The organism is Salirhabdus salicampi (assembly GCF_024259515.1).
Classification (GTDB): Bacteria; Bacillota; Bacilli; order Bacillales; family Alkalibacillaceae; genus Salirhabdus_A; species Salirhabdus_A salicampi.
The window spans coordinates 1,034,771-1,142,009 of the sequence record NZ_JANBWE010000001.1 but is presented as its reverse complement, the minus strand read 5'-3'; the positions used below and the strand labels follow the sequence as shown (position 1 = coordinate 1,142,009).

Annotated in this window: 94 protein-coding genes, 2 pseudogenes and 1 riboswitch (1 of these 97 only partly in view); of the genes and pseudogenes, 14 read left to right on the top strand and 82 right to left on the bottom strand. The window is 35.3% G+C overall.

Going from position 1 to position 107,239, the window contains the following annotated elements; translation table 11 throughout:
* Positions 1-290 precede the first annotated feature (290 nt).
* The 9 genes from NLW78_RS05990 to NLW78_RS05950 all read right to left on the bottom strand — a co-directional run bounded on the left by NLW78_RS05990 (position 291) and on the right by NLW78_RS05950 (position 11,733).
* Entirely contained in the window at positions 291-458 is a 168-nt protein-coding gene (locus NLW78_RS05990; RefSeq protein WP_254496061.1) for a hypothetical protein, read from the bottom strand.
* A 59-nt stretch (positions 459-517) separates the two neighbouring features.
* Positions 518-1,645 (bottom strand): DUF4268 domain-containing protein, encoded by a 1,128-nt coding sequence (locus NLW78_RS05985; protein ID WP_254496060.1) that lies wholly within the window; start codon positions 1,643-1,645, stop codon positions 518-520.
* Positions 1,646-1,755: 110 nt separating this feature from the next.
* Positions 1,756-2,496: an LEM-3-like GIY-YIG domain-containing protein gene (locus tag NLW78_RS05980; RefSeq protein ID WP_254496059.1), complete on the bottom strand. Its 741-nt coding sequence runs from the start codon at positions 2,494-2,496 to the stop codon at positions 1,756-1,758.
* A gap of 833 nt (positions 2,497-3,329) precedes the next feature.
* Entirely contained in the window at positions 3,330-3,659 is a 330-nt protein-coding gene (locus NLW78_RS05975) for a hypothetical protein (RefSeq protein WP_254496058.1), read from the bottom strand.
* Positions 3,660-4,671: 1,012 nt separating this feature from the next.
* Positions 4,672-5,943 carry a hypothetical protein gene (locus NLW78_RS05970; RefSeq protein ID WP_254496057.1) on the bottom strand — a complete coding sequence of 424 codons (1,272 nt, stop codon included), beginning with the start codon at positions 5,941-5,943 and terminating at the stop codon, positions 4,672-4,674.
* Positions 5,936-6,841: a sigma-70 RNA polymerase sigma factor region 4 domain-containing protein gene (locus tag NLW78_RS05965; protein WP_254496056.1), complete on the bottom strand. Its 906-nt coding sequence runs from the start codon at positions 6,839-6,841 to the stop codon at positions 5,936-5,938. Before NLW78_RS05965 ends, NLW78_RS05970 begins: the two co-directional genes overlap by 8 nt.
* 84 nt (positions 6,842-6,925) lie before the next feature.
* Positions 6,926-8,722: a dynamin family protein gene (locus NLW78_RS05960; protein ID WP_254496055.1), complete on the bottom strand. Its 1,797-nt coding sequence runs from the start codon at positions 8,720-8,722 to the stop codon at positions 6,926-6,928.
* Positions 8,715-10,745 carry a GTPase gene (locus NLW78_RS05955; protein ID WP_254496054.1) on the bottom strand — a complete coding sequence of 677 codons (2,031 nt, stop codon included), beginning with the start codon at positions 10,743-10,745 and terminating at the stop codon, positions 8,715-8,717. Before NLW78_RS05955 ends, NLW78_RS05960 begins: the two co-directional genes overlap by 8 nt.
* A 22-nt stretch (positions 10,746-10,767) precedes the next feature.
* Positions 10,768-11,733 carry a hypothetical protein gene (locus NLW78_RS05950; protein ID WP_254496053.1) on the bottom strand — a complete coding sequence of 322 codons (966 nt, stop codon included), beginning with the start codon at positions 11,731-11,733 and terminating at the stop codon, positions 10,768-10,770.
* A 100-nt stretch (positions 11,734-11,833) separates the two neighbouring features.
* A riboswitch (cyclic di-GMP riboswitch) is annotated at positions 11,834-11,922 on the bottom strand.
* Between the two features lie 106 nt (positions 11,923-12,028).
* On the opposite strand from NLW78_RS05950, the gene NLW78_RS05945 reads away from it, so the two are divergent.
* Positions 12,029-12,304, top strand: a complete 276-nt coding sequence (locus NLW78_RS05945; RefSeq protein WP_254496052.1) for a hypothetical protein — start codon at positions 12,029-12,031, stop codon at positions 12,302-12,304.
* Positions 12,305-12,340: 36 nt separating this feature from the next.
* Here NLW78_RS05945 and NLW78_RS05940 read toward each other — a convergent pair whose 3' ends face one another.
* From NLW78_RS05940 to NLW78_RS05870, 15 genes are all read right to left on the bottom strand, one after another.
* The gene (locus NLW78_RS05940; RefSeq protein ID WP_254496051.1) at positions 12,341-13,018 is read right to left on the bottom strand and encodes a hypothetical protein; all 678 of its coding nucleotides are present in this window, start codon (positions 13,016-13,018) and stop codon (positions 12,341-12,343) included.
* Positions 13,019-14,997: 1,979 nt separating this feature from the next.
* On the bottom strand, positions 14,998-15,360 hold the full coding sequence (locus NLW78_RS05935) for a hypothetical protein (RefSeq protein WP_254496050.1): 363 nt from the start codon (positions 15,358-15,360) through the stop codon (positions 14,998-15,000).
* A 14-nt stretch (positions 15,361-15,374) separates the two neighbouring features.
* Complete coding sequence (locus NLW78_RS05930) at positions 15,375-15,569, bottom strand: hypothetical protein (RefSeq protein WP_254496049.1); 195 nt, start codon at positions 15,567-15,569, stop codon at positions 15,375-15,377.
* A gap of 843 nt (positions 15,570-16,412) precedes the next feature.
* Positions 16,413-16,739, bottom strand: a complete 327-nt coding sequence (locus tag NLW78_RS05925; protein WP_254496048.1) for an SMI1/KNR4 family protein — start codon at positions 16,737-16,739, stop codon at positions 16,413-16,415.
* A gap of 164 nt (positions 16,740-16,903) precedes the next feature.
* Complete coding sequence (locus NLW78_RS05920) at positions 16,904-17,170, bottom strand: hypothetical protein (protein ID WP_254496047.1); 267 nt, start codon at positions 17,168-17,170, stop codon at positions 16,904-16,906.
* A gap of 348 nt (positions 17,171-17,518) precedes the next feature.
* Positions 17,519-17,794, bottom strand: coding sequence for a DUF2750 domain-containing protein (locus tag NLW78_RS05915; RefSeq protein WP_254496046.1), 276 nt, complete (start codon positions 17,792-17,794; stop codon positions 17,519-17,521).
* Positions 17,795-18,042: 248 nt separating this feature from the next.
* The gene (locus tag NLW78_RS05910; RefSeq protein ID WP_254496045.1) at positions 18,043-19,245 is read right to left on the bottom strand and encodes an IS110 family RNA-guided transposase; all 1,203 of its coding nucleotides are present in this window, start codon (positions 19,243-19,245) and stop codon (positions 18,043-18,045) included.
* Positions 19,246-19,534: 289 nt separating this feature from the next.
* Positions 19,535-20,101, bottom strand: coding sequence for a P-loop nucleotide/nucleoside kinase family protein (locus tag NLW78_RS05905; RefSeq protein WP_254496044.1), 567 nt, complete (start codon positions 20,099-20,101; stop codon positions 19,535-19,537).
* A 167-nt stretch (positions 20,102-20,268) separates the two neighbouring features.
* On the bottom strand, positions 20,269-20,733 hold the full coding sequence (locus NLW78_RS05900) for a DinB family protein (protein WP_254496043.1): 465 nt from the start codon (positions 20,731-20,733) through the stop codon (positions 20,269-20,271).
* A 102-nt stretch (positions 20,734-20,835) separates the two neighbouring features.
* Entirely contained in the window at positions 20,836-21,414 is a 579-nt protein-coding gene (locus tag NLW78_RS05895; RefSeq protein WP_254496042.1) for a histidine phosphatase family protein, read from the bottom strand.
* Between the two features lie 125 nt (positions 21,415-21,539).
* Entirely contained in the window at positions 21,540-22,076 is a 537-nt protein-coding gene (locus NLW78_RS05890) for a hypothetical protein (protein ID WP_254496041.1), read from the bottom strand.
* Positions 22,077-22,157: 81 nt separating this feature from the next.
* Positions 22,158-22,397 (bottom strand): hypothetical protein, encoded by a 240-nt coding sequence (locus NLW78_RS05885; RefSeq protein WP_254496040.1) that lies wholly within the window; start codon positions 22,395-22,397, stop codon positions 22,158-22,160.
* Between the two features lie 425 nt (positions 22,398-22,822).
* Entirely contained in the window at positions 22,823-23,083 is a 261-nt protein-coding gene (locus NLW78_RS05880; protein WP_254496039.1) for a hypothetical protein, read from the bottom strand.
* A 65-nt stretch (positions 23,084-23,148) separates the two neighbouring features.
* Positions 23,149-23,406, bottom strand: coding sequence for a hypothetical protein (locus NLW78_RS05875; RefSeq protein ID WP_254496038.1), 258 nt, complete (start codon positions 23,404-23,406; stop codon positions 23,149-23,151).
* 47 nt (positions 23,407-23,453) lie between these two features.
* A complete protein-coding gene (locus NLW78_RS05870; protein WP_254496037.1) occupies positions 23,454-23,795 on the bottom strand; it encodes a hypothetical protein in 342 nt (113 codons plus the stop codon).
* A 314-nt stretch (positions 23,796-24,109) separates the two neighbouring features.
* On the opposite strand from NLW78_RS05870, the pseudogene NLW78_RS05865 reads away from it, so the two are divergent.
* The 3 genes and pseudogenes from NLW78_RS05865 to NLW78_RS05855 form a co-directional block, all read left to right on the top strand.
* Positions 24,110-24,757: pseudogene (locus tag NLW78_RS05865) on the top strand (IS110 family transposase); the annotation flags it as partial.
* A gap of 305 nt (positions 24,758-25,062) precedes the next feature.
* Entirely contained in the window at positions 25,063-25,530 is a 468-nt protein-coding gene (locus tag NLW78_RS05860; RefSeq protein ID WP_254496036.1) for a hypothetical protein, read from the top strand.
* Positions 25,531-25,539: 9 nt separating this feature from the next.
* Complete coding sequence (locus NLW78_RS05855; protein ID WP_254496035.1) at positions 25,540-26,157, top strand: hypothetical protein; 618 nt, start codon at positions 25,540-25,542, stop codon at positions 26,155-26,157.
* Between the two features lie 1,335 nt (positions 26,158-27,492).
* Here NLW78_RS05855 and cypC read toward each other — a convergent pair.
* The gene (gene cypC, locus NLW78_RS05850) at positions 27,493-28,749 is read right to left on the bottom strand and encodes a CYP152 family fatty-acid peroxygenase CypC (RefSeq protein WP_254496034.1); all 1,257 of its coding nucleotides are present in this window, start codon (positions 28,747-28,749) and stop codon (positions 27,493-27,495) included.
* 34 nt (positions 28,750-28,783) lie between these two features.
* Positions 28,784-29,911: an SDR family oxidoreductase gene (locus NLW78_RS05845; RefSeq protein WP_254496033.1), complete on the bottom strand. Its 1,128-nt coding sequence runs from the start codon at positions 29,909-29,911 to the stop codon at positions 28,784-28,786.
* A 360-nt stretch (positions 29,912-30,271) separates the two neighbouring features.
* Between NLW78_RS05845 and NLW78_RS05840 the strand changes: the two genes are divergently transcribed.
* Positions 30,272-30,739 (top strand): methyltransferase domain-containing protein, encoded by a 468-nt coding sequence (locus tag NLW78_RS05840; protein WP_367617658.1) that lies wholly within the window; start codon positions 30,272-30,274, stop codon positions 30,737-30,739.
* Between the two features lie 153 nt (positions 30,740-30,892).
* Here NLW78_RS05840 and NLW78_RS05835 read toward each other — a convergent pair.
* Positions 30,893-32,131, bottom strand: a pseudogene (locus tag NLW78_RS05835) (IS110 family RNA-guided transposase).
* Between the two features lie 790 nt (positions 32,132-32,921).
* Between NLW78_RS05835 and NLW78_RS05830 the strand changes: the two are divergent.
* Positions 32,922-33,143 carry a hypothetical protein gene (locus NLW78_RS05830; protein WP_254496032.1) on the top strand — a complete coding sequence of 74 codons (222 nt, stop codon included), beginning with the start codon at positions 32,922-32,924 and terminating at the stop codon, positions 33,141-33,143.
* Positions 33,144-33,779: 636 nt separating this feature from the next.
* Here NLW78_RS05830 and NLW78_RS05825 read toward each other — a convergent pair.
* The 21 genes from NLW78_RS05825 to NLW78_RS05725 all read right to left on the bottom strand — a co-directional run bounded on the left by NLW78_RS05825 (position 33,780) and on the right by NLW78_RS05725 (position 57,180).
* Positions 33,780-34,031: a hypothetical protein gene (locus tag NLW78_RS05825; RefSeq protein WP_254496031.1), complete on the bottom strand. Its 252-nt coding sequence runs from the start codon at positions 34,029-34,031 to the stop codon at positions 33,780-33,782.
* An 80-nt stretch (positions 34,032-34,111) separates the two neighbouring features.
* Positions 34,112-34,324 (bottom strand): SHOCT domain-containing protein, encoded by a 213-nt coding sequence (locus NLW78_RS05820; protein ID WP_254496030.1) that lies wholly within the window; start codon positions 34,322-34,324, stop codon positions 34,112-34,114.
* 235 nt (positions 34,325-34,559) lie between these two features.
* Positions 34,560-35,936, bottom strand: coding sequence for a sensor histidine kinase (locus tag NLW78_RS05815; protein ID WP_254496029.1), 1,377 nt, complete (start codon positions 35,934-35,936; stop codon positions 34,560-34,562).
* Complete coding sequence (locus NLW78_RS05810) at positions 35,929-36,639, bottom strand: response regulator transcription factor (RefSeq protein ID WP_254496028.1); 711 nt, start codon at positions 36,637-36,639, stop codon at positions 35,929-35,931. The genes NLW78_RS05815 and NLW78_RS05810 overlap by 8 nt, the downstream gene beginning before the upstream one ends.
* A 24-nt stretch (positions 36,640-36,663) precedes the next feature.
* Positions 36,664-37,869, bottom strand: coding sequence for a F510_1955 family glycosylhydrolase (locus tag NLW78_RS05805; RefSeq protein WP_254496027.1), 1,206 nt, complete (start codon positions 37,867-37,869; stop codon positions 36,664-36,666).
* A 108-nt stretch (positions 37,870-37,977) separates the two neighbouring features.
* Positions 37,978-38,706, bottom strand: coding sequence for an urease accessory protein UreH domain-containing protein (locus tag NLW78_RS05800; RefSeq protein WP_254496026.1), 729 nt, complete (start codon positions 38,704-38,706; stop codon positions 37,978-37,980).
* 673 nt (positions 38,707-39,379) lie between these two features.
* Positions 39,380-39,757, bottom strand: a complete 378-nt coding sequence (locus NLW78_RS05795; RefSeq protein WP_254496025.1) for an SET domain-containing protein — start codon at positions 39,755-39,757, stop codon at positions 39,380-39,382.
* A 535-nt stretch (positions 39,758-40,292) separates the two neighbouring features.
* Complete coding sequence (locus NLW78_RS05790; RefSeq protein ID WP_254496024.1) at positions 40,293-41,492, bottom strand: SMP-30/gluconolactonase/LRE family protein; 1,200 nt, start codon at positions 41,490-41,492, stop codon at positions 40,293-40,295.
* Between the two features lie 202 nt (positions 41,493-41,694).
* Positions 41,695-42,564: a MurR/RpiR family transcriptional regulator gene (locus NLW78_RS05785; RefSeq protein WP_254496023.1), complete on the bottom strand. Its 870-nt coding sequence runs from the start codon at positions 42,562-42,564 to the stop codon at positions 41,695-41,697.
* A 141-nt stretch (positions 42,565-42,705) separates the two neighbouring features.
* Positions 42,706-44,019: a TRAP transporter large permease gene (locus NLW78_RS05780; protein ID WP_254496022.1), complete on the bottom strand. Its 1,314-nt coding sequence runs from the start codon at positions 44,017-44,019 to the stop codon at positions 42,706-42,708.
* Positions 44,020-44,039: 20 nt separating this feature from the next.
* Positions 44,040-44,519, bottom strand: coding sequence for a TRAP transporter small permease (locus tag NLW78_RS05775; RefSeq protein ID WP_254496021.1), 480 nt, complete (start codon positions 44,517-44,519; stop codon positions 44,040-44,042).
* A gap of 152 nt (positions 44,520-44,671) precedes the next feature.
* Entirely contained in the window at positions 44,672-45,718 is a 1,047-nt protein-coding gene (gene dctP, locus NLW78_RS05770; RefSeq protein WP_254496020.1) for a TRAP transporter substrate-binding protein DctP, read from the bottom strand.
* A 601-nt stretch (positions 45,719-46,319) separates the two neighbouring features.
* Entirely contained in the window at positions 46,320-47,762 is a 1,443-nt protein-coding gene (locus NLW78_RS05765) for an aldehyde dehydrogenase family protein (RefSeq protein WP_254496019.1), read from the bottom strand.
* Positions 47,763-47,840: 78 nt separating this feature from the next.
* A complete protein-coding gene (locus NLW78_RS05760; protein ID WP_254496018.1) occupies positions 47,841-48,725 on the bottom strand; it encodes a dihydrodipicolinate synthase family protein in 885 nt (294 codons plus the stop codon).
* Between the two features lie 191 nt (positions 48,726-48,916).
* Positions 48,917-50,272: an NAD(P)/FAD-dependent oxidoreductase gene (locus tag NLW78_RS05755; RefSeq protein ID WP_254496107.1), complete on the bottom strand. Its 1,356-nt coding sequence runs from the start codon at positions 50,270-50,272 to the stop codon at positions 48,917-48,919.
* 474 nt (positions 50,273-50,746) lie between these two features.
* Complete coding sequence (locus NLW78_RS05750) at positions 50,747-51,037, bottom strand: DUF6407 family protein (protein ID WP_254496017.1); 291 nt, start codon at positions 51,035-51,037, stop codon at positions 50,747-50,749.
* Between the two features lie 47 nt (positions 51,038-51,084).
* On the bottom strand, positions 51,085-52,755 hold the full coding sequence (gene ilvD, locus NLW78_RS05745; RefSeq protein ID WP_254496016.1) for a dihydroxy-acid dehydratase: 1,671 nt from the start codon (positions 52,753-52,755) through the stop codon (positions 51,085-51,087).
* A gap of 701 nt (positions 52,756-53,456) precedes the next feature.
* Positions 53,457-54,935 carry a 23S rRNA (uracil(1939)-C(5))-methyltransferase RlmD gene (gene rlmD, locus NLW78_RS05740; protein ID WP_254496015.1) on the bottom strand — a complete coding sequence of 493 codons (1,479 nt, stop codon included), beginning with the start codon at positions 54,933-54,935 and terminating at the stop codon, positions 53,457-53,459.
* A 508-nt stretch (positions 54,936-55,443) separates the two neighbouring features.
* On the bottom strand, positions 55,444-56,007 hold the full coding sequence (locus NLW78_RS05735) for a hypothetical protein (RefSeq protein WP_254496014.1): 564 nt from the start codon (positions 56,005-56,007) through the stop codon (positions 55,444-55,446).
* A gap of 161 nt (positions 56,008-56,168) precedes the next feature.
* Positions 56,169-56,690, bottom strand: coding sequence for a hypothetical protein (locus NLW78_RS05730; protein ID WP_254496013.1), 522 nt, complete (start codon positions 56,688-56,690; stop codon positions 56,169-56,171).
* 166 nt (positions 56,691-56,856) lie between these two features.
* Complete coding sequence (locus NLW78_RS05725; RefSeq protein ID WP_254496012.1) at positions 56,857-57,180, bottom strand: hypothetical protein; 324 nt, start codon at positions 57,178-57,180, stop codon at positions 56,857-56,859.
* 441 nt (positions 57,181-57,621) lie between these two features.
* Between NLW78_RS05725 and NLW78_RS05720 the strand changes: the two genes are divergently transcribed.
* On the top strand, positions 57,622-58,692 hold the full coding sequence (locus NLW78_RS05720; RefSeq protein ID WP_254496011.1) for an amidohydrolase family protein: 1,071 nt from the start codon (positions 57,622-57,624) through the stop codon (positions 58,690-58,692).
* 2 nt (positions 58,693-58,694) lie between these two features.
* The gene (locus NLW78_RS05715) at positions 58,695-59,054 is read left to right on the top strand and encodes a Rieske (2Fe-2S) protein (RefSeq protein WP_254496010.1); all 360 of its coding nucleotides are present in this window, start codon (positions 58,695-58,697) and stop codon (positions 59,052-59,054) included.
* 456 nt (positions 59,055-59,510) lie between these two features.
* Here the strand turns inward: NLW78_RS05715 and NLW78_RS05710 are convergent, their stop codons facing one another.
* The 21 genes from NLW78_RS05710 to NLW78_RS05615 form a co-directional block, all read right to left on the bottom strand.
* Positions 59,511-60,776, bottom strand: a complete 1,266-nt coding sequence (locus NLW78_RS05710) for a Bcr/CflA family efflux MFS transporter (RefSeq protein ID WP_367617655.1) — start codon at positions 60,774-60,776, stop codon at positions 59,511-59,513.
* Between the two features lie 240 nt (positions 60,777-61,016).
* Positions 61,017-62,393, bottom strand: a complete 1,377-nt coding sequence (locus tag NLW78_RS05705; RefSeq protein ID WP_254496009.1) for an LVIVD repeat-containing protein — start codon at positions 62,391-62,393, stop codon at positions 61,017-61,019.
* Positions 62,394-62,819: 426 nt separating this feature from the next.
* Complete coding sequence (locus NLW78_RS05700) at positions 62,820-63,986, bottom strand: MFS transporter (protein WP_254496008.1); 1,167 nt, start codon at positions 63,984-63,986, stop codon at positions 62,820-62,822.
* A 139-nt stretch (positions 63,987-64,125) separates the two neighbouring features.
* Positions 64,126-65,286: a PrpF domain-containing protein gene (locus NLW78_RS05695; RefSeq protein ID WP_254496007.1), complete on the bottom strand. Its 1,161-nt coding sequence runs from the start codon at positions 65,284-65,286 to the stop codon at positions 64,126-64,128.
* A gap of 45 nt (positions 65,287-65,331) precedes the next feature.
* Positions 65,332-66,858, bottom strand: a complete 1,527-nt coding sequence (gene tcuA / locus NLW78_RS05690; protein ID WP_254496006.1) for an FAD-dependent tricarballylate dehydrogenase TcuA — start codon at positions 66,856-66,858, stop codon at positions 65,332-65,334.
* Between the two features lie 58 nt (positions 66,859-66,916).
* On the bottom strand, positions 66,917-68,023 hold the full coding sequence (locus tag NLW78_RS05685; RefSeq protein WP_254496005.1) for an isocitrate/isopropylmalate dehydrogenase family protein: 1,107 nt from the start codon (positions 68,021-68,023) through the stop codon (positions 66,917-66,919).
* A 53-nt stretch (positions 68,024-68,076) separates the two neighbouring features.
* Positions 68,077-69,027 carry a D-2-hydroxyacid dehydrogenase family protein gene (locus tag NLW78_RS05680; RefSeq protein WP_254496004.1) on the bottom strand — a complete coding sequence of 317 codons (951 nt, stop codon included), beginning with the start codon at positions 69,025-69,027 and terminating at the stop codon, positions 68,077-68,079.
* Between the two features lie 173 nt (positions 69,028-69,200).
* Entirely contained in the window at positions 69,201-69,746 is a 546-nt protein-coding gene (locus NLW78_RS05675) for an Ldh family oxidoreductase (protein ID WP_302328427.1), read from the bottom strand.
* The gene (locus NLW78_RS15650) at positions 69,683-69,892 is read right to left on the bottom strand and encodes an Ldh family oxidoreductase (RefSeq protein ID WP_367617654.1); all 210 of its coding nucleotides are present in this window, start codon (positions 69,890-69,892) and stop codon (positions 69,683-69,685) included. The genes NLW78_RS05675 and NLW78_RS15650 overlap by 64 nt, the downstream gene beginning before the upstream one ends.
* A gap of 169 nt (positions 69,893-70,061) precedes the next feature.
* Complete coding sequence (locus tag NLW78_RS05670; protein ID WP_254496002.1) at positions 70,062-70,238, bottom strand: Ldh family oxidoreductase; 177 nt, start codon at positions 70,236-70,238, stop codon at positions 70,062-70,064.
* Between the two features lie 58 nt (positions 70,239-70,296).
* Positions 70,297-71,469, bottom strand: a complete 1,173-nt coding sequence (locus NLW78_RS05665) for a 2-methylaconitate cis-trans isomerase PrpF family protein (protein WP_254496001.1) — start codon at positions 71,467-71,469, stop codon at positions 70,297-70,299.
* 25 nt (positions 71,470-71,494) lie between these two features.
* Positions 71,495-71,947, bottom strand: a complete 453-nt coding sequence (locus NLW78_RS05660) for a tripartite tricarboxylate transporter TctB family protein (protein ID WP_254496000.1) — start codon at positions 71,945-71,947, stop codon at positions 71,495-71,497.
* The gene (locus NLW78_RS05655; protein ID WP_254495999.1) at positions 71,944-73,434 is read right to left on the bottom strand and encodes a tripartite tricarboxylate transporter permease; all 1,491 of its coding nucleotides are present in this window, start codon (positions 73,432-73,434) and stop codon (positions 71,944-71,946) included. Before NLW78_RS05655 ends, NLW78_RS05660 begins: the two co-directional genes overlap by 4 nt.
* 110 nt (positions 73,435-73,544) lie before the next feature.
* On the bottom strand, positions 73,545-74,651 hold the full coding sequence (locus NLW78_RS05650; RefSeq protein ID WP_254495998.1) for a Bug family tripartite tricarboxylate transporter substrate binding protein: 1,107 nt from the start codon (positions 74,649-74,651) through the stop codon (positions 73,545-73,547).
* Between the two features lie 247 nt (positions 74,652-74,898).
* Positions 74,899-75,204, bottom strand: a complete 306-nt coding sequence (locus NLW78_RS05645) for a DUF4387 domain-containing protein (protein WP_254495997.1) — start codon at positions 75,202-75,204, stop codon at positions 74,899-74,901.
* Positions 75,192-76,574, bottom strand: a complete 1,383-nt coding sequence (locus NLW78_RS05640; RefSeq protein ID WP_254495996.1) for an acyclic terpene utilization AtuA family protein — start codon at positions 76,572-76,574, stop codon at positions 75,192-75,194. The genes NLW78_RS05645 and NLW78_RS05640 overlap by 13 nt, the downstream gene beginning before the upstream one ends.
* A gap of 34 nt (positions 76,575-76,608) precedes the next feature.
* Positions 76,609-77,508, bottom strand: coding sequence for a methylisocitrate lyase (gene prpB, locus NLW78_RS05635; RefSeq protein WP_367617653.1), 900 nt, complete (start codon positions 77,506-77,508; stop codon positions 76,609-76,611).
* The gene (locus NLW78_RS05630; protein ID WP_254495995.1) at positions 77,509-78,678 is read right to left on the bottom strand and encodes a 2-methylaconitate cis-trans isomerase PrpF family protein; all 1,170 of its coding nucleotides are present in this window, start codon (positions 78,676-78,678) and stop codon (positions 77,509-77,511) included.
* Positions 78,679-78,692: 14 nt separating this feature from the next.
* Complete coding sequence (locus tag NLW78_RS05625; RefSeq protein WP_254495994.1) at positions 78,693-80,048, bottom strand: MmgE/PrpD family protein; 1,356 nt, start codon at positions 80,046-80,048, stop codon at positions 78,693-78,695.
* A 142-nt stretch (positions 80,049-80,190) separates the two neighbouring features.
* On the bottom strand, positions 80,191-80,865 hold the full coding sequence (locus tag NLW78_RS05620; RefSeq protein WP_254495993.1) for a GntR family transcriptional regulator: 675 nt from the start codon (positions 80,863-80,865) through the stop codon (positions 80,191-80,193).
* A gap of 149 nt (positions 80,866-81,014) precedes the next feature.
* On the bottom strand, positions 81,015-81,557 hold the full coding sequence (locus NLW78_RS05615) for a site-specific integrase (RefSeq protein WP_254496104.1): 543 nt from the start codon (positions 81,555-81,557) through the stop codon (positions 81,015-81,017).
* Positions 81,558-82,308: 751 nt separating this feature from the next.
* On the opposite strand from NLW78_RS05615, the gene NLW78_RS05610 reads away from it, so the two are divergent.
* Positions 82,309-82,914, top strand: a complete 606-nt coding sequence (locus NLW78_RS05610) for a hypothetical protein (protein WP_254495992.1) — start codon at positions 82,309-82,311, stop codon at positions 82,912-82,914.
* A 330-nt stretch (positions 82,915-83,244) separates the two neighbouring features.
* Here NLW78_RS05610 and rlmD (NLW78_RS05605) read toward each other — a convergent pair whose 3' ends face one another.
* The 3 genes from rlmD (NLW78_RS05605) to NLW78_RS05595 all read right to left on the bottom strand — a co-directional run bounded on the left by rlmD (NLW78_RS05605) (position 83,245) and on the right by NLW78_RS05595 (position 86,147).
* On the bottom strand, positions 83,245-84,609 hold the full coding sequence (gene rlmD, locus NLW78_RS05605; RefSeq protein ID WP_254496103.1) for a 23S rRNA (uracil(1939)-C(5))-methyltransferase RlmD: 1,365 nt from the start codon (positions 84,607-84,609) through the stop codon (positions 83,245-83,247).
* A 260-nt stretch (positions 84,610-84,869) separates the two neighbouring features.
* The gene (locus tag NLW78_RS05600; protein WP_254495991.1) at positions 84,870-85,208 is read right to left on the bottom strand and encodes a DUF2538 family protein; all 339 of its coding nucleotides are present in this window, start codon (positions 85,206-85,208) and stop codon (positions 84,870-84,872) included.
* Positions 85,209-85,520: 312 nt separating this feature from the next.
* Positions 85,521-86,147, bottom strand: coding sequence for a kinase (locus NLW78_RS05595; protein ID WP_254495990.1), 627 nt, complete (start codon positions 86,145-86,147; stop codon positions 85,521-85,523).
* 259 nt (positions 86,148-86,406) lie between these two features.
* Between NLW78_RS05595 and NLW78_RS05590 the strand changes: the two genes are divergently transcribed.
* Positions 86,407-87,525 carry an LVIVD repeat-containing protein gene (locus tag NLW78_RS05590; RefSeq protein ID WP_254495989.1) on the top strand — a complete coding sequence of 373 codons (1,119 nt, stop codon included), beginning with the start codon at positions 86,407-86,409 and terminating at the stop codon, positions 87,523-87,525.
* A gap of 49 nt (positions 87,526-87,574) precedes the next feature.
* Here NLW78_RS05590 and NLW78_RS05585 read toward each other — a convergent pair whose 3' ends face one another.
* Positions 87,575-88,435, bottom strand: coding sequence for an STAS domain-containing protein (locus NLW78_RS05585; protein ID WP_254495988.1), 861 nt, complete (start codon positions 88,433-88,435; stop codon positions 87,575-87,577).
* A 462-nt stretch (positions 88,436-88,897) separates the two neighbouring features.
* On the opposite strand from NLW78_RS05585, the gene NLW78_RS05580 reads away from it, so the two are divergent.
* Entirely contained in the window at positions 88,898-90,367 is a 1,470-nt protein-coding gene (locus tag NLW78_RS05580; RefSeq protein WP_254495987.1) for a protein adenylyltransferase SelO, read from the top strand.
* 65 nt (positions 90,368-90,432) lie between these two features.
* Here the strand turns inward: NLW78_RS05580 and NLW78_RS05575 are convergent, their stop codons facing one another.
* Together NLW78_RS05575 and NLW78_RS05570 are read right to left on the bottom strand one after the other, a co-directional pair.
* A complete protein-coding gene (locus NLW78_RS05575) occupies positions 90,433-92,790 on the bottom strand; it encodes an FdhF/YdeP family oxidoreductase (RefSeq protein WP_254495986.1) in 2,358 nt (785 codons plus the stop codon).
* 102 nt (positions 92,791-92,892) lie between these two features.
* On the bottom strand, positions 92,893-94,164 hold the full coding sequence (locus NLW78_RS05570) for an L-lactate MFS transporter (RefSeq protein ID WP_254495985.1): 1,272 nt from the start codon (positions 94,162-94,164) through the stop codon (positions 92,893-92,895).
* Positions 94,165-94,625: 461 nt separating this feature from the next.
* Between NLW78_RS05570 and NLW78_RS05565 the strand changes: the two genes are divergently transcribed.
* Positions 94,626-95,030 (top strand): CBO0543 family protein, encoded by a 405-nt coding sequence (locus NLW78_RS05565; RefSeq protein ID WP_254495984.1) that lies wholly within the window; start codon positions 94,626-94,628, stop codon positions 95,028-95,030.
* Entirely contained in the window at positions 95,027-95,518 is a 492-nt protein-coding gene (locus NLW78_RS15550; protein WP_302328426.1) for a CBO0543 family protein, read from the top strand. Before NLW78_RS05565 ends, NLW78_RS15550 begins: the two co-directional genes overlap by 4 nt.
* Before the next feature lie 236 nt (positions 95,519-95,754).
* Here NLW78_RS15550 and NLW78_RS05555 read toward each other — a convergent pair whose 3' ends face one another.
* The 4 genes from NLW78_RS05555 to NLW78_RS05540 all read right to left on the bottom strand — a co-directional run bounded on the left by NLW78_RS05555 (position 95,755) and on the right by NLW78_RS05540 (position 103,357).
* A complete protein-coding gene (locus NLW78_RS05555) occupies positions 95,755-96,072 on the bottom strand; it encodes a LysR substrate-binding domain-containing protein (protein ID WP_302328425.1) in 318 nt (105 codons plus the stop codon).
* A 430-nt stretch (positions 96,073-96,502) separates the two neighbouring features.
* Positions 96,503-98,701, bottom strand: a complete 2,199-nt coding sequence (locus NLW78_RS05550; protein WP_254495981.1) for a S8 family peptidase — start codon at positions 98,699-98,701, stop codon at positions 96,503-96,505.
* 220 nt (positions 98,702-98,921) lie between these two features.
* A complete protein-coding gene (locus NLW78_RS05545) occupies positions 98,922-101,090 on the bottom strand; it encodes a DNA topoisomerase III (RefSeq protein ID WP_254495980.1) in 2,169 nt (722 codons plus the stop codon).
* A 140-nt stretch (positions 101,091-101,230) separates the two neighbouring features.
* Positions 101,231-103,357 (bottom strand): LysM peptidoglycan-binding domain-containing protein, encoded by a 2,127-nt coding sequence (locus NLW78_RS05540; RefSeq protein ID WP_254495979.1) that lies wholly within the window; start codon positions 103,355-103,357, stop codon positions 101,231-101,233.
* Positions 103,358-103,855: 498 nt separating this feature from the next.
* Here NLW78_RS05540 and NLW78_RS05535 point away from each other — a divergent pair, with 498 nt between their 5' ends.
* Positions 103,856-105,145, top strand: coding sequence for an LVIVD repeat-containing protein (locus tag NLW78_RS05535; RefSeq protein ID WP_254495978.1), 1,290 nt, complete (start codon positions 103,856-103,858; stop codon positions 105,143-105,145).
* Positions 105,146-105,387: 242 nt separating this feature from the next.
* On the opposite strand, the gene NLW78_RS05530 is transcribed toward NLW78_RS05535, so the two are convergent.
* The 3 genes in view from NLW78_RS05530 to NLW78_RS05520 are tightly spaced (at most 5 nt apart) and all read right to left on the bottom strand, a layout consistent with a single transcriptional unit that may run on beyond the window.
* Positions 105,388-106,077: an ATP-binding cassette domain-containing protein gene (locus NLW78_RS05530; RefSeq protein ID WP_254495977.1), complete on the bottom strand. Its 690-nt coding sequence runs from the start codon at positions 106,075-106,077 to the stop codon at positions 105,388-105,390.
* A complete protein-coding gene (locus tag NLW78_RS05525; protein ID WP_254495976.1) occupies positions 106,070-106,459 on the bottom strand; it encodes a GntR family transcriptional regulator in 390 nt (129 codons plus the stop codon). Before NLW78_RS05525 ends, NLW78_RS05530 begins: the two co-directional genes overlap by 8 nt.
* Before the next feature lie 5 nt (positions 106,460-106,464).
* Positions 106,465-107,239 carry the 3' portion of a hypothetical protein gene (locus tag NLW78_RS05520; RefSeq protein ID WP_254495975.1) on the bottom strand. The gene runs 17 nt beyond the window's last position, so only the last 775 of its 792 coding nucleotides appear in the window; its start codon lies beyond the right edge, outside the window; it ends in the stop codon at positions 106,465-106,467.

Here is a 107,239-nt window from a genome sequence, read left to right as displayed (position 1 = left end):
TATCTAGTGTCTAAGAAGAAAAATTAGTTTTTTTCCTGGATCTCTTGGAGAGTCACCAGAGTCTTAATGGACAAGAAGTGTTAAATCTTATCAAGCGGAAACTGTTACATTTAGTTTAGCAGTCACAACAATTCGACCTGATTATATTAATCAAAGTTTTTGGGAGTAGTTTCAAAGTTATTACTATATCAATGTTTTGCGAATTTACTATTCAGAGTTTATTTTATCTAATTAAACAGGATCGGTAAAATATCGGCACGCGTTCAGATAATGGGGAGATGGCATACTCCTCACTTATGCTTCCTGTCTCCTCTGTTAAGTTTGGGTGGGAGTGTCTTAAACCCCATAAATTTTTCTACCTTTTCAATTTTCCCTTGTACCTGTTTTTTCGCCTCGACTTCATTCTTTGCATCCAATAATATTGTTTTACCATCAACGGTTTTAACTAGGTATTGCACATTGACACCTCCAGTTAATATGCTCACCTCTTCGTTCATATGTTTTCAATTAACTTGCTTTACAATTTTTCTATTAATTTCTTTCTAACCTCAAAAATTGGATTCCTAAATGCTTGTTCAAGTTTTAACATAGAATCTACCATAAAGTTAATCATTTTATGCCAATCATCTTCATTAAAAACGTTTACATCGTCCTTTTGATATTTTATTCTAGATGCCTTCTTATCATCAATCCTATCCCAAATAAGAGCATCTCCAAAATCCGTTTCAATGTCCTCTTTAAATTTTTCCAGCTCATCAAAGATGAATTTATTCTCTTCTTTCTCGGGCCTTTGCAAATATACTTCCACTCTTGCGTAACTTCTAGACATGACAAAGTTATAGGAAACAGATGAAATGCCAGTTCCAGTTCCAATCCAATTATCTTTTGAAGGACTTATATTGTTAAATAAATCAGTAACTTCATTCATTTTTGATAAAAGGGTTTGCCAAAATTTAATTCTTGTATTATGCCGGGAGTTTGATTCCTCTTGTATACTAATGTCAGCTTGGTTTTTTTCTGCCATATTAATTACGTATTCTTCTGCATCTTTCATTGGAATTATCTGTTCGAAATTTAAGAATAATTGGTCCTCAAGTTGATAAGGTGTAACTTTAAAGCATTGTATCCTTAATTTATAATTCATTAACCATAATACAGTGGAAGTTACCTCTTTTCTGAAATTTGCTGTAATTAAAATTATCCTTTGTGTTAAACCTTTATTTATAACTATCTCTTCGTAATCTTCGACCTCAAAAAAATCTTTTAAATTTTCTTCTGCATTCTGCTGATTAGAGTTTTTACTTAAATAATCTTGATATATACTTTTAATTTGCTCCTTTGTAAGGCTTGAACAATAAGAAGCATACTTTAACACCTGCCATGTAACATCTCTACCAGAGTCATCAAGTTTGTTTTCAATTACTACTAAATTCCCTTGTTTATCTAAGGCCAATAGATCCAATCTTTCATTTGTGTCATTAAAACCATTAAATTCTTTTTGTATAATTAGAAGGTCCTCACCCAATGATTCTGTATTATTAGCAACCCATTCCTGCAGGTGATCTCTTTCTCGAAATCCTAGTTCTGAAAAAGATTTCTGTTGTAACTTTGCGATTCTATTATTATTTTTATCTATAATAAACATAGTATTATCACCTCATTAATCATCTTTAATTTATCAGATAAGTTTCAAACTTATTAAGTTATAGAATCATACTTTTAATAAATTCAGGAAAAAATATAGTTTTTTAACTTCTAGCTTCCTTCTTTAATATTTACATACTTAAGTGGATTTTGAGCATTCTTGTTCAGGTAATGTTCAACTGATTTCCCTATATACTTTTCTCTGATACTCTGAACTGCTTTATGACCAACAAACTCCCATCTTTCGTTATCGCCTAGTGAACCCCTGGTATTAAACGTACTCCCCGCTTTAAACCAAGCCTGAATTTCGTATACCTCTTGTACAATTCCATCGAATACTGCAAATGCAAAATGTGCCTTTTCTCTATCATGTCCTATTCTCCATATACCTCTTGTGGCATCATAAAGCTCAATGTCAGACATTCCATAACGGAATAACCTATTGACACGAATTAAAATGGAGGGCTCACATATATATACTTTCTCACGTTCGTAATGAGAAATAAGCTTATTAACTTCTACTCTTCCAAAAACACCACTTTGCCATCCACGCACTCTATTTGTTAGCTTCTCTTTCCCGATTAAATCAATTATTGCTGCTTCTACTTTTAGTGCTGTATGCTCATCTTCTAATCCATGCGTAAGAATTTCTATTTTAGGGTTAAGGCCTTTATCATATATACGTTGAATAGTATTGTTTTTTTCTCTATTATTTAGGTCTTTTAAATGAGAGAAGACCCTATTCCCTTTGCCTTTTCCAACATAAAAAATTTCACCTGTCTCAGGGTCCGAGTAAATATAGACATAGTATTTTAGTTGATTAATAACCTCTTTAGAAAATGCTTTTTTCATTTGAGTACTCACACCCTAACTTAATGAATAAAACTAAGCAGTCGAATTTAATATGATAATGAATAATTCATTATTTACTACAATTGTCTGGGTTATCCATTTTGTCTAAATATAAATATATTGATTAATTCTATAATAATAATTTTGATAAATCCTCTAAAAAAGTTGAATTTACACAAGAGAACATAACAAACAGGTTGCTACTTGATGTTCTTTGATAATTTGATAGATCCTGTACAAGGTCAATTATATGGCACACACTATACGACACTCTAATTCATAGGAGGATAGCTTGAGATATATTTCGCTTTAGTTTAAACGCAATTTTTTTCTATATTCTTCGGAATAACTTTCTTACCCCTGTTTCATTATCTTAGAAAAGATAAAAATCTATTTCGAAAATACTAACTGCATCTCATGCTTTGACCACAGACATAGATGTTTAATTTATCATCATAACTAAATTCTTCTTCGTCTTCAAACCATTCACACAGCTCACAAAATCTTGCATTGGTGTCAACAAACATAAATAAATCTTTTACATACTTTTCTATACTATCACCATATTCTTCTTCAAATTCTTTTCTGTCTTGATTTTCCTCAAAGAACAATAACCTTGGCTGATCATAAGCGTAAACTTCACCCCATCTACCTCTGTCTTTTCCTGACGTATAATTAGACCCTAAGACACCATATATTCCAACTTCATCAATAAATCACTTAAATACTCCATGAATTTTTCTTTAATATCTTTTGATATATTTTCAATATAATCCCATTCTAAATATACTGCTGGAAAAACTAATGGAGTAGGTACCCACTTATTAACTTCTTCAAAAAGTTTTAGGAGTTTTACATAAGTTTTTTGAAAGTAATTTTTGCAAATACTCCCCCTCATCATCTCCCCAATAAATATTTTGGTAATTTGAAAGTGAAAATTCTATGTCATTTGATAAATTAACCCTATCTCCATAAGAGATAAGTTTCTTAAAATCCTTATCAAAATTTCTATAAGCAGTAACAATATCTACGTAGTCCATAAAATAAAAGTCTTCTTTTTCATTGCCAGGGATACAATCATAACAACAATATTTATAATCTTTTTTCACTGATTCAAAAGGAATCTCAGAAAAATCACTATTGCAAGTTGAACAGATTAACATAATGAGATAACTTCCCCTTTCTTAATACTTTTTTATTGAGCTTTATAATGGACTGTTGTGTAATCTAATATTCTTGCAAACTTAATCGTAAGTTTATTGCCTTCTGGCACAATTGTTAATGGTCTCTAACAATCGATTTCAATTGCTAATAGATCCACTGTAACGTGTCATTACATCAAGATGTTAGTTTACAACTCTTTCTTCATCGATTTCCTCTTATTCTTTTAAAAAGGTTACAGGGACATGTGATTTCTTATTTATTATTATAGTTCGACCATAACTGTTAAAGACCTCCAAAATTCAACATATTAATCTAAATTACAACTCAAATAAAGGGAATAATAAATAAGAGAGGATCAGCTGTAGCTGATCCTCTCTATGTATAATCACCCGCAAGATGTGCAGTAGCTAAACAGTAAATGAAATAATCCCATACCTACTCTAGCCAGACAGGGTGTGTTATTTCATTTAGTAAAAAAGAATACTAAAAGGTTTGTTTTTAAAACTCTTGCCGCCTAATTCACATAACGTTAATTATGTTGAGTAAATTTCTTTCTCCTTCAAAGTGACTTCTCCCCTTCTCCGGTCCATTAGTCAACACATGCCATTTTAGTGGTTTATACGCACAAAAAACCTATCCCTTATTAATCCCAATAATATATTTTAAACTATATTACGTACGTGTGCGATTCCCAATGCCCTCTTGTAGCTTCGTAATAATCTTTACCTTCATTTATTGCATTATGTATTTTGAGCATTTGTACTTGTATTTTAATAAAAACAACTTCCATTTTACTTTTTTTAAAAAAAACTAATTAGCCAAGATTCCTTTATTTTCTATCCCTTTACCAGAAGACATCAGGAGGAGAATCTTTGATGAATTAGGAATAATACTAGGTATATAATATTTAACTAGTTTAAGTAATCCAACGGCTTCCTAATTTGTCGACAGCCATTGGTTGTTCACTCATTTTGTTTTTTAAATGTTTAAAGTTTTGTTAGACCAAAAGCTTTATATACTAAGTAATTTTCTATAACTGTGACCTAATGTCTTTAATTCATCTTGATAAATATGAGGATGCACTTGACTTCTAATAACAGTATCTAATATATGATAAGTATCTGTTTCAATATCAAATTTTTTTGAAATCTTATCAAGCCATTTTTCTAATTCTTTTCTTTTATTAGATGAATACTTTTGCCTTTCTTCATGTTTATTATCTAATAAATGTGAAATGTGCTTCAATACCTGATGATTAGTAATTCGTTGTTTTACTTTAGTAAAGGTGTCTTCGCGTTGCTTTTCTTTTTTTGGTAAAGCCTCTAATACCTTATTGACTAGATCGTATAAATTGTTTAATACAAGTTCTCTTTCTTTTCTAGTATATAACTTTTTAACTTGACTTGTTATTTTACCTCCGTTGAATGCACCTGCGAGTCCTAAGAACATTGGCATCACTACAAGGCCTGCTGGTCCAAATGCAGGACCAATAACAACTCCAATTCCCTTACCGGCAAAAGCTGCGACACTTCTAGAAACTGTTTCATTAACAATGTTAAGGCTTGCAAGACGGACTTCCAATCCATCAGCTATTATCTTATAGCCATTTGATAAACTGGATACAGCCATTGTAATAATCGGAATATCAAGTTTCCCTAATTCAGCTGCATGTTTTAATGAATTATTTGTTGTCTCTATTACTAATTGGTTTGAAACCTCTGTCCCATACACTAATGGGTGATCGTCTAAGGTTTCCATAAGTTCTTTATTAGCTATAACAGGGATATCCGGGTATTTTTGAAAATGTTCGTACACTCCACTCGGCTCAGATAAACATTTAACTTGAAAAGGCTGTCCATCGACAATTAAATCAAAACCTTCTTGATTTGAGGTTTCTGGAAAACTTATATCATGGCCCTTACCTTGCAACTCTAACGCAACTAAGTTTTCTGCAGTGTATCCTTTTAATCGAGATAATTCTCCCACATTTTCAAAATCAAAACCTTCAGCGAACTGTTGAAATGAGAAGAAGTTAGCTAAATCTTCTGCTCTTGCAAAATTAATTGCATCGATAACATCGGGATTAACCATTAAATAGTCATAAAATATATCAATTAATGAGATCCCTATTATCAAAGTAGAAGTTGAAGAATCCTTTCTAAATAGTTTATCTATTACCGCGCTACTTCCTAGTTCTTGATTTTCAAGAGGTAATTTAACTGCATTATCATAGTCCCCGGATTCCCATAAATTAATAAAAGTTCTCCATTGTTCCTTATCCATCTAAAAAAGCCTCCCAATCTGGCTTCATTGTCGGATTAGCGCCAAGCATTATTTGCATTATAACCACTGGTGCAATCGCTTGCCTCAATTTATTATTTTGCCATTTAAGAACTCCACCACCTCCTATAAGAAGAGTGGGAATGACAAATAACGGATTAGCAATAACTGCAACAGCGGATGTCAATGTTGCATAAACTGTAAATGGGAGGGTTATACCTATTAAACCAAATATTCCGGCTATTATAGTTGTTAATGTTGTATAAAATGCAAAACCTGCAACTTGTACAATTGCAACAAAAACTACTGCCGACCCATTAGTGACAATTAACTGACGAATTGAAGAACTGGTTATTTCGTTAATTCCTAACTTTTCAGCAATTTGCTTCTGTTGTTTCTCGGGTAATTCTTGTAGAAACTTTTCTAAAGAATCACCAATTTGATGTAACTGTTCATCAGTTAGCTCTTGATCTTCTATCGATTCTATTAAGTTATGCATTTGAAACTTTATAATTTGCTCAATAGGAGTATTTTCGTTACAAGTATAAGCAGCAAACTTCTTATTTTTCTTTTTCATTTCATAATACATAGCATTGATAATTCTATCCCACTGATCTGCTGCATCCTGTTTAGTGTATAATTTTCTATATGGAATTTTATATAAATCCTCGAACTCTCTCAATAGCATTTTGTGCAAATGAGAATTAGGAGTATATTTATATTTATTAGTTTTTTTATTAACCATTTCCATTATTTCTGATTTACCACTTTTATTCATTTTTTCTTTTGCAAAGGGAATTAACATTTTTACAATATTGGAGTCATGTACTAATGTATAATAAAATCTTAATGACTCCTTATTCATTACTAGTAACGACTCAGCTAGCGTCACACTATTCATATATAAGCCTCCATCTATTTAACATTAAGAATAAACCTCCAAAAACCAGGAGGTTTATTCTTAACTTTTTTTAATTTTTTGATGTTAAGCCTCAATTAAGTTAAACTCTTCGATGGTTTTTTTAGTCTCAAAAAGATATTTTTCTAATTGAATTTTTAAAGATATTACTTCTTCAGATTCTACTTCGTTCAAAAATGATTTAATAATTAAGGAATTAATATTTTCTTTAATTTGTTCATTTTGCTTTATATATTTTTCACTTATTGAATTAAAGAGTTCATTTTTGTGTTCTTCTTTGGCACTTATAAAAATATCATCAATATTTTTCTCAGCTAAGCTTTTTTCTGATTTGAATTTTAAAGCGGAAGAAACTGCTCCAATTGTTACACCAATTAACAACATGGGAGGTAAAAAAGCAGTTACTGCCATACCTGCTGTAACAGTAGTGGCTGCTGGACCTAATGCTGCTGCATAAAATGCTGAGGCAGCCCCAGTCGCTCCGCCTAACCATGCCCCTTTTGAAGCACCACTTAATAAGTCCGACTCTCCATCCTTTAATCCAGAGTTATTATTAAGTTTCAATTCTAATTGTTTCTCAGCTTCATTTTTAAATTCATTTAGTTCTATCTGAACCTCATTTTTCACCTTCTCAACAGCTTCTTTCCACTCATCAATATAAAGTTCATCTAAATTATTTATTTTTTTATTTAGTTTCTCGGATATATATTCTTCTGAAAATATAGACTGCAGCTGATAATCTACTTCCTTTTTATCATTCTTTAAATTAAAGATTCCAGATTGTTTAATTTTGTTTTTAAGATCTTCTCTTTCAACTGAGAGAAATTCATTTTTATACCATGTTTCGAACTGGTATAGTATATGCTTATGAATTCTATCACTATACATATTTATCTTTTTATCTATCCTTTCCACTTGCTCTTGAATAAAGCCAAGTGTTTTTATATACTCTTCATGGATAAGTAGGTCTCTATTTAATAAGGCTTTAGCTGATTTTATAATTACATCATTTTTTATTTCATCTGAATTTGAACTTATATTACTATTAATGTATTCCATCAAATGAGTAAATCCTGAATCTTTTAATGAATTAGTATCATTTGATTGTACTGCCTTGTTAGCTTTATAAGCAGAGAGAGGTATGATTTCTTCAACAAACATCCCAATTTCTTCATCTAAATATTCTTTTAGAATTTCTGGATCCTCGTCCATCTCATCTATTCTGTTTATGACTGCTATAATTGGTTTACCAAAACGATTTACTTCAATTAATGCTTCTTCAATATCTGCCTGACCAAGATGATGTCCATTAAAAACCCATAGTACAACATCTGTATTAGCTATATAATCTTTTGTTCGGTTTGAATTTTCTTCAGTGATAGTTTCTAAGCCCGGTGTATCAACCAATGTGAAATTTTTTAAGTTTGTGAACGGGAAGCCAAACTCAACACTAATACAATTCTCAAAAAACTTTTGGTTATTATTATTATTTTGTAATTCGGAATAGATTACATCTGGATTATCCTCAATTATATTATTATCCATAGTAATTTTTCCGTATTCTTTAGGACTATATTTAATTTCTATAATTGTACCTGTTGCCTCTGCAATATCTGTTGGAGAAACATTACTTCCAGAAAATGCGTTTAAAAGTGTTGATTTTCCAGCCTTAACTTCTCCCATTATAACAACCCTTAATGATGAATCCATGTTTTCTATTAACTTATTCATTTTATCAGCTTCATCCCTTAGAAAATTTTCATCTATTTCAAAAGGCGCTTTTAAGTTATTTTTTATTTTATATCTTAAAGGAGATTGATCCATTGACTCTTTAGCTTTTATTATATTTTGAACTTTATCCATTTTTACACCTCAATTTGCCTATTTTTTGCTTGTCATTAACTAATATCGTTTTTATGTCCGGATAAACAAGTGGCTTCTCAAAAGCTTCATATAAATTACTCAAGGACTTTTCTATTTCAATACTTGATTCAAAAGAACCATGTAGGTTGATAAAAGAATTGTTAAGATCTTTTAATACGTTGTCTTTAGCTTTTTCTTTTTTTAAATCTAGATCCTCTAGGATTGAATTTTTCACATCCTTTACATGTGTATTTATTGCTTTATTTAAGTCCCTTTTTAATCCACCGCTTTTAAACAATTTTGCTATTCCTTTATTAATCCCTAGAGCACTTGTAAGACCTGCAAGTAATAAACCAATTGGTCCAAAGATTAACCCACCAATTGCAGCAAAGCCTGCACCCGACACAAAACTCAGATCATCAGTTTCTAAAGTTGTTGAATTAAGTTTGTACGACAGGTTGCTTTGAGAAACTTTATCAATATCTTCAAACATTTTATTTAGTGAGTCTGTATCAATATATTGATATTCTGTAAAGACTACTTCATAAACTAATTGTTTCATCAAGCTTTCAATTTCGTTGATCCAATATTTATGAAAATTTTCTAATTCGGGTTGTAATTCTTCAAGACAGAAGAGGTAATTTTTTATATAATTTTCTCTTTCATGGTCAGTCTCCAACTCAAATAATACTTGAGCATGATTATTTATACGAATTTCAGTATTTTGAAGAAAAGTATCTATTATATCTTTCAGGTTGTTTTTATAACTTTTCCTAACTGTATTATATTTGGAAAGAATAGACTCTTTTCTATCATTATATTTTTGTTGTTCATCTCTCAATCTATTTAAATATAACTTTAATGGAAAAGAATTATCTGTCGCGTTATGTAAAATTTGTTTAATCCCTACTTCTCTACTTTGAAGTTGGATTTTTTGTGCATTTTCATAGAAATTTGCATTTATAGCTTGAATTAGTTTTTCGATACCACTCTCTTTTTTCTGTTGTCCATCATTATTAGTAATACTATCCAAAGCCTGCTTCGCGGATATACATATAAAGTTTTTAAAATGTTTCCCAAATACATTATTTGCTTCAGTTAAAACCTTGTTTTCTGCTTCTTTTCCACCGTTTCTTCTTACTAAATCAATTCGGTTTAAAACTGTAATTATATTATCCGTCTTTCCACCGATTTTTTTTAATGATTTTTCTAGTTCATCAATCATATCTTTGGACTTCTTTGCAGCCAACTTAGTTGCATCAAGTATCCAGATAACTCCGTCTGCTTTATGGTAGTATTTTTGTACACTTACAATTGTCTCTCCAGAAAGGTTTTCTTGAACAAGACCCGGAGTATCAACAACCATAAACTTTTGGGATAAATAGTTAGTCTTTATTGGCCATCTTACTTCAACTACATTTGATTGGTATAAAAACTCTTTTTTAAGATATTCTTCCGTTTCTTTAATCGCTTCTTTTGTCTTTAATTCAGGCAAGACTTTTTTTAACTCGGCTTTAACTGTCCTTCTACTCAGTTTTGTTTTTTGCTCTTCCTCATCTATAAAATGCTTGGTCTCCTCAATAGACTTGTAATCTGTTTCTCCATTTTCATAGACAATTAAACAATTCCCATCATTTAGAGTGGCATCGTACACGTCAACTTTCCAAGTTTTTGGTCTTACATCCATATCAGCTACATTCTGTTCAAGTAATGCATTGATTAAAGTGGATTTTCCATAATTACCCATACCAACGATAAATAATTCGAATTTCTTATCTAATCCTTCTGTTAGTTCTTTTATTTTAAAACTAAGAGCTGTTAAATCTTGCAGCATAGGGTGTACTAGTTTCGCACTTTCATGGTTGACTTGCGAATTTATTTTCTTAATTGTATTATTTATTTCTTCCTGTAAGGCATGAAAATGATTCCTCATTCTATACTTTAGTAACTGTCTATTTTTTATAGATATTAAATTTTTTATATGTTTGTTAGAGGTGTTCATTTGATTTTTATGCTTAACCATTATTAATTCCTTTCAATTTATCTTAGATAACTAGTGAAATGATCACAACTATGCCTAACCCTATTATTATCTTATTTTGAAAATCTAATTTTTCCTCTAAGCTTTCTCTTAATTTATTTGTGTTATTTTGGAGCAATTCAATATCTTTTTTCATTGCACCTATTTCCGACTTATAATTATTGACGTTTCTTCTCAACTCAACTTTTGTGTTATTTAACTCTCTATTTACTTCTTGTAAGCTCTCATGTTTTTGATCAAGCTCTTCTACTTTTTTGCTGTATTTTTGATAAATCACATTAAGTTTTTCATTAACAGTATCTACAATTTTATCGGATAACGAATCATAGAGATCATTCACATTCGAGTATATTTTTTTTCTAGCTTCATTTAATTCGATTATCAATTTATCAATATGGTCATTAGTTTCTATGACTTTTGGTAATTGAACTTCATACTGTTTATATAATTCATCAAATTTTTTTAAAACTTCTTCCTCTATCACCTTATTACTAACTTCCCCTATTATGGATTTAGTGTTATTAAATAATTCGACTTTTGTATCTTGTATTTTTTTAATTAATTTTTGTAATTCATTAGAATTTTTGTCCATCAGAGGGAGTTGCTTTTCATATTCATTTTTAATTGATTCTAATTTTGTGAATACAGTGTCTTCTATTGTTCTATTACTCACTTCTAAGATAAGCTTTGAGATGTTTTGATATAAATCTTGTTTTGTTTCTAACATTTGATCAGATACAATTTTAATCTTCTCAGTTGAATTTTCAAGCTTGGGAATATATGTTTCATACTTCTTATATATTTCGTCTAACGGTGTTGATACAATTGATGCCATAACATTTCTGGTAATTTCTTGACTTAAATGTTCAACGATTTTTTGGAATTCAATATATAGGTTCTCTTCAGTTTCATCAAATACATCATTAACATTAGTACTTTGGTTACTGTCTGTTTTTGTTTTCTGTGACATATATTTTCACTCCTTAATATTTAAGCTCACTTTTTTAACTGTTTAAATCCATAATAAAAGTCCCCAACATAAAAATGTTAGGGACTACCTCTTTAAAGAAATGTGCAACCTGGCAGTCGTAGTTACGTATGCAACCTTAGACCCATGGCTTTGCGTCCTTATTTTTCAATAAGTTTGCCCTAAACAATATTTTTATTATATGGTTAAATATAACTAATGTACTATAAATTTACCAAATTTTAATACATTAAACAATAGTTTAATGATTTTTTAACCTTGAAAGGGACGGAGGACAATGGCAATAACTGTTTTTATAGTTTATGGAGGCGCTCTTCTTATCTATGCTTTACGTGCATTACTAATTAAAGATAAAGTAAAAGGAAAAGATAGTTTCGGATCAATGAACATTTACTTAACCTTTAAACGAATTGGAAGGTTAATCTTATATGGAATTGGCTTAATGTATCTATTTCTCTTCATATCACAACCAGGTGCTATCATTCCATTCTTAGCCTTTATTGGTATTATTTTTTATATTGTAAGGACTATTCGTAGAAATATGATTAGTTAATGATGAACTCATAACCAAGTTAATGTAAACGGTATATTAATAGTGGATATCTACCGCTACTGCATATGTGTTTGGATATGTATCTTTAAGTTTCTGTATATCCTTTTTCCATAGTTCTTTTTCATTTTTCTGATCTCCGAGTATCGTGTGATAAGGATCATCAATCCACATGCCATCAGGGGTAATAAAAGATAACGGATTTAACCCATCTGGTAAATCCTGAAATTCTATCGTATTATTTTCTAACGTGTTTTCCAGTTCAATATCTTCCTTTCCTGTGAGTAATCCATCCCATCGGCCACCAATCACCCACCAATCCCATCTTTCATGAAGGTCAAGTTTGTCCATATACCAACCAATACCGTTGCACACTGAGCAATCCAAATCAGGTGTATATCGTTTGGGGTGACTCTTGTACGTGATATTATATATATCATCCCACTTTTGTCGAAATTGCTCCCATTCTAAGCTGTTAAAATGACCTGTAATACGTGCTTGTTTACGTAATTCTTTATGCTTGTCCCCAAGCCAGCCGATAGCATCTTTAGCAATTTTATGTGCTTTTCGTCTTGCTTCTTTCCCTACACACTCACATTCTCGTTCCCAAGATATTTCATTTGGATATTTATTTGCCTCATAAGTAGAAAGTAAAGATTTAAGCTTATATTCACTCAGTTGCTCCTTATCGATTAATACTATAACTAGTTCATGCATAAAATCATCGCTCCTTTTCAGTACCATAAATTGCATTAAAAAATCTATCGTCAAATTACCCTTTCCTTACATAAGCGGCTATAAGTGTCTTTTCACACCTTCATCACTATTACTGTCGCTACCCTGAATTTCAGGTTCATGGCGTACTCGCTATAAAAAAGAGATATAAAAGTAAAAAAAAGTTGATTTCTGATAGAGACAATATTAGACATTTTCGAAAAGGGCATACTTATCCCAATTCAATTGTCTAATACTGTCCACAGGTTATCGAAAATCAACTCTTTTATATTATGTGAACAATCTTAATTTATTTAAAATCCGATTTAAATAATAAATTGCGAATTCCTGGGAAATGTTCTAGGTAAATTCTAGTCATTTCATCTGTATTATAAGCTCAATTAGATAAAACAGAGGCTGTTCCATAAAAACTGTCCTTTACTGACTCGTATTGTAGGTCGTACCTTAATCTGATTGTAAAAAGGCTTTATATATAAAAAGGCTCTCTATTGGTTTGGAGGGCCTCTCTTTTCTATTGATAATCTTTATCATTATAATTATTATCAGCATAGAATAACCTAATTACTATTCTTCCATCCCACGGTTCAAATTTCACAAGTTGATTAGTGGTATTTATGTAAAAATAATGAATACCTTCCCTATTCCCCTTAGAAATCTCTATGATAAACTCTACAGTTTATTCTTGTATGCAGTATAAGGGCCATGGATAACTTCTTTAACTTCCGATACTCGTGTAAATTCATATTGCGTTAAATTACATTACTTTTTACATAAATACGTTACTAATTCTTAAGAAATTATGTATCAAGGGAACGACCTTGTTGAACTATTAAATATTATTAGAGTTCAATTTTTCTATTAATTTCTTTTATTTAACTAAAGATCTTTAGTCTTGTAAATTGTCGCAATTTCACTTCTCTATAGCTACTTCAAGTAAAGAACCCGATTGAGTGATTGAGTAAAACACTTAAAGAAATTTATTTAATCTGTATAATATTATTGTGAAAATATTATTATCAATAGTCTTCGCAAGGGTTCCGGACCCTCTCCACCTTCTGCCAGTATTAGGTGTGACAGCGTTTAAATCTTTAATTAAAGATCTAGCTCTTCCTTTGATTAGAAGTCTTCACTATGTACCCTTTTGATTTAATTACATTTTCCACATAGGCAATAATTCACTCATCCGATCACGTTTATTTTCAAATATAAAGTCCAATGCTTCTTTATGATTCCATATATTTGTTTTGCTATATGTTGCAACTTTTTTAGAATATTACATTAAAATTCTATTAATCGGTATACCTCATTCGTAATATCAAAATAGTTTTCATTAATATGCGTTAATTCTATTTCCTTTACAGCTTCCTTTCATACAAATCGTGATCAGTCCAATTAAGTGTATTGTTCGGTAAATAATAATATCCCTCGATATTAATAGCTTCATCTACTCATTTATTAAATATCTATAGGGATTAGTCAGAAACTACGTTTGCCGAAATGGTCAACCTTACTCATCTTTTATTGTTTGTTTTACAACCAAAAATGAGAAGTAATCTTTATGCTAATCACTTTTTTAACTTAAGTAAGCATTGTCCGTACATCACTCGCTATTGTAAAAAAACTTAAATTATATCCTTCAGGTGTTTAGTGAATTAAAAACACCCACTATGGAATAGAGTCTCTATAACACAGTGGGTATTTAAATTTAAGTAGAGTATCCCTTATAGGTAAGATATGTAACCCCAAAACCTATTCATTTCACTAGTGATGGTATCATTTACCAAAGTTGTTGATATTATGAGCATAATATAATTTCCCTTCGTGCCTGTTCTACACCTTTTGCACACCAAAGAACGCTAAGAATTTCCATGCGTCAAAACCCATTTCGTTTCCCTCATATATACCTATTATAAAATATATAAGTCACTAATATAGAAAGAAACATGGGAATTTTTATACCCTCAACGTAAGTCTTCTTTCGGTACCAGTAAGGTTTCATTGTGGTAATCCGAATACACTTTTGCTATATCTAAGTCATAACGACTATCAAAGTCCCAGTCTTCAATTACTACTGTGTCTCCTTTTAGTAGGACGACAAATCTTCCTTCATCTATATACTTCGTAAGTAAAAGTTGTTGGATGTGAAAATCCTTATCTAATGCGTCTTGAGCAAAATCATAATGTGTTCTTTCTGATATAGCCCCGAGTGTTTCCTCTTTTACCTTAATAGTATCGCCGTTTTTAGGAATTGAATTTGAATAGATACCTATACCAAATAGAATTAAAATTCCGACAATAACAACACCTAAAAAGTTTTTATTCATCTCCCCACCCCACATTAAAATTCCGGAAAAGAAGGTCTAACGAATTCGTTGTAAACCAAGTCATCTTGCACTGTTACATGATTTCCCGTCCAATTTACTAAGATAATCTCGTTATAACAGTATTCATGTATTAAATAGTAGCCTGTTAGCTCCACATCCTTTAGACTAATTCGTTCACCAAATCGAACAAATTCTCCATCCTCTTTCATAATAGGTATTCCCACCACACCTACCTTATAGGTAAGATATAAACCCCTAAAGATGTTGATTTTATGAGTAATGGTAACATTTACCACAATCATTATCAATTGTTTTTTGACATTATTGATCAAAGATTAACTCTTATATAGTGCAATTATCTCTTTTTACTTTAATTTTCTCCGTTCTTCAACTTTCCGTCGATCCCTACGGTGTATTGCGGGTTCTAAGTATTTATCGATGTGGACGAAAATGGCCCCAATATTTACCGTGTATATGCCGTAACTTAATGAGCATTGCATAATTGAAATTGAAATTATTAACTAAAATTTTAAAATAATAGAAATAACAAGGATAAAAACATGTGATGTTATAAATCAAATGCATAACTATCTATTCAAAGAAGTGAAAAGAAGTATTAAACCAACATAAATATTTTTAATAAAGGCGTACATTCAGAAATTTCCTTTCTTATCCATTATTACCTATACCTATGTACGATTGAAAGGAAATATTAGCTGTATGAACCGAAGACAAACGGAATCTTTACAAAACAATCTTTATCATTTCGAAAGGGGTTTAGTTTTATAATTTGTTGACAATAATAAATAAAGTTATGTTCCCTCCACACGCTGAACATTATCGTTTCAATACTTCTTCTTCAAGCATCGCACCCCATTAGCTCAATAAGCAACAGCAGTTTTTGCGTTAAATTTTTGCATTTTTAAACAATGAAACTAGGTTTTCTGCTAATTGAGATTTTGTGAAATCATCGTGATATATACGATATACTCCTGGCTCATCAGAGTTCAGTCTGATAAATATGGGGTCTCCACTTCCGTGAGAGCAACTGGCTATATAACGTATCCGTCTTTTAATGCTGATGTTCCAGGTTCGTATTCGATATTTTCTTCAATTAAATCGTCCACACTCCCCCACATCATATGAGAAACACCATCATAATCCTCAATTGGCTCATCTTCTTGAATTCCAAACTCTGCACCAATTAAAGGAACTGTTGTATAAAGTTCGATGTACCATTTGGGTAATTTTACATTCAATTTTCTTTCTAATCTCTCTATATCACTTTCGCTTGCTGTTTTACCAACAAAGTTTGGATATTGCAATTTAATTATTTCAACTAAGCGATTGGCTTCGAAGATAGTTTCGTTATTTGTCACTATTTAAGACCTCCCAAGCTCTATTTTTTTCTGTTGATCTAATTATTGTTTATTCAACTATTCTGCCCTTTAGTTCAAGAAAAAATGGATCGCAGCGGCAATCCTCTTTTTTCACCATAAGCCTACAATTTCACCCAAGGATATGTATAGCACGTTGCCTAAATTCAACTTTTATACAGATGTTTCCCTCTCAATGATTCTGCCAAATCTTCTGGTATGTCAGCTAATATATCTATTTGTTGTAACTGACTCTCTTCAACCTTGTGGTTTGGCATCGCAATAGACGTAACAGGTATTTTTAGCTCATTATCATTCTTTAATTTTAAAAACTCTCCAATTTTAATATCAGAATCTTTTTTAATTACTTCTCCTGCTAAAATAAACCCTCTACCTGTAATCTTAAAAACATCTTTGATTTCAACCTCAAACAATTTTTCCCCCATCCCCTATTCGTTGTGCTAAATTACTAATATTTTAATCTTACCTTTTATTGAACTAATTGCTACAAAAACTTCAACAAAGAAAGCATTAACCCTTCTTTGGTTAACGCCCCCGGTAGTGGAAGATTAAATCACTTCCAATTTTCAATTTTCTTTATGTTACACACAGCAACTTTATTTTCATTTATATAAACTGAATAAAAGTGTTTATATTATCAATAGAATATAAATAACCTATATATATTTCATCTTTTTCGTCAGCGATATCTCTATCACTTCCAAGGTTATTTCTGGAATAGGCATATGCATTCCCCTTTTAACTGTAATCCCCTGTTTACTTTAATAATTTTCAAGTTCGTTTTCTAAATCCGATAGAAGTACGTCAATATTTAACACAACAGTATTATCGTCATTTGGAAAAATGGAAGGCTTTATTCCATCCTTACTCATTCCAGATAGCCAATCATTTATAAACTCGGTTAAATCAATCACTTCTGGTTTATATCCTTCCCATTCATTCTTTGCACAACTTGCTGCAAATTCTTTTTTAGGGAAGAAAGGTATAAGTTGATTACCTTCCAAGTCAAGAGCTGTTGCCCATCCACCGTTATACAATCCCCACACTTCTTAACGTAGAGTTTACGTTTATTTTAACACTGATTCTTATTCAACTATCCTGCTTTGTTAGTAAAATTACTTCATCGAACAAAGGCTTTAACCTTTCTTGTATTAAACCAGCTAATAGGAGTCAATAATTTTCTATAAAAAATTATATTTCTCCATGTTATACTATTCTAGGACATGCCAAATAACCCTCCAAATACATTTTGGAAGGTTTTTCATTTCTTGTATTTTACTGTGGATTAAGCTAAATCTAGGAATGTCTCTTTGCGTTTCAAAAGTATATAAATCCAATGAACAAGCTTATTAGTACAAGCAATCATAGCTACTTTAAATGGCTTACCTTCTGCTCTTTTGCGATCATAAAACTCTCTTAGCTTTTTATTACGAGAACTACGAATGCCACAGAGTGCTGCCATATACAAGGCATGACGCAATCGACTTGATCCTCTCTTGCTTATCCGATTAATCGATGCTGTAAACTTACCAGACGAATGAACACTCGGATCAATACCAGAGAAGGCAACAAGTTTTTTAGGGTGATTAAACCGTTCGATCTCTCCGATTTCGGAAATTATCGTTGCAGCGATTTTTCCTCCTACTCCAGGGATCGATTGGATAATCTTATATTCTTCTATTTCTTCTGCCAGGGCATCTATTTGGTCATCTAGTTTTGAAAGATGCTCTTGGTACTGAAGAAGCATCTGAATATACATTTGAAGGCTAATCAAATGGCTCTGGTATAATATGTTGTTAAATGGATTACGATGAGCTGCTTCGACCAACTTATGGGCTCTATCCTTTGCCCAATGCTCTGACCTAGTTACACATTCACTTGCAATTTTATCAGTAAGTCGTTTTTCCCCAGCCTTCAAAACATCTTTCGATGTACTAAATGCCAATAACGTGTTTAGTGAAACCTTTGAATATAAATCTCCAAAAACCCCTCTATACTTAGGAAATACCTGATCTAAAATGGCTTGGAATTGTAGTTTGGTTTGTACATAAATACCTGTTACTGTTTCGTGCTGTCTTGAGAGATTTCGTAAGTTTAGAAGTTTAATACCTCTTTGTTTATATGGCTCCAATTCTTCTTTATAGTAAAGCTCACATAAGTTATAAGCATCTATCGCATCGGTTTTCACTTTACGTAAACTAGATTTTTTTGCTTGATAAGAGAGTAACGGATTGACCATAATGTAGAGATAATCATTCTCCTCCAAGAACTGAACAATTGATGTGTGATAATGTCCCGTTGATTCGAATATCACTGTTGGTTTAACCCCAGTTTCATCCTCCACTTCTATCAAAAAAACAAGTAATCTTTCTAAACCCTCATTATTGTGCAACACACTAAAGCTTCTTTTATAAGGTTTTCTCTTATCTAAAAAGGCTTGTACTTCACTTTCCCCTTTTGAAACATCCAGACCAATTACTGGATTCATATCTATCGCGTCCTCTCCTGTTTACTTACCAGTGCCCCTAAATCCATCTCCTAGTATCATAGCTTCGCTTGTTATTCGAGATCATTGTCTCAACCAGCCTCAAACATGTTTCTATGAGTAGGGGGTGGACAGTTTAGTTGACGGGATCAATGGTCCCACGCACCCGTTCGTCCTACCCTGGCTACTGATATAATAGGTCCTATATAAAAAAGGTCAACCAGTAAAATCTGGTTAACCTTATAATACGAACGCCCCCGTTACTTCAATAACTATAATTGAGAACCCCAATTTATAAAGGTTTAATTCTCCTTTTTTCAGCCTCTATATAGTCATAAACATTCAATATTTCTTTGTCATAGTCGTTTTCAATTTCAAAATACCTAACACCTGCTTGTAAACATTTTGTTTTAAATTCTTTATGTTCCTTGATTAGTTCTTTTATCGTTATTTCTTCGGGCCAATTACGGAGTTCAATAGCATTCCTATGTTTCACTATTTTTGTTTCGTAGTTTTCTTGAATATAATTCGTCGAAAAACCTAAAAATACTGGAATGATTTTATCTGAATAATTGATGTCAAAGCCCTTCATATAATGAGGCAATATATAGCATCCTTCAATAATGATATGTTGTTCATTCTCGATATTTGTCATAATGATCCCTTTTAATATTGGCCAGAGTTTATCTCCAATGACTTCGTTACTATCTAGTGGTGTAAATCCACAATTTTTATCTCCTCTGTACAAGCCCATTTTTAAATGGTCTATAGAAAGATAAGAAATATGATATTTGTCTAGTAACTTTTGAGCCATCAAGGTTTTACCAGTACCACTTACAGCACTTATTAAAATAACCATATATTACTCCCTTCTGATTTATTTGCTTATTAAACTAACCTGCTTCGTTAGCACGAGATCCTTATAATCTATATTAACATAATATTCCAATCATTTTTTCATAAAAATAAAGACCATCGATTTGATGATCTCTTGTTTAACTTTTGCACCCGTTTGTTGAAGAAGAATTATTCAAACATTAAGATGTTAGGGTCTTTTTCATAACAATGAACAAGCATAGCGTGTAATTGTCCTCTATGATGATAAACGTGAGCTAAAACCTCTAACAGCCATTCGTATCTTGTGTAAGTCAAACCCCAATACGAAGTAGTTTCCGACATAAGTTCTTCGTCGGACATATTCTTATAATTACTTTTTAATGAACTAAAATTTGTAAGTAAACCATTTTTTATTGAATCCAAAGTTTTATACGATACTCCCGAATAGAAATCTGCCATTTCTTCTTCCGATACTTCATTGGAAATACGCCAATCTGCTTCACAGATTATTGCTAAATGCTCTAATATCTCTCCAATTGAATGTTTGTTGGGAGTAGGTCTTTTTTGTAGATCTTTTTCTTCTAAATCTTCGATAATTTGAATTATTGTATTAACAGCTACTTCTATTTGATGGAATACACTTCCACAATTCATTTATATCACCTCGTTTTGTTTAACAACTGTGTCCAATGGCTTTAAAAGAAAGGAGTGTTGCAACTCCTTTAGCTAAAGGATCCGTTGGTTTTATATAATATTTCAATTCAAATGTCGAGTACAGTTATATAAAGCACACTTCCATTTATCTTCTTTTTTATTTAAAATAGTAATTGAAGTATTATCAATATAGGTTTGCGGGAATTTCTGAGGGAGTAACTTTTGTAAGGTCAATCCAATTAAAGCACCGTGGCTGACTACCAATATTCGTTTCCCTTCATTTGTGCAAGCAATATCATTCAAGAAATCTACACCTCTATTAGATACATCTTCAAACTTTTCCATTCCAAGTTCTATATTACGCCACTCACTACCCCACTTTTTGATCCTTTGTTCTTCCGTAGTCCCTTCAATTTCTCCACAATTTATTTCTCGTACCCTTTTATCAATATGACTAATGGGCAATCCAATTTTACTACCAATAATATTCGCGGTTTCAATTGCCCTTGATAAGTCACTCGTAATGAGTATATCCCACCGTTCTTCAAGAAGAAGCCTATCACCAATGTCAGAGGCTTGCTTTCTGCCAGTTTCATTTAAAGGAATATCACTTACACCTTGAGCCTTACCCAAGGAATTCCATTCAGTTATTCCGTGCCTAATTAGTCCTATTCTTGTCATTCTGCCACCCTTTTCTTAACTAGCCGTTCTTAACTAACCTGCCTCTTTAGTTCAATAAGTTCAAACAAAAAGTGTCAATCCATTATTGGCTCAATTCACAGATGTAGTAATTTTAAAAATTATAATCAGTAACGGTCTTTCCATTTCTCTCTGAAAGATATAGCTTCCCTAACTGCTTTCTCTAAGGACTCGCTATTAATTTTATTTAACTCACTTCCTGTTAAATGAATTACTGTCGGTATTGACTTTTCTATACCTTTTATTAATTTATTCATATCTAGTAAGAACTTTTCTTGTTGTTGTGTTAAGGGGGCACTACCAGCAAAGATGTTATCATATAGGTTAATGGAAACACTTATAGCATTTTCAATAGTTTGCCAATCTTTTTGATGGCTAGGGTCAAGATATTGCAATGGAACTATAAATCTTTTTAGAGTAAAAACACGACCAACTGAATCCGACTCCACATCATACTTATTATTCGTTAGGAAGTGGTTATTTAAGTTATAAATATGATTTAGTTGCCCATGTACACTTTTCATTGTTTGAGCTAAAGCTTTGTTTTGGTTAGATTGAATGGTTTTATAACTAGTCCATTGATAATATGAGAAACACATAGAAACGATCATTAAAAAGCTAAAAACAAAGACGCACTTTTTCATTCTATCCCTCTCCAAAATATTAGATTATTACTTTAATTTCAACAAAAAAAGAAGCTTTTCCTTCTTGTAGGAAAGCCCCCGTTAGTTGATGATTTCAATTTCAAATTTCAGCCTATCTAAATCCCAAACGTCTTCATCGTAATTATTGATTACTGACACTTTTACTTCCTGTCCTACATTATAATCTTCTGGGTTTGATATCCGAATAGGATGTGGCATTGATTCTGTTTTGTTACCAACTACATCTTGTGAAGTTGCTGATTTTATTACAGTCATAGGTCCTTCTACTTCGATGTCTCCACTTTTTTCGTTAATTGACATAATAGTTCCTTCTATTAGATACTCTTCTTTATTTTGTGAGCAACCTATTAACAAAAGTATTAAGAAGGTAACAAAGAGTATCTGTTTATTTATCATTGTTATATCACCTCTTCATTTTACTTCTTCAACTATCCTGCCCCTTTACTTAAATAAGTAATGTTTCTATTTTTAAGAGTCTTTAATTGTGATTTCATATGTATCGCCATCAAGTTCTAACTCGACGTGATTATTCCAGTTTAGAAATTCATCACATTTTATAATTTATTGTCGAACCAACCATTAAACTTAATTCTATCCATTTTTATTGGACTATCTAAATATTTCTTTTCAGCTAAAGTTGATTTTATAATTGCAATTTCATAATAATCAGCAATTACAAAATCGCCTGAAGGGCTTAATATTAAGCTTTGATATTGAGGCTGGGACTAATATTCAGTTAATTCTCCATTGAAACAATCAAGTTTAAATAAATAATCCGAAGTAAGAACAAGAACACATTTATTCTTTTTTGTTGTTGCAACTCCTCGTGGAAAGCCTCGAAAATTCCCACACCATTCAGTTAAATCATTATTTGTGAATTTTATCCAAGTCCAATCTTGAGAGTTCCACGGACTTGAAATATCATAAACCTTTTCTTTGTATTCTCCTGAATATGGATGCGTAATTATCTCTGCTTTAATTATCACTGGTTTGTCCTCCATAAAAAAACACCCTTATTGAACTCTTGCCACCCGCTAACGCAATAAAAAATTCATTTCGCCTTTTTATTGTATTCCTCTTCAGAAATATGAGTAGTATTATAATCTCTTCCATATAAATCCCATATATCTTGTGCCATCAAATAAGTAATATGGTCTGGATTATTCCTTGCTTCATCAGAAAGAATTCCTTCTACTGTTTCACGCCTTATATAGATGCTTTCATTACCTTTGCTTAATTGAAAGTAGCGTGGTTCGAAGATTTCTTTCTCATTCTTATTTTTTTGTTTCTTTTTTAACCTTTTTTTCATAAACATAACACCTTATTAGATTTACTTTATTAAGCTATCCTGCCCCGTTAGCTCAATAAAAAAAGCGAACTACTTCTTAAACTAAAGCCACCGTTAGTTGAATTTAACCGCACTTTTATAAAAAAAATAAAACTAACAGCTATTGTTAAAAGAGCAGTTCCACCTACAATGTATACTCCATCCCAATAATGAGAACTTCCAGTTAGTACCCAAACTTGATAGGGAATAAATCCCATGGCTAAAATTATCAAAACGCCCCATAACAGCGAAACTACGTTTTGTTTAGCCTCTTTTAAAGCTGAATGCTTTTTAGAATATTTAATCATAGAGACTTTTCTTAAGGCAAATAACAAAAGAAAAATAGCAACAATAAGTAATAGATAGTCCATTAAATGTACCTCCTTGTAATCACTCGTAGTCCTTCCTAATTAAACTAACCTGCCCGTTCGTATTATAAGGTTAGCCAAAATGCTAAATATTTCTGGTTGACCTTTTTTTATATGGTCTTATTATATCAGTAGCCAGGATAGAACGTAACTGCCCGTGGGACATTGATCCCGTCAACTAAACCGTTCGCCCCCTACTTGTAGAAACATGTTTGAGGCTGGTTGGGACCTAGATCCCGTATAACAAGCGAAGCTGTGATACTACATTAGGCATTAGGGGTTACTGGCAATTTTCAAAGTTATAGGAGGAGATAGAGATGAATCCAGTCGTTGGTCTGGATATTTCAAAAGGGGAAAGCCAAGTTCAAGGTTTCTTGGACAAGGGAAAAGTGTTTCGGAAGAGTTTCAAAGTCTCTCATACACTTGAGGGACTTAATTTACTAATAGATTTTCTTGAGGATGTAAAGAAAGAGTCTGGTCAAAAGCCCCCAGTCATATTAGAGTCAACTGGACATTATCAAACGCCTGTTGTTCATTATCTGGAGGAACGTGGTTATCTATTAATTATCATCAATCCTTTAATTTCATACAAAGCTAGGAGTTCGAGTTTGAGGAAAGTTAAAACGGATGCCATTGATGCATACCTTCTCTGTGAGTTGTTCTACAAAGAAGAATTAGAGCCTCATAAAAAACGTGGGGTCCAGCTTTTAAACCTCCGTAATCTCACGAGACAACATGAGAATATCACTGGAGTTGCGATGCAAACAAAACTTCAATTTCAGGCAGTGTTGGAACAAGTATTTCCTGAATATAAAGGGGTTTTTGGGGATTTATATTCAGTGGTTTCACTCTTAACTCTTCAAAGGTTTCCTTCTTCTGAAGATATTTTGAAAACGAGTGAAGAGATAATTATTGAGACAATCCATAGACTGTGTAAAAGTCGTTCAATGACTTGGGCAACCGATTACCATATTATGAAAATGAAAGGCGATAAACAATAAAAAAGGCTAGTGAAATGTAACTAAAAATCCAAATCAAAAATTTTAAAAACTAGTAGATAACATTATGATTTATTGATAAATCAATTTATTAATTTAATCTACTTTTACTCCTGGTAAATTAGTAGTGTTTTCTTTGCTATCTATTGAAAGCCGTTTACCATTATGTAAATATAATTGAAGAAATTGTAAAATATATCGAGGAGGTTATTATTATCAAATCTATTAAATCTTTAAAAAGATCAGCACTAATTGTATTTTTAAGCTTATGTTTGTCTGTAACAACTCTTGGAAACAATGTTTCGGCAGTTGAAAGTGAAACTTTGTTTTATCAGGCTTGTAATGAGGGCTATACATACTCTCATTTAGACGATTACGCTTATAAGGAAGTTGAATTTCAACACGAGCATACTAATAATTCCCCTACAACTGATTCAGTTACGTATTCGGTTAGTGTAACCGAATCAGCTGATGCAAGTACAACTGTGTCAGTATCTTTAGATGGAATGGTTGCTTCGGCTGGTGTAGATACCCAAGTGGGATGGGGAGTAACAACATCAGAAACTTTAAGCATTACTTGGAGTGTTCCAGCCTATTCTACGTATCGACTAAGAGCTGGTAGCGAATGGGTAAAGGCTAGTGGAACAGAAACATATACTGACTCTAGATGTTATACTAGTTCTAAGAGCGTGGATGGTAATTGGACATTCCAAAGTTGGTCTGATAAACAGGAGCTATAATTAGTTACTATGAAAAAAACAATAGTTTTAACTAAAATAATTTTGTTATTAGCAATAATCCTTGTCTCTTGCAATCCTCATAATTCTAGTTATTCGAAAGAAACAAATGAAGATTTTGACGAGGAAATCAATTATGAAAGTAAAAAAAGACCAATTACCTTAGTAGAACAATTTATCCCGCCCAACTTTGTTATTCAATCATTTTTAACATCGATTGATAAAGAAACAAACGAATTAATAATTAAACTAGATTTTATTATTAACACTCATTTATACGAACTGTTAAAGAAAACTGATTACTATTTCTTTATTGAATATCCTGATAAGATTCAAAATATCACAGGTAGTGAGCACTCTGATTTGGTTAAAGGTCCTACAATGGATGAGAACAATCGTTTAGATTATTATGTGACTTTTAAACAAAGTTTGCCTTCGAAGTCCACATACAATATAGAAAGTATTTTAAGTAATAATAGCGGTTATGATTTAAATATTGTAAATGAACAAAAAGAAATAGTTCATATTTTTAAGGATGTGAGTATAGCAGCTACAGTTAATTATGAAGATTCCTCATCAATAATACTAGATAAAAATGATAACAATAATAAGAGCTCAAACTCGAATTAAATCTCAATCCTTTTAATCCCTGGAATTTTTTCTCCAGGGGTTTTGTTTATTTTCGCTCAGAAAAACAGTAGGGGGAATTTTGTTGTTGGTAAAACAAATTTTCGGCATGCCTTATACATGGCAGTTGTACAATTCGTGATTAACGCAAGAAGAAAATAAATGATGAAATCATCACTCATAACAGAAGAATGCGTTAATTTTATGATAAAAAGCGTGAAGAAGGAAGCCTTTTAAAGTAGCTGTTATTTGTTGTATAAATATTTCGCAGTCCTTTCAACAGCCATCCCATGAGCATGACAACTCTATAGACACTTTTTCTTGTGTAAGTAGTCGGGGTTATGAATCGTGTTTCTTTTTTTAGCTAAGTCGATCATTTATTGGGTGAACTCCTCTTGAGAGATTTCACCCCTTAATTTTTGGTCAACGATTTCCTCTTGCTCAGGTGTCACCTTCAATCTTTCCATCATCAAAGAAGCCTTAGTTTTTGCTAATACATCCCTAATTGTTCTGGAAGAATTTCTCGTTATCTTAGATTTAGTTGTGTAAATGGCTATGGCTGCTTCGACGATAAGTCTGCGATAAACATTTACGTAACACATCATATATATAATACGATTGAAAGGAAATATTAGCAATGTGAATCGAAGACAAACGGACTCTTGGCCAAACAATCTTTATCATTTCGAAAGGGTTTAGTTTCAGTATTTGTTGGCAATAATAGAAAAAGTTATGTTCCCTTCACACGCTGAACATAACTCCCAAGGACACACCTGATAATGTCCTATCCCGTCCCTATAATGATAGGAAGGAAACCATAAGTCTAGTAAACGCAAATTCTAATATATATTATGTAAACTAAAATTAAAGTTATAAGGGCGCAACCGTTACTTATGGTTGCGTCCCCTTTTGTTATTGTTCATTTTGTTGTGACATATAATTTATTATCGTTTCGTTATCCTACTGACATGGACTATTATGTTAATGATACATAATCCATGTTATATGAACTAAATTTGCCCCATTTTAAAACAAACTTCGACAATTAGAGTGAAATTCCTCCAATAAAAAAAGGATTCCAAAGGGAGAATTGGAATCTTTTTTATTTAGTAAAAAATTTTTATCTTTTATTCAAAGCATGTACTGTTTTAGAATATCCATCTTCTATTGAACAGTATGGTTGTAATGCGCAGCAAAGGACTTTGTATTATTACACTCCGTTTTGTAATAAGAATTATCGAATATTACTTGTTGTAAATAACATACCAGTTACAGGATCTAAATAAATTAAGTCAACAGATTCACTTTTATGTGCTGCAAAGAACCGTCCCCATGTGCCTATCTCCGTTTGATATTGCTCATTTCAAATCCACTTTTGGGTAGGGTTGGCATTTCATCTAAGCTATAGTTTAAGTCTTGGTTCGGGATGTCGTAATTAATTCTTTTAACTAGAAACTCTAACGTTGATTTCATTACCTCGAGCGTAACACCTTCTCCAGGACAACGATGCCCTTTAGCAGGGTCACCCCCACCCTGTGGAATAAAATTATAAAGGCTACCATTCCAATCTTTGAACCGATTTGGGTTAAACTCGTTAGGTTTTTTCCATAACCTTGGATCACGGTTTGTACCATACATATCTAAAAATACAATTGTTCCTTTTTTAAATTGAAAGTTTTTCCAAGTAAAATCATTTCGGACCTTAGCACCTACAAATGGGCCAAAAGGATAAAAACGTCGTACTTCGTGAATAAACCTTTCCATATCGTCATTGGTACCAGTCTCAAGTTTTTCTTTCTCATCTCTATATTGATAAAGCGCTAAGGCAGCGAATGTAATAAACGTTGCATTCGCCACAATTGGTCGTAACACGTTAATGAGTTCGACTGCCGCCGTTTGGGTATCCAATTGTGTACCATCGGGTTGTTTAAAAAATGCCATTTCATAAAGGGCTGTCCCTTTTTTCGATTGTAATTTTCCAGTGCGTACGTTATCGATGACTCCTCTAATCCAAGCTTCTGCTCGATTACGTGCTCTTCTACCTTGCCAATGTTCTGGTCCAACTTTTCCAAAGGCATAAATCATCGAAATAAAGTCATTGGCACGGTCCGTTATTTCTGACTCAGCTAGAGGAACCCCAGCCCACTGGCATACGACATTAGTTAGGATATTCTTCGCTTCCTCAAAAAGTACAATCCTTTCCGCATTCTCCCATCTTTCTAAGGCAGATTCCCAATGCTCACGAGTAAGCTTAGCAAGCTGTTGTTGGTTAGGCGGAGTTAATAAGGACATAAAAAGTAATTTCCGATGTAGATGTGCTTCCCCATCCATCGTTTGAATACCATTTTTTCCAAACAACGTTTCCTGTACGCGTTTTGGAGCCGCTCCTTTTCGTTGGAACTTTTCTGGATCATAAAAAACTTTTGCAGCTTCTTCCCCTCTCATACAAATAGCATTTTTGCCTAGTACACGAGCTTCAAAAATATCTGATTCATATCGTTTCACTCGATTCTCGATAAATAGATAGCCTTCTCTTAATAACGCTAGACTATTATCTAAACTGTCATCATGCGGAAGCGATTGATTCGTTACCATATTTTCGTTCTCTCCTTTGTGTTATCGTAATGATTCATGATCTTCGCTTAGTTGCTGCTAATGCTAACGCCCCTAATCCAATAACTGCCAGGGTAGAAAGGATCGGATGTTTACTAGCTTTCACATAAAGACTCTCTGAACGAATCCAGCCGGTATTCGTTCCCCGTTCATGTAATCCGTAACCAGCTTGGTATAAGGCACTATTTCTATTCAAAGCTGGTCTGTTTGCGTACTGAGTAGGTGGCATCAAAAATTCAATGAGTCGATCAGTGAGTCGTGGAAGAAGTGTGCCCATCAGTTCTAGAAGTTTAGCTTGCGAGCCTACGTACATATCTCTTTTTGGGTGTTCCGCAGCGAATAGAATGGCTTCTGCAACAGCTTCTGGTGGATAAATCATCCCTTTATGTACCGGGTGCTCGTTTAAATAACTGGTGGCATGCTCATTATACGGTGTATCGATTCTTCCAGGATGGATCAACGTAACGGAGACAGGGACATTTTCTTTTTCTAATTCCATTCTTAGACTTTCTGTCCATCCATGCACAGCAAATTTGGAAGGGGCATAGGTGGATTGAATGATTGTTCCTCGATCGCCGAAAAGACTACCAACATTGATTAAAGCACCTTTGACTCCTCTTTCTTTAAAGTGCTTTACAGCAACTCTGCTCCCATAAACGACACCCCAATAGTTGGTATCATGCATTCGCTTCATGTCTTCAATACTTACATCCATCGCATAGCCATAGATCGTAACACCAGCATTATTTACCCATGTATCAAAGTGTCCAAATTGCTCTATTGCCTTTTGAGCAATGTTTTCGACATCCTCTTCACATCCAACATCCGCTTGTACATAGGTTGCTGGATACCCTTTTTCTATCAGTTCTTCTGTGATTTGTTTTAGTGCCTCTTCATTTCTAGCAGCCAATACGACCTTAGCGCCTTTAGAAGCTGCCATTCTTGCAGTAACCAGCCCAACGCCACTAGATGCCCCCGTAATAACAATAACTTGGTCTTTTAATTGCTTTAAGGGCGAGTTACTTCTTTTCTTAATTGTTGTTGCTTGATAAGTCCAGTGCTTATTCTTTAGTTCTGCCATTCCTTTTAAACCAATCACCTTATCATAATAATCATTAGTTGCATCTATCTTCTCAATTACCAAGGATTTACCCCCTTTTTTCATAAATCTAACATCAGTATTTGTAAACAATTAAGAATAATACATGGTTCACACACCAAATTTTAGTTAAATTCCATCGGTTTTATTTATATAAAGTAGGGGAAGTTATGGATGTTCTAAATTGTCGTGAAAATGAAATGACATGTAAAGAAAAAGGAAGTTGATTAAATTGGATCTTTCTCCAACAATATACCATCGATTAATTCGACCTAAATGGATTAATCGGATGTATGTGCATAACAGAATTCAAAAGCACCTGGACTTACACGATAAAAATGTACTAGATTTTGGAGCAGGAACAGGTGTGAACTGTACACTTTGTAAACCCGAAAATATGTAGGAATTGATCCGGATGAGAAAAGGATACATTTCGCAAAAAAAAATTTTCCTGAATACGATTTTAATTTATTCGAAAACGATGAAATAAACGTTAAAAATAATTCAATTGATGTAATTTTGATTATTGCTGTATTACATCATATTCCTCCTAATAAAATTAGAAGTTATGTAAAACAGTTTCAACAAAAATTAAAACTGGGTGGACAAATAATAGCAATTGAGCCTTGCTTCTTTGAGAAAAGTAAAATTATCAACTGGTACATGGATAAATTTGATAATGGATTCTTTATCCAAAACGAGGAAGGGTATCATGACTACTTTAACAGAGAAGGATTCCAATGCGAAACAATTCAAACGTTCCGAAAATTATTTCTCTATAATGAACTTTTCTTTACCGCTTATTATCCAAATCGTTCACTCTTAAGTGATAATCAAACTAGGTTAGATAGTGATGTACTCGGAAATTATTAACGGAAGCCCATTGGTTACAGCGATTCTCATTACTGGACATCTTCTAGGATTGGGGTTTGTTATTTTTAACCAAACGAAAGAAATTAATTCTACTTGGGACCTTCCTCTTTGATGTAATTGGAAGGTTTTGTTGTATTTAGTTAGATATAGATTTTAGGCTATATCTTGGAAAGTAGTCCTGCTTTTTAGTAGGGCGTAAATCCAATGTAAGAGCTTATTTACACATGCAATAACAGCTACTCTAAAGGGTTTACCTTCTTCACGCTTTTTATCGTAAAACTCTCTTAATCTTTTATTGCGTGCCATGATTTCATCTGTTGTTTTCTTTTTGCGGGAATCTCGAATACCACTTTGAACAGCCATATATAAGGCATGACGAAACCTATTTGATCCTCGTTTAGTGATACGATTAACCGATGCTGTAAACTTACCAGATGAGTATACACTTGGATCTACTCCAGCGAATGCAACAAGTTTTTTGGCATCATTGAACCGATCTATCTCTCCAACTTCAGAAATAATCGTGGCGGCGATTTTTTTTCTCCAATACCAGGGATAGACTGGAGTATATGATATTCTTCAATGTCATTAGCGAGGGCATCTATTTCATCTGCAATCCTAGATAGATGCTCTTGATATTGAAGAACAATCGTTACCAACACCTTAAAGATATGACTCTCGTATAAGTTTTTCTTAAATGGATTACGTACGGTGGGCTGCTTCTCTTAGTTTCTGTGCTTTTTCCTTTGCCCATAGGTCGGAACGACTCTTACATAATGAAGCTATCTTTTCTGTTAGTTCTCTTTCACTCACACTTAATACAGCTTCAGATGTTGGGAATTCAAGTAAAGTAATCAACGAAACCTTAGAATATAAACTACCAAATACACCTCTATATTCTGGGAATACCTGATCCACCAAAGAGTGCAGCTGCAACTTAGTTTTTGCGAATATTTCTGCAATACTCTCCTGTTGTCTAGTAAGATTGCGAAGGTTTAATAGCTGAATACCTCGCTTTTTATAAGGTTCTAATTCTTCTTTATAAAACAACTCACAAAGGTGATAGGCATCCACCGCATCTGTTTTCACCTTGCGCAAACTTGAACTTTTAGCACGATGTGAAATTAGAGGATTAACAATTATATAAACATACTTTTGTTCCTCCAAAAACTGAACAACAGGATTATGATAGTGACCAGTGGACTCCAGAACTACCGAAGGTAGATTGCCATTAGCTGCCTTTTCAACTTCTTGAAGGAATACTAGTAAGTTTCCTAATCCTTCAACATCATGATTAATACTAAAGCTTTTACGATATGGTTTACCTTTATCTAAAAAAGCTTGGACCTGACTTTCCCCTTTTGAAACATCCAGACCAACGACTGGATTCATAGAATATCTCCTCCTAGAATAATAAATTAGTCGGTATCCCCTAAAGGCTTCTTGTAATATCATAGGTTCGCTTGTTAAACGGGATCTACTGTCCCAACCAGCCTGAAACATGTTTATACAAGTAGGGGGTGAACAGTTTAGCTAACGGGATCGAGTCCCACAGGGCGACGTTCTACCCGACCACCGTTATAATAAGACCATATAAAAAAAGGTCAACCAGAAAATAAAGGATACTCTTTAAATATCTGGCTAACCTTATATTACGAACGGGGGCGTTAGTTTAACAAGCCAATATCACAAAACGGAACTTCCAAATTTATGGAAGTTCCGTTTTTATAACTAATATCTACATTAAACTTTAACAGAGCCTTTAAGAAAAAAACAGTGTCATAAGGACGATCACTTAATAAAGGTGATCGTCTTCGTAATTTTTCGTCAGTATCGTTGTACTGTCCAACAATCAAAGTTTAATTTATAAACTTTTTTTGAATAATACCGACTGCTTAAAATTGAATTCTTCATTTTCCTTCTTGTGATATGGTTCCTCGTGCCTAACGTAGTCGATTACTTCCTTTAAAGTGGATTCCTCATCTGTTGTTTTGACCCACAATTTACAAAAGCTTACTTTCTGGGTTATCCGCAAAGCGGTAAAGCCTAAAACTTAAGCACCCTCCCTATCTCCTTTATTGGTAACTGTCCATTACTATGTTAAATCAGTTTTCACATTAAATGACTAAAACGTGTGGTATGATATTATGGATAAACCAATTTTATTTATGGAGGGTTTGAAGTGGGAATTTTTGATAAGAAGAAAAAATATGTTGTTGAAATGAGAGGCAAATTTGACGATTCATTATTGGAAGAAGTCGAAGAGTTTGATTCATATGAAGACGCTAGGTGGGCAGCAGAAGAGGCAGCATTAAATTTTGCTGAGGGTGCTAATGTTTTAGAAATGAGTGGTAGAGATTACACAGACCCTAATGAAGTTTATTTTAAGGTAAGTAAAAGATAAAAGAAATTTAAAAGAAATTATCAAAAACTAATATAGTATAAGATAAAATACATAGATTCATGGACTACCAATTTTGGTGGTCTTTTGTGTGAACCTAATTTGTCTCTTATTTTTCAATTTATGTTGCCACTTTTTTTAAAAACTGATAAACCCATTATACTTAGAGATTTTTAGCATTGAAATTATTTACTACGCAGTATAAGTCTACTACGTATTAAAGAATGACGACTTTCTTATTCCACATTACTGCTCCGTTAGTATAAGTTCACAACCTTTATTAAAACCCGTTTCTTATTAAAGGTGCAGTATTACTTTATAGAAATATTTCTTAAATGCGGTATTAAATTCCCTTAAAAATAGACATAATAAATAAAGTTATGTTCCCTTCAGATGCTGAACATAACTCCCAAGGCCACACCTAATAATTCCCTATCCCGTCCCGATAATTATAGGAAGGAAACAATAAGTCTAGTAATCGCACATTCTAATATATATTATGTTAACTAGAATGAATTAAAGTTATAAAGACGCAACCATCAGTAACGGTTGCGTCCTCTTTTGTTATTGTTTGTTTTGTTGTGTACGTATACTGTGTTCTGTGACAAATACCAAATTGAATTAGTTTACTTCGTTTTATCACCTTTCAGAGGTGTCCATAAATTTATTACAGGCATCCAGCATTTTTTGTCCTTCTGGTGAATTCATTGCTTCCATCATGTTCGACATATTGCCATTCTCCATCATGTTCATCATTCCGTTGCCGTTACTACTATTCATCATATTATCCATTCCACTATTCGAATCTTCATGTGCAAATGCTGTGGTCCCTACTACTAATAGAGCGGCAGTAGCAAATGACAACGCAAACGGGAATTTTTTGATTTTCATTACAAATTCTCCTTTCTCTTATTTACTAGGACACTTTCAGTATAGACAACAAAATTGTTGAATTTGTGAGGATTTAAAAATTACTTTTCTAATTTAGACTTTTTTTCCGCAAATTCCTGTTCATCAATTTCACCACGCGCAAACCTCTCCCTTAAAATCTTTATAGATGAATCTTCCTGTTTCCTTTCAAAGGCCTTTAAAATCAATAATACAATTCCATATATGAAAAACCCAAGTATAAGCATACATATAATCATATTCAGCATCATACCCCCACTCATCATTGACATCATTGCATTTTACCTCCTTTCTATTTGTTTTTTCTATTCTTTAAAAATACGAAGTACAGGATAACTAGTAGTAGGATTGGCAGGCCCATCCATAAGCATAGGTGCAGGAACGTTTTAAAATAGGTCCCAATTGACTCCGCCTCCCACATAGTTGTAGCCGAAACAGTGAGACAACCTAAACCCATTGTTATTAGTATTATTACGATTAACCATTCTATCTTTTTCATTCCTGCACCCCTTACTCAACTATTGGAAAACGTAACTGAAACCTTGTTCCTTTCCCTATCTGACTTTCTACAGTTATAGTCCCGTTCTGTATTTCAACTAAATTCTTTACAATCGATAACCCTAGCCCGGTTCCTCCCCGTTCTCTTGACCTTGATTTTTCAACACGGTGAAAACGTTCAAAAATAAATGGGAGATCATCTTTAGGGATCCCAACCCCTGTATCCTCAATCGCAACATGTATATTATTTTTTTCACACCATACACCAACACGGATAGTACCTCTTTCGGTATATCGAATCGAATTCCCTAATAAGTTGGCGATAATTTGTTCAAGTCGGATTGAATCCCCTTCTACACATGGTATATCCTTATTTATTTTGGTTTCTATTGATAACCCTTTTAGTTCCATTTCTGTTCTCACTTTAAATACAGCTGTTTCCGCTATCTCCCCAAGATTTACTTTCTCTAATGTGAGGTCCATTTTTCCTTCTTCCAGTTTTGACAAGGTAAACAAATCATTAATTAATCGGACCAATCGCTCAGTTTCTTCCTCAATTATATTTAAGTATAGAATCTTCTCTTCCTCAGATTGATATAATCCTTGTTTTAATACTTTTGCATAACCTTGTAAATAAGAAATGGGTGTACGCAACTCGTGAGATATATTGGCAAAGAACTCCCTTCGGTTGGATCGATATCGATTTGTTTCCACAGCAAGATTGTTTATTGCTTTGCCAAGTGAACCTAGTTCATCATCAGATGGAACTCTTACTTGTACATCTAAATTCCCTTTCGACATTTCACGGGTCGCTTTCTCCATCTCCAATAATGGATCAGCCATTTTTTTTGAAATGACAACAGTGAATCCGAGTGCTAAAAACATTGCTCCAACGGCGGACAAGATGAGTAAATCTCGTATCTTTCTAACAGGCTCTTCTATATCATTTACAGAAGCTAACACAAACAGAGCCCCTTCATACTGATCTGATTTCATGACTGGGTAACCAGAGGCAAGATAGCTATTTTCTTTGCCATAATCATGGAACCTCTTTTGAACCGGAAGCCCCTCCGATAATATACCTAGATCTTCCTCGGATATATTTACAACCTGCGTACCTGAATTTGCAATAATCTCACCGGTTTCATCAAGAATAACAATTTCTTTGTTTGTTAATTCCGCTAAACTCATGTACATGCGAATAATGGATTCATCTGCAATGGAAGATGTGTTACGAACATACTTTTCGGAAAGATCCCCGATATCTTTTTGAACTTGGTTATAATAAAAATTAGTAAAAATTTGGTTCGCAACGTATCCTAGCGGTAGTAACAATACGAAAAAAAGAGCCATAATCGTTCCACCAAGTTTAATGACAATTTTATTCATTGGATGCTTGATCCTCTGGCCTAAACAATTTATATCCTACTCCCCAAACGGTTTTTATCGGATTAAATGATAGCCCTGCCTTTCGAAGCTTCTCACGTATATTTTTTATATGTGTATCAACAGCTCTTGTATCGCGGAATTCATTGGAAACCCATACACTATCTAATAAAATTTCTCTTGTAAAAACTCTGTTAGGATTAGCGGCAAAGAGGTAGAGAATATCAAACTCTTTTGGAGTTAAATCAATTTGATGTTCGTTTAGTTTTACTTCTCTACTTTCACTATTTATAGCGAGGTCACCTACAAATAAAAGGAAGATGCCTTCTCCCTCTATTTTTCGTTTATGACGACGAAGAAGGGCATTCACCCGAGCAACTAACTCCTCAGGTGCAAATGGCTTTGTTAAGTAATCATCAGCTCCGATTTCTAAGCCAAATACCTTATCCTTTATGTCGTTTCTCGCCGTAAGCATTAAAATAGGCATGTCCCTTGTTTTACGAATTGTTGAGCATACCTCCCAACCATCTATATCCGGTAGCATAATATCTAACACAATTACATCATAATGCGATTGTTCAACCATCCGAACAGCATCAACGCCATTACTCGCCTCGTCAACCTCAAACGATTCATTGATTAAATAAATTTTTATAAGATTACGCATATTCCATTCATCATCAACCACTAAAATTTTCGGTTTCATATACAACCCTCTTTTTGATTGTATTTATTGTAGTGCTACTCCTTCATCAACACTTTGTTTCCAAGTTTCACCATTATCCATTGAAACGTAAATATTTTTATTCCTCGTAGCGAACACAAACTCCTCGCTATTACTAGGGTTTTGTTGAACATAAGTAATAACATCACCTGATAAATCAGGGATATTTAGTTTATTTCCTTTATTAGTTGAAACATTGAGACGAATAAGCTGTCCTTTTTCCGTACCAACTAATATATGATTCTGAAAATCAAACGAAACTGCTGTTACTGCATCCGATATCGTTAACTTTTCAAAATGATTCCCATAATTCCGTGATAAGTATAATCCTTGATTTGTACCGATTGCCACGATTCCAGATTCAGTGGGATGTGCTGCTAGAGCTGTTGCTTGTCCTTCCATTCCTTGTAATGAGGCCTGATTCCAAGTCTCTGTCTGATCTGTTGAATAATAAAATCCGGGTTGGTCCATCCGTGAATTTTTGGATGGATTAAAGACATAGATATCCTCTGTTTCATATCCAACCGTCATTCCGTGAAAATCGACTTCTCTATATAAATCAAGAGTTTCAATATTTTTACCCATATCTGTACTTCTTATAATCCCTAATGGATTGGCGAGCTTTGATCGTGCTGCAGGGTGACCACTACTGTAAAAACCATCCTTAAACATAGAGAAACCCATGTAATCATGTCTTTCACCTACTGAATGAATTTTCCACTGACCATTTTTATAAACTCTTAAACCATCATGGGCCGGAACGTAAACCTCTTCTCCATCATTGGAATAACCAAGCCCATGAATATGTGTAAATGTAATATTCTCTTCTGTGTCAACACTACCGTCATTTGGTGTTATGCCGTCTAATTCATTGGCTATATATCCAGGTTTATTTAAAACATTTGTCAAAATTAGAAACAGCAGTGTTATAAAAGTAGAACCGTACATCATCCATTTATAAGTGTTTGCCCTTTTCATCCATAATTTATGTTTTTCACGATTCGCTTTATGTTTCAGACTAACTTTTTTTGCTTTTTGTTTCGTAAACAAGAATAAGACTAGAAAAATCACGAGCATTAATAGTGAAACAATTAATCCGTAACCCCAATAGTTGTTTGCTACCTCTTGTGCATGTTCTTCCTCTGTACCATGTGCTTGTACTTTAAACGGGATAAAAAATAGGATCAAACTTAAAAATAATGATTTCTTCATAATTACATGATTCACTCCCAGGTATATTAGTTTCTATGTTTTATTCATTTTCACCATAATCTAATCTTATAAGTCAGTCCATCCGCCTTGTTATTTAACTAATGTGTTTTACCAATAAGTCATCGTATCAAGGATCCCTAGAATAATTAATATCCAACCAGCTAATTTATGGACGATTTCCCCAAACTTTTTACTTTGCTTCATAAACTTTCCACCCAAATCAAAATACCAAATAAGGAAAATCGCAGATAGAAAGGGGATGGATGTCCCTAAGCCAAAGATCAGTGGTAGAACAGCCCCATAAGAAGTAGAAAGAACAATCGGCATTAACATCATAAAAAATAAAATAAACATAGTCGGACAAAACGCCAATGTAAAACTAACCCCTAATATAAAACTTCCTACTTTACTACCTGATAGGTATCGCTCTGGAATTTTCCAAATGTTAAAAGTCCAACGCATACGAATAAATCCTACCATAAAGATACCTATTAAAACGATTATTGGTCCTATTGCTTTTCGCATGATTGGTATAATTTGTGTAAAGCTTGCGTGGAATTCCCTGCCAATTAACCATACAAACAAACCCAATATGGAAAAAACGACAACTTTTCCAAGTACAAATAGCCAAATATTAGTCCATGGTATGTCTTTTTGTAATGATCGATTTCCATACAATGTCATTGCGCCAATATTACTAGTGAATTGGCAGGGAGCTACAGCACCTACAATCCCTAGGAAAAGGGCGGCAAGTAGTGGGATTCCCTCCCATTGGTTAGCTAAGTTTATAAAAGGATTGCTTATTAGATTACTAATATCACTAAAGAACTGATACATCGTCTTCCTCCAACTAGAGTATTATGACAACTTCGATCAATTTTATTGTATTTCATAATTGTGTAGAATGTATGTGTTTTTTAAAAACGGTTGTTAACCTTGTATCTCCTATTGTCATAATTCATTGCTAAGTTACATCCTAAATAGTTCGTTTACAATTCCAGAGTAATAGACATAATAAAAAAAGTTATGTTCTCTGATATTAAGGAACATAACTCCCAAGACAAAATATAAGTTATATGGACGTAACAGTTACCCCTGGTTGTTTAGAATGACCTCTATTGAACTGCTGTATCAACATTCTATTTAAATGTTAAAAGCTGCGCTTACCTGAAAATGTTTTTGATAGATTCTAGTTAAATTTCATATGATTTATAGCTCAAATTATATAAATCAGAAATCATAGATGGTGAAACAGGATATTTCTGTAAATCATGCAGATATACATAGATGGAAAAGAAAGTTGATTTTTATCTTATAACTTTCATCTAGTTCATTTGACATTCATTTTTATGTAGATACAATTTCCCCTTAATCCCCATATTATTGCGCAACAAATAAAGCTAACCTCTTCTTGAAGGTTAGCCCGTTACTATAGGTATATTATGAATGTGTCCTACATAGGAGAAATAATAAGTGTAAAAAACGCATCTAAGAAATTTATACAAACAAATTAATCCTGATTAAACCACAGTGGATCTTTGTCATCAACATTACCGTTATAATTGATGAGTACTTCATCACCCGTTTTTATATCTGTGTAAGCATAGAAATTAAATGTGTGATCATTAAAATCAATCTCATATCTTGCATTAGGTTCATAAGAATGGTTAAATAACATTCCATAACCGAGAAGTATTGCAGAGTGATTTTCTCCATATTCAAAAGCGTAATCAGCGAGCATGGTTTTCTCGATGTATTGATGCTCGTCGTTGGGGTAAGGAATAACAGGTGCTTTATGTAAAAGCTCTCCTTTTTTGATATCACATGTAGCAAATACCCCTCTATTTAATTCTCCATCACTAAGTGAAGATGTTTTTACTTCAATCATGTTGTTTCACCTACTTACTTTTAAATTCGTTTTATTAACTGAAAGTTTAATTTTAACATCGATTCCTAAGAACTCCAACAAGCATCGTTAATAATCTTGTTTAATTAATGCCCTCGATAATGATAATTTTCAATTTTCCCACTAAATATACAATGGTTAGTAGTAGATCAGTAAATATAATTAAGTCATCAAAACCTTCTGTGTCTGAATGACCATCAACCACATTAAGTCGACCGAATACTATAAGACTTAACCCCAATAAATTTCAATCATCAATGGATTTTTTATTTTAGCTTTTTAAAATTAGTTGATTGATATTTGCCGTGTTAGTTATGTCTTCCAGTTTAAATATCACCTTATTCACATCTCAAGAGTCTTCATCATAATTTTTAATTACTGTTACTTTTACTTTTTGTCCTACCGTTACAATAACTTCAACAAAAAAAGCATTAACCCTTCTAGTATTATTTCATCCTTCAGTATAGTAACCAGCTCGTTACCGTCAGAAAAGAATACCTGTACCTAGTTTTAAACATTACTGCACAGGTATCTCAGAATTTAAATATTTGGACAATTTTGGTTCATATTCCAGATATTTTTGTTGATGTAAATTGATCCAACCAATTGTGGTCGTATTATTTAAATGGTGGAAGAACAACTTATCGTCTGATTCAGTTGCACCTGTTATATGTGTATATGTGCTATTTGGATCTTGTAAATCAGCTACAATATCACCTGACTCATTAATCGATATAACATGAGTATATCCATTGCCTTTAGGCAAGAGAAAGTTTGGTAGGCGCATTGCTATAGAACGAAGCCAAGGTTTGTTTGCACTATAGTCCAAAAAGTCGTTTCGAGGATAAACTAATCCGATCCAATATCTTCCAACATTCCCTTTCATTATGTTATCAGGTAGTCCTGGTAGATTATCAATTATGATTTGTGCAGATTTGTTCGGCTCCAATGCACTAATGTTTTCTGCAGTTACGTCCAATTTCCAAACCCGATATTTTCCTGTTTCGTTTATTAATAAGTACTGTTCATCTTCAGTTAAAGCAATTCCATTTGCAAAGCTTAAGTTATTCATTAATATTCGTGTCTGTTGTGTTTTAGGATTGTATTCCAATACCCTGCCCGTACTGCTATTTGCTAATATGTCAAGTTCACCAGCTTTACCAACATCACCAATTTCTTTTGCCTTTATTAATGAGGCATCTGTAAAATAAATCATACCGCTTTTGGAGACTACTACAGCGTCAGCAAAATGAATGGGATACCCTTCAGCAGAATCTGTTAGGAGCTTAATCTCTCCTCCTCCATCGACATCCGTCACTTTGAGCAATCCACCGTGATCTCCATATAAAGGATCGGCAATGAGAAGTGCTCCTTTCGAATCGAAATCAAATCCAAGTGGACGTCCCCCTGTATTTACTACGACTTCACTTTCTGTACCATCAGGGCGAACTCGAATAATTATTCCACCCTTCATCGCGGCATATAACCAATTATCTCGATACACAATATGTTCTGGTTTGTTGTAATTGTTTAGTTCAATAAATTTCATATCTGCCAGTATATAATTTACGTTGTGCGGACTTGTATATCCGTTTGACTGTGGAGCATCCCAGTAAACAGGCTCAATGGGTACGGGCCATAACGTTAAATAAAGTGTTAGTAATAACGTTAACGTACTTATTCCTATAAACAAACTACCTTTCTTCCTTAAACTCATAATCTCTTCCCTTCTTTAACTGGGATCACGTATTATTCATAATAATACTTTTGAGTTGTTGACTCAGTTCTACTTCCCAATATTAAAAATTATTCAACTAACAACCATTCTTATGTAGTATCATAATTTGATTAGAGCGATCTTATCTATTGTATGAATAAAAACAAGGTAAACCAAACAGCGCTGTTTAGTTTACCTTGTTTTAATAAGAGTATATTACATTCTTATCTATGAGTGTTTTTTCAAGCCTTTTCAATTTTTTAATCGAATCTTTTGAGGACTGCTTACCTACCTCAATTACTATTGCTTCAATTAATGCAATAATCGGAATAACAGAAAACTGTTCCTTACTGACTTCAACTCTTAAAGTTACAGAGGCATATGAAATAACTGGACATGAAATATGGTCTGTTATCAATATAATTTTATTTCCTAGTTCATGGGTAAGCTTAACCGCTTCTATCACTCGATTTGTGTAAGGCTCAAACGCAAAGACGACTAAAACTTCATTTACTTCAAATTGCAAAATCCTATCATACATTGTTTCAGTATCATGGCTTAATTGTCTAATCTTTGAAAAGAATTCACCTAGCAGCTGTTCCATATATAATGCGGTTGCTTTATACGGTCGAGTACCTAGAATGTTAATAAAACTTGAATTGATAATAAGATCGATTGTTTTCCCAAAGTTTTCTACTAACTCTGTATCTAATGATTTGTTAAGTAACTCAACTGATTCATCCCAAGTTTGCAATAAACCTGAATTTTGAACTTCTTGCTTTTCAATTTCTGTTAAAGACTTCTTTAAAGTCCATTTTGAGACAAAAGGAATCGATTCATCGTGGATATCTTTTCGAAAATCATTAAAGTGCTCATAACCTAAACTATTTAAAGTACGCATCACAGTTGATATGCCAACATTGGCATTACTTGCAAGCTCCTTAACTGTTATCAATCCTATTGACTGATGATGTTTAAGAATATAATCACATAACTGTCTTTGCTTTTTCGGTAATGTATCTTTAATATCTACTATTTTTTTGATTGTTTTGGTTTGATTTAATAGATTCATAAAAAACCGCCTTCAATCTTCAAGAATTGTAAAAAATATTTGATGATTATTTAGTAGCCTTCTATAGGGTTTATTAGTACATTTTCCCCTTTCTTAATCATAACATAGACCTTTGCTAGCTAACATAGATGATTACGAATATTAATTCCCTAATAATAATCGTGGTAAAAATAACGAGATTTCAGGTATATACGTTGTTAAAAGTAGTGTTGGTATCCATGCAAATAGTAAAAGGAGGAACGTTGGTCCAAGCATTTCATTTACTCGTACATCACTCGTTCGGCTCCCTAAATAAAGTAATGGTGCAGTAGGAGGTGTAAGTAAACCTACCCCTATATTGACACCTATAATACCTGCAAAATGAATTGGATCTATCCCTAAATTCACAACCACCGGGAGTAAAATGGGCGTTGAAATTAAAACAGCACTAACATCATCCATAATCATTCCAACTAATATAAGAAATAAATTTATCATCAGCAATAAAACAACTGTGTTATCTGTTATTGATAATAAAAATTGAGTTAATTTACTTGGTACATCTTCCATAACAATTATTCGACTAAGAATCATTATTGAGTAAAGCATGACCATAAGAACCCCTGTTGTCGTTCCAGCTTTAATTAAAGCATAATAAAGACTCTTTTTATCAAGTTCTTTATATACCCAGAGGCCAACAGGAATTGCATAAACAGCAGAAATTGCAGCTGCTTCGGTTGGAGTCATGATCCCTCCATATATACCACCCAAAATTATAATTGGCATTAATAATCCTGGAATAGCTGTAATAATAATTTTTCTTGAATTCTTACTTGTAGGGGGAGTTGGTGTATTACTGCCCACTCTAACAATAGATAATACTTTTTCTTCTTCTTTACTCATATAAAAGTAGTTAATAATACTCATTAATAACATTAGTATAATACCTGGTCCCAACGTAGCCAAAAAACTTGCTAAAACGGATTGGTTACCGACCCAAGCATATAAAATCATTATCGCACTTGGTGGGACTAATAGACCGAGTATAGAAGAACTTGTAATCAATGAAGCCGCAAAGCCTTTTGAATAACCAACTTCTCTTAATCGAGGAAACATAATAGCTCCAACAGTAGTAAGTGCAGCAGCTGCACTGCCAGATATAGCACCAAAGATTGCACAAGCAATAACCGTAACAAAACCTAAACCGCCTTTAACTCTTCCCACAAAAATTTGAGCAAATTCAACTATTCTTTTCCCAATTCCACCATAACTCATAATAGACCCAGCAATAATAAAGAGTGGAACCGCTAATAATACGGTATTATTAAGTTGACTAAATCCATAAGGAACTAAGAAACTTGGATCATATCCTTGTGTAAAAATGAAATATATAACTGTAGTTAAAAAAACGATTGGTACAGGAACCCCTATAACTAACAATCCCACTAATATTACTAGCGCAACTAACAATGACATAATTAACCTCCCAACTCATCTCACTTTTTGAATACTTCTACTACCGATTTAGCCTTTATGTATAAATGAATACTAGAATATAGTGTCATCAGTATGAATCCTAATAACACCGTTCCGTGAGGGACATACATAGGAATACCCCACCCCTGAGTCTTACCTCCATGACTAAAACTCCAACTTAAGTATTCTGCATTCCAGTAAGTGATTATCAAGCATGTGATTAATGTAATTACGGCTATAAACAATTGGATTAAGCGCCTTATAGTATTGTTTTTTACATATATTTCCGTCATATCTGCTGATATATGACTGTCTTCATAACTTCCTTGCGCAGCACCTATAAAATATAGTAAAAATGTTGGAATAATTAACAACTCTTCTATAGCAAATAAATCTAATTTTAGTATATAACGTAATACTACAGATAAAGTTAAACCAAAAATAATCATGACACTTGTTATAAAAATGATTTTCTTTTGAAGATTAATTAATAATTTCAATCCAAAGCCCCCTTATTCCATAGAATAAAAAATTAGAGCGATGTTGCTTTTTGTTACCATTCTTAATGAGCCCCAAATCTTTTGATTATTAATACTAGGAACCAAAAGTTGGGGCTCTATTCAGAACAGTTAAAAAAGATACTAATTATTTATTATTTTAACTCTTTTGTTAAAGAATCGATGATGCCATCTCCTAAAGAATCCTCAAGTTTTGGCCACGTATTCTCACGAACAAATTCAGCAATTTGATCAAGTTCTTCCTCGCTAAACTCAATTACTTCAATTCCTTTTTCCTCTAACAAATTACGATATTTTTCATCATAATTTTTAGCGGTTTCAAAGCTATTATTCATAAGTTCCGTTGCAGCTTCATTTATGACTAACCGGTCTTCCTCACTGAATGATTCATATACTTCTGAGTTAATTAGAAAGGAGTCTGCATTAAAGAAATCGTTAGTTTGATAGAAATAATTTATTACATCACGGAAACCAAAGTAATTAAGAGAAGGTTCGCCACCCGCCCATCCATCTGCTGAACCTGTCTGCAATGCAGTATATAAATCAGCAAAAGGAATGGTAACGGTTCTAAATCCAATATCCTTCATAGGCTGTTGGAAAACGTCCAAAGGAGCAGTTCGTAATAATATATCTTTATCACTTCCTAAATCTAATAGATTATTGATTTCCTTTGAAGTACCTACACCTCCGAAACCATTTGCATGGAATGCTAGTAGTTTAACCCCCAGTTCGTCAGTGATTTCTTGAATTTTATTAAAAACATAAGAATCTGGTCCATAACGTTCTTCTATTCCTTCATAACTAGATACCATATATGGAGTGAATATTAACTCTAAACGTTTATCCTGATTCCCAGGAAGTCCTATTAAAGCCATTTCAATTGTGCCTCTTCCCACTTCTTCAAATACAGTTGTATAATCACCAAGCTGGTTTGCTGGGTAAACTTTTATTTTCACTCTTCCATCAGTTTTTTCATTAACTTTTTCTGCAAAATCATATAATGCCTGGGTACTTGGGTGATCTTCAGGAGATTGACCAGCAAGTTTTATATTAATGGTATCGGAATTATTTTTCCCACTCCCATTAGCGTTATTTCCCGTTTCATCTGCCGTATTACAACCTGCTAAAGTAAACATCATCACAACAATTAATAAAGTACTAAAGATATTTTTTATCCTCATATTTCCTCTCCCTCTAAATTTTTATAATTTTCACACCTTTTTATCCTTTTATCGAATACATCCCTTTTCCCTGTTAATGGGCTTGACACCGTTATTTACATTGTAGAATTATTGTTGAATCGCTTTAATAAAAAAAGGATTATTTTATTTTGTGGCCAAATAGATATTTATTTTACGTTTTCACATGAGTGGATATGTTGTGAGGATCATAGGAGTAGCTTTTTTTTTCTATAAATCTTTTCTAACATTAAATAAAACGAAAAGACGTGATCTTTCTGACCGCTTGGATCTTACCCTTAAATAATCTGGCTTAATCGAGCGATTAGAAGCCTTGAAGATAAATGTAGATTCCAGTTCTTAAAAAGTAATCCATCATGCGTTAAACATGATAAGGAAGGCGCAAGAATCAGTATAGTTCATAATGTATCAATGGTTGAAGTTCTCTATTTGCACTAAGCGGGAAGAGATAGTGTTGCCCCCTCCCGCTTCATGGGTCTTTATGCTACAAAATTGCTCTTAAGGGGTGGTTTTGACAGCACTCCTTCTGCGATATTCATCTATTTGTAAGTATTCTCCAAAAAACTTTCGGTGTTACTGCTAATTAGAAATACTTAATGGCGCAAGTCTTCGTTTCAGTATAGAAATCAAGAGCAGCTTGACCTTGTTCTCTTGTGTGAGAGCTTGATAATTTCATACCACCAAATGGTGCTTGGTATTCCACGCCAGCTGTTTCTTGATTAACCCTAACCATACCTGCTTCGGTTTCATCTAGGAATCTGTGAGCAGAGGATAGATTATTTGTAAATAATGAAGCACTTAGTCCATAGACCGTTTTGTTACATAAACGAATTGCATCATCAAAATCATTAGCCTTAAGGATAGTTGCCATTGGACCGAATATTTCCTCCTGAACAAGTTGGTGATCACTGTCTGCACCTGTCACAACGATAGGTGAAACATAGTAACCTTCGGAATTAATTGATAGCTTAGGCTCAGCAACAATCGTCGTATCTTTATGAGCGATATCAACATAAGATTTTACTTTGTCAAACTGAATCTTAGATGCTACTGGTCCAAGGTAAGTATTTTCTTCTAAAGCAGGACCTACATTTAATTCAGCAACACCCTTTTGAATTTTTTCAATAAACTCATCGTATATGCCACTTTCAACAATAATTCTGCTGGTTGCAGTACATTTTTGACCTGCTGATCGGAAAGCACCACTAAGGACCATCGGAATCGATTTTTCTAAATCGGCGTCATTCATGACAACTGCAGCGTTTTTGCCACCCATTTCTGTTTGATATTTTATGTTCCGTTTGGCGCATGTCTGTGCGACAAGACTACCAGTTACCGAAGAACCTGTGAAACTGACAGCGTTCAAGTTCACCTTTTCTAGTAGTGTTTTTCCAACATCACTACCTTTACCAACAACAAGATTCAGTACACCTGCAGGTAATCCTGATTTTTCAAAAATCTCTACCATTTTCGTTGCTGTAAGTGATGCAATTTCTGCAGGCTTCCAAATCAATGCATTACCACAAATAAGGGCCGGTGCTAATTTCCAAATTGGGATAGCAACTGGGAAGTTCCATGGGGTAATGATACCAACGACACCAATTGGTACTCTTTTAGTATATTGCATTACATTGACATCACTAGCAGGAATAACGTTTCCGTTTGATCGTACCCCTTCACCCGCATAATATCTCAGTAGGTGAATACCACGGTTAACCTCTCCCTTCATTTCACCAATTGGTTTCCCCATTTCAGAGCTAGCTAAAGTTGCTAATTCTTCTAAATTCTCCTTCAAACCATCGGCCATTCTATTTAAATAATTTGCTCTGGCGGCTCCGGTTAATTTTGCCCATTTTTTTTGGGCTTTTCTTGCTGCGTCTTCTGCTTGGAGCACATCAGATTCGTCTGATAGATTGACAGTACCTACTTGCTCCTGTAGATTTGAAGGGTTATTTATTATCGTTTTTCCATTCATAGGGATTGACCATTCGCCACCAATCCAGTTTTTACTGATTACTAAAGCCATTACAAAAACTCCTCCCGGTATTCAGCATTCAAATTTAACCGTAATCCCCGGTCAATCTCTGCTCCAACCACATTGAAACTATACCAAAGAACGTGTTTGCTCGGCCTTTTCATGTGCTGCTTTAATCAAGTTGTATACTTCTTCACTAAGAGGTAATCTCGGTGCCCTAGTTGGTCCGACAGGTTTACCTGCTAATTGAAGCGAATATTTGATCGCCTGGACAAGTTCCGGTTTTGCATCATAACGAAATAATGGCAACATAGGCCGGTATATTTCCAATGCTTCTTTTACTCTTTCTTGAACAGATAATTCGAAAAGCTTCACGCTTTCTCTTGGGAACGAATTTGTAAATCCAGCAATCCAACCAGTCGCACCTGCGATAGCACCTTCCAATGCCAAATCGTCGCAACCGACCAAAACTTCTAAATCTGTTTTTTCCAAAATTTCGTGAACACGACGGACATCCTGTGAGAATTCCTTTACGCCTATCAGGTTATCAAGGTCAGACATCTCTGCTAACAAATCAGGTGTCAAGTCTACTTTATAATCGTAGGGATTATTATAAGCAATAATCGGTAATCCAACACTATTCAATGCCTTATAATGGGCTTTGACTTCTTCTTTAGTTGGGTTATAGACTGTAGGCGGTAAAGCCATCAATCCTGAAGCTCCAACAGATTTAGCAAATCGTGCCCATTCTACCACTTCTTTTGTTGTGGGAGCACCTGTACCTACAATAACAGGGACTCTTCCGTTGGCTGTATTTACAACCGTCTCGATTACCTGTTTTCTTTCCTCTGAAGTCAATGACGCATACTCTCCAACAGAGCCACATGGTGCAATCCCATCAACCTTTTCACTGATCAACCAATCCACGTGTTCTTTCAATGCACTGTAGTCCACCTCGTAAGAATCTGTAAATGGTGTTACTATGGCAACATAAACTCCTTTAAATTGTGCCAAATTTCAACACTCCCTCCAAATTTTTTATATCTATCTTTAGACCAAATTGGTCTTAAAGAACATCATTTATCCTCGTGCCCTTTTCTGAGAGAAATATTTAAGGTTTTGATAATATGTAGTCTCCGTTTTTCTGATAGCCGCTAATTTTACAAATTTCACCTTTCCCGAAATATATTGTTATTCCCACAGTTCTAATAAACATAACGGGCAACATCAGGTGAGTTTTTTTCTTGTTTGCAGGTTCCTAATAAGCTATTAATATTTTGTGCTGCATTGAAACCCGTCTGGACTGCTGTTTCAGTATAAAGTGAACCTAAGTAATCTCCCGCTAGGAACAACCTGCCAGAAGGCTCCGTTAGAACCGATTGTAGTTTTGCACGACCTGGGAATACATAGGCAGATCCTAATGGCCATCGATTTACTTCAGCTTCAACTATATGATTACGAATACCTGGAAATATATCATTAAGATCCTTTATATACGTTTGTATAATCTCTTCGTCAGTTTTGTTAATTAGCTCATGACCACGTTGAGCGGGAGAAAATGTCATGAAACTACTGCCTGGTTGTCTTTCGGTTTTAAGTGAATGGATTAGATTAGAGTTATGGATAAGAATATCGAATGATTTTTTAGGGGTAGCTATAGAATATAAATTGTCCCAAACTTGTGGACCCGTTTCGTTAGTTAAAAAGGAAGCGCTTACATGAGGGCCGTAAACAATCTTATCAAGAGCTTCACCAACTTGCGGTTTAATATTTACTGCTATTTTTCGTGTGATTGGTGCGGGGGTAGCAAGAACTACATAGCGTGCTTCTTCTTCATACTCTGTCCCATGTTGAGAGTAGCTTACTTTAACAGAGTTTGTGTCTTGTACAACTTGTTTTACATTTGCATTTAGTTGAACTTGATTACCTAATACTGTTGCAATAGTTTCTGTGAGCGTTGATGGTCCGCCAAGAATATTTTTAGCCAATCCTTCATCTTTGTTCCAAATCATGTAAAAATACCCTACACCTGCACCTGCAGATATTACTTCAGGGTCTCCAGTGGAGCGGCTAACCGTAGGTCGAAAAATAGCATCAGCATCCATGGGTAATTCACCCAAAAAATCGGAAAAGGTCTGATCATTCATAAAGTCAAAGATTCGTTGTTGATGAACTCTACTGTCTTCTCCTGGCCGTTGACTAGCTACTTTTCCATATTTGAAAACAGCTGCACGTACTTTAGCACCAGCACGTATTAGAGAAAATCTAGCTTTCCATGACATAGGAATCTTAAAAGGATATGTTTCAACTCGACCATCTGTAAGTAGTTTCCCATTCATATACATGCCAGATAAAACACCGGGTACGGTTCGTGCTTCTATCCCTACAGATCTAAATAATTCATCTGAAGCTGAACCATCGCCAGCAAATACATGTCCGCCCCAGTTTAACCAATGATACCCACGTCTTTCGGAGCGTATACGCCCCCCAACGCGACAATTAGATTCTAATAGTAGAATGTCATGGTGCTTAAGACGCCAAGCAGCAGATAACCCAGCAATACCACCACCAACTATTATGACATCTTTTATTTTACTCCCTCCTATCCTTTATGTAAGTATAATCTGTTCTGACTCATTGAAGATAAACATCGAGTAATTTGAAGTGATTTAATATTTTGAATTAACTAAATTTTTTGAATTATTTTCGTTTTTGATAATATCACACTAACGGAATATTGTAAACCACATTTTTAAAAAGGGAACAAATAGTTTCATTTTTTTATTCTCTATATTGATACTAATCAAATAAAAAAATAGAACTTCCAATTATGTGGAAGTTCTATTTTTGTTTATTGGTTTCTTCAAAAAAAGTATCCTTAAACAAATTAGATTTAGTAAGTTTTAGTTACCATATATCATACCTTTTAAGAAATGTATCTCCTTATATCTTTTTACTATTGTAATCTGCTCGGTAATCATCCTTGGATGAAGATTCATAAACACTAATAAAAAATGGAGGCATATCAAAACCCCTTAGTAGTCCCTAATAACATAACCTTCATATACACCTTCAATATTCAAATCTTGCTGACTGTTTCTTAATTCATATACAATTTTGGATAGGAGATTTTCTTCCACAATAGAGTGTATATGTAAAATTCTAATAGAGCCTAAATGGTGTTTCTCAACTTCCTCATAAGATTTTAAGGCATAAAAAACAATTGCTTTTCTAATTATTTTTTTAATACATTCAGTATTGTTAGAATCAAAATTATTAATTTTTCCTTTTTCCTCATTTGCAAAATCAATTAAATTATAGCCCATTAAACCTTCTCCTTAAAACCTGCCAGCTTTTTCTTACTATTCCTCAATTAATCGGTTATTGATCCTTTTGAAGCTGATGAGACTGACTTAGCATATTTGGATAAAATTCCCCTTAATTTTTGTTCTGGTGGATTCCATGTCTTTAATCTTTCATTAAACATATCTGAAGAAACATCAACAGAAAGTTCTTGTGATTCACTATCAATGGTTATTATGTCGCCCTCTCGAATTAATGCAATTGGACCACCAACCTGTGCTTCGGGAGAGATATGACCAACTACTAATCCATGTGTACCACCTGAGAAGCGGCCATCTGTAATTAAGCCAACTTTTTCTCCGAGTCCTTTTCCAACTACAATTGCAGTTATCGATAACATCTCTGCCATTCCAGGGCCCCCCTTAGGACCAACGTAGCGAATCACAATAACGTCCCCTGGGTTAATCTCATTATTTAAAACGGCATTTGTTGCATCTGTCTCTGAATCAAAAACACGGGCAGGCCCTGTTATTGTTTTAACTTTTAACCCAGACATTTTTGCTACTGCACCATCAGGAGCCAAATTACCCTTTAGAATAACTAATGGCCCTGTCTCACGCTTTGGATTTTCAAAGGAGATAATGTCCTGTCCCTCTTTTAAAGGCTGAAGTTCTGATAAATTTTGCTCTATTGTCTTACCAGTTACAGTTAAACAATCCCCATGAAGTAGTCCTTTATCAAGAAGCAGCTTCATTACGGCAGGTACTCCACCCACATCAGATAAATCTTCCATTACATAGCGACCACTTGGTTTTAAATCTGCTATATGAGGAACTTTTTTACGAATACGTTCAAAGTCATCTAAATTAAGATCAACATCAACTGTATGAGCCAATGCTAATAAATGAAGAACTGCATTAGTTGACCCTCCAAGTGCCATTACAACCGTAATCGCATTTTCAAAGGCTTTCTTCGTCATGATATCTTTAGGAGTAATTTCTTTATTTAAAAGATTTATAACAGCTTTTCCTGCTTCGATACAATCTTCTAATTTTTCTTCTGTCTCTGCAGGATTTGATGAACTTCCAGGAAGACTCATTCCCATAGCCTCTATTGCGGATGCCATTGTATTAGCTGTGTACATACCTCCACATGATCCGGCACCTGGGCAAGCATGACATTCGATTTCATGGAGTTCATCGCGTTCAATATCTCCATTATTATATTTCCCTACTGCTTCAAAAGCGGAAACAATATCTATATCCTTTCCATCTACATTTCCTGGTCGAATCGTTCCCCCATAAACAAAAACGGCAGGTAAATTCAAACGCCCTATCGCAATCATGCACCCTGGCAGATTTTTATCGCATCCCCCAATTGCAACTACCCCATCGTAGTTCTGAGCGCCTACAACTGTTTCTATAGAATCCGCAATGACTTCACGGCTAGGCAGGGAAAAACGCATTCCCTCTGTCCCCATAGAGATTCCATCTGAAACTGTAATCGTATTAAAAATAAAAGGAGTTCCCCCTGCATCTAAAGCACCGTTTTTTGCTTTTCTAGCCAATTCATCAATATGTATATTACATGGTGTAACCTCACTCCATGTACTCGCAATTCCCACAAAAGGCTTATTAAAATCTTCATCTTTAATCCCCATTGCCCGTATCATTGCACGATTTGGGGCACGGTTTATATCATTAAAAACAGAACTTCGATTTTTTGAATTATTATTATTCATTAACTATTCTCCTAACTTTTTTGTAATACTTAATCCTTTCCACATAAAGTTCAGGCTATTCCACCTGCTCTTTTTTCTGTACCGCTGAATACCCTCCTTCACGATTAAGGTTGTAAAGGTTTTTAGTTTAGTTTTAATGCAATTAAAATGAGAGCGAGCAACTACTAAGTAACCCGAATTCTAACAAGAAAACATTGCCGTCAAAAAAATTTGTATCAATCCTTTCTTTGCTCGTTCCTTCGTATGTGTGGTTCCGATTCCCTAATGTTTTTAGCCAAGCACCTATACCTACATACAGTCCATTGAAATAGTCCCAGTGGTTTTATTCTACGATTATTGTTTAATTCCTTCATATAATTGCTTTATCAACACATTAATAGAACATCTATATGGATTTCCGGTAAATGGTAAATCCTCCTCAATTTTTACTCTTCTTTATACAAACTCAACTAACCTGTATCGTCAGCACAAGATTCCGTTACCTTATATAGTCCTATTCTTCTTTTAAAAAAAGGAGCTTATCCTTCTAAGAGAAAAGCTCCGTTACTTATGTTTCACAAAGGTAATCCAATTAGCTGTTGTTTGATTGCTCAGTATCCTTTATTTATACAATATATAAGAGTTACGTCCATAATCAGACCTTATACTGAATAATTAACATTGATAGACTTAAAAAGAAGGGTCTGTCAAGCTCCTGCTTCTTACTTCAACACTATCTCGGCGACCGTTTCTACATGCACCGTCTGTGGAAACATATCCACTGGCTGAATTCGTTTAACCTCATAGCCGTTTTGAGCTAAATATTTCATATCCCGCACCTGCGTCTCAGGATTACAGGACACATAAATTACACGCTTAGGCTTAAGTTTCACTACACTAGACAAGAACGCTTCATCACTCCCGCTTCGTGGTGGATCCATAATGACTACGTCTGCTTTCTCACCGCGTGCTGCCATTTTGACCATGAATTCCCCGGCATCACCTTGAAAGAAACGGGCATTTTTTACGTCGTTGCGTTTTGAATTGCGAATAGCGTCTCGAACAGCATCCTTATTCAGCTCTATACCAATGACCTTGCCAGCTTTCCGGCTTGCTATCAGACCGATGGTTCCGATACCACAGTACGCATCAATTACAGTTTCCTTTCCAGTCAACTGGGCCATTTCAATTGCTTTTCCATATAATTTCTCCGTCTGGACCGGGTTGATTTGATAAAAGGATTTAGCGGATATTTCAAACTTCATTCCACAAAGGATGTCTGTTATGGTTCCTTTACCGAACAGTACCTTTTCCTGATCTCCTAAAACCATACTCGTGTTCCGGTTATTGACGTTCATAAGGATAGTCGTAATCTCTGGGTGAGCCTTCCTGAGAGCTTTGATAAAATTGTTTTTCCCCTTAAATATAGGTGAAGCTACAACAAGCACAACCATAATCTCACCACTGACCTTGCCAACCTTTACCAGCACGTGACGGAGGAAGCCTTGTCCAGTATCTTCATTATAAGGCTGCATTTTAAAGGACTTCATCATGTCTCTAATGGTTTGCCAGATCTCGTCCGCTTTCGGATCATGGATAAGACACCCATCCATTGAAATAAGCTTATGACTATTCTGAGCGTAAAGCCCACCAATAATTTGTCGTTCCTTGTTTAGTCCAAATGTCGTGTGGCTCTTGTTCCGGTAATCATACGGATGGTCCATAGTTAAAATGGGTTCTGGTTTCCCGAACGGTTTCATCAATTTGTCCACTGTTTCTTGCTTGAAACGCGTTTGCGCCTGCTCGTTCATATGGAGCAGTTGACACCCTCCACAGTCATAATAATACGAGCACATTGGTTTAATTCGCTCTTTAGAAGGGGTTAATACTCGTTTTAGTTCCGCGTTAACATAACGCCCTTTCGTCGACACAGTTATCTCAGCCGTTTCACCTGGCAATAGATGCTCTACCTCTAATTGTTTTCCTTCCCACTGGATAATGCCTTTCCCCGTATTAGAAAGGCCTGTGCAGGTGACCTCTGCGGTTACGGTTTTATCAGGATGACGCTTATTAGTTGTTGGATGCTTACTTTTGTCACCCTTTCGAGCAGCTGATGGTGAGTTCTTTTTCCCGAATGGTTTATTCGATTGCTTGCGTTTTTTTTCCGATTTTTTATATCCATTATTCTTTCGTTTACTCATAGGCACTTCCCATCTTTCCTTCTTTGACACCCTATTATATACTACCCATAGACGCCAGTAAAACGTACCATGTAAAAAGACTGCCACCTTTATAGTTGGATGGGCAGTCCTATTTTTATCCGCTACATGTGGACTAATCAATAATCGTCATTAGCTTTACGGGATCTTTTATTGTTTATGACTGGTTACGCATTATCGTCGTATCTTTTTAAAGCCTTAAAAAGCACGATAGGGATTTTGGTTCCGTGATGTTTCAGGCAAGCGCATCCTCTACTTATTTAATAGAATGTGTGTATCTTTTTGTCAAAAACTGCGCTTGCCTGGGAAATGATTAAAGCTTCCCATGTTCAATAAGCTATTCTTTTTGTACTTCTCCTTTCTTGTATATCAATATCAGCTTTGAGATAAAAAGGAGTGAACCACGGCAATAGTAAGTAACACATCTCGATATGCTTTATCTTTCTTTAACCACGATGCAATAAATGAAAAAACCAAATGATATTAGGATTTAACTTTCATGTGCAATAACCTCTCCTTTTGAATATGCTCGCAACTTATATGGAACTGTATCTTTTTTCTCTTTTTTTATAAGGAAAAAACGTTTTCCTTCAGATTTGAACATAGGGACATTTTTTGGTATTTCATTGCCAACTGATAAAGTAATCTTGTCTATTTCCGAATTTAAAATCATTCCATAATATAAACGAAAAAGTTGGTCATCTCCTTTTGATAAACCGGAAACTCCCCATATTATGCCGGCTCTTTCTTCAGGAATAGGTTGAATTGGGGTTTCTCCAATTACCCCTCCTTTATCAAGACTTTCATTAAGATTCCATTGACCTAGCCAGTTTTGCTTTAAGAATCCAACGTACAATTGTTCACTATCTCTAAAAAAAGTGATCCATTCCCCATCAATCTTCTCAATTGTCAAAATATTAACAGGTTTAGACCAATTACCTAACTGTTTTAATACATCGTTTTCTGTCGGTAGCTGCTGGTGATTTTGATATACAAGATACAAACCTATGAATGCCATTATAACCAAAGTTCCAATTACAGTTCTCTTGCTCATAACTCCCTCCACACCCGTACAAAGTTGTAGTTTCATGCTTTAAATTAGTTATTGAATACCTTTTCGTTTATCTATAAGGATTTAAGAAATATATCCCCAATTTCATTTCCACTAAATATTGCTTATTTTTATTTCAGAATTTGCCTCATACTTGCTGTTTGCTAAGGTAATTCATTACCTTCTTTATCAAGATACTTTATATCGAAATCGGCTTGATTCAAGTTGTTAGATTCTAAACCGTGAAATAACCATGCTTTTATACCTTGATTATCCAGAGGTATAATGTCAACCTCATGAGTTCCAAACATCACTTTATCTACTTCTTTTGAGGCCAATCCAATAATGTATTCACCCTTACCTGAAAGCAGTCCAGTATTATCATTATCAATATTTCCGACACCAATTATTTCGTCAAACTGCCAACCATATTTATTCTTTTTTATCTTTCCAGTGGCTAAATAGTTTTTAGGTATATCTACTTCTGAATAGAAGAAAACATAAGCAACATTATCGTAAAATTTTGTGTCAATGATTTCCAAAACATCAAATTTAGGATTTTTAACATTACTGAGGGCTTGTTCTGGTGTTGAATATGAATTAGTCTTTTTATTATTCTCTAAATAAACAAAAGATGAAACCGCCATAATTACAAACAATAAAACACCAATAATTCCTTTTTTCATTATATCCCTCCCATGGATAGGTTTTAGGAGACAATTCGTTTCAATTAAATAGATGAAAAGTTTCTAATGACTATAACGCCGAAATCCTTCAGATAGAAGTCTGTAAATAACGTGGTCGTCATAATGGTTGCTTCATCCATGCAATCGCCCCCGTTAATAAACCAGCTTATTTTTGGAAAAGGCTTACGCCCACTACTAAGCAAACAACACTTATAATCCAACCAAAAGCCACAAAATACATTTGAACTGTAAAAGTTTGTAGTGCTATCGACTGTTGCCATGAAGTATAGAGTTCTGGGTTAAGGGAATTCAATCCCCAACCCAATGATAAAGCTCCGATAATGAAGTGTGCAATCAACCACATATATGGCGTTTTATTATGTTTTTCTTTAGCAATAAGAATTATAGCAACAGTTGCTATGAAAGTTACAATACATAAACCTACTATCATTTTTCGTAATTCACCTTCATTGACCCATAATTGCAACATATTTTCCCTCCTGAAAATTCGTTAACCTGCCCGATAGAACAATTGTTTTAACAAAAAGCATTTATCTTCTTTCGTGCGTTTCCTAAAAAGAAGATGAAAATCGTACCAGTTTTCAACCTTCTATAAAAACTTTATATAACTTAAAAATTGTAATTCTCCTTCAAAATTTATTTTAACATAAAATCCCAAATGTCTTTTTAGATTCCAAAATCCATCCTTTAGCTAACTTCTTCCTTTTTCGCATTTTCGCTATTTCCCTATTTCTTTACAATCGATAGATTTATAAAAGTTAAGAAAGTGTCACTGGCGTTCCCTGAGCTTCACTGACGTTCACTGAGCTAGCTAAATGGTACTCAACGCATCTCAGTGGGTTTGGATTTTAATTGATGTGTTGATAAAATTTACAATATTATAAATTTTAAATGAACGGAGGTATGTGCGATGGGTAAAGAACACATTCGAATCGTAGATACAGATATACACGAACGCGTCCAATATAAGGATATACTGAAGTACTTAGATGAACCTTTTAAACATTACATTCAAAATTGTCATTGGGTACAAGAAAAACATATGCCATATACCCAGCCCACTGTCGCTGGTGTAGATCGAGCAGATGCGAAAATACCGGATGGCAAACCTGCTGGAACAGACTTAGCATTTATGCAAAAACAATTGTTAGATGATATCGGTCATGAGTTTGGCATATTAACGAGTGCTCTAGACCCTTCACCATCATCTATGCACGGTTGGTATGAAATGGCAACAGCATTAGCATCTGCCTACAATAATTGGCAAATTGAAGAGTGGTTAGAAAGAGATGAACGTTTATATGGATCTGTGCATATCGCAGCACAGGATCGTGACGCTGCAGTCAAAGAGATTAATAGAGTTGGATCCCATCCAAAGATGGTCCAGGTTTTACTGCCTATTGATGACATCATGTGGGGCGATCCATTTTATCACCCTATTTTTGAAGCTGCAGAAAAACATAATTTAATGATTGGTATGCACCATAATGAACCACCTGTTTATTACGGAAAATGGCCAAGGTATTTTATTGAGTGGCACACCTTAATTTCTACTGCTCATATGAAACAAGTTACAAATATGATTTTTAATGGTGTATTTGATAAATTTCCGAATCTCGGATTAATGATGATTGAAGGTGGATTTACTTGGGTTCCTCATATTATGTGGAAAATGGACCAGCAATACCGAGATTTGCGCCATGAAGTTCCTTGGTTGAAGCGAAAGCCCAGTGATATTTTTAAAGAACAAATTCGAGTGACAACGCAACCAGCAGAGGAACTAACAAAACAAGAGTTCATGTCTCTTATTGAACAAATGGGAACCGATGAAATTCTATGCTTCTCTACTGATTACCCACATTGGGACTATGATTCACCAACTCGTGCATTACCGAATTTGGATTTAGAGCTGAAAAAGAAAATTTTCGCAGAGAATGCAAAATCATTTTATCCAAAACTACCTAATTCAAAGGAGTTTTAAAGATGAAAGAACAAGTTGTATGTAAAACAACAGAATTGGAGCCTGGTGAAATGAAAGCGGCTCATTTTGGAAAACAGGATGTCTTAATTTGCCGAACTTTAGATGGTGAATTCTATGCTTTTCTTAACCAATGTACCCACCAAGGGGCTCCACTTGATAAGGGCATGATATGTGGAGCGACAACTGAAGATAGTACACCAGGGGACTACCATTACTGCCGAAAAGGTGAAATTATTCGTTGTCCATGGCATGGAAGAGAATTTGATATAAAAGACGAAGGTAGAATGCTAGCCAACCCTAATAAGCGTCTGGCCAGCTTTAAAGTACGAGTAGAAAATGAAGACGTAATTGTATATAAATAAAGGAATAGAAGGTGAAACGATAAAACCACCAGACTAGTCGCAGGCATTGACCTGGACCTATAAGTTGAATTGCTGCTTTCGAAAAATCATTAGTCAACCACATAATTCCTTCAGTGGTTGATTTAATGAGTATGTAATTAAATAAAACAGGATTCCATTATGTTGTTCAATCAACAGTCCAACTTGATATCTTCCTTCGTATATCTCACGATGTAATAATGTTTTAACATATATGTGCTTTGCCCTTTAACGAATAGAAACCTTTTATTAAGTTTTATATTATGGAAAAGGACCAACTGTAGTGAGCTGGTCCTTTCCATTGTTATATTTCTAATCATACAGGGGTACCTATCCTCCCCTTGTCTACTTTTACTTACCGTCATATTGAGCGCACTTTTATTGATATATTCATAGTCTTCATTCTAATCATATTGTGTGCCATAAGGAATGATTCTCTTAACTCCCGGGAACTGCTTCAAGTTCTTTTGTATGTCTCTTCTCATTTCTCGTTAATGTAAAGAAAGCGATGGAGCCTATAAATGAACAACTAAATAAAATAGTAGCCATCGGAATAGCAGTTGTTTCATCAATTCCAACAATTGGAGCTACGATTGCTCCCATTACTAAAGGGAACATACCTAATAAAGCACTAGCACTTCCTGCACGATGGCTTTGATGTTTCATTGCTAGTGTAAACGTACTCGTTAAAATAATACCAATTGTTAACATATGGATAAAAATCGGTATCACAATCATAAATAGCGGTCCTTTGATAATTGCCATTGACAGTAAAACTGCATTCGCACTTACTGAAATTAAGACACCTGTACGTAGTAAGCTTCTTTCTTCGAAGATATCACTTAAACGCCCGACTAAAAAACTTCCTGATATTATGGCTATGCCATTAATCCCAAATAAAATACTAAACACTTGTGGTGAGACTTGATAAATATCCTGATATACAAATGGTGTACCTGCCACATAGGCAAAGCTTCCACCTTGAATGAAACAGACTACCATTGCGTAGCCGATGAAGGAAGTATCTTTCAATAAGCTTCTCATCGTATGAAGAGAATTTCCGAGTGAGCTTGGCTGCCTATTTTCTTCTGGTAACGTTTCTTTTAATTTAAAAGCAACAATCATTACGATAGCAACACCTAATATACCTAAAAAGACAAATACCGTATGCCATGATGCGAATGGTAATAGTAATAACGCACCTCCACTAATTGGGGCTATCATCGGTGCAGTTGCATTAATAACCATTAATAAAGCAAAAAACTTCGTCAATTCTTTTCCTGTGAACACATCACGAACGACCGCCCGTGATAACACAATCCCTGCTGATGCGGTGAAACCTTGTAAAAACCTTCCGATAATTAATGTCGTAATATTCGGGGCAAGTGCACAAAGTATGGAAGCCAATGAAAATAAACTAATAAATAGTAATATCGGTTTTTTCCGTCCCTTTGCATCACTTATCGGCCCGACAATAAGTTGCCCTACAGCCAACCCGAACAAACAAGCAGTTAAACTCAATTGAACAAGAGACTGTTGAGCGTTTAAATCTTGAGAAATTTCTGGAAAACTCGGCAGGTACATATCTATATTAAACGGTCCTAACATACAAAGCATACCGAGTAAAAAGGCTAATCCTAATCGTTCTTTTCCTGTTGGGTTTTTTAATACTTTATTACGATTCTCATGTTGAATAACAAACACCCCCTAATTCAATTATTATAATTGATTCGGGGATTGAAGTATAATAATTAGGCATTAATATGGATAAGTGCATTTTTCTCATTAAGAAGGAATACTGATCTTTCTTTTTCTTTGTTTCCTAGTCTCACAGAATGTTATCCTAATTTTTGTTCATGTGTAGTTGATAGGATGTATCGTAAAGAATAAAAATAAAGGGGCGTATGGAACGCCCCCTTACCTTTTTGAAAAGTTAAATCATTTTTAGTCTTTCGCATTATTTTGGAGAACTTGGAGACCATTCCATAAATCCGATACTAAAACATAGTTTCTATCGACAAATACACCCCATACATTTGCATTGTGTCTAACATATGAGCCAATCTCATTAGGGTTGGCTGGGTCAGTAATGTCAACGACACGAACTCCATCAAAATAATGTGAAAGGTAAAGTGTATTTCCTCTTACTTTAGGATCATGAACAGTCCAGCCCGGGAATCCATGTCCTTGGGTAATAGAGTTGCTTGTTCTAAACGAACTTAATAATACAGGGTTGGATTTATCTTTAATATCATAAATTCTCGTATAACCCCAACCAGCTTCATACCCATCTCGATTAGGATTAAAAACTTCCCTCGTTTCTATTAGGATTGTGCCTCCTTTGGCTAATGCAGATGAATGAGCAGCACCTTGTACGTTTGGTTCATAACTAGTTCTTCCAAGGTAAATAGTATTCTCCGGATCACTAATGTCCAATATTACTGTTCCGAGATCCCAAAAAGATACATATGCATAATTCCCTGTTGTATCAGCAATGACACTATGAGCAGTGGCATACCTTTCTACACCATGTTCATCTGTAAATCTATAGTTTTCATGATCCACAGCTTCACTTGGATTAAACTGATACAACTCTTTTGGATTGGCTGGATCGCTTACATCCACAATGACAAAGTCGTGTATTTCTCCTCCTGTACTTCTATAAGCCCCTGAATTTGCAGTTAATAGAAGAACTTGATTACCTTGGGTAGTTAAATATAATTCATGTGTCCCGTTTCCACGTTTACCGTATGGTAATTCCCAGAATCCTAGTTTTTCTGGATTTAGTGGATCCGTGACATCGTATAATATAGTCCCTACCCGCTCTGCCTCGTTATTAAACCGCTGGACACTTACGGCTGCTAAGTCACCTTTAAAATGAGGTGTATTTACACTTTTAACGATAACTTTTTCTGTCCATGTTCCAGGCATATCATTTGCAAAAACAGAGATTTCTTCGGGATTTTCTGGGTCACTTAAGTCAAAGACTCGTACACCTTCATTAGAATCTGACCATAAATAATGGGTTCCTAAATAGGCATAACCTTTATGTGCATATACATCAGCTGCCGTAACTGGTACATTGTCTATCTCTTTTAGGGCTACATCAGCACTTTCTTTAAGCTTTGAAACATTTTTACTTCCTTCAATTAAAGGAACACTTTCGAAGTCAGAATCATCTCCTTCTACAAGTTTCGGTAGATCCATGTTGCTGTCAATATCATCTTTTCCTGAGACATCACAAGCATAGGTAATTGGTGCACTTAACAATAATAAAATAGCAAGTGAAAGACAAAAGGTTTTTTTAAAGATTTTGCTCATCAATTTACCTCCTTAATATGTTTGGGATTTTAATAAGACGTTTTCGCCATTAACCCCTTTTTAAAAAGGTTATTGTTTCCCTAATAAAGTTAGTACACCAAAAATTGAAAAATTTATTTAAAAAGTAAATTTAATCCATTTGATTTGTTTGAACATCATTGATTTTCGTAGTGTAAAAATCAAATTTTCAACATAAACTGGAGCTGCCGCGTACGACAACTCCAGTTTATGATTATTTATTCTTAAGATCTTTTATCTTATCAATTAAACACAAGCTACAACTATAACCCTTAAACACATAATTCTTTTCCATTCATTTTCATTATTTTTTGTATAACCTTGTAAACTATACACTTCCAAATAATAGACCTATGTATCAAGGAAATGCTCGTTTAAATCTAGTAGCGATAAGTAAAGGCCAACATTTTATTTTTTTCCTTCCCTACTATCACTAGATGAACTATCATCATCTTTCATACGGGTGAAATAAGAACCGATTAAAAGGAAGATTCCGCTAACTCCAAAGGCAGCAATCATTCCGCCTACTTGCCCAATGATACCAAAAATAAAAGGCGCTATAAATTGCGAGCCACGATTAAAGGTTAATCTTAATCCTAAAACCTCGCCATGCCTTTTCGGGTCGCTAACATTTAGAGTATAGACAATACTTAGTGGTTGCCCTAATCCTAGTCCTACACCAAGCAGACAAGATAGAAGCATTAAAATAATAAAGTTTTCGGTTAAAGGAATAAATAAAAAGGCTATTCCACTAATAATTAATGTAACCATCATCAGCATAGATCTTCCAAAATGCTGAACGAGAATAAACTGGAGAAATCTAATAACTACGGCGATTGCCGATAGCATTGAAATCACTATCCCTATTTCTGATGGACTAAGCCCAATGCTATTCCCGTAAACCGGGAAATAACCGATAAATAAATCTTTTGAATATAAAACTAAACCACTAATAATTAAAGCGTTTCTTAAGTTAGCTTCTTTGAGCAAACGCCATGTGCCATTGTTAATATGACTTTCTTTTTCCACAATTTTCGCTTGGTCAGTTATAGTAGCAAAAAAAATACAGATTACCCCTGCAATAACTGTTAAAGCCATTATGAAAAATGTCCATTGAAATCCGGCATTTTCATATAAGAAACCTGTAGAAAGTGGGCCTAAAAATTCACCAAGTGCCCCTGCTATACTAAAAGATGCAATGAGTTTATCTCTATTTCCATCTAAATTCCCTATGGTTTTCTGTAGTGATATCAGAACACAAACATGGGATATTCCAATTAATAATTGATTAATAAATAAAACTGGTAATGTAGGAATCCATACTGGTAAAGCAAGCGAGATTAACATGCCTGTACCGCCAATTATCGTCATCTTCTTCGCACCATAATAATCCAGCCACTTTCCAGCTTGTATAGCAACGAGCATTGGTAAAAAAGCAAATGAAGCAATTAGTAATCCTATAAATAGGGTAGAAGCACCAATAACGTCTGCATACAATGAAACGATAGGTCTTGAACCTCTTAAAGCAATTGAAAATAAGGTCTGACATATTATGATTATCCAAAATAATCGCATCTATCCACCCTCTTTAGATGATCCCACGCACAAGATGTTAATATTATAAGAACGAAACGAGTTGAGGTGATGTTAATTACCTCAACACCACCTTCAACAAGTATAAGAAACTAATTTCCAATTAATCTCTTAAAAGATATTAGCTTATATTCTTATCTGTATCTCGTGTAGGGACGTATAACTCACCCTTCAAAATCTTTCGAGCAGTTCGATCAAGACCAACAAAAGCTATGTCTTGACCATCTTCTGTTAAACGCACTCGAACTTCAACGATTCCTTCCGGATGTCCTATTCTAACTGTCTGCTCATAACTATTAGATGAAAAGCTGGACATTTGATTTGGAACGGTCCCTCTTAATAAAGTAGATGAAGCAATATTATAGAGACAGCTTGCAGGCGATGTACGATGGAAACGTCCCATTGAAAGCATTTTCACAACAATATCAACTTCATTACCCTTTATAAGTCTTCCTTCTGATGTCACATAATCTTGTGGTTCGGATAATATTCCAATCTTTGGAATAGCTGGAGCTTGATGAGCCTCTTCAATGCTTTGAGCCATTCCAGCCTTAACTGAGATATCACAACGAATCGCTTCCAGTTCTTCTAAAAGCTCTTGGTTATTACTTAATTCATGATTAGGTTCCACGCCTTTGATACCAAGTTCAGTACTAGAAACAAAAACAGTCGGATTTACAATATCTACGAATGAAACATCATAGGTTGCTTTTTTAGTAGTTACTTTTTGTCTTGGTCCTAAAGATAATGTTTTTCCCGTCTTTCCTCCACCAGGTTCATTAATATTTAATAGATATTTAGCTCCTGGTTTTGTTAAACCTTGTAGCTTGTAATCCCCTTCTACCTTTGCATTCCCATTTTCTACAGGAACTGTTAAACTAATTATCTTTTCAATGTTTGTATTATAAACGGTTACATCAACTTGATCAGCATCATCCTCAACTTTTACTAACTTTTCCTCAATAGCAAAAGCACCAACTGCTGCCATTAAATTTCCACATGTACCATTATCATCTACAATTTCTTCCCCGACACCAATCTGATAAAAAGTGTAATCAATATCTACTCCATCAACAGAAGGGGGAGAAATAACAACAACCTTACTGGTGTGAGAATTACCTCCACCAAGTCCATCTACTTGGGTTGAATTATAAGCATCTATACCTGTTAAAAAGATATGGTTTTGTTGTTCTATATTGTCAGGTAAATCTTTTTTATGGAAAAACAGTCCACGACTTGTTCCCCCGCGGTATACACTACATGGAACTTTAAATTGAGACATATCCATAATCTCCTTTACACTAAAATCGTAACAACAACAGAACTATTAGCTATGAACACTTTTCGATGCTGCATGAATAGCTGCTTTTTCACCTGCTGTCTTACCAAATACAGCACCCCGTGTTAATCCACTACCCATAGGGTAATTTTGATAGAAAAATCCTCCTGTCATTTCACCTGTTGAATATAGACCAGGTATTGGGCGGTCCAAGGAATCAAGTACCTCTGCATCTGTATTAATACGAACTCCACCAAAAGTAAAGGTTATCCCACCAGTTACAGGATAGACACGGAAAGGCCCTTCATTAATTTTTCGTGCCCAATTTGTTTTATTAATTTGCAAACCTGATGTATGTTTTTTATCGAGAATATCAGGATTAAATTCTCCACCTTGGACAGCATGATTATATTCCTCAACGGTTTTTAAGAACTCTTCCTTATTGAAGCCCATGAATTTATATTTTTCCTCTAATTGTGTTCCGACTTCTGCAATCGTGTCGCCTTCTATCGGAGTACTTGTAGAGTAACGTGGTTCTAATAGTTCAAATGATTTGCGATCAAAGAGTTGAAAGGCAATTGCGTTCTTTTGTTGTAAAATTTTCTCTCCAAATTTAGCGTATGTGTGAGTATTTTTATCTTCGCCCTCATCCACAAACCGCTTTCCATCTAAATTCAACATAATACCAAAGTGATATGACAAACGATTGGTTCTATCCGTTAAAGCTAAATCCCCATAATCTGGTGCATCTGCACTTATTGGTGTTGCGTGTTTTCCTGAAAATTCACCGTAAGGCTGTGCGCCAATTTCGAAAGCGGATCGAATCATTTCTCCAGTGTTAAAACGTGTTCCGCGTACTTTCACTAGTGACCAATCAGGTCCTAAATAAGCGGTTCTCATTTCAGGACTAGCTTGAAATCCTCCACTTGCTAGAATTACTGCGTTACTAGAAATCTCTTTAATTCCTTCTTTTGTACGTATTTGTACACCTTTAACGGAATTATCTTCTGAAACAAGTAGTTTCTTGGCCTCAGCTTCATATAAAATTTCAATACCCTCTTTATTTGCAATTTCAAATAATTTTTGGGAAAGACCTACACCTTCATGGACAACTCTAACTGCTGCTCCAAATGGTAATACAGTCTTCTTCCCTTCTGTTTTAACCGTGCCCACTCCTTGGTTATATTCCCATGGTACTCCTAGTTTAGACATCCATAATACGGTTTGGTAAGAACGACTAACTAATGCTTTCGTAAGTTCGGAATCAGCTCTTCCTCCTGCTGTACGTTGTATATCATTAGTGAAGTCTTCTTCACTATATGGTGTGGCTGTTACCTGATCGGAGACATCATTGTCCTCACCAACAATTTCGGCTAATTCATCCATGCTATTGTACGTACATCTAAATATTCCACCTGTAAATCTAGTATTTCCTCCTCTTAATTCTTCGGTAGATTTCTCCAACACTAATACATTTGCACCACGTTGTTTTGCTGAAATAGCCGCGGTAAGTGCTGCGTTACCTGCTCCTACTACAACCACATCATATTGAGTCTCATTTTCGAATGTCTTCAAATTTCATCATCCTTCCAATTTAGATTATTAATGAATTTAGATAAACAAAATTGCTAATCTATGAATAGGAGACCCCCTTTATCGGTACAGATTTACCAATGATATATTCAACTAAGGCATCTCCGAATTGTGATGTTGATGCTTTCCCGTTTAAGTCAGGAGTTTTAATACCTTTGGCTAATACGTGATCAACTGCATTCTCAATTAGTTGTGCTGCCTTCAATGGCGTTTCATCGTCATTTCGTATACTTAACCACTCAAGCATCATCTTCGCAGATAAGATTTCTGCTGAAGGGTTAGCAATCCCTTGATCTGCAATAGTTGGTGCCGATCCGTGGGTAGCTTGTGCTAACATGAAATTGTCCCCAAGGTTTAATCCCGGAGCCAAGCCCAGTCCGCCAACTAATCCTGCTGTTAAATCAGACAAAATATCTCCAAACATATTTGTAGTAATAATGACATCAAAATCTTCTGGTCGTTGAACTAGATGTAAAGCAAAAGCATCAACATGATAGTCATCAATTTTAACCTTTGGATAAGTTTCTGCTATTTGTTTGGCACTATTAACAAACAAACCGCATCCTTTGTCCAGCACATTCATCTTATGAACTAAGCTTGCGTATTTTTTCTTCCTTGCATTGGCAAGCTCTAACCCTACGCGGGAAATTCTTTCGCTTCCCTTTCTAGTAACTACACGCATTGATAAAACAGTATCTGGATCCGGCATAAACTCACCATTTCCGTAGTATAAATTTCTATCAGCATACATTCCTTCTGTGTTCTCTCTAACAATTACGAGATCAATATCACTGTATTTAGTTTGCACACCTGGAAACGTTCGAGCAGGACGAATGTTTGCGTACAAGTCAAACCTTTTTCGCAACGATCCACTTGCATTCACAGTATTTGGATTATCCTTCTCGTAACTGTGCGTAGTTAATGGTCCTAAAATACCAGCATCACACTGCTTCAACTGTTTTACCGTCTCTTCAGGCAAGGTTGAACCGAATGTTTCATAAGCATGCAATCCTACCGGAAGTTCTATAAGCTCAAATTTTAAATTATCAAAAACGGATTCTACTGCTTTTATTACTTTTACAGTTTCTGTAACGATTTCGGGGCCAATTCCATCCCCTTTCATTACACCTAAGACGTATTTTCCCATTAAACAGTCTCTCCTTATATCAATTTATGGCAATATTGAATGCTTCTATTGATTTACTTTAAGTTCACTGGCTCTCCATTGACAAAATGAACAATGTTATCTACACAAAGAGTTAAAAAACGGTCAAATACCTCTTTTGAAGTCCAACCTATATGCGGTGACACCACAACTTTTTCATTTAATTGTAAAAGGGGATTGTTCGGACTGATTGGTTCTTCCTCGAATACGTCTAGACCTGCACCTCCAATTTCATTATTTTCTAAAGCCCAAATTAAATCTTGTTCATTAATAACTTTTCCTCTTGCAGTATTGATAAGGATGCTTGTATCTTTCATTAGTTGGAAATGTTCCTTTGTTAATAAGCGTGTCGTTTCTGGTACAAGTCGGACGTGTAAAGAAATAACATCGGATTTGGTCAGTAGCTCTTGTAATGATACGTAATGGATATTGTGTTCATTAGCCCTTTCCTTTGTTAACGTTGGTCCCCAGGCAATGACTTCCATTTTGAAAGCCTTAGCTCGTCTAGCCACTTCGGTTCCGATTTTACCCAAACCGATAATCCCTATTGTTTTACCACTTAATTCACCACCAATAATAGGAGGCCATTCACCTTTCATCATTCTGTCCTGACCGTAGGGAATAGATCTCATACAAGAAAGCATTAGTGCAAATGTGAGTTCAGCGACTGAATCCGTAGAACCTCCCGGGGTAACTGCTATAGGTAATCCGCGTTGTTTTGCTGCCTCTTTGTCAATATGGGCAATTCCAGTACCAGTTTGGGCTATTAATTTAAGGTTAGGTAAATTTTCGATCACTCTCTTACTAAACTTACTACGTTCTCTAATAGGAATAACAATATCTGCATCACGTAATCGATTAATAAGTTGATCTTCACTTTTTACGTGATCATGATACAACTCAACTTCGCCTATTGATTTTAGCCTTTCTACTTGTTCATGGTTTGAATATACTTTATTCCAATCATCAAGTATGACAATTTTCATGAAAATCATCTCCCAAAGAAATTAATAAATGACTTGTTTGTAAACGAGATTAATAGGTTAAGAATGGGCGTATATTTTTTAAAATCATGTTCAAATTATGTTCCAGTATAATCTGCACCGAATTCATTTAGATTTATTTTTACATATTCCTCATATGGAATACTCAATGTTGATTAAACATAATCCCTGCATAAAGTCTTAAAAACTTGATAACTCCTGTCTGTAAGGTATACATGATCAGGTTGTTGGTTAGCTTTAACTCTCATTTCTTGTTCTCCCGGAAGAAAAACCTCTTGCTCTTCATTAACTCGAGGTGCATTTTTAATAGAATCAGTAAGTTCCGCTAGTCTAGATTGAAAGGTAACTGGATCTGTAAAATGCTCCAAGTTTAAACTGATAAATAGGTGACCAACATTTCTTTTGCCGTCTGCATCATGATCTACCATTTTCGTACTAAAGTCGGCACCGGTCAGAACACCACTTAAAATTTCCACCATCAATGCAATCCCATACCCTTTATACTCTCCTATGGGCAGAACATTCCCTTTTAATGCTTCAGCGGTATCTGTAGTTGGTTGACCTGACGAATCAAGTGCCCATCCAAGTGGTATAGATTCTCCATTACGTTTTGCTATCCTCAATTTTCCTTTAGAAACTAAATTGTATTGGCTTGATCTAGGGTGATAGGGTTTTCTGTGGTTGGAACTGAAACTGACCAAGGGTTGTTACCTATTAGTCGTTTATTACTTCCTGTTGGAGCTATGATAGGGGATCTATTTGTAAAGACAATTCCTATTTTGATTTTGTTTAGTTGCAATTTCGGCAAAATATGCAGCTCTACCAAAATGATTGCTTTTTTGTACACCAACGACACCTACACCATGTTTTAAACTTTTTCTAACGGCTCTTTTCATGTGCAATAGTGCTTACTACGGGCCCTATACCATGATTTCCATCTATCATTTCCACGAGGCTATTTTCATTTACGTTTTGTATATTCGGTGATGGATTAATAAAGTGAGACTTTAATTGTTCTAGATATATCGAGGGAGTCTAAATATTCCATGTGTAAATACACCACGAAGGTCACTTTCCAGCAAAGATTTCATCTCAATGTCAGCATGTTCTTCTGGTACGCCAGTCTTCATTAAAGCTTTTTTACCGACTTCAAGATATCGTGATTGAAGGACATGATACTGTTGTGTTTTCATATTAACCCCCTCTCCATGAAGTCAACGGTGTAATTTAAGTATGTTATTAAATTATCATTTACGTATGTGTTTCCATTTTTGCTGTTGTATGTTTTAAGTTATGAACATAGGCATAACCATCCATTATTCTCCGAGCAGTTCTACCAATTGCAGCTCTTTCAACTAAGTAGTTAGGCTCTTCTCCCACAACGGTTGATTCTACATTTATAATTCCGGAAGGATGACCTATATTAATTGAATCTTTTATCACTCCATTTAGGATTTGATTAACGATAGATCCAGGGATTTGTGAAGCAGCTGCAAGTGCACAACCTCCACTTACTGCGAACGCTTCATGTAAAATTCCCATTGATATATATCTACCAACTAAATCAATCTCACTTGCTTTTATATGTTCACCCGTTTTATTCGTATAACTTTGTGGTTTGGCAACTAATGCTATTTTTGGTATCGCATGTGATGTAGGAGAAACTTTACTTTTGTCAGGAAATAGTCCAAGTTTGAACCCTACTTCAACGCGAATGGCTTCTATTGTAGTTGCTATATCGTTTTGGTGGAATTCATCACCAACTTCAGCACCACTTAAACCGAACTGCTCTGCATCAACGAATACAACTAAGTTTGCACAATCAATTACCGATACGACAAACTCTCGACCATCGTTTATCGTGACAACATCCTTTACATTTCCGGTAGGAAGCAGGTTTCCTGTAATAGCTCCCCCTGAATTTACGAAATTCACGACCATTTTCGAAGCAGTACCAGGAACACCATCAATAGAAAAATCTCCATCGTATTTTACCTTTCCGTTTTCTACAGGGATATCTACTTCTATCATCTTTTTCGTGTTAGTGTTATAGATTTTAACAGTAGTAATAGGATCGACTAGTTTAACATAGCCCTCCTCTGCCGCGTATAGACCAACACATGTTGACATATTCCCACAAGTAGGCTTGTAGTCAATCTCGGGTTTATCAATACTTACTTGACCGAATGTATAATTGATATGTGCATCGTTATGCGTTGGGTTACCAACTATACAAAGTTTGCTTGTTAGAGAAGTGCCTCCTCCAATACCATCAGTTTGTCGTTTATCTGGACTACCAAAAATTCGTAACAATATTTGATCCCGCTCAGATTTTGAATCTGGCAGGTCTTCTTCTCGGACAACCAATCCTTTGCTAGTTCCTCCACGCATATAGGTACATGGTATTTTTAAAACAGCATCCATAGTTTTCCTCCTCTATAATTTTAATTTAAAACGGCCATAATGGGAAAACTCCCTCTGGCCAATATAAGTTCATCATATTTGCGAAAATATGAATCAGTGAGAGAACAATTGCTAATGAGATTGCCGTCTTCAATACGCTAAATTTACTTTCGAAATATAAGAAAAAAGCCAGGAACAATGTGGTAGCTGTTAAAAAGCCGATGATGTAAATTAAACCAATGTAACCAATTATCCAAAGCATATATCGAAGAACAGAACCTTCCTCTTCATGCTGTTCTTCATTACTAGCGTTTTCCCCCTTAACCATCTTTACGATGCTCAAAATTACATGGATAAATGTTAAAATAGCACCACCAATAGCAATGGTATAAGGAAAAAACTTTGCAAGGTCATTAAAACTATACGCTAACCAAGATGCCACAAGGAAAATTAGCATGAGAAACATAGAAAAGATTAATGAATAATAATTTTGCCTCATGATGTGATACCTCCTGATTCCTGCGACTTCTTACTAGTTCTGTTAAGGAAAATTCCACCTGCAAGTAGAATTAAAATAACGATTACTAGAATGATAACTGAAGGTCTTTGTAACCACTCAAATCCATAGCGAGACATGGAAATCCATAAATATCGTTCTGCAGATAGTGAAAGAACAAAGCCAATTAATAACGGAGCTCTTGGCCAATCTAACCGTTTCAAAACCCATCCTAATAATCCGATTACAATAAAAGCAACAAGATCACCAAAACTTCTTGTACTTTGGTACGCACCTATTACTAATATAATTAATAAGAAAGGTACTAATTTTGTAGCTGGAATCATGCTTAACTTGGCAATATATTTACTTAAAAAGATACACGCAATAGCACCAAATATGTTTGCCAAAACCAGCGTCCAAATAATTGATAATGTTATTGGTAAGTTTGTAGTAACCATAGTAGGTCCTGCCTGGAATCCTAATAGTATGATTCCTCCTAGCAACATTGCGGTTGTTCCACTACCAGGGATGCTGAACAATAATGCTGGAATTAAAGCACCACCTTCTTTGGCGTTATTTGCACCTTCAGGCGCGATAACACCACGGATGTCACCTTTTCCAAATTCGTTATTTCGTACAGTAGATTTAGCTACGCCGTACGTTATCCAGTCAACAACACTTCCACCAAGTCCAGGAATAAAGCCGATTAATGACCCTAATACTGAACTCCTAAGTAGTAGCCATTTATTTTTGATGGATGCTTTAATGCCGTCCAACCAACTGCCTTTTAACTCAGCTGTTCTTGAAATACTGTTGTTTTTGGCAAGTAAGTCGACCATTTCGGGAAATGCAAATAAACCTAATGCAAGGACAGCAAGTGGAATTCCGTCATAAAGATAAATGTTGTCAAACACATATCGGTACTCTGGAACGGCCGGTGCTGCGCCAATTGAACCAATTAATAATCCGATGATACCTACAGTTACTCCTTTAATTGGGGAATTACCAGCAAGGATACCAACCATACTTAAGCCCAACATGGACATCATAAATAACTCCGGTGAACCAAATGCCAATACAAGAGGTCGTGCTATTGGAATTGCTAGGAAAAGAACAAATGCCCCAATTACCCCACCGACCATGGAACTAAAGAAAGCTGCTGAAAGGGCGGTCGCGGCTTTACCTTTCTTCGCAAGGGGATAACCATCCATAATTGTTGCTTGAGATCCTGAAGAACCGGGAATTCCTAATAGTACAGAAGGAAAGGTATCACCGGTATGTACAACAGCTGCCATACCAATAAGTAAGGCCATACCTGTATATGGATCCATACCGAATATAAAAGGTAACAATATCGACATTCCCACTGTTCCGCCTAAACCTGGTAACAGTCCTATTATTAATCCAACACCAATGCCAAGAAACATAAATGCTAATCTGACTGGATCTGCTACCATCATAAGTGCGTCTGCTGCTGCTTGAAACATATAATCCACCTCATTCCTGTCCTTAGATGAAAGTTTATGATAAGTAAAATATGGGGAAATTCAATAATTTCCCCATATTTACTCTTTTAGTTAGCTATGTTCTATGTCTATTAATCAATACTTACGCCATGTTCTTCTAGTAGATATTCGTGTATCCAATTCAACACTTCATCTGAAGCACTAGTAATTGTTTGTACTGCTCCATCTAATTGGTCACCAATAATTAACTCATATCCTCCAAGAGCAGATTCTGATTTTTCGATAAAGTCATCATCTTGTTTAATGCTTTCTGCACTTTCCAACAGAGCATCAACTGCAGCTTGTGGCGCATCATCGTGTAGCCATAAAATCTTTTGTACACCAAACCCAGCACCTAAAGCAGCTTTATAAGCATCCCAAATAAGTCCTGATGGGTCTTTACCGTGAATATCTTTGTATACTTCTTTAACAGAAGGCAGGTCAGGGAATGCTGGATCACGAATTACATCACCATTAGCATCTAGCATGCCGAAAGAATATAAAGGAATTGCGTCTCCACTATCGATAAGGGGTGTCACACTCTCTTTAAAAGCTGAAACAGTTTGGTAATCGATATTGCTTTCACCTTGTTCAAAGGCAACGCGGCTTGGCCCACGCCCTTCGTAACCTAGAACAGATTGAACGTCAACTTCAAGTAACTCAAATGATAAAAGTGTAACAAGGTCGTTACCTGTTGCGCTAATACCGGCGTATAGTAATGGTTCCTTAGGATTAGCAAGATCTTTAGGGGTTTCAATACCAGTAGTTGGTGAAGTATAGACCGCTCCGCCCTGAGGTATAGCTAGGATAGGTGTCATTTTTTTCAAGTCGTATTCAACTGCTTTCTGTCCTAGTAGGTAAGGTAAAGCTGTTGACCCACTCGTCACTAAAGCCGTGTATCCATCATGTTTTCTTACTTTTACAAACTCATTTGCACCATTAATGCTTCCACCACCTGGAATATTTACAACTTGGACGGAAGGTTCACTTGGGATATGTTTTTGAAGATACGGTTGGATGAAACGAGCAAATGTATCTGTTCCACCACCTGCACCAAATGGAACGATAACTTCCATTGTTTCACCTTCATAAAAAGTAGCGCTGTCCTTTTCACCATCTCCTGATGAGCTTTGTGAACAACCGACGATAAGTACCATTGGAATAATTAGCAAAAGCAAATTCATTAACTTAAATTTCAATTTTAAATCCCCCTCTAAATTTAGTAGTTTTGAGAATTACAAATATATTTCGAAACTGTTCAATAACACCTCCTTATATTTTGTAAGCGCTTTTAATAGTTGGAATAGTTTGATAATTAAGGTAATTAATATTTATATTAAAATAAGTGTCATCAATAATGAAATAGATATTTTTATTGGGCGTCCATAAAAAAATTTTATTGCTCGTTATAAACAGGTGTTCTAGCATTTTTTTATCTTTCAGAGGTTATAATTCAAGCATCATTATCGGAACATGTTGCTGTGCTCCGAAAATATCTGTATCATTAATGTCACCTGATGCGTACTTACGTGGAATACTCACCTTAATCGAAAAAATAGTTTCATATTCAAATAGTTGAACTTGATCCTTATCACACTTGTAAGCATTAGCAATCCAATCTTTTGAAAGAAGTTTTGATTGAGTCACTTTATAGTAATCTTCTTCTTTTTCAAAGATAATATCGAACGTCAGAAAGAATGGTCCAGCATTCTTACTTCTCAATAAATATGCTACATCTTTTAATTTTGGCATGGATTCACCTCCACGTATTCTATTGGGAAAAGTTCATATGGGGAATCAGGCTCAACAGTATGATTTAATATAAATTGATAAACTTCTCCCATTGGGATATCTGGTGGTGAAAATGGAAATGCCGCATTACCCGAAATACAGAGTCTTCCTTTAAAGTGGCTATGTAATACTAAAGTTCTTAATGCTGCCATAATCGTTTCGGACTTATCGGGATCCAATGCAATGACATCGAGCAATAGACCTACCTCGTGAGGTGAGCCCTGTTCTGGTTCTAAACTACCCATAACTCCATTTATGCCATATTTTCTAAATGTGACTGTATAATCGTCAGGACTAACTTCCATACCGTATACTGCGCTTACTTTTTCATGTAATTTTTCACGAATAAAAGTTAAGTAATCATCTAGCTGAGAAAGCAGGATTGGGTCTCTTATTCCCGCGATACATATTGTTCTGTATCCCACCTTTTCAACACCTTCAAGCTTAACCTTATAATTTGGGTCTTTAATGAATGAGCTCCCTGTAACCCTTACTGTCCTCTCATTTACTTGTTCATAAACTGAGGCTGTTGTATCTAACACCCCACCAGGCTCTTGCAAATGAAATGGACTGACATTTTCATACATTGTATGTGCGGCAACATTTTTCCAAGGTAAGGTCTTTTCCGGATTCAATGTTTCTATGAAAAATTCTTCGTCCCTAATAGTTGCCATAATACAGTCATGACTTTTCGGCACAGCTGTAGCAGCACCGCATTCAATAATCTTAGCTGCGTGCCATGCAGTAGCCGGATTCATCCCCTTAAAAATCGGAAATGATGTGAATACAGATGCATCAGTAGCTCTTCCTGCAATAATGAGATCTACATCTTCCTTTAACGCCTCAATAAAAGGTTCAGGACCCATCATCGCAACGGAACGATGTAAATGTTGGATTGTATTATGAGATAGGGGTGGAGTGGTACCTAGTGATTGTACCCTACCTTGGTCTATCTTTTGTGACAAGTATTGTTTATCTACTTCTGACCTAATATAGGCTACTTTTAAATGGTGCTGGTTTTCATGACTTATCTCTTCTACTATTTTCTTAAAATCATCTACCCCTTTGTTGCACCCTGAACCTCCAGCTGATCCAATAATGACAGGAATTTCAGCTTTTTTTGCGTATGACAATATAAGACGAAGATCTCTTTTTACTGCATCTTTGGACACGAATGATTTCCCGGAGCCAAGAAAATAAGGCCCAGGATCTGTTGACCCGGCGTCACAAGCAATAAAATGAGGTTTTTCCTCCATACACCTCTTTAATGATTCTTCTGGAAAGCCGTATCCAAGAATACCTGATGTTGAACAAGCCCTTACTTCTCTCATTAAATCCCCCCTATCTCACTAGAAATCGAATTAGTTAATCAAGCACAGTTTTGGCAATACTATTATCCATATCCTCATACTCACTGTTCCTAGTCAGTTCATAAAGCTCTTTACGTGTCTGCATATTTGATAATGCTTCTTTTTGTGTTCCTGTTGCGTAAATCATTTCATATACCTGTTCTACAGCCTTTGCTGTAACTCTTAATGATGTAACTGGATAAATGACTATTTTATAGCCCCATTCTTCGAATTGTTCGGCGGAGTAATACGGGGTTTTTCCGAATTCTGTCATATTAGCTAATAGTGGTGCATGAACGGCCTTACTAAAAGCACGAAATTCCTCTTCCGTAGTTAATGCCTCAGGAAAAATTACGTCTGCACCGGCATCTATATAAGCTTGCGCTCGTTCAATCGCTTGGTTCATTCCTTCAACAGCCTTTGCATCAGTACGTGCAACGATAACCATGTTTTCATTTGCTTTTCGTGCTGAAACAATTTTTTGGACCATTTCTTCAGTTGAGACGAGTTTCTTTCCATTTAAATGACCGCATTTTTTCGGTAAATCTTGGTCTTCAATTTGTACGGCGGCTACCCCTACTTCATATAATTCTTGGATTGTACGGGCAACGTTAAGTACACTCCCGAAGCCAGTATCAATATCTACTAGAAGGGGTAAATTGGTGGCACGAGTAATTTCTTTTGCACGGGCTAAAAGTTCGCTTAAAGTTATGACACCTAAATCTGGCATACCAATACTTGCAGAGAAAGCAGCTCCTGACAAATAAATACCTTTAAAACCAACTTTATTTGCGATCAATGAAGCCATCGCATCATGTGTGCCTGGCATTTTAATAATTTGGTCATCAGAAAGTATTAACTCTCTTAATCTTATGGAAGCGTGTTTATCTTCTCTTTCACGTACTAAATAACTCACTTATAAATCTCCTTTCGTAAATACGCTATTTCTTACATATACATTTCCATCCATAATTCTACGAGAAGTTCTACCAATAGCTGCTTTCTGTAATAGGTATTGATTTCCATCAAATTCAACCTTAACTTCAACGGAAATAACACCAGCAGGGTGACCGATTCGTACCTTAGCTTTTTCACTTCTATCCTTTGATACCACTTCATGGATATTGGTACCTTTTATTGAAGCAGCCACAGATGTGCAAATTGAGCCAGTACCAGCATACGTCTTATGCATGATTTGCATAAACATCATTCTAGCTACGACATCTATATCTTCAGCTTCAATGGTTTGTCCAGTGAAGGCATTATTATAGTCTTTTTTAGATGTAAAAAAGACGATATGAGGTGTATTTCTTGAATTTACTGCTGCCTCTTCAATAGAGGAGGAAAGACCTGCCATCACAGCAGCTCGACACCTAATTTCTTCTAGTTTTCGTAATAAATCTGGTTGTGTATCAACTTCTTCGGGGGATTCTGTACCTTTTAATCCCAAATCTTCTGCCCTTACAAAAACTTGACAGGTCGCTGCATCAACAATAGAAACAGTGATCTGCTTATCACCTAATACGATTTCATCCCTTACATTACCAGTTGGTAAAAGTCTTCCTGTTAGTGCTCCAACTGTTTCGGAAAAGTCCAACGTCACTTTTGCCCCAGTGCCCGGAACACCAGCGACGGAGTAACTGCCTTCTACTGCAGCTTTCCCCTCTTTAACAGGTACTTGCGCAGTAAAAACTTTCCCTGTATTTGTATTATAAATTTTGACTGTTGTAATCGGTTCTTCCGCTTTTACTAGTCCTTGGTCAATCGCAAATGGGCCTACACCTGAACTGATGTTTCCACAAATAGCATGCGTATGGACCTTCGCCTGGTCAAAAGCGACTTGTCCGAATGTATAATCTACATCAACACCTGTTCTTTTTGAAGGTCCTACAATTGCAACTTTACTTGTAAGTGGGTCTGCCCCACCTAATCCATCGATTTGTCGTTTATCCGGACTACCAAATATAGCTAATATCACTTTTTCTCTTAACAATAAATCTTGGGGTAAGTCGTTTTCTAATAAATAAATCCCCTTACTAGAACCTGCCCTTTGGATTGTCGCTCTAATAGGTCTAGTTTCCGGCATCCTTATCCCCCCTCTTAATGAATTTTGTCCATTAATTCATTTATTGTTTCTAGTGATTGAAGATTTTCTATCATCTCATGAATCTGAATCAATTGTGCTCTATTTAGATGTTCACCTGCTAATAAGGCTAATTTGGTTCGGTGTTCTTCTTTAGACATTGGGTTTTGAATTGATCCTTTTGGATAGTCTACTTGCGATTCATACGTGTTCCCATTATTTAATACAACTTGAAGTTTACATGAAACACCACGGGACAGTTCTTTATCAGGAACAAATTCCAACATCGTTGATAATCTTTTCACCTCAGGATGAGAAATCCATTTATCTGTAAAATGCTCCAGGAAAGCATCGCCTTCCACTAACGCCACTGCAACACCATGATTTAAACTAACTTGTGCCTCATGTATACTCTTAGGACTCTTAATTTCATGATAATGCGCCCATGAAGGATGGCGAAAAATCTTCATTTCCTTAATATTTTCTAATTGGTTTAAAACATCAGGCCTTATATTTAAAGCACAGTCTACCGCATTATGTATTGGACGTGCACAGGCATAACGCTTGTATTCTATACCTAAGTTGAATTTTTCCCCTAAACCATCAACAAGAGCAGATCCATCCTCCTGATTGGCAAATACTCTTAACACTCCGCGTTTTCCATCAAATATTGTATCTGCACCGGTGTAACCCCTTTTCGCCAATCGTGCTGCTACAATACCGTTTTGAGCCGCAGGACCTGGATTAATTCGCTTTTGCATGTTAGATCCATACATTTCCATTAGACCCGAAGCATGAGCACCAGCAAGTCCGAATGCACTAACAATTTCATCACTAGACAATCCTTCTAATCGAGCTGCTGCAGCTGTTGCTCCAAAAACACCACACACAGGTGTTGTGTGATATCCACGATCGCGAAGGTTAGGATTCATAGCATCTGAAAGCCTTTTCATTATATCGCAACCAACTGTTATTGCCGTTATTAATTCTTTACCAGATGAATGATTAGCTTCGGCAACAGCCAATGCAGCTGAAATGATTGGTGGGCTAAAATGAAATAATGCAAGGTCATCTACATCATCCATTTCAATGCTATGTGAAGAGACAGCATTGGCAAACGCTGCGGCTTGACTGGTAATCTTCTTACCACTCCCAATTAACGTTGCTTCTGGTTTTACTGAACCATATTCCTCCTGAAATTCCTGTGCAATTCTTCCAGAATCTGTAGTTGAACCGCGGAGTGTAACACCTAAGTAATCAAATATAAGCGTCTGCACCTCATCTACTACATGATCCGGAATATCTTCAAACTTCAAATTGGATACATAGTTTGCCAATTCTATCGACTTACGTTGAATTACTGTATTTTCCATTTATAACGCCTCCCCAAAAATCCTTGTATAATTGTATACTAATATATAGTCAGAAAACTTTCAACTAATTTTATAAATTTTCTGAAAAAAACAAAACAAGGGTAGCTTTTATAAAAAAGGAACCCTTGTTTACTGTAAATAATTAATGATCGTTACCTCTTATCCCTAAATACTCTTCAATTGTTTTAATCGCTGTATTCATACTGTTCAAAATATGCATTTCCATCGCTCTGCCACAGTTTTCATGGTCACCTCTTGATAGGAAATCAAAAATTTGCTGATGTTCATTAGCTGCCGATAAACTACGATTGGAAACGTGTTTTGGCCCCAATCGTCTATATCGACTTATATGATCATTAAGTTGTGACAACATCTTTGTTGCAGTATGTTGTTTAGAGATTTTATATAAAGTTTTGTGAAATTCCAGTCCGAAATTAACAACATCTTCTATTTGGTTCTTTTCTGCCGCATTTATAATATTGTTTGTAATTTTTTGTAATTCTTTAATATCATCATCGTTAGCCTTCTTAGTTGCTTCAGAAGCTACTAAACCTTCTAATCTACTCCTTACTTGAAATATCTCAATAACTTCTTCCACCGATATTTGCGAAACCTTTAGGCGCCCATTACGATGCCTGACTAACCACCCTTCTAATTCTAACCTCTGTAAGGCTTCCCTTAAAGGTGTACGACTCACTTCAAATTCTTCAGCCAACATATCTTCAACGACATGTGCATTTGGTTTTAGAGCACCGTTAATAACTTTTTCTTTTATTTCCATGTATAGTATATCTTTTGTTCTTAACGTTTTTAACATTTTTTAACCCCCGAACCCGATATTATTGATTGTATACGATTATACACCATATCATTTAAAATTCGAAGTTTAAAATGAATAAAACTCTATTCTTATTAAGAGCGTTAAGAAAACAATACTACACCATAGTATTGTTCCGTTTCTTTTAATTACAAACTAAAGTGCTCTAAACTTTGGTCAACAATATCCTGGTTAATACCAATATATCTTAGTGTAATATCTGGTGACGTATGATTAAAAATATCTTGTAACAATGCGACATTTTTATTAATCGTATAATGCCAAAACCCAAATGTTTTTCTTAAGCTATGGGTACCGAATTCTGTTATACCAACATTTTGGGCAGCTTTGCTTAAGATTTTATATGCTTGAACTCGCTGTAGTGGTAAGTCTGTTTTATATGAGGGGAATAAAAAATCTTCCTCATCCTTCCCCTCTATATAATGAGCAATTGTTTTCCGCAATTCTACATTGATCAAAAATCGTTTGCTTTTTCTTGTTTTCGTTTCCTTTAACACAATATGGGTTTTATCTCGTACATCTTTTACTCTAAGTGGAAGTAGGTCACTTATTCGTAACCCTGTGTTAATTCCCATTACAAATAAGAAATAATTTCGTTCTGAATCACGCCTTAACTCTTCTTTCATTGCTTGAATTTGTAATCGATCTCGTATTGGTTGTACCGTCTGCATCCCTTTACTAATAATAGCGTGATAATCCGACTGTATCATTTCCTTTCTTTTTGGATCCTTTATTTTAGACTGATTTAATTCTTCTATTTTTCGTTTAAGGTCATATTCGCCATATTTATCAGACAGGTATTTGTATTGCCCTTCAGTTAAAAACACGTAATTTGCATATTGTATTTTTTCCACAATTTCACTCCTAATGAAAACACTACGTTGTATCATTCTACTAATTCGAATTTTCGTCGGTCACAGAACATCAAAATGTACAAATGCAGAGAATCGCTTTCAGACAAAATTAGTTGTTGTTTTCTTACCTACAACCCACCTAATTCGCTTCAGACGTTTTATTTCCAGTTCCATAATGAACAATAGAAACTAATCTACTTTTTATTGATTTCCAGATTTTTGATGAACGGAAAGACTCAATATGTATCTTACCGTAATTTTACAACAATTCACAGTTAATGAAAAGACCGAAATAATAAGCTTTCATCTATTTTCATAATGAAACATAATACATATTTTGTTTCGTTGAAAAAAATGGAATTAATGATTATGAATAAAACAATTTCTGCAAAAAGTGTTCTTTTCATGAACGAAACTAATACAAAATTTTAAATTATGAAAAACCAAAAAAAGAATAGTTAGTAAAATAGATACGATATATATGAAAAAAATGACATTTAGTAAGACTATTTGCATAAGTATAATTTGACTACTTATTATCTTTAATTATTTTCAAAGAGGTGACTAAATGGAAAAGAGAAAATGGTTGGCAGGAATGTTTATACTGTTTATGAGTTTAGGAATGTTTGGGAATACGTCTTTTGCAGGCAATGGCCAATCAGAGTTAGCGAAGGTTCGTAAAGCAACAGCAAAGTATCACACGGTTGAAAACGCAATAGCAGATGGTTACGAGCCTGTAGGACCGGCTATTGAGGTGCCAGGATTTGGTACTATGGGATACCATTATATTAACTTTGCTTACTTAGCTAATCCTCAGATTGAATTAGAAAAACCTGAGGTGCTATTGTACACGGCAACAAAGGACCAGAAGGATAGTGTACGATTAGTAGGAGTTGAGTACGTGGTTGCTTCAGTTGACTGGGAGGATAAAAACGGAATAACCCATCCCGGTTGGGATGGTGCAGAGCCACCAAGCTTATTTGGAGAGGTGTTTGAAGGTCCAATGGCAGGTCATGGTCCTGGTGAACCATGGCATTATGATAAACATGTTTGGATTTGGCAAGCAAATCCAAACGGAGTTAATGAGCCAATATGGCCGGAATCTCCTGGTCTATTTTCACAATTTAATCCTAATGTAAAATGCGAAGGCTGCTTTCCTGCTGATATGGAGTAGTGCAAATGACATTTATTATATACACAAAGTATAAGAGACCAGTAACTGGTCTCTTCTTTTATTTCATTTCATCGAAACCATATAAATTCATCATTTTATCTATAGCAAGTTTTATCGCTTCGAAAATTACGCTTAAATCTTTATCATCTGTCATTGACATGCCATACGCACAATGATCTAGTGGAATTATTCGATAGCAAAAAAGGTGTCACTTATTTGTGACACCTTTAAATCAGTGGGACTTGATTTTCAACTACTTCATCTTTTTGTGATTTCAAGGTGAACTTTGAAACGTTTTGCTCCCCTTGTTAATTCGTTATATGAGTTTCTTTATTCCAATATTAATTCAGCAACACATTCAACGTGAACGGTATGAGGGAATAAGTCTACTGGTTGTACCACTTTTAGTTTATAGCCAAATGGTTCAAGTTCTTTAATATCCGTTGCAAATGTGTCTGGGTTACATGATACATATATAATACGTTCCGGTTTGGAACGTCCTATTCTCCTCATCACTTTACCACCTGCACCAGATCTTGGCGGATCAAGCAATAATAGTTCCGGGCTCCCGAAGCTCTCCAATATTTGATCAATACCTCTTCTGGCATCTTTTGCTAAAAAGGTCGTGTTGGATATGCCGTTATCTTCGGCGTTTCGTTTCGCTGATTCAATTGATTTTTCAACAATTTCAATACCTGCAAGTTTTCCAACTTTATTCGCAAACGGAAGAGAAAATGTGCCAACACCACAGAAAAGGTCAATCATCGTCTCTCCATTTTTCGGTTTCCCCATCTCAATTGCTAAATCAACTAACTTTTGAGCCTGTATAGGATTGGTTTGGAAGAAGGTGTCGAACCATAGACGGAAACGGAATCCATCCATTTCATCATAGATGAAATCTCTTCCTGCTAACGTATGGCTTTTTTCAGCTTGAGTCCTGTCTGCCCAATCCTTATTCTCAAGCCATAACAAGCTTTTTACATGAGGAAACTTTTCCCCGATTCGGTTTATTAATTCGTCAACAGCAATTTGTAATTGACCTTCAGGTGCCTCTGTAGCAAAAAGGCCTAACATGATTTCTCCTGTAGCAAACGATTGTCGAACCATTAAATGACGTAGTAACCCTTCATGTGTATCCTTGTTATAGCCTTCCAATTGATACTCTTTTACCCAATTGGCTACCTCCATTGCTGCTTCTACCATCTCCTCACTGGCGATTAAACATTCTTCCAGAGGAATAACTTTTCGGAAATTCCCTTGTTCATGTAAGCCAAGTGAACCGTCTGGAGAAAATGTAAACTCCATTTTATTCCGATAATGCCATGGTTGATCCATTCCAATTGTATGAAGTACTAGATTAGGATCAAAACCTTGTGATTTAATTGCGTGTTTCACATGTTCTGTCTTTTGCTGTAATTGGGCTGTGTAATCCCAATGTTGCCATACACATCCACCACACCTTTCAAAATGTGGACATGGTGGTTCAGTGCGACTTGGACTTGGTTCTACAATTTCATCCGGCATTGCTTTTCTTCTTTTTCTTTCTGGCTGATCGACTGTCACGCGAACCTTTTCTCCTGGTAATGTTTGCGGAATAGTTAGCTTTAACTTTCGCAAATTACCCTTGTCATTTTCACGCCATACTTCAGCTCGCCCTGCTCCTCTATCATCAAGATGCTGAATCTCAGCAATCATTGTTTCTCCATTATTCCCTTTCAATGAATGCTCCTCCTTTAACAAATCGTACGAAGTCTATTAAACATACATGTCAGTTAATCCAATCTTCTATATATGATGTCCACATTCAAATAGTATAAAGGATGATTAACAAATTTGGAATCTATTCGTTTCTAGTATAAATTTACAATGCATAAATGTGCTTCTAACAAAATACAGAGAGACCAAAAAAATTAGCCTCTCCTACATAGAAGCTTAGATCATCTGAATAAGTTACGTTATTCATTCAACCTTGTTCCCATTTTTATCGCCTCGAAAATAGCATTCAAATATGTATCGTCAGTGATCGAGGCAAACACTTTAGATAAAGAAACATTGTAATCGCTCATATACAAAGACGTAGCCACTTCACATAAACTCCAGCTTTTATCCGATAAACCGTCACTTTTAATATTTGAGAAAGGGAAAGTAGACTGACTTAAACCATTTGTATCAATGACCTCATAAATTTCTGGTACAGCCGCAATGTATATGGAAGGTAAAAAATCAACTTTTCCTTTATAAAAGGCGACAAGTTGTCGGTAATTCACTTTATGTTTATCATTAATAAAATACATAACTCTTCCTCCTTATTTTTTTACTTTTCTATACATCACCCTATCAAAATCCTTTCCAATATGATCATTTTTAGAAGTCGATAGTGAATGAAATTAAAAAAACATACCGAAGATCCTCTTTTGTTCGATGGTGTTACATTAAATCTTTACAATATTTTACTATTACGAAAAAAGGAGCGTTTTACAACGCTCTTTGAAGTGTAATGTATATGCAACTTTCACGAAGCTTCCTTTTGTTGAACATTTTGTTCGCTCTAATGTCGCTTCCCTGAAGAAGGTTATAAAATAGACAGTTGCTGTCACTTTTATCTACTATGTTTTATAAACTATATTAGCCTTTTCCATTGGATTTTCTAAGTTTACATAATGTTGTTCTCCTGGCCAATACCTTCGTTTATACTTTTTTAACCTTTTCTTATAATCTCCTATATAAGAATCTCGTTGTAATACCCTTTTATATTTTACTTTACGGGGACAGTCTACATATATAACAAAATCAAAGTATTCTCTCCATTCTTTTCTTTGCAGAAAAATACCTTCTATCATAACAATACTAGTATCTGTAACCTCTATTTCTGTATTTATTGTCGTATCAGTAGTGGAATGGTAATAAGGTAAATTGATTTTACTTCCCTTATTACGTAAAGGTACGAATACATCATGTATTAACCTTTTCGTATCCCACTGTAAGTAGTAATATTCATACCATTCTTCGAAACCAGTATGATATCGTTTTTCCCTTTCCACAATATAATCATCAATGTGAAGACACATTACTTTATTCATATTTAACTCTTTTAATAGTTGGTTAGCTATCGTTGTTTTGCCAGCTCCACTTAAACCATCTATACCTACTATAAAAGGACGATCCTTATGGAGTCGTTTTGAAAATTGAAGTGAAATGGTTTGTGATATCTCTAATATCTCTTTTATACGCATAATTATCACCTAAATATCTAGAATAATATATTGAAAAACTCATTCCTCATGTCAAATCAATCCCCGTAATTGTATAGAATCTATATGCTTATGTAACAGATTACAGGACTACTATTTTCATCCATATTACCATTTTTGAAAAATCGCCCATATCGTATATGGTCTATAAAATAGGTAAATTTCATCATAGTCAGATGGACTAACAAAAAATTATAATACATACAATTACAAATGTAGAACTGAAAAAGGAGATGATTAATTGAGGAAAAGGTTAAAAGTAACATTACTTTTCTTGTTGACTATTATGTTAACATTTGGGACAGTGTCTGCTCATCCAGTTGATAACCCAGACTCATTAGATTTAAGTACGAGTGTTAGTACAGACCTAAACATATTTTCTAAAAGTACGAACATGGAACATATTGCTCATATTCCTGAACCATCAGCAACCGGAATTGAAACTCAAGGAAACTACTTATATGTCGGTATCATTGGTGAAGGAATGAAGATTTATGATATTTCCGATCCTGCATCCCCTGTAGAAATTGGTTGGTACGCATCCCCGGGGTATCAAAATGATGTAGCCGTTTCCGGAAAAGTTGCTTTACTAGCTACAGATCCTCCTGATGCTGACCCAGGGTTTGAAATCATTGATATTTCGGATCCGACAAATCCAACATTAATTGCAAATTATAACGAACGAAGAGCACATGCAATTTCATTCGTGGGAGAACTAGCTTTTCCATCTGGGAACCAAAATATGGACATTATTGATTTAAGAAATCCATCAAATCCAAAGGTAATAGGAACATTTGAAGCTCATGCAACCATTCATGATGTGCACGTTTCAGGAAATCGAGCATATTTAGCTACTGGTAGCGGGCAAGGTATGCAAATTGTTGATATTAGTGACCCAACCAATCCTAAGGAAGTTTCTCTAACAATAGATTCTGAAACGGACTATTCCCATGAAACGATCCCAAACGAAGATCATTCCATAGTTGTCATGTCAGATGAAAGCTACTCAACATCAGCACCAGGTGGCGAGTTAACCTTTTACGATACGTCCGATGAATCAGATCCAAATTTGTTGAGTAAGTTTTTTATTAGCGATGAAGGCATGCCTCCAGGATTTTACTCGGCTCATAATTTTCAAGTAGATGGAGATAAAATTATCACCGCATGGTACACGGGAGGAACCAGAGTTATTGACATTTCGAATCCAGCTAATCCAGTAGAAATAGGCCATTTCATGCCAGACGGGGCAGTTACGTGGGAATCACTGACTCATAAAGGGTACATTTATACAGGGGATAGTTCGAGAGGAATAGATGTATTAAAATTTCACCCAGATCATTCAAATAAGAAAAATAACTAGTATTTATTTTAAAAGAAGGTCTAATTAGACCTTCTTTTTTTATGTATAATTATAACTTCTTATCTAACGGAGTTGCTGCGTCTTTCCCTAATAATAGATAGTCGCCTAATGCTTGTTGCAAGGTCCCTAACTTCTTCGTTTCCGGATCAAATTTGATCCCTAAATCCGTCATTTCTTTGGCGACCTCCTTGCGTAAACCTGTTATTACAGTACCGCATCCCATCATTGCTATACCATCAATAATTTTTAACAGTTCATATGTAACGTTTTCTTCCATAGTAGCTATACCGGATAGGTCCATAATTAACGTTTGAATACGTAGATTTGAAACTTCAGTTAATACTTTTTCTTTCAAAATATGAATACGATTCGTATCCATTGCCCCTATTAAAGGTAAAATGCTAATAGTATTATTGATTGGAATAATCGGAACCGATAAATTTTCGACCAATTTTTGTTGTGCACTAATCAATGAATCCTTGTATGTAGAGTAATTAATGAAAAATGTATTTAAAAACATATCCACTCTATTGTTTATCTCTTGTTCTAACTGGAAAAAGTCAGCGATTTTATACTTTTGAGATAGGTGGCAAAATTTATGAATAAAAACCCATATTGTTCTTCGAATGGCTTGAATCCATTCCAACTTAAAAGTAAGTTCGATTGAGTGTGTTGCCCATGCTATTCCTTCTTTTTGTGCAAATAATTTGAGGTCCTCATCTTGACCGTTAATAATATAAACAATTAACTCATGCGCATTATTTACTAAATCAATGTTACCAATTCTCAAAATTTCATCGATCTTATCTTTAACGTTTACAGCTTCAGACAACAAAGTTTCTTCAAAGTTATACTTGTTTTTTATGAAGAAATCTTTTAAATGAAAGGTTGGCTCGTAAGCAAAATTCATTTTTAATTCCCCCCTATATATTTCTCATTTTTATTACATAAACTACAATCTTTACAGAGTAGTTTATCCCTTAGTTTCGATAAATTTTCACAGAATCCTTAGACATTACCCCTTAATCATAAAATTTAAACCACTAATCTTCATAAAGTTTGACAATTTTCTTTGAAAATCCTGTGAAAAAACGTCAGTATTCAATCATCCATTCAACAAATTTAGGTATTATCTTATTTGCACTTCTAAAATCTCTTACAATTCGATTTGACACCCTTAAAGCAATTGTCTCAATTTGCGCTTGCCAGGGAAATAAAGAAGAATTACCACTCGTGCTTAGGGATAACTTTAACAACCATGTGTATAGAAATAGGTTTCTTTTCCCAAAGGCTTTTTAAAAAAGTATAATAAATGTATAGACAGAGATGATAAATGAAGACTGTGTAAACTTTTAATAAAAGAGGTGTTATGATGTCACACCATGATCAAAGAGAGAATACAGGATGGAACTTTGAAAATACGTATATCACTTTACCGGAAAAGCTATTTACAATGCAAAAACCGATTCCTGTACATTCTCCACAATTGGTTATGTTTAATGAACCACTAGCTAAATCGTTAGGGCTCAACCCAGAGAGTTTGGGAAGTAAAGATGTTGCAGTATTTGCCGGAAATGAATTGCCCGATGGCTCTTCTCCCCTTGCTCAAGCATATGCAGGACATCAATTTGGCCATTTTACGATGCTAGGAGACGGCCGTGCTGTATTACTTGGTGAGCAGATAACTCCAGGTGATGAACGATTCGATATTCAACTAAAAGGCTCAGGTAGAACCCCCTATTCGCGTGGTGGAGATGGACGTGCTTCACTTGGACCAATGTTGCGAGAGTACATAATTAGTGAAGCAATGCATGCACTTCGTATACCCACTACACGAAGCTTAGCAGTTGTTACAACTGGAGAAACAGTCCTACGGGAAACTCAACTACCTGGCGCAATTTTAACTCGTGTTGCTGCTAGCCATCTGCGGGTCGGTACGTTTCAGTATGTTGCAAATTGGGGTACGGAAGCAGATATGGAATCATTAGTAGATTATACATTACATCGTCATTTTCCTAAGGTTAATCATGGTGAAAACCGTTACTTAGCTCTTTTTCGAGAGGTTGTGAAACAACAAGCATCTGTTATTGCCAAATGGCAACTCGTTGGCTTTGTACATGGTGTTATGAATACGGATAACATGACCATTAGCGGGGAAACAATTGATTATGGTCCATGTGCATTTATGGACCATTACGATGAAAATACTGTTTTCAGTTCCATTGATCGAGAAGGACGTTATTCTTATGGAAATCAACCGGGTATTGGCCAATGGAACCTTGCGAGATTTGCTGAGACATTACTCCCATTCATCAATAGTGATGAAGAAAAGGCGATTGAGTCTGCAAAAGAGGTTCTAACAGAGTATGCGAAATGGTACCACGAAAACTGGCTCAATGGTATGAGAGCAAAACTAGGCCTTTTTGATGAAGGTGAAGACGATCAATCTCTAATTGAAGAATTGCTCCAATTGATGAAGCAATTTGAAGCTGATTTTACAAATACGTTCCGTTCCCTTACTTTTGAAGACTTTGAAGATAATAATTTATTTCACAGTAGTGACTTTAAATATTGGTATAAAAAATGGAACCAAAGAAAAGAAAGAGAAGAACAATCCAAATCTGACTCCGTAGAACTAATGAAAAATCATAATCCAGCTGTTATTCCTAGAAATCATCAGGTGGAAGAAGCGCTACAAGCAGCAGTGGAAAGAAATGATTATAGTGTGATGGAACGTCTGCTCGATGTTCTTTCAAACCCTTATGCGCATACAAAAGAACAGGAACAATATACTACAGTGCCTAAACGGAATCGTCCATATATCACATATTGCGGTACTTAAAGAAAAACATGAAGGACCTACATGACACGATGTAGGTCCTCATTTTTTTGGAACTATTCATTGATTTACTCAACTGTTACTTCTAAATCCTCTACTTTCTTCTCATGATAATCAACGTCTTTTCTGGCGTGATAACGTTCAGCCTTTTCAACTTTTACAGCTACATTATATTGCGGGATTCCTGATGGGCCATCATAAATCCCTTTCGGAATGAGGAAATTCCCTTCTGGGAAGTGAAGGCCTATATTACCTTTAGCAATGTCGGCAAAATGGGCCTTTCCTTGGAAAGTGCCATGCTGGTTGTGCACAACAACAGGTTCTCTATCCGCAATACTTAACCGTTTTGCATCTTCTTCATTCATTAAGACATCGTAACGTCCTGCAGCGTTAAACGGGTCCGTCTCATTATAGACCATAGAATTAAACTGCTTACCACGTCGAGTCGTAACATAGAATGTTCCGTCTGGTTTTTCGAGTTGTGGAATATCGATAGGGATTAAGTTACCTTTACCATCAGGGGTTGGGCATATTCCATCCTCACATAACCAAGCTCCACCCCATTGGAACACGTCACCTTCTTTCTTAAGGTTCTGTATTCCGTCATAATTACGGTTCGCTTGTGCGATTTCTTCACGTATTTCCTGAGCCTCTGTAAAGTTAACAAGATGGGCATGTTCAGGCTTTACCCGCTTAGCCAGGTCAACATAAATTTTCCACTCGGCACGAGCTTCTTTAACTTCATTTTTGTTTCCTGTAATTTCAGGTGAAAAATATACCATTCGTTCTGTAGATGTTGAAGTTCCTCCCCCCTCTTGCTCGAAACGGGTCTTGGCTGGTAGTACAATGACGGCCTCTTTCGCCTCAACAAGTGTAGATGTATTAAAAATAATATCTTGATGAACGCGAATATCTAATTCCGATAAAGCCTCTTCAACAAAGTCAGGATTCGGCATCGTTTCTAAGAAGTTACCACCGCTCATATAATACAGTTTTAGTTTTCGTTCGTGGTCCTCAGGTAAAACTGCATTTTCAAGAGAGACTCCAACGATATCTCCTTGCCATTTTGGTAACTCAAAGTTCCAGAGATTTTCAATTCTTTTTACATTTTCGTCGGTCCAACCACCACCAGGGAGGACAAACGGGTCAGCCCCCATTTCCCCAGTTCCTTGAACACTGGAGTGGCCCCGAAAGGGCATAAGTCCATTATGTTTGCGTCCTAGATGGCCTCGAAGTAATGCAAGGTTCGCAACTTGGGATATATTGTCTGTTGCAAACGAATGCATGGTTAGACCCATTGCCCAGGCATACACAGCGTTTTTACTGTTCGCTAATAGTTCGGCCAGTTCGATGATTCTGTCTTTTGAAACACCAGAAGATTTTACGATTTCATTCCAAGAATGTTCTTGAACTTTTTCGTGTAACTCTTCATAACCGTTAACATGCTTATTTACAAATTCATGATTAATTGCGGATCCTGATTCTTGTTCCTCCATTTCAAACCAATGTTTCATAATGCCATGCATTAATGCAATGTCTCCTCCAATATTCACTTGATAAAAGTCATCAGCAATCTTTGTTCCGAATAAAGCAGACTCTGCATTAGATGGAACCCAATACTTATCCATGGCCGGTTCTTTATATGGATTAATTACAATAATTTTGGTCCCTTTTTTCTTAGCGGCTAACATATACTTTGTTGATACAGGTGAACTATTTGATGCTACAGATCCCCAAAATACAAGAACGTCTGTCCCAATCCAATCCTGGTAATTACACGTACTTGCTCCTACTCCTACTGATCTAGTTAAAGCTGTTTTAGATGGTGAATGACAAATTCTTGAAGAGTTGTCAATATGATTTGTACCTAAGAAACGAGCTACTTTTGCAGCTACGTAATAAGTCTCATTCGTTATTCCTCTAGATGTTAAGTAAAATCCGTATTGCTTCGGGTTAAGTTTTTTCATTTTCTCGGCTATGATATTCATAGCCTCATCCCAACTAATACGAGAAAATTTATTTTCTCCCTTTCTACGAATTAATGGATATGGTATGCGACCTAGTTGTCGTAAATCCTTACTACTATATTTTTTTAACTCATCAATATCAGCATGGACAACTTCTTCACTCATTGCGGGCATTGTACTAAGACGTAGTACATTTAGTCTCGTTGTACAAATGTGTGGTCCTTTTAGTGTCTGGTCTTGTAGACCTGCAACACCTAAGGCACATCCATCACATACCCCTTTTGTTAGAATGTTTTTCGCATAATTTATGTTATCTTTATTTTCCCAAACAACCTTCATCGTGTCTCGAATATGCTTAGGCTTCACCTTGCCTAACCCAAATGGAATGGGACTTACCCAATGCTCAGGAGAAGGTTTTTTCGAAATTTTTATTGGACCTTGATGTTTTGTTTTTCCCATTCTATTCACTCCTTCATTATGTGAATAAAAAGCCACCGTAATAAAATCAATTAAGAGATTATCTACGGCGGCTTATACTTTAACAACAAATGTCTTTACGCTTTAGCTGGCTGCTGAACCTGCCTGTGCTTGTTCTTCTTTTTGAGCGCGAAGCTTTGCGACATCTCTTTTTGCTAGAATTGAAACGATTAGTGCCACTATGAATAGGCCACCGAAGAACGTTAAGCTTGATTGATAGTTACCTGTCGTATCTCTCATCCAAGCAGCGAACATCGGACCAACTAATCCAGCTGCAGCCCATGCAGTTAAGATGTAACCATGAATTGCTCCAAGTTGTTTCGTTCCAAATATATCACCAATGTATGCTGGAATCGACGCAAATCCTCCCCCATAGCAAGCATATACGAGTACACAAAAGATACTAAAAATAATTTGGCTTGTAATGCTTGGCAATAGAAAGAAAATTGGAATTTGAATTAAGAAAAAGAGAATGTATGTGTTCGGACGGCCAAGATAATCGGAAGCACTTGCCCATACAATACGTCCGATCCCGTTTGCAATTCCTAATGCTCCGACTAAAGCAGCTGCCTCAGTTGCAGTAATACCAATACTCTCAACAGCTAGTGGACTCATAGCAGAAATGATCGCAATTCCACATGTTACATTGATGAAGAGCATTAACCATAAATAGTAAAAACGCTTCGTTTTTATGGATTCATTTGCTGTTAGTTGCGCTAAGTCTTCCTTAATTTTCTTCTTACCGGAGTCTACTTTTTCTTTGAATCCTTCTGGAACCCAACCAGCTGGTGGTTTTTCTAAATAAAGTGATGAGGCTACCATGACAACAAAGTATGCTATCCCTAATGCAAAAAATGTGTTAGCTGTTCCAACAGAGTTGATTAGTACATCCATTATCGGACTACTAATCGCAGCGGCAAAACCAAACCCCATAATAGCTAATCCGGTTGCCATACCACGACGGTCCGGGAACCATTTTACTAAAGTTGATACAGGAGCAATGTAACCTACCCCTAAACCAATACCGCCAAGGACACCATAAAAGATATACAATAATGGTAAAGAAGACATGTTAACGGCAAGTCCAGAACCGAAAATGCCAATTCCGAAGAAGGTAGCTGCAAATAAACCAGCTTTTTTCGGTCCATATTTTTCTACGAAGTGTCCTAGAAACGCAGCAGCTAATCCTAGGAATAATATTGCCAAGCTAAATGTGAATTGAACTTGACTGGAACTCCATCCAAACTGGTCCATTAATGGAGTTGTAAAATTACTCCACGCATATACGGAACCAATTGAAATGTGAATCCCTACAGCTGATAATGCAATCAGCCATCTGTTTTTTACTTTTTCCATTTCTCCACATCCTTTTTTTGTTTTTTCATGAAAAAAACCGTTAACTTTCCTAAACAAAATGCACTAATATGCATGCATTAGTCTTTGGAAGGTTAACGGTTAGTTAATAGCAGGAATCGCTACTATTGACCTAACTGTTAACAACTCTAGTTGAAGTCATTGTCTTAAATTTGACCGATGACAGGGTCGCTATCTCGTATCAAATTTGCGACAATTCTGTGAATTAAATCAATTAAATCATAACATGAAAGCGCTTAAATTATCAATAAGTTTTCTTAAAATTACAATAAATGATGGGTTATACTACTAATCCTATGTCTAAATTGATAGTTCATGTATTCATTCATTAATTTGTGAGTTTTTTTTACTAAATCATATAGTGAGACTAATGTAGCTAAGTACATAAATTTCTTCTATTAGGGAAAAGATATAAAAAATGTCACTCCTAGGTAGGGATGTTCATGATTTTACATAGACTTCCAAGGTATTGGTTTTCTTTATATGCCTTCGTTTTAGCGGAATCAGCTTTACTATCCATGTTTTTTTATCAAGGTGGGTTTGTTCGTTATCCAGTACGTCCTTTTCCTGATAGCTTAAAAATGAGCTTATACTTTAACGGTTTCTTTAATCCACTTCTTGTTTGGTTATATCTAATTTTCCGACGTAAACGAAAGTGGGCTATACTATGGGCATTATGTATTAGCTTAGCATTTATGTTCTTAACGGATTATGTGCTTGTCCCTTTAAGATTGGTTGAGTATATTAGATGGGAATCTGCCTCAACCTTAATGCTTGCGTTAGCTCACATCATATTTGCGGAGATTTTCCTTTTGTTATATGAACGAATGGCGGGGTCACTTCGATGATTTTTTTAGTTATTTTAATAGCATTTTTTGTGTGGTGTTTATTTTATTTCGGAAAAAGGTTTTTATTTGACCAGTTAACGCTTTGTTTCTTATTTTCCTGTCAAGTGAATACGATTTTGGATATGGTTGTGATAAATAGAAAAATGCTTGATTTTCCGGTACGGTTGTTCAAGGAAATAAGTAATATTTCGATAACATTTGATTACGCTTTATTCCCCATTTTTCACTGCTTTTTTTATCAATGGACGTATCGGATGAATTGGAAAAAAGCATTAATTGTAGGCGTTCTTATGACAGCAGCACTAACATTTGTTGAACATCAATTCGTGCAATTTACGTCATACATTGTGTACTATAAATGGACATGGTATTATACGTTCTTAAGTGTTTTAGCATCGATACTATTAACAAGGCTTGTTGTAAGGTTATGGTTTCGTCAAGATTCAAGAAAAACAAAAAATAACATGAAGCTACCCATAACTGGATAGCTTCATGTTATTCATGTGAATTTTTTTGCCTTTTTATATTGTCATCAAACTTTAACAAATTCGTTGCAACTATGTTCGCCAGAAATTGTAATTTTCTTTACCTTTCTACCTCTTTAGCTGCTATATAACTATAGCGTTGTGAATTAGCTCGAAATCATTCATGTTAGAACCGTAGAACCGCTTTCGATAATAAACGATTTAATCATATGGAATGAGTAATAGTGTATTGAATCTTTTTAACACTTCTTTATAAACGAAAGAAATGACGAAACAGGCGGTAAGTTTATATTATCCCGTAAACAGGAAACGTAAAAGGTCCTACTTACATTAAAGTCTTTTAATTGAAAGGCTTTGACATTACGGTTTTGAATTGCTTTTTCAACTGCTAATGATGAAATCACAGATATTCCCATATTTGCCTCTACAGCAGCAATAACTGCTTCCGTACTTCCCATTTTAGCTGCTATATTTACGCCTTTCATTGAATACCCTTGCTCTTTAAGTGCTTTTTCAAATGAACAACGTGTATAGAATCTTCCTCTCTTATAATCCATTCATTGTTTAACAATTCAGCAAAGGTTCGGCACTCCCACTTTCCTTCAGCAGGGGTTATGAGCATTAACTCATCTTCAACAATTGGACTTGAAAAAATTTTGTCGTTTTTTTTCGATTTCGCCAGTTATAGCGATATCAATTTTCTGTTGTTGTAACCATCTCATGACTTGGTTACTTCCGGCAATTTTCATTCTAATACTGACATCTAAAAAAACTTATAACCAATATTAGAAAATCTTATCAAAAAAATTCCCTTCTCTAAGTGAGAACGGAATCGAGTAATTCACATCAAAATTCCCTCTATCATTTTCATTTTACATTTAAACAACAAATGCCTTTCTCATCTATCCTTCAATAAAAAACTCCCCATATATGTCATAGGACAGATGGGGAGTTTTTTACTATCAATATGAATTATTTTTTTAACAGTTATTTTCTTCCTACTAATGCCTGCTTGTAAACCTGTTCACCTGCTACGTCTGTAGCTCGTAATTTTAAGATCCATGGTGCTTTTCCTGTTAACTTAAGGTCAGATGCTTCAAGTTGTAATTGACCATCCACTGCAGTGAAGTCATCTTTTGTAAACTGATATAATAATTTTCCGTTCGAAGACTCAACTGTCAAGTTTACTTCTGCTACGTCCTCTACACCTTGTTTATCTAGAACTTTTGCAGCAACATTAATATCTTCATTGCCTGATACTTTTTCAGGTGTTACATCAAGTGTTGCTTCAGGTGCATGATTTACTACTTCTGGGTATGTGACTTCCCATTTTCCGTTGTAATCCGTAATCGTATTGTTACGACCATCTATACGTACGGTCCATGTTCCTGGTTCTGGGAACAATACTTCCACAAAACGTTCAGAACTAGTATCTAATAGACCAGCAGATTGGGCGTCGGCTGCATTAACATCTGTGACATCTCCACCTGGTCCATAAAGGGATATATAAACATTTTCCAGGTCATTTGCCCAGGTAATATCAGCGTATGCTTTTAGGGCACCTTCTTCAACTTTGAATGTATGTGTCTCATATCCTTCGTTTGTCTGCCAAGAATTAATTAAAACAGTACCTTCATATGGCTTGCTTTTAACAACCACGTTTTCAGGCATTTCAAACTTGACTAAATGTTCATCCGTTACTTCTGTTGGAATATCATTATTAACCGCACGTTCAACTGCTGCCTTTGCATCAATGAATCCTGCTCCTGCTTCAAATTCTTGATACCCATTCATTACCTCTGTATTTGCCGTTACCTCAACTAGACGAATAAGGTCTGTTGGCGATAAGCGTCCATCATTATTCTGTTCATAAGCATCGATGATTAACGCTAAAACACCAGTTACCATTGGTGTTGCCATCGATGTACCACTAGCTGAACCATAGTACGTTCCACTTGTAGTCATTGGATGAGCTGGGTTTTGTGTAGAGACAATATCTGCCCCTGGTGCTACAACAGAAGGGCGGTGTAATGCAATTGGTTTTTCAGTGAAATTCCAATTTGCCTGCTCTTCATCTGTAGCAGCTAAGTATTCCTTAAAATTACTTAAAGCAGCTTCACGATCAAAATTTCCATCTTCTTTACCACGAGAAGAAAATCCAGTTAACGAATACGTTTTATCTGTCGCACCGATTCCTAGAACATAAGGTGCAGTAGTGTATGGATTACATGTGTTACTTGCTGAACCATCATTACCATACGCAAATACACTTAAAATTCCTAGATCAAATGCCGTTTTTGTTACTTCATTCGTCACGTTATCAGGGTTAAAATCACAACCACTAGACCCCCAACTGTTAGAAATGAGACGAATGTCAGCTTCGCCATTTTTCACCAGATCAATAATGTGATCATAAGCTTCAACGGTATACACTAAGAAAAGTCCTGTTGATGTACTGTAACTATGAACTGTTGCCTCTGGTGCCATACCACGAAGTTCACCATCAGATGCCTCACCATTTCCGGCAATCGTACCGTATACATGAGTACCGTGACCATACTCATCATTGTTAACTGGCACACCAGCTTCTGCTTCAGCATCAAATACAATCGTTTCTAAATCTGTGTTATCAGGAGTAGTACTAGCGTATAAGCCGTCGCGTAAAAAGATTGTTCCGCCTACTTGCCAGTTTCTATACTGGTTATGTTGAACATCAGGGTGTAAGCCATCAAGTCCAGTATCTATAATCGCTACCTCCACGCCTTGACCAGTATATCCTAATGCTTCTTGAACTTCTTCTGCATTCGTCATTTCTCGTCCTTCAGCATTATTTAACTTCATGCTTTGGTTCGGCTCAATAAATCGTACTTCGTTCCATTGAGATACTTCTGCGATTTCGTCTTTATTTAATAAGACTCGAGCAATTGGAAAATTATTATACACATGATAATCACGGTTATACCCATCTAGTTGACTAGAACTTCCACGTTCGTCAAACACGATTAATACATCGTAATAAAGTGTACCGTCATCAGATTCTAACGTTTGCACTAGCTTGTCTGACAATTTGTCAGTATCACCTAAAACGGAAGCATTAGAGTTTTGATAGCTAAAAGCCATTGCTGCAAACAATAAAGCCACAGCAATAATAGCTCCGACACCTATTCTTTTGTGAAGTAAGGCCATTCCATCTCCTCCTTTAATATTGTAAACCACATTCAAATTATAAAATATTTCGTTCAACAATGTTTAAAAATTCAGAAAAATGAGCGAATAGGCTTGTTTTTTCGGCGTAACAGTCTACCAATTTAACTAGGAATTCCCTCAAAATGGAAATTAGTCCTACTACTTTAGCTGTACTTACTCAATAAAAAAGAGTGAATCGATTTGATTCACTCTCACGTGATTATTCCTTTGTTTTAAATTTCGATAAAGCTTCAGCTAAAGCATTATTGGAAAATCCATCATCCTGTTTCTTTAAATATTTGTTCACATCTTTCTTTGAAACCTTTTGCTGTTTCTCCCGCTGTTTCCGTTTATTAAAAGCAGACAATTTCTCACGGTGACCACACTTACAAGTAAATGTTTGCCCTTCTCCTTCTCCGCGAAGTTCTAGTCGCTTATGGCAGTTAGGGCAACGAGCGTTCGTTTTTTTGGCGATGTTTTTCTTATGACCGCATGAACGATCTTGACAAACAAGCATTTTGCCATTTTTGTTGTTCACCTCTAACATTAATTTCCCACAGCCGGGGCATTTTGTGCCAGTTATATTATCATGTTTAAACTTTGCTTGATTATTTTTGATTTCTTTTACAATTTCTTTTGTATAATCTTTAATTTCAGTAATAAAATCGTTTCTGCTTAACTTACCTTCTGCTATTTGGTTTAACTTTTGTTCCCACACTGCCGTTAATGCAGGTGATTGAAGGTCCTCTGGGACTAAATCCAAAAGCTGTTTACCTTTTGATGTTATATATATATATTTACCTTTCTTCTCCACATAGGAACTTTGGAAGAGCTTCTCTATAATATCAGCTCTTGTTGCAACGGTCCCAATTCCGCCTGATTTATTTAAGGTTCCGGCTAAATGTTTCTCACTATGATTCATAAAACGAGACGGACTCTCCATTGCCTGAAGCAATTCCCCTTCAGTAAACCTTGAAGATGGCTTCGTTTCTCCACTGGTTATCAGGATACGAAGTTCCTTTATCTCTTCTCCCTCCTGGAATTCCCGGAAACTAGAATTACTCTGATCGGAAGACGTTTCTCCATAAATTTCTTTCCAACCTAATTGTCTGACCATTATGCCCGTAGCAGAAAATAATTCCTTACCAATACTTAATTGAATAGTTGTTTTATCATACTGATATGGTTCTGATAATACAGCCAAGAATCGTTTGACAACTAAATCATAAACTTTGCGCTCTTTATCATTTAAATCTTTTAAGAAGACCGACTGCTCTGTTGGGATAATCGCATGATGGTCTGTAACTTTTGCATTATCAACGACTGATTTTGGTAATTTCCATTCTTTTCGCTGTAATACTTTTTTGGCTACTTTTGCGTAGTGCTCAACGCCACAAGCTTTTACACGTTCTCTTAATGTTGGTACAATATCGCTCGATATGACTCGTGAATCAGTGCGAGGATATGTGAGTACCTTGTGGTGCTCATATAACTTTTGCATTATTGACAACGTTTGTTTACCGGAAAAACCAAATAAACGGTTAGCATCTCTTTGTAATTCGGTAAGATCATATAACTGGGGTGCATACTTTTGCTTTGCAACTCTGTCTATATGAATAATCTTTCCGTATTTTCCCTCTATTGTGTTTTTTATCTTCTCTACTTTATCCTTAGAAAACGTGCGTGCATTATTGTTCTCATCGTGCCAAGTAAAAGAAACTTCGTTGCTTTTTGCCTCTAAACCGTAATATGTTTTCGGTGTAAAGGCTTTGATTTCTTCTTCACGGGTTGCAATCATCGCTAATGTGGGAGTTTGGACTCGTCCGCTGGAAAGTTGTGCATTGTATTTTGTCGTTAATGCACGTGTTGCATTTAGTCCTACATACCAATCTGCTTCAGATCTGGCAACTGCAGCATCGAATAACGGTTTATACTCATTATTATTTTTTAACTTTTGAAATCCTTGTTTAATCGCTTTATCCGTAACTGAAGAAATCCATAAGCGCTTAGTTGGTTTTTGAATTTTCGCTTTTTCAAGTATCCATTCTGCAACTAATTGGCCTTCACGGCCACTATCTGTAGCAACTATAATTTCTTTAACATCCGCTCGGTGCAGTTGCTTCTTTACGGTATGGAATTGTTTACTCGTTTTTTTAATGACAACGAGCTTCAATTCTTTCGGCAGCATGGGTAGCTCCTCAAGTCTCCATGATTTATATTTGTCATCATATATCTCCGGGTCTGCAAGGGTAACTAAATGCCCTAATGCCCAAGTCACGATATATTTCTCGCCTTCCATGAAACCATTACCCTTTTTATGACAATTCAATACTCGAGCAATATCACGAGCAACTGAAGGTTTTTCAGCTAATACTACAGCTTTTTTCATTCCTTACATCCTTTCAAATCACAATTAGACTAAATATACCATATATGAGAAGTGAACGCCGAAGTTATTTGTTTCATGTTATATGTAATGTACATAGGGATGGAATATTAATCCACCCCTATTTAGCTATTTAATATGATTTAGTTAACACCTGCTGCAATTCTGACTTGCCTTTGCATACTGTCTTGAACCAGACCATCTTTATGTCTCGTACTATTTTGAAAGTGAATACAAAAATGCCCGTCATAATTGTTATTTTTAATATCCCACGTGCTATGCGGGAATGAATGCATCGCTGCTGCTAACCGTCTACCATCAACAGAGATCACAATAGCCCGGGGTGTCCAACTGAAACTTCCTCCCCAGATTTCCTTCATTCTTTGTGTATCTGTAGAAGTTAGCGGCTCTGCATCTGCATGGTTACCACCCATTGTATGCTTTACTTTGAACGTTCTTCCTGTTTGGAAATCAGTAATCGTTGCTTCTTTCCCGATAGGGAAAACATACCTTCCTTCAGTCCACCAGTCTAACAATTCCCCATGTCTTGAACTCACAGTTGACTTAACAGGAACATTATAAACGGGAATCCTGAGTTTTTGACCAATTGACAGGGAACTGTTAATGGATAGGTTATTTTCTTTCGCCAGCTCCAACATAGGAATTCCATATTTGACACTTAAGTTCCATAAGTTGTCTCCTGATTGAACCGTATGGGTTTTATAACTAACTGTAACTCCTTGTTGAGTTGTTTTAGGTTGCGATTCTTGTTGCTGTGGTTGTTCATTTTGTGGTGTTGTGCCGGCATCACCAGAAACAATAAGGGTTTGGCCGACCCGCAAAAAATCACTTGTTAAATTATTTATTCGTTTTAATTGATCAACGGTCGTATTGAAACGTTTAGCAATGACAGTTAAGTTATCACCAGATTGAACAGTGTACGTCTTTTGTTCATTTTGAATGTTCGTTTCTTGTTGTTTCTGTCCTGAAATCGTTAGGGTTTGCCCAACACGAATAATATCACTCGTAAGATTATTAAGCCTTTTTATTTCATCGACTGTTGTATTGAATCGTTTTGCTATAGCTGATAAAGTATCACCAGCTTCTACAGTGTAAGAATTTTGAGGCTGGGTCGTATTAGTATTGTTCGTTTGGTTATTTGTTTCCCCCGCATTTCCGGAAATCGTAAGAGTTTGTCCGACACGGATAGTATCGCTTGTTAAATTATTTAATCTCCTTAATTCTTCCACGGTCGTATTGAATCGTTTTGCAATTACCGACAGGCTATCACCAGATTGTATAATATATTGTTGTGGTGGGGTTAACGTTAAAGTTTGACCTATTTTAATCGTATTCGATGGTAAGTTGTTTAACCGCTTAATTTCATCAACGGTCATATCAAATTTTCTAGCTATACTGAAAAGAGTGTCCCCTGAAGAAACCGTATAGGAATTAGGTCTATTCGAAATGACCAATGTTTGGCCTACACGGATTACGTCACTTTGTAGGTTGTTTAAATTTCTTAATTGCTCAACTGTTGTATTAAATCGTTTTGCAATTACCGATAAACTGTCTCCAGCCTGTACTGTATACGTTTGTTGATATGATGATTGTACAGGAATAGCTTCTTGACTGAAGTGTTGATCAACTACATCAAATCCGAACGTTACAGTATCAGGTTCATGTGTTTCAATCTGTACTTCGTCTGCTTCAATATTTTTTTCAACTTTATATCCTAATGCTTCTGCTATAAAACAAACAGGTACAAATACATTTTCTTCTTGAGTAATAATTTCTGGTGCTTTCACTTGTTCACCATTTATAGATGCAGTATTTTCTTCTATTGCAATGTCAATATCCGTTTCGCCACGGTGTATTCCAATTGTCTTGGAATGATCATTATAAATAACCCCTGCTTCAAAGTGGGTTGAAACGCTAGTTAATGGAATATAGACTTCATCTCCTTCAATAAACGCAGGAGGGTCGGTATTTACATGAATCCCATCAATTATCATCTTCAAGTTATCATTATCTTGATTTTGGTCATACTGGGCACGAATATCCTCTAGGAAATATTCATCTGCTTCAATGTTAGTAACGTCGTTTTTTCCGTTTTGACGCGTTTGTTGAACGTTAATTTGTTCATTTATCTCTGTTTGATTATTCATATTGTTGGTATTTTGCTGTTCTTGAGGGTTGGCGCCTTGTTGTGGAGCACAAGCTGTTAATAATACAGTACTTGCAGTTACGGATAAATAAATTTTTTTCATGTAATGAAAACTCCCCCCTCTTTTTTGATGTTTTTGTTTCTTTTTCTTAGTCATAATGTGTGTGGAAAAAGAAATGTAACACTGAAAAAAACTTTCCAAAGCAGGTCTCTTTCTGTAATTTCTTAACGAAAAATTGTGCAAAATAAAAACACAATTCGTAACATTGTGCCCTATACAGCTCATTATTTATCTTTGTTATTCAAGTAATTTTACAAAAAGTTGAAAGTAGTTAAGTATTTCCGAATAAGGGAGTTTTAGTAATCTTCAATCCTCGTTCATGTAATCGTTGTTTCTGCATACTTTTATATGCACCATTCCAATGGTTACTCATTATAATTAGAAGAAATTACCCACCCAAGGTATTATCACTATTGGTATGATGTGAGTAACAATCCCACCTAATACTTTCGTTTTACATTTTATATTACTTTTGATGAATTGATAATTGAGCGAAAATTTCAGATAATTTATATAACAAAAAATTAAAGGTGGGGAGTTATGAAAAAAAGAAAAAAATGGTTATCGTTTTCTTTGATTAGTTTTATGTTTATCCTACTGTTTCCGACGATGATTAATGGTAGTCATAGCGATGATTTACATAGTAACAATATGGACTTAGTAGGCCGATCCGTTTTTGAATACGGAACAGATTTAGCCTTTCAAGGGAACTTAATGGTAGCCGGCTCTGGTGCTTGGGATGATCGAGCAAGTGAATATAGCGGCATTAGGTTATATAACATTTCTAATCCTGAAAATCCGAAATTAATATCGACATTAGGATGTGAATCCTGGCATTCAGATGTTGATATTTGGGGAAATTATGTAGTGCAATCACATGATAGTAGTAGTGATAATCAAGGTTGTAGTCCTGGTGAAGGTGAGGAAGGAGTCAGAATCATTGATATTACTAATCGAAACAATCCAACATCAGTTGGTTTCGCTGAAACAATTCATGGCGCACATAACCTTTCCGTCGCTGGAGATAGCGGATTAGTTTATGTTTCTTCGTATAACTTGTTGGATGCTACAGACGTAGATGGTGTTTCCATTGTGGATATTAACGACCCTGAAAATCCGACGGTAAAGTTTTTAGAGTTTCCTGATGTCGATAATTCACCGGAATATGAGGACATGGAAAATCGAACGACCCTTTTACCCACGTCACCAGGCTGTCACGATATAGGGTTTGACTTGGATCGTGATTTGGCTTTTTGTGGAGGAATTACCGAAACACAAATATGGGATATATCAGACAGAAATCATCCAGTAATTATTTCGATTATCCATAACCCTGCCATAAATATCCACCACGGCGCATACAGCAACAGTGAAGGAAATATTTTAATCATTAATGATGAATTTGCCGGTGCAGCTGGAGGTCCTACAGCGTGTACAGTTGAAGGAGCCCCTACAGGTGCACTATGGTTTTATGATATATCAGACCCAACGAATCCTCAGTTGTTGAGTTACTGGTCGCCACCTACAACAGATGTAGACGCTAATTTCTGTACTTCACACTTTTACGGAACATTTCCAGACCGCGATTGGGTTGCTGGTTCTTGGTATGAGGAAGGGGTACGTGTCGTTGACTTTTCTGATCCAATAAATCCATCAGAAATAGCTTTCTATGACCCATCGGGAGCGAACTTTTGGTCAGCATACCCATATAAAGGTTATATTTTCGGAAACAGCTTTGCACCAGCAGGGTCCGGTGATTCCGAAGCAGGTGGTGTTTACATCTTTGAAGTTGATGGTTTTTCGAATAGTGATGCACAGAAGAGTAAATAACTATTAATATGAGGGGAACCGTTTCACATGAAGCGGTTCTTCTATATAAGATTCCTTTTTAAACTAATGAGCTCTAGAAATAATGTAAGAGCGTTATTTGTCATGCTTAGTTTCACTGTCATAGTATTCATCGGTTTCTTCTGGTGATAATACAACCCTTTTGTAAACAATCTTCGATCCATTTTTCCCCACCTTTTTCATTGGCAATGTAAGAATGACACAATTGTCAAATCGCATTTTTATTAATAGTATAAACGCTTCATCCACTCTACTATTCCGATGTTATCCTCTTCTCGAATCTGCTCAACATTTTGGTGACCGATAATTTTACCATCTTTTATTGCGATGACTTCGTCTAATATATTTTCTAACTCCTTAATTTCATGTGTTGTAATAAGGACTAACTGTTTTTCTAAGTTAATAAAGGATATTAACCCTTTAACTATAGATTCACGGACTAACGGATCTAGTCCAGAGAGGGGTTCATCCATTAAAATAACGGGGGCCTCTCGGGCAAGAGTGAGCACAATTTTCAATCGTCCGCGATTCCCTTTTGACAAATGTTTTAACTTTGCACTTCGGTCCAAATTCATAAATGTACGAATTTCCTCAGCTTTCTCATAATTAAAATCAGGAAATTGTGTACAGTAAAAATCAATAGTTTTCCCTACATCATAAAATCCGTAATATTGATCTAATTCTGACAAGTAAGAAACATGGGATGCAATTTGGCGATTCACGGTTTTTCCGCCAACTGTTACTGACCCTTTTGTCGGATGATTAAGTCCTGCAATTAGCTTCAAAGTAGTGGACTTTCCACTTCCGTTTTCACCAACTAGGCCAATAATTTTCCCCTTCGTTAAATGTAAATCTACATCAAGTAATGCCGTCTTTCTCATAAATTTTTTTGTTACTTGATCAAGTTTAATCATAAATCTCTCCACCTCCATTATCGGATTGCAAATAATCACTTAATCCACCCTTAATTTCCAAGTTGGAATACCCCATTGCCTGCATTTCCTTTACGAACTTTTCAATCTCTTCATGTTTTTTCTGTGAGCGGATGGATTGTAAAACTTCATGATTATCCGTAACAAATGAACCTTGTCCCCGTCTTGTCTCAATGATTTTTATTCTTTCAAGTTCTCGGTAAGTTCGTTGTACTGTATTAGCATTAATACCTGCTTGCATACTCATTTCTCTAACTGATGGAAGCTTATCACTAGGGATTAAATCCCCACGAATAATCTCTTTAATGATCCGGTCGGCAAGTTGCAAATAGATCGGTTGTGAAGAGTGAAAATGATTCATCATCTCCGTTACACCTCTATTCTTTTATCTAATAACCAACTAGTGATGAAGAAAAGGATTAATGCTAGTACTGTCTCAAACACATAAGACCCAATATATAAATGTAAATTCGCAGGTTCGGCTATAACATTGCTCCCGTTATCATTAATGGTAACGGAGAATCCCTTTAACATATTGACTTGTATTGCCCCCCATTTCGTTAATATGTCATATAATTCTGAACTTGTAACCCAATCATAAACAGTTGCTAATAAAATAAATGTGATGAATGTAAACACGAAACTTAAAAATGTTCCGAAGAAACGTGTATATAGTAGGTAAATCATCCAAAAGAATAAAAACAATACAGCTAAACTTAACGCAATTAAGATTAAATGACTACCTAGGAAAAAAACGACTTTAGTTAGCCCAATCCTTTCAATGTAGTCGTTCATTACATTAGAAAGGTTTAACGATACTATTAAGGTTATCCCTGTTACCAATAACGTAATAAGCATCGAAACTAATCCGGCTACAACTTTTGCTAATAAAAGTAAATAACTAGGTAGAGGGTTGTGTAGCCATAAATGTAACTTCTTCTTTTCTGAATGTAAGCTATAAAGCAAATAGTAAACTAAGTAAAAAAATTGCAGCCCTACTACAAACATTGCCGCTCCAAATACACCTTCCCATCCAAATCCATTTTGTTCTGCAATAAGAAAGGATACTATTGAAGCAAACACAAAGATAACAATCGGGACTAATAGAGCTGGTAAACCTAGTCGAAATTCTTTTTTCGTTAAC

Bases quoted from the DNA above. Each gene is read 5' to 3' on its own strand.
- NLW78_RS05660 (WP_254496000.1), bottom strand. From the start codon at position 71,947: ATGAGGCAAAATTATTATTCATTAATCTTTTCTATGTTTCTCATGCTA.
- NLW78_RS05700 (WP_254496008.1), bottom strand. From the start codon at position 63,986: ATGCGATTATTTTGGATAATCATAATATGTCAGACCTTATTTTCAATT.
- NLW78_RS05885 (WP_254496040.1), bottom strand. From the start codon at position 22,397: ATGTCAATTAACGAAAAAAGTGGAGACATCGAAGTAGAAGGACCTATG.
- NLW78_RS05670 (WP_254496002.1), bottom strand. From the start codon at position 70,238: ATGAAAACACAACAGTATCATGTCCTTCAATCACGATATCTTGAAGTC.
- NLW78_RS05750 (WP_254496017.1), bottom strand. From the start codon at position 51,037: ATGGGCTATAATTTAATTGATTTTGCAAATGAGGAAAAAGGAAAAATT.
- NLW78_RS05790 (WP_254496024.1), bottom strand. From the start codon at position 41,492: ATGAGTTTAAGGAAGAAAGGTAGTTTGTTTATAGGAATAAGTACGTTA.
- NLW78_RS05820 (WP_254496030.1), bottom strand. From the start codon at position 34,324: ATGATGTCAATGATGAGTGGGGGTATGATGCTGAATATGATTATATGT.
- cypC (WP_254496034.1), bottom strand. From the start codon at position 28,749: ATGGTAACGAATCAATCGCTTCCGCATGATGACAGTTTAGATAATAGT.
- NLW78_RS05680 (WP_254496004.1), bottom strand. From the start codon at position 69,027: ATGAAAATTGTCATACTTGATGATTGGAATAAAGTATATTCAAACCAT.
- NLW78_RS05585 (WP_254495988.1), bottom strand. From the start codon at position 88,435: ATGAATTTTGCTTACGAGCCAACCTTTCATTTAAAAGATTTCTTCATA.
- NLW78_RS05615 (WP_254496104.1), bottom strand. From the start codon at position 81,557: ATGCAGACGGTACAACCAATACGAGATCGATTACAAATTCAAGCAATG.
- rlmD (WP_254496103.1), bottom strand. From the start codon at position 84,609: ATGATTGCTGAGATTCAGCATCTTGATGATAGAGGAGCAGGGCGAGCT.
- NLW78_RS05665 (WP_254496001.1), bottom strand. From the start codon at position 71,469: ATGGATGCTGTTTTAAAAATACCATGTACCTATATGCGTGGAGGAACT.
- NLW78_RS05950 (WP_254496053.1), bottom strand. From the start codon at position 11,733: ATGTCACAGAAAACAAAAACAGACAGTAACCAAAGTACTAATGTTAAT.
- NLW78_RS05725 (WP_254496012.1), bottom strand. From the start codon at position 57,180: ATGTTGCAATTATGGGTCAATGAAGGTGAATTACGAAAAATGATAGTA.
- NLW78_RS05705 (WP_254496009.1), bottom strand. From the start codon at position 62,393: ATGAGCAAAATCTTTAAAAAAACCTTTTGTCTTTCACTTGCTATTTTA.
- NLW78_RS05855 (WP_254496035.1), top strand. From the start codon at position 25,540: ATGAAAAAAACAATAGTTTTAACTAAAATAATTTTGTTATTAGCAATA.
- NLW78_RS05815 (WP_254496029.1), bottom strand. From the start codon at position 35,936: ATGAATAAAATTGTCATTAAACTTGGTGGAACGATTATGGCTCTTTTT.
- NLW78_RS05535 (WP_254495978.1), top strand. From the start codon at position 103,856: ATGAAAAAAAGAAAAAAATGGTTATCGTTTTCTTTGATTAGTTTTATG.
- NLW78_RS05800 (WP_254496026.1), bottom strand. From the start codon at position 38,706: ATGTATCAGTTCTTTAGTGATATTAGTAATCTAATAAGCAATCCTTTT.
- NLW78_RS05940 (WP_254496051.1), bottom strand. From the start codon at position 13,018: ATGCATGAACTAGTTATAGTATTAATCGATAAGGAGCAACTGAGTGAA.
- NLW78_RS05895 (WP_254496042.1), bottom strand. From the start codon at position 21,414: ATGACAAGAATAGGACTAATTAGGCACGGAATAACTGAATGGAATTCC.
- NLW78_RS15550 (WP_302328426.1), top strand. From the start codon at position 95,027: ATGATTTTTTTAGTTATTTTAATAGCATTTTTTGTGTGGTGTTTATTT.
- NLW78_RS05550 (WP_254495981.1), bottom strand. From the start codon at position 98,701: ATGGCCTTACTTCACAAAAGAATAGGTGTCGGAGCTATTATTGCTGTG.
- NLW78_RS05735 (WP_254496014.1), bottom strand. From the start codon at position 56,007: ATGAGCAAGAGAACTGTAATTGGAACTTTGGTTATAATGGCATTCATA.
- NLW78_RS05780 (WP_254496022.1), bottom strand. From the start codon at position 44,019: ATGTCATTGTTAGTTGCGCTAGTAATATTAGTGGGATTGTTAGTTATA.
- NLW78_RS05890 (WP_254496041.1), bottom strand. From the start codon at position 22,076: ATGAAAAAGTGCGTCTTTGTTTTTAGCTTTTTAATGATCGTTTCTATG.
- NLW78_RS05575 (WP_254495986.1), bottom strand. From the start codon at position 92,790: ATGGGAAAAACAAAACATCAAGGTCCAATAAAAATTTCGAAAAAACCT.
- NLW78_RS05570 (WP_254495985.1), bottom strand. From the start codon at position 94,164: ATGGAAAAAGTAAAAAACAGATGGCTGATTGCATTATCAGCTGTAGGG.
- ilvD (WP_254496016.1), bottom strand. From the start codon at position 52,755: ATGAATAATAATAATTCAAAAAATCGAAGTTCTGTTTTTAATGATATA.
- NLW78_RS05900 (WP_254496043.1), bottom strand. From the start codon at position 20,733: ATGAATTGTGGAAGTGTATTCCATCAAATAGAAGTAGCTGTTAATACA.
- NLW78_RS05695 (WP_254496007.1), bottom strand. From the start codon at position 65,286: ATGTCTCAATTTAAAGTTCCATGTAGTGTATACCGCGGGGGAACAAGT.
- NLW78_RS05945 (WP_254496052.1), top strand. From the start codon at position 12,029: ATGGCAATAACTGTTTTTATAGTTTATGGAGGCGCTCTTCTTATCTAT.
- NLW78_RS05960 (WP_254496055.1), bottom strand. From the start codon at position 8,722: ATGGATAAAGTTCAAAATATAATAAAAGCTAAAGAGTCAATGGATCAA.
- NLW78_RS05685 (WP_254496005.1), bottom strand. From the start codon at position 68,023: ATGGGAAAATACGTCTTAGGTGTAATGAAAGGGGATGGAATTGGCCCC.
- NLW78_RS05935 (WP_254496050.1), bottom strand. From the start codon at position 15,360: ATGAATAAAAACTTTTTAGGTGTTGTTATTGTCGGAATTTTAATTCTA.
- NLW78_RS05715 (WP_254496010.1), top strand. From the start codon at position 58,695: ATGAAAGAACAAGTTGTATGTAAAACAACAGAATTGGAGCCTGGTGAA.
- NLW78_RS05875 (WP_254496038.1), bottom strand. From the start codon at position 23,406: ATGAAAAAAAGGTTAAAAAAGAAACAAAAAAATAAGAATGAGAAAGAA.
- NLW78_RS05970 (WP_254496057.1), bottom strand. From the start codon at position 5,943: ATGGATAAGGAACAATGGAGAACTTTTATTAATTTATGGGAATCCGGG.
- NLW78_RS05610 (WP_254495992.1), top strand. From the start codon at position 82,309: ATGGAAAAGAGAAAATGGTTGGCAGGAATGTTTATACTGTTTATGAGT.
- NLW78_RS05545 (WP_254495980.1), bottom strand. From the start codon at position 101,090: ATGAAAAAAGCTGTAGTATTAGCTGAAAAACCTTCAGTTGCTCGTGAT.
- NLW78_RS05645 (WP_254495997.1), bottom strand. From the start codon at position 75,204: ATGCCAAAATTAAAAGATGTAGCATATTTATTGAGAAGTAAGAATGCT.
- NLW78_RS05795 (WP_254496025.1), bottom strand. From the start codon at position 39,757: ATGATTGAAGTAAAAACATCTTCACTTAGTGATGGAGAATTAAATAGA.
- NLW78_RS05910 (WP_254496045.1), bottom strand. From the start codon at position 19,245: ATGAATCCAGTAATTGGTCTGGATGTTTCAAAAGGGGAAAGTGAAGTA.
- NLW78_RS05805 (WP_254496027.1), bottom strand. From the start codon at position 37,869: ATGAAGAAATCATTATTTTTAAGTTTGATCCTATTTTTTATCCCGTTT.
- NLW78_RS05825 (WP_254496031.1), bottom strand. From the start codon at position 34,031: ATGAAAATCAAAAAATTCCCGTTTGCGTTGTCATTTGCTACTGCCGCT.
- NLW78_RS05655 (WP_254495999.1), bottom strand. From the start codon at position 73,434: ATGTTTCAAGCAGCAGCAGACGCACTTATGATGGTAGCAGATCCAGTC.
- NLW78_RS05580 (WP_254495987.1), top strand. From the start codon at position 88,898: ATGTCACACCATGATCAAAGAGAGAATACAGGATGGAACTTTGAAAAT.
- NLW78_RS05980 (WP_254496059.1), bottom strand. From the start codon at position 2,496: ATGAAAAAAGCATTTTCTAAAGAGGTTATTAATCAACTAAAATACTAT.
- NLW78_RS05625 (WP_254495994.1), bottom strand. From the start codon at position 80,048: ATGGAAAATACAGTAATTCAACGTAAGTCGATAGAATTGGCAAACTAT.
- NLW78_RS05555 (WP_302328425.1), bottom strand. From the start codon at position 96,072: ATGGATTATAAGAGAGGAAGATTCTATACACGTTGTTCATTTGAAAAA.
- NLW78_RS05565 (WP_254495984.1), top strand. From the start codon at position 94,626: ATGATTTTACATAGACTTCCAAGGTATTGGTTTTCTTTATATGCCTTC.
- NLW78_RS05810 (WP_254496028.1), bottom strand. From the start codon at position 36,639: ATGAAACCGAAAATTTTAGTGGTTGATGATGAATGGAATATGCGTAAT.
- NLW78_RS05785 (WP_254496023.1), bottom strand. From the start codon at position 42,564: ATGAATCTATTAAATCAAACCAAAACAATCAAAAAAATAGTAGATATT.
- NLW78_RS05525 (WP_254495976.1), bottom strand. From the start codon at position 106,459: ATGATGAATCATTTTCACTCTTCACAACCGATCTATTTGCAACTTGCC.
- NLW78_RS05985 (WP_254496060.1), bottom strand. From the start codon at position 1,645: ATGTTTATTATAGATAAAAATAATAATAGAATCGCAAAGTTACAACAG.
- NLW78_RS05540 (WP_254495979.1), bottom strand. From the start codon at position 103,357: ATGAAAAAAATTTATTTATCCGTAACTGCAAGTACTGTATTATTAACA.
- NLW78_RS05640 (WP_254495996.1), bottom strand. From the start codon at position 76,574: ATGAGAGAAGTAAGGGCTTGTTCAACATCAGGTATTCTTGGATACGGC.
- NLW78_RS05530 (WP_254495977.1), bottom strand. From the start codon at position 106,077: ATGATTAAACTTGATCAAGTAACAAAAAAATTTATGAGAAAGACGGCA.
- NLW78_RS05630 (WP_254495995.1), bottom strand. From the start codon at position 78,678: ATGCCGGAAACTAGACCTATTAGAGCGACAATCCAAAGGGCAGGTTCT.
- NLW78_RS05620 (WP_254495993.1), bottom strand. From the start codon at position 80,865: ATGTTAAAAACGTTAAGAACAAAAGATATACTATACATGGAAATAAAA.
- NLW78_RS05600 (WP_254495991.1), bottom strand. From the start codon at position 85,208: ATGTATTTTATTAATGATAAACATAAAGTGAATTACCGACAACTTGTC.
- NLW78_RS05975 (WP_254496058.1), bottom strand. From the start codon at position 3,659: ATGTTAATCTGTTCAACTTGCAATAGTGATTTTTCTGAGATTCCTTTT.
- NLW78_RS05870 (WP_254496037.1), bottom strand. From the start codon at position 23,795: ATGGACTATCTATTACTTATTGTTGCTATTTTTCTTTTGTTATTTGCC.
- NLW78_RS05730 (WP_254496013.1), bottom strand. From the start codon at position 56,690: ATGAAAAAAGGAATTATTGGTGTTTTATTGTTTGTAATTATGGCGGTT.
- NLW78_RS05720 (WP_254496011.1), top strand. From the start codon at position 57,622: ATGGGTAAAGAACACATTCGAATCGTAGATACAGATATACACGAACGC.
- NLW78_RS05930 (WP_254496049.1), bottom strand. From the start codon at position 15,569: ATGAAAGAGGATGGAGAATTTGTTCGATTTGGTGAACGAATTAGTCTA.
- dctP (WP_254496020.1), bottom strand. From the start codon at position 45,718: ATGAGGATAAAAAATATCTTTAGTACTTTATTAATTGTTGTGATGATG.
- NLW78_RS05955 (WP_254496054.1), bottom strand. From the start codon at position 10,745: ATGGTTAAGCATAAAAATCAAATGAACACCTCTAACAAACATATAAAA.
- NLW78_RS05765 (WP_254496019.1), bottom strand. From the start codon at position 47,762: ATGGCTTTAGTAATCAGTAAAAACTGGATTGGTGGCGAATGGTCAATC.
- NLW78_RS05905 (WP_254496044.1), bottom strand. From the start codon at position 20,101: ATGGTTATTTTAATAAGTGCTGTAAGTGGTACTGGTAAAACCTTGATG.
- NLW78_RS05965 (WP_254496056.1), bottom strand. From the start codon at position 6,841: ATGAATAGTGTGACGCTAGCTGAGTCGTTACTAGTAATGAATAAGGAG.
- NLW78_RS05595 (WP_254495990.1), bottom strand. From the start codon at position 86,147: ATGCGTATAAAAGAGATATTAGAGATATCACAAACCATTTCACTTCAA.
- rlmD (WP_254496015.1), bottom strand. From the start codon at position 54,935: ATGAGTAAACGAAAGAATAATGGATATAAAAAATCGGAAAAAAAACGC.